The 110145-nt window shown below is 63.7% G+C and carries 123 protein-coding genes and 1 tRNA gene (1 of these 124 only partly in view); 86 read left to right on the top strand and 38 right to left on the bottom strand.

Translation table 11 applies throughout. From position 1 onward, the window contains the following. From H597_RS33790 to H597_RS0103690, 6 genes are all read left to right on the top strand, one after another. The coding region (locus H597_RS33790) for an RHS repeat-associated core domain-containing protein (protein WP_161630566.1) at nt 1-697 on the top strand (697 nt) is incomplete at its 5' end. Next, a complete protein-coding gene (locus tag H597_RS34625; RefSeq protein ID WP_154667934.1) occupies nt 697-1086 on the top strand; it encodes a hypothetical protein in 390 nt (129 codons plus the stop codon). The genes H597_RS33790 and H597_RS34625, both read left to right, overlap by 1 nt. Before the next feature lie 746 nt (nt 1087-1832). Continuing rightward, complete coding sequence (locus H597_RS29585) at nt 1833-3905, top strand: response regulator (RefSeq protein WP_051293503.1); 2073 nt, start codon at nt 1833-1835, stop codon at nt 3903-3905. 189 nt (nt 3906-4094) lie between these two features. Then, the gene (locus tag H597_RS34630; protein WP_154667935.1) at nt 4095-4370 is read left to right on the top strand and encodes a hypothetical protein; all 276 of its coding nucleotides are present in this window, start codon (nt 4095-4097) and stop codon (nt 4368-4370) included. Nucleotides 4371-4797: 427 nt separating this feature from the next. Further along, nucleotides 4798-4877 (top strand) — tRNA-Cys (locus H597_RS34635). A gap of 85 nt (nt 4878-4962) precedes the next feature. After that, entirely contained in the window at nt 4963-5214 is a 252-nt protein-coding gene (locus H597_RS0103690; RefSeq protein ID WP_028100948.1) for a hypothetical protein, read from the top strand. Between the two features lie 301 nt (nt 5215-5515). Here the strand turns inward: H597_RS0103690 and H597_RS33065 are convergent, their stop codons facing one another. Further along, nucleotides 5516-6472, bottom strand: coding sequence for a phytanoyl-CoA dioxygenase family protein (locus H597_RS33065; protein WP_051293504.1), 957 nt, complete (start codon nt 6470-6472; stop codon nt 5516-5518). A 123-nt stretch (nt 6473-6595) separates the two neighbouring features. On the opposite strand from H597_RS33065, the gene H597_RS34640 reads away from it, so the two are divergent. Then, the gene (locus H597_RS34640) at nt 6596-6820 is read left to right on the top strand and encodes a hypothetical protein (RefSeq protein ID WP_154667936.1); all 225 of its coding nucleotides are present in this window, start codon (nt 6596-6598) and stop codon (nt 6818-6820) included. A gap of 91 nt (nt 6821-6911) precedes the next feature. Here the strand turns inward: H597_RS34640 and H597_RS0103705 are convergent, their stop codons facing one another. Further along, the gene (locus H597_RS0103705) at nt 6912-7292 is read right to left on the bottom strand and encodes a hypothetical protein (RefSeq protein ID WP_035373080.1); all 381 of its coding nucleotides are present in this window, start codon (nt 7290-7292) and stop codon (nt 6912-6914) included. A 212-nt stretch (nt 7293-7504) separates the two neighbouring features. Here H597_RS0103705 and H597_RS35455 point away from each other — a divergent pair, with 212 nt between their 5' ends. The 8 genes from H597_RS35455 to H597_RS0103745 all read left to right on the top strand — a co-directional run bounded on the left by H597_RS35455 (nt 7505) and on the right by H597_RS0103745 (nt 13307). Continuing rightward, on the top strand, nt 7505-7657 hold the full coding sequence (locus H597_RS35455) for a hypothetical protein (protein ID WP_169433284.1): 153 nt from the start codon (nt 7505-7507) through the stop codon (nt 7655-7657). A gap of 84 nt (nt 7658-7741) precedes the next feature. Further along, nucleotides 7742-7954, top strand: coding sequence for a hypothetical protein (locus H597_RS0103715; protein ID WP_028100950.1), 213 nt, complete (start codon nt 7742-7744; stop codon nt 7952-7954). Nucleotides 7955-7962: 8 nt separating this feature from the next. After that, a complete protein-coding gene (locus H597_RS34645; RefSeq protein WP_154667937.1) occupies nt 7963-8118 on the top strand; it encodes a hypothetical protein in 156 nt (51 codons plus the stop codon). Nucleotides 8119-8150: 32 nt separating this feature from the next. Next, nucleotides 8151-9806, top strand: coding sequence for a hypothetical protein (locus H597_RS0103725; protein ID WP_028100951.1), 1656 nt, complete (start codon nt 8151-8153; stop codon nt 9804-9806). A 23-nt stretch (nt 9807-9829) separates the two neighbouring features. Continuing rightward, nucleotides 9830-9985 (top strand): hypothetical protein, encoded by a 156-nt coding sequence (locus H597_RS34650; RefSeq protein ID WP_154667938.1) that lies wholly within the window; start codon nt 9830-9832, stop codon nt 9983-9985. A 14-nt stretch (nt 9986-9999) separates the two neighbouring features. Further along, nucleotides 10000-11229 (top strand): class I SAM-dependent methyltransferase, encoded by a 1230-nt coding sequence (locus tag H597_RS29595; protein ID WP_051293505.1) that lies wholly within the window; start codon nt 10000-10002, stop codon nt 11227-11229. Then, complete coding sequence (locus H597_RS29600; protein ID WP_035373082.1) at nt 11226-12752, top strand: methyltransferase regulatory domain-containing protein; 1527 nt, start codon at nt 11226-11228, stop codon at nt 12750-12752. The genes H597_RS29595 and H597_RS29600 overlap by 4 nt, the downstream gene beginning before the upstream one ends. Before the next feature lie 120 nt (nt 12753-12872). Next, nucleotides 12873-13307 carry a hypothetical protein gene (locus tag H597_RS0103745; protein WP_051293506.1) on the top strand — a complete coding sequence of 145 codons (435 nt, stop codon included), beginning with the start codon at nt 12873-12875 and terminating at the stop codon, nt 13305-13307. Between the two features lie 4 nt (nt 13308-13311). Here H597_RS0103745 and H597_RS29605 read toward each other — a convergent pair whose 3' ends face one another. Further along, nucleotides 13312-13920 (bottom strand): RNA polymerase sigma factor, encoded by a 609-nt coding sequence (locus H597_RS29605; protein ID WP_229632079.1) that lies wholly within the window; start codon nt 13918-13920, stop codon nt 13312-13314. A gap of 212 nt (nt 13921-14132) precedes the next feature. On the opposite strand from H597_RS29605, the gene H597_RS0103755 reads away from it, so the two are divergent. The 33 genes from H597_RS0103755 (at nt 14133) to H597_RS0103915 (ending at nt 41341) form a co-directional block, all read left to right on the top strand. Then, a complete protein-coding gene (locus H597_RS0103755; RefSeq protein ID WP_154667939.1) occupies nt 14133-14918 on the top strand; it encodes a hypothetical protein in 786 nt (261 codons plus the stop codon). Between the two features lie 12 nt (nt 14919-14930). Continuing rightward, nucleotides 14931-15428, top strand: coding sequence for a hypothetical protein (locus tag H597_RS0103760; protein ID WP_028100954.1), 498 nt, complete (start codon nt 14931-14933; stop codon nt 15426-15428). Continuing rightward, nucleotides 15425-15757, top strand: coding sequence for a hypothetical protein (locus H597_RS0103765; protein WP_051293507.1), 333 nt, complete (start codon nt 15425-15427; stop codon nt 15755-15757). Before H597_RS0103760 ends, H597_RS0103765 begins: the two co-directional genes overlap by 4 nt. Further along, nucleotides 15754-16206 carry a hypothetical protein gene (locus H597_RS29610; protein ID WP_051293508.1) on the top strand — a complete coding sequence of 151 codons (453 nt, stop codon included), beginning with the start codon at nt 15754-15756 and terminating at the stop codon, nt 16204-16206. The genes H597_RS0103765 and H597_RS29610 overlap by 4 nt, the downstream gene beginning before the upstream one ends. Further along, nucleotides 16187-16456 (top strand): hypothetical protein, encoded by a 270-nt coding sequence (locus H597_RS0103775; RefSeq protein WP_028100956.1) that lies wholly within the window; start codon nt 16187-16189, stop codon nt 16454-16456. The genes H597_RS29610 and H597_RS0103775 overlap by 20 nt, the downstream gene beginning before the upstream one ends. Nucleotides 16457-16468: 12 nt before the next feature. Beyond that, nucleotides 16469-18559 carry a type III secretion system export apparatus subunit SctV gene (gene sctV / locus H597_RS0103780; RefSeq protein WP_028100957.1) on the top strand — a complete coding sequence of 697 codons (2091 nt, stop codon included), beginning with the start codon at nt 16469-16471 and terminating at the stop codon, nt 18557-18559. Nucleotides 18560-18620: 61 nt separating this feature from the next. Further along, complete coding sequence (locus H597_RS0103785) at nt 18621-19562, top strand: FHA domain-containing protein (protein ID WP_028100958.1); 942 nt, start codon at nt 18621-18623, stop codon at nt 19560-19562. Further along, complete coding sequence (locus tag H597_RS0103790; protein WP_035373083.1) at nt 19562-20929, top strand: FliI/YscN family ATPase; 1368 nt, start codon at nt 19562-19564, stop codon at nt 20927-20929. Before H597_RS0103785 ends, H597_RS0103790 begins: the two co-directional genes overlap by 1 nt. Beyond that, nucleotides 20926-21399: a hypothetical protein gene (locus H597_RS0103795; protein ID WP_028100960.1), complete on the top strand. Its 474-nt coding sequence runs from the start codon at nt 20926-20928 to the stop codon at nt 21397-21399. Before H597_RS0103790 ends, H597_RS0103795 begins: the two co-directional genes overlap by 4 nt. Beyond that, a complete protein-coding gene (locus H597_RS0103800; RefSeq protein ID WP_154667940.1) occupies nt 21396-22004 on the top strand; it encodes a hypothetical protein in 609 nt (202 codons plus the stop codon). Before H597_RS0103795 ends, H597_RS0103800 begins: the two co-directional genes overlap by 4 nt. 55 nt (nt 22005-22059) lie before the next feature. Then, entirely contained in the window at nt 22060-23037 is a 978-nt protein-coding gene (gene sctQ / locus H597_RS0103805) for a type III secretion system cytoplasmic ring protein SctQ (protein WP_028100962.1), read from the top strand. After that, nucleotides 23034-23693 (top strand): type III secretion system export apparatus subunit SctR, encoded by a 660-nt coding sequence (gene sctR, locus H597_RS0103810; protein WP_028100963.1) that lies wholly within the window; start codon nt 23034-23036, stop codon nt 23691-23693. The genes sctQ and sctR overlap by 4 nt, the downstream gene beginning before the upstream one ends. A gap of 10 nt (nt 23694-23703) precedes the next feature. Next, nucleotides 23704-23967: a type III secretion system export apparatus subunit SctS gene (gene sctS, locus H597_RS0103815; protein WP_028100964.1), complete on the top strand. Its 264-nt coding sequence runs from the start codon at nt 23704-23706 to the stop codon at nt 23965-23967. 3 nt (nt 23968-23970) lie between these two features. Then, complete coding sequence (gene sctT / locus H597_RS0103820; protein WP_229632080.1) at nt 23971-24786, top strand: type III secretion system export apparatus subunit SctT; 816 nt, start codon at nt 23971-23973, stop codon at nt 24784-24786. A gap of 10 nt (nt 24787-24796) precedes the next feature. Continuing rightward, nucleotides 24797-25954 carry a type III secretion system export apparatus subunit SctU gene (gene sctU, locus H597_RS29615; protein WP_083940938.1) on the top strand — a complete coding sequence of 386 codons (1158 nt, stop codon included), beginning with the start codon at nt 24797-24799 and terminating at the stop codon, nt 25952-25954. Then, a complete protein-coding gene (locus tag H597_RS33070; protein WP_028100966.1) occupies nt 25938-26396 on the top strand; it encodes a hypothetical protein in 459 nt (152 codons plus the stop codon). The genes sctU and H597_RS33070 overlap by 17 nt, the downstream gene beginning before the upstream one ends. 86 nt (nt 26397-26482) lie before the next feature. Further along, a complete protein-coding gene (locus H597_RS29625; protein ID WP_229632081.1) occupies nt 26483-26899 on the top strand; it encodes an EscF/YscF/HrpA family type III secretion system needle major subunit in 417 nt (138 codons plus the stop codon). A 5-nt stretch (nt 26900-26904) separates the two neighbouring features. Further along, nucleotides 26905-27696, top strand: a complete 792-nt coding sequence (gene sctJ, locus H597_RS29630) for a type III secretion system inner membrane ring lipoprotein SctJ (RefSeq protein WP_035373085.1) — start codon at nt 26905-26907, stop codon at nt 27694-27696. After that, a complete protein-coding gene (locus H597_RS0103845) occupies nt 27696-28340 on the top strand; it encodes a hypothetical protein (protein ID WP_028100967.1) in 645 nt (214 codons plus the stop codon). The genes sctJ and H597_RS0103845 overlap by 1 nt, the downstream gene beginning before the upstream one ends. Then, nucleotides 28337-28945 carry a FliH/SctL family protein gene (locus tag H597_RS0103850; RefSeq protein WP_028100968.1) on the top strand — a complete coding sequence of 203 codons (609 nt, stop codon included), beginning with the start codon at nt 28337-28339 and terminating at the stop codon, nt 28943-28945. The genes H597_RS0103845 and H597_RS0103850 overlap by 4 nt, the downstream gene beginning before the upstream one ends. Nucleotides 28946-29019: 74 nt before the next feature. Then, nucleotides 29020-29253, top strand: coding sequence for a hypothetical protein (locus tag H597_RS0103855; RefSeq protein WP_028100969.1), 234 nt, complete (start codon nt 29020-29022; stop codon nt 29251-29253). Between the two features lie 3 nt (nt 29254-29256). Continuing rightward, nucleotides 29257-29664 carry a hypothetical protein gene (locus H597_RS0103860; RefSeq protein ID WP_028100970.1) on the top strand — a complete coding sequence of 136 codons (408 nt, stop codon included), beginning with the start codon at nt 29257-29259 and terminating at the stop codon, nt 29662-29664. Continuing rightward, nucleotides 29661-31604: a type III secretion system outer membrane ring subunit SctC gene (gene sctC / locus H597_RS29635; protein ID WP_051293512.1), complete on the top strand. Its 1944-nt coding sequence runs from the start codon at nt 29661-29663 to the stop codon at nt 31602-31604. Before H597_RS0103860 ends, sctC begins: the two co-directional genes overlap by 4 nt. A 121-nt stretch (nt 31605-31725) precedes the next feature. Continuing rightward, complete coding sequence (locus H597_RS33075; protein WP_051293513.1) at nt 31726-32229, top strand: toxin co-regulated pilus biosynthesis Q family protein; 504 nt, start codon at nt 31726-31728, stop codon at nt 32227-32229. Beyond that, the gene (pilN, locus tag H597_RS0103875; protein WP_229632082.1) at nt 32226-33965 is read left to right on the top strand and encodes a PilN family type IVB pilus formation outer membrane protein; all 1740 of its coding nucleotides are present in this window, start codon (nt 32226-32228) and stop codon (nt 33963-33965) included. Before H597_RS33075 ends, pilN begins: the two co-directional genes overlap by 4 nt. Before the next feature lie 10 nt (nt 33966-33975). Continuing rightward, nucleotides 33976-35226 carry a type 4b pilus protein PilO2 gene (gene pilO2, locus H597_RS0103880; protein ID WP_028100972.1) on the top strand — a complete coding sequence of 417 codons (1251 nt, stop codon included), beginning with the start codon at nt 33976-33978 and terminating at the stop codon, nt 35224-35226. Then, nucleotides 35216-35731 carry a type IV pilus biogenesis protein PilP gene (gene pilP / locus H597_RS0103885; protein ID WP_028100973.1) on the top strand — a complete coding sequence of 172 codons (516 nt, stop codon included), beginning with the start codon at nt 35216-35218 and terminating at the stop codon, nt 35729-35731. Before pilO2 ends, pilP begins: the two co-directional genes overlap by 11 nt. After that, nucleotides 35728-37329 carry a GspE/PulE family protein gene (locus H597_RS0103890; protein WP_083940939.1) on the top strand — a complete coding sequence of 534 codons (1602 nt, stop codon included), beginning with the start codon at nt 35728-35730 and terminating at the stop codon, nt 37327-37329. Before pilP ends, H597_RS0103890 begins: the two co-directional genes overlap by 4 nt. After that, nucleotides 37319-38380, top strand: coding sequence for a type II secretion system F family protein (locus H597_RS0103895; protein WP_028100975.1), 1062 nt, complete (start codon nt 37319-37321; stop codon nt 38378-38380). The genes H597_RS0103890 and H597_RS0103895 overlap by 11 nt, the downstream gene beginning before the upstream one ends. A 48-nt stretch (nt 38381-38428) precedes the next feature. Further along, complete coding sequence (locus tag H597_RS0103900) at nt 38429-38995, top strand: type 4 pilus major pilin (RefSeq protein ID WP_051293571.1); 567 nt, start codon at nt 38429-38431, stop codon at nt 38993-38995. A 27-nt stretch (nt 38996-39022) separates the two neighbouring features. After that, nucleotides 39023-39517: a type IV pilus biogenesis protein PilM gene (gene pilM / locus H597_RS0103905; protein ID WP_028101382.1), complete on the top strand. Its 495-nt coding sequence runs from the start codon at nt 39023-39025 to the stop codon at nt 39515-39517. Next, a complete protein-coding gene (pilV, locus tag H597_RS0103910; protein WP_035373086.1) occupies nt 39514-40878 on the top strand; it encodes a shufflon system plasmid conjugative transfer pilus tip adhesin PilV in 1365 nt (454 codons plus the stop codon). The genes pilM and pilV overlap by 4 nt, the downstream gene beginning before the upstream one ends. Then, entirely contained in the window at nt 40859-41341 is a 483-nt protein-coding gene (locus H597_RS0103915; RefSeq protein WP_229632083.1) for a lytic transglycosylase domain-containing protein, read from the top strand. Before pilV ends, H597_RS0103915 begins: the two co-directional genes overlap by 20 nt. A gap of 16 nt (nt 41342-41357) precedes the next feature. On the opposite strand, the gene H597_RS0103920 is transcribed toward H597_RS0103915, so the two are convergent. Further along, on the bottom strand, nt 41358-42047 hold the full coding sequence (locus tag H597_RS0103920) for a response regulator transcription factor (RefSeq protein ID WP_028100979.1): 690 nt from the start codon (nt 42045-42047) through the stop codon (nt 41358-41360). A 202-nt stretch (nt 42048-42249) separates the two neighbouring features. Here H597_RS0103920 and H597_RS0103925 point away from each other — a divergent pair, with 202 nt between their 5' ends. Next, nucleotides 42250-43344 (top strand): type IV pilus twitching motility protein PilT, encoded by a 1095-nt coding sequence (locus H597_RS0103925; protein WP_028100980.1) that lies wholly within the window; start codon nt 42250-42252, stop codon nt 43342-43344. 257 nt (nt 43345-43601) lie between these two features. Next, nucleotides 43602-44411, top strand: coding sequence for a hypothetical protein (locus tag H597_RS0103935; RefSeq protein ID WP_154667941.1), 810 nt, complete (start codon nt 43602-43604; stop codon nt 44409-44411). 33 nt (nt 44412-44444) lie between these two features. Here H597_RS0103935 and H597_RS35615 read toward each other — a convergent pair whose 3' ends face one another. The 4 genes from H597_RS35615 to H597_RS0103955 form a co-directional block, all read right to left on the bottom strand. Continuing rightward, a complete protein-coding gene (locus H597_RS35615; RefSeq protein ID WP_211232006.1) occupies nt 44445-45254 on the bottom strand; it encodes a pre-peptidase C-terminal domain-containing protein in 810 nt (269 codons plus the stop codon). Between the two features lie 150 nt (nt 45255-45404). Beyond that, complete coding sequence (locus H597_RS0103945; RefSeq protein WP_051293515.1) at nt 45405-46004, bottom strand: PqiC family protein; 600 nt, start codon at nt 46002-46004, stop codon at nt 45405-45407. Next, nucleotides 46001-47653: a PqiB family protein gene (locus H597_RS0103950; RefSeq protein WP_028100983.1), complete on the bottom strand. Its 1653-nt coding sequence runs from the start codon at nt 47651-47653 to the stop codon at nt 46001-46003. Before H597_RS0103950 ends, H597_RS0103945 begins: the two co-directional genes overlap by 4 nt. Then, nucleotides 47631-48872 carry a paraquat-inducible protein A gene (locus tag H597_RS0103955; RefSeq protein ID WP_028100984.1) on the bottom strand — a complete coding sequence of 414 codons (1242 nt, stop codon included), beginning with the start codon at nt 48870-48872 and terminating at the stop codon, nt 47631-47633. The genes H597_RS0103950 and H597_RS0103955 overlap by 23 nt, the downstream gene beginning before the upstream one ends. 481 nt (nt 48873-49353) lie before the next feature. Between H597_RS0103955 and H597_RS0103960 the strand changes: the two genes are divergently transcribed. Further along, nucleotides 49354-49893, top strand: a complete 540-nt coding sequence (locus H597_RS0103960) for a hypothetical protein (RefSeq protein ID WP_028100985.1) — start codon at nt 49354-49356, stop codon at nt 49891-49893. Nucleotides 49894-49898: 5 nt separating this feature from the next. Beyond that, nucleotides 49899-50543: a hypothetical protein gene (locus H597_RS0103965; RefSeq protein WP_161630569.1), complete on the top strand. Its 645-nt coding sequence runs from the start codon at nt 49899-49901 to the stop codon at nt 50541-50543. A gap of 6 nt (nt 50544-50549) precedes the next feature. On the opposite strand, the gene H597_RS0103970 is transcribed toward H597_RS0103965, so the two are convergent. Genes H597_RS0103970 through H597_RS0103985 form a run of 4 tightly spaced genes read right to left on the bottom strand, consistent with a single transcriptional unit; the run spans nt 50550 to nt 54633 of the window. Beyond that, nucleotides 50550-51491 (bottom strand): TIGR03571 family LLM class oxidoreductase, encoded by a 942-nt coding sequence (locus H597_RS0103970; RefSeq protein ID WP_028100987.1) that lies wholly within the window; start codon nt 51489-51491, stop codon nt 50550-50552. A gap of 11 nt (nt 51492-51502) precedes the next feature. Next, a complete protein-coding gene (gene dkgB / locus H597_RS0103975) occupies nt 51503-52309 on the bottom strand; it encodes a 2,5-didehydrogluconate reductase DkgB (RefSeq protein ID WP_028100988.1) in 807 nt (268 codons plus the stop codon). Nucleotides 52310-52323: 14 nt separating this feature from the next. Next, the gene (locus H597_RS0103980; protein WP_307578807.1) at nt 52324-53601 is read right to left on the bottom strand and encodes an MFS transporter; all 1278 of its coding nucleotides are present in this window, start codon (nt 53599-53601) and stop codon (nt 52324-52326) included. Nucleotides 53602-53607: 6 nt separating this feature from the next. Next, nucleotides 53608-54633, bottom strand: a complete 1026-nt coding sequence (locus H597_RS0103985; protein WP_051293517.1) for an AraC family transcriptional regulator — start codon at nt 54631-54633, stop codon at nt 53608-53610. A 115-nt stretch (nt 54634-54748) separates the two neighbouring features. Here H597_RS0103985 and H597_RS0103990 point away from each other — a divergent pair, with 115 nt between their 5' ends. Beyond that, nucleotides 54749-56404 (top strand): acetolactate synthase large subunit, encoded by a 1656-nt coding sequence (locus H597_RS0103990; protein ID WP_028100991.1) that lies wholly within the window; start codon nt 54749-54751, stop codon nt 56402-56404. Further along, nucleotides 56401-58011 carry an FAD-dependent oxidoreductase gene (locus H597_RS0103995; protein ID WP_028100992.1) on the top strand — a complete coding sequence of 537 codons (1611 nt, stop codon included), beginning with the start codon at nt 56401-56403 and terminating at the stop codon, nt 58009-58011. Before H597_RS0103990 ends, H597_RS0103995 begins: the two co-directional genes overlap by 4 nt. A gap of 29 nt (nt 58012-58040) precedes the next feature. On the opposite strand, the gene H597_RS0104000 is transcribed toward H597_RS0103995, so the two are convergent. Then, the gene (locus tag H597_RS0104000) at nt 58041-58931 is read right to left on the bottom strand and encodes a LysR family transcriptional regulator (RefSeq protein ID WP_028100993.1); all 891 of its coding nucleotides are present in this window, start codon (nt 58929-58931) and stop codon (nt 58041-58043) included. Between the two features lie 70 nt (nt 58932-59001). On the opposite strand from H597_RS0104000, the gene H597_RS0104005 reads away from it, so the two are divergent. Continuing rightward, nucleotides 59002-59409, top strand: coding sequence for a DoxX family protein (locus H597_RS0104005; protein ID WP_028100994.1), 408 nt, complete (start codon nt 59002-59004; stop codon nt 59407-59409). A gap of 18 nt (nt 59410-59427) precedes the next feature. Here the strand turns inward: H597_RS0104005 and H597_RS0104010 are convergent, their stop codons facing one another. Together H597_RS0104010 and H597_RS0104015 are read right to left on the bottom strand one after the other, a co-directional pair. After that, entirely contained in the window at nt 59428-60267 is an 840-nt protein-coding gene (locus tag H597_RS0104010; RefSeq protein WP_035373091.1) for a universal stress protein, read from the bottom strand. Between the two features lie 97 nt (nt 60268-60364). Beyond that, nucleotides 60365-61204, bottom strand: a complete 840-nt coding sequence (locus tag H597_RS0104015; protein WP_028100996.1) for a universal stress protein — start codon at nt 61202-61204, stop codon at nt 60365-60367. A gap of 234 nt (nt 61205-61438) precedes the next feature. On the opposite strand from H597_RS0104015, the gene H597_RS0104020 reads away from it, so the two are divergent. Together H597_RS0104020 and H597_RS0104025 are read left to right on the top strand one after the other, a co-directional pair. Beyond that, nucleotides 61439-62107 (top strand): DUF3108 domain-containing protein, encoded by a 669-nt coding sequence (locus tag H597_RS0104020; protein WP_028100997.1) that lies wholly within the window; start codon nt 61439-61441, stop codon nt 62105-62107. Nucleotides 62108-62127: 20 nt separating this feature from the next. Next, nucleotides 62128-62466, top strand: a complete 339-nt coding sequence (locus H597_RS0104025) for a copper-binding protein (protein WP_028100998.1) — start codon at nt 62128-62130, stop codon at nt 62464-62466. A 4-nt stretch (nt 62467-62470) separates the two neighbouring features. On the opposite strand, the gene H597_RS0104030 is transcribed toward H597_RS0104025, so the two are convergent. Continuing rightward, nucleotides 62471-62989: an Lrp/AsnC family transcriptional regulator gene (locus H597_RS0104030; RefSeq protein WP_028100999.1), complete on the bottom strand. Its 519-nt coding sequence runs from the start codon at nt 62987-62989 to the stop codon at nt 62471-62473. A 123-nt stretch (nt 62990-63112) separates the two neighbouring features. Between H597_RS0104030 and hppD the strand changes: the two genes are divergently transcribed. Then, a complete protein-coding gene (hppD, locus tag H597_RS0104035) occupies nt 63113-64180 on the top strand; it encodes a 4-hydroxyphenylpyruvate dioxygenase (protein WP_028101000.1) in 1068 nt (355 codons plus the stop codon). Between the two features lie 77 nt (nt 64181-64257). Here the strand turns inward: hppD and H597_RS0104040 are convergent, their stop codons facing one another. The 3 genes from H597_RS0104040 to H597_RS35335 all read right to left on the bottom strand — a co-directional run bounded on the left by H597_RS0104040 (nt 64258) and on the right by H597_RS35335 (nt 65772). Next, the gene (locus tag H597_RS0104040; RefSeq protein ID WP_028101001.1) at nt 64258-64746 is read right to left on the bottom strand and encodes a hypothetical protein; all 489 of its coding nucleotides are present in this window, start codon (nt 64744-64746) and stop codon (nt 64258-64260) included. A gap of 188 nt (nt 64747-64934) precedes the next feature. Then, on the bottom strand, nt 64935-65036 hold the full coding sequence (locus tag H597_RS35805) for a putative universal stress family protein (protein WP_229632084.1): 102 nt from the start codon (nt 65034-65036) through the stop codon (nt 64935-64937). Continuing rightward, a complete protein-coding gene (locus tag H597_RS35335) occupies nt 65017-65772 on the bottom strand; it encodes a universal stress protein (protein WP_161630570.1) in 756 nt (251 codons plus the stop codon). The genes H597_RS35805 and H597_RS35335 overlap by 20 nt, the downstream gene beginning before the upstream one ends. A gap of 111 nt (nt 65773-65883) precedes the next feature. On the opposite strand from H597_RS35335, the gene H597_RS35340 reads away from it, so the two are divergent. From H597_RS35340 to H597_RS29655, 4 genes are read left to right on the top strand one after another with little or no spacing between them, the layout of a single operon-like run. Further along, nucleotides 65884-66204 carry a hypothetical protein gene (locus H597_RS35340; RefSeq protein WP_161630571.1) on the top strand — a complete coding sequence of 107 codons (321 nt, stop codon included), beginning with the start codon at nt 65884-65886 and terminating at the stop codon, nt 66202-66204. 54 nt (nt 66205-66258) lie between these two features. Further along, a complete protein-coding gene (locus H597_RS0104050) occupies nt 66259-67476 on the top strand; it encodes a TolC family protein (protein ID WP_028101002.1) in 1218 nt (405 codons plus the stop codon). Continuing rightward, complete coding sequence (locus H597_RS0104055) at nt 67473-68654, top strand: efflux RND transporter periplasmic adaptor subunit (protein ID WP_028101003.1); 1182 nt, start codon at nt 67473-67475, stop codon at nt 68652-68654. Before H597_RS0104050 ends, H597_RS0104055 begins: the two co-directional genes overlap by 4 nt. A 9-nt stretch (nt 68655-68663) precedes the next feature. Further along, nucleotides 68664-71831 carry an efflux RND transporter permease subunit gene (locus H597_RS29655; protein ID WP_051293519.1) on the top strand — a complete coding sequence of 1056 codons (3168 nt, stop codon included), beginning with the start codon at nt 68664-68666 and terminating at the stop codon, nt 71829-71831. On the opposite strand, the gene H597_RS0104065 is transcribed toward H597_RS29655, so the two are convergent. Then, on the bottom strand, nt 71791-72669 hold the full coding sequence (locus H597_RS0104065; protein ID WP_028101004.1) for a LysR family transcriptional regulator: 879 nt from the start codon (nt 72667-72669) through the stop codon (nt 71791-71793). The genes H597_RS29655 and H597_RS0104065 overlap by 41 nt on opposite strands. A gap of 105 nt (nt 72670-72774) precedes the next feature. Here H597_RS0104065 and H597_RS0104070 point away from each other — a divergent pair, with 105 nt between their 5' ends. The 3 genes from H597_RS0104070 (at nt 72775) to H597_RS0104085 (ending at nt 75185) form a co-directional block, all read left to right on the top strand. Beyond that, a complete protein-coding gene (locus H597_RS0104070) occupies nt 72775-73839 on the top strand; it encodes an alkene reductase (protein ID WP_028101005.1) in 1065 nt (354 codons plus the stop codon). Nucleotides 73840-73942: 103 nt separating this feature from the next. Continuing rightward, entirely contained in the window at nt 73943-74770 is an 828-nt protein-coding gene (locus H597_RS34665; protein WP_154667944.1) for a hypothetical protein, read from the top strand. Nucleotides 74771-74828: 58 nt separating this feature from the next. Further along, on the top strand, nt 74829-75185 hold the full coding sequence (locus H597_RS0104085; protein ID WP_028101007.1) for a hypothetical protein: 357 nt from the start codon (nt 74829-74831) through the stop codon (nt 75183-75185). A gap of 159 nt (nt 75186-75344) precedes the next feature. Here the strand turns inward: H597_RS0104085 and H597_RS0104090 are convergent, their stop codons facing one another. Together H597_RS0104090 and H597_RS0104095 are read right to left on the bottom strand one after the other, a co-directional pair. Beyond that, nucleotides 75345-75977 carry a CatA-like O-acetyltransferase gene (locus H597_RS0104090; RefSeq protein ID WP_028101008.1) on the bottom strand — a complete coding sequence of 211 codons (633 nt, stop codon included), beginning with the start codon at nt 75975-75977 and terminating at the stop codon, nt 75345-75347. Between the two features lie 102 nt (nt 75978-76079). Next, nucleotides 76080-76409, bottom strand: a complete 330-nt coding sequence (locus H597_RS0104095; RefSeq protein WP_028101009.1) for a hypothetical protein — start codon at nt 76407-76409, stop codon at nt 76080-76082. Between the two features lie 95 nt (nt 76410-76504). Here H597_RS0104095 and H597_RS0104100 point away from each other — a divergent pair, with 95 nt between their 5' ends. Further along, the gene (locus H597_RS0104100; RefSeq protein WP_035373094.1) at nt 76505-76882 is read left to right on the top strand and encodes a GFA family protein; all 378 of its coding nucleotides are present in this window, start codon (nt 76505-76507) and stop codon (nt 76880-76882) included. On the opposite strand, the gene H597_RS0104105 is transcribed toward H597_RS0104100, so the two are convergent. Together H597_RS0104105 and H597_RS0104110 are read right to left on the bottom strand one after the other, a co-directional pair. Then, nucleotides 76879-78333 (bottom strand): DUF4832 domain-containing protein, encoded by a 1455-nt coding sequence (locus H597_RS0104105; RefSeq protein ID WP_028101011.1) that lies wholly within the window; start codon nt 78331-78333, stop codon nt 76879-76881. The genes H597_RS0104100 and H597_RS0104105 overlap by 4 nt on opposite strands. A 12-nt stretch (nt 78334-78345) precedes the next feature. Beyond that, nucleotides 78346-79152, bottom strand: a complete 807-nt coding sequence (locus H597_RS0104110; RefSeq protein ID WP_028101012.1) for a ferritin-like domain-containing protein — start codon at nt 79150-79152, stop codon at nt 78346-78348. Nucleotides 79153-79254: 102 nt separating this feature from the next. Between H597_RS0104110 and H597_RS29660 the strand changes: the two genes are divergently transcribed. Then, nucleotides 79255-79458: a hypothetical protein gene (locus H597_RS29660; protein WP_035373096.1), complete on the top strand. Its 204-nt coding sequence runs from the start codon at nt 79255-79257 to the stop codon at nt 79456-79458. Here H597_RS29660 and H597_RS0104120 read toward each other — a convergent pair. Further along, nucleotides 79449-79883, bottom strand: coding sequence for a DUF411 domain-containing protein (locus H597_RS0104120; protein WP_028101013.1), 435 nt, complete (start codon nt 79881-79883; stop codon nt 79449-79451). The two genes, H597_RS29660 and H597_RS0104120, sit on opposite strands and share 10 nt — an antisense overlap. Before the next feature lie 94 nt (nt 79884-79977). Between H597_RS0104120 and H597_RS0104125 the strand changes: the two genes are divergently transcribed. The 6 genes from H597_RS0104125 (at nt 79978) to H597_RS0104150 (ending at nt 83965) form a co-directional block, all read left to right on the top strand. Then, nucleotides 79978-80571, top strand: a complete 594-nt coding sequence (locus tag H597_RS0104125) for a TetR/AcrR family transcriptional regulator (RefSeq protein ID WP_028101014.1) — start codon at nt 79978-79980, stop codon at nt 80569-80571. Nucleotides 80572-80654: 83 nt separating this feature from the next. Further along, nucleotides 80655-81689: an NADPH-dependent curcumin/dihydrocurcumin reductase gene (curA, locus tag H597_RS0104130; protein WP_028101015.1), complete on the top strand. Its 1035-nt coding sequence runs from the start codon at nt 80655-80657 to the stop codon at nt 81687-81689. A 100-nt stretch (nt 81690-81789) separates the two neighbouring features. After that, complete coding sequence (locus H597_RS0104135) at nt 81790-82128, top strand: hypothetical protein (RefSeq protein WP_028101016.1); 339 nt, start codon at nt 81790-81792, stop codon at nt 82126-82128. A 2-nt stretch (nt 82129-82130) separates the two neighbouring features. After that, on the top strand, nt 82131-82670 hold the full coding sequence (locus H597_RS0104140; protein WP_028101017.1) for a GNAT family N-acetyltransferase: 540 nt from the start codon (nt 82131-82133) through the stop codon (nt 82668-82670). A 16-nt stretch (nt 82671-82686) separates the two neighbouring features. After that, a complete protein-coding gene (xth, locus tag H597_RS0104145) occupies nt 82687-83466 on the top strand; it encodes an exodeoxyribonuclease III (protein ID WP_028101018.1) in 780 nt (259 codons plus the stop codon). Between the two features lie 82 nt (nt 83467-83548). Beyond that, complete coding sequence (locus H597_RS0104150; RefSeq protein ID WP_035373099.1) at nt 83549-83965, top strand: ExbD/TolR family protein; 417 nt, start codon at nt 83549-83551, stop codon at nt 83963-83965. 189 nt (nt 83966-84154) lie between these two features. Here the strand turns inward: H597_RS0104150 and H597_RS0104155 are convergent, their stop codons facing one another. The 5 genes from H597_RS0104155 to bcaP all read right to left on the bottom strand — a co-directional run bounded on the left by H597_RS0104155 (nt 84155) and on the right by bcaP (nt 89023). Continuing rightward, complete coding sequence (locus H597_RS0104155; RefSeq protein WP_154667945.1) at nt 84155-84871, bottom strand: PEP-CTERM sorting domain-containing protein; 717 nt, start codon at nt 84869-84871, stop codon at nt 84155-84157. Nucleotides 84872-84924: 53 nt separating this feature from the next. Next, entirely contained in the window at nt 84925-85803 is an 879-nt protein-coding gene (locus H597_RS29665; RefSeq protein ID WP_035373102.1) for a DMT family transporter, read from the bottom strand. Nucleotides 85804-85874: 71 nt separating this feature from the next. Continuing rightward, on the bottom strand, nt 85875-86282 hold the full coding sequence (locus H597_RS0104165; protein ID WP_028101021.1) for a type 2 periplasmic-binding domain-containing protein: 408 nt from the start codon (nt 86280-86282) through the stop codon (nt 85875-85877). A 10-nt stretch (nt 86283-86292) separates the two neighbouring features. Continuing rightward, nucleotides 86293-87495, bottom strand: coding sequence for a porin (locus H597_RS0104170; protein WP_028101022.1), 1203 nt, complete (start codon nt 87493-87495; stop codon nt 86293-86295). 130 nt (nt 87496-87625) lie between these two features. Then, nucleotides 87626-89023, bottom strand: coding sequence for a branched-chain amino acid transporter BcaP (bcaP, locus tag H597_RS0104175; RefSeq protein ID WP_028101023.1), 1398 nt, complete (start codon nt 89021-89023; stop codon nt 87626-87628). 127 nt (nt 89024-89150) lie between these two features. Here bcaP and H597_RS0104180 point away from each other — a divergent pair, with 127 nt between their 5' ends. From H597_RS0104180 to H597_RS0104215, 8 genes are all read left to right on the top strand, one after another. Further along, nucleotides 89151-89585: a hypothetical protein gene (locus H597_RS0104180; protein ID WP_028101024.1), complete on the top strand. Its 435-nt coding sequence runs from the start codon at nt 89151-89153 to the stop codon at nt 89583-89585. Further along, nucleotides 89585-89950: a YfeK family protein gene (locus tag H597_RS0104185; protein WP_028101025.1), complete on the top strand. Its 366-nt coding sequence runs from the start codon at nt 89585-89587 to the stop codon at nt 89948-89950. The genes H597_RS0104180 and H597_RS0104185 overlap by 1 nt, the downstream gene beginning before the upstream one ends. A gap of 41 nt (nt 89951-89991) precedes the next feature. After that, on the top strand, nt 89992-90636 hold the full coding sequence (locus H597_RS0104190) for a dienelactone hydrolase family protein (RefSeq protein ID WP_051293521.1): 645 nt from the start codon (nt 89992-89994) through the stop codon (nt 90634-90636). A gap of 64 nt (nt 90637-90700) precedes the next feature. After that, nucleotides 90701-91615, top strand: a complete 915-nt coding sequence (locus H597_RS0104195) for a hypothetical protein (protein ID WP_154667946.1) — start codon at nt 90701-90703, stop codon at nt 91613-91615. A 65-nt stretch (nt 91616-91680) separates the two neighbouring features. Further along, nucleotides 91681-93348, top strand: coding sequence for a methyl-accepting chemotaxis protein (locus H597_RS29670; protein WP_035373104.1), 1668 nt, complete (start codon nt 91681-91683; stop codon nt 93346-93348). Nucleotides 93349-93440: 92 nt separating this feature from the next. Then, a complete protein-coding gene (locus tag H597_RS0104205; RefSeq protein ID WP_028101028.1) occupies nt 93441-94466 on the top strand; it encodes a hypothetical protein in 1026 nt (341 codons plus the stop codon). Beyond that, nucleotides 94466-95806 (top strand): peptidylprolyl isomerase, encoded by a 1341-nt coding sequence (locus H597_RS0104210; protein ID WP_051293522.1) that lies wholly within the window; start codon nt 94466-94468, stop codon nt 95804-95806. The genes H597_RS0104205 and H597_RS0104210 overlap by 1 nt, the downstream gene beginning before the upstream one ends. After that, on the top strand, nt 95803-96369 hold the full coding sequence (locus tag H597_RS0104215; RefSeq protein ID WP_028101030.1) for a hypothetical protein: 567 nt from the start codon (nt 95803-95805) through the stop codon (nt 96367-96369). The genes H597_RS0104210 and H597_RS0104215 overlap by 4 nt, the downstream gene beginning before the upstream one ends. A 168-nt stretch (nt 96370-96537) precedes the next feature. Here H597_RS0104215 and H597_RS0104220 read toward each other — a convergent pair whose 3' ends face one another. Together H597_RS0104220 and H597_RS0104225 are read right to left on the bottom strand one after the other, a co-directional pair. Then, the gene (locus tag H597_RS0104220; RefSeq protein ID WP_028101031.1) at nt 96538-97368 is read right to left on the bottom strand and encodes a hypothetical protein; all 831 of its coding nucleotides are present in this window, start codon (nt 97366-97368) and stop codon (nt 96538-96540) included. Continuing rightward, on the bottom strand, nt 97368-98711 hold the full coding sequence (locus H597_RS0104225; protein ID WP_028101032.1) for an amino acid permease: 1344 nt from the start codon (nt 98709-98711) through the stop codon (nt 97368-97370). The genes H597_RS0104220 and H597_RS0104225 overlap by 1 nt, the downstream gene beginning before the upstream one ends. Nucleotides 98712-98859: 148 nt before the next feature. Here H597_RS0104225 and H597_RS0104230 point away from each other — a divergent pair, with 148 nt between their 5' ends. Then, complete coding sequence (locus tag H597_RS0104230; RefSeq protein ID WP_028101033.1) at nt 98860-100224, top strand: MBL fold metallo-hydrolase RNA specificity domain-containing protein; 1365 nt, start codon at nt 98860-98862, stop codon at nt 100222-100224. Nucleotides 100225-100238: 14 nt separating this feature from the next. Next, complete coding sequence (locus tag H597_RS29675; RefSeq protein ID WP_051293523.1) at nt 100239-101252, top strand: sensor domain-containing diguanylate cyclase; 1014 nt, start codon at nt 100239-100241, stop codon at nt 101250-101252. Nucleotides 101253-101254: 2 nt separating this feature from the next. Here H597_RS29675 and H597_RS0104240 read toward each other — a convergent pair whose 3' ends face one another. Beyond that, on the bottom strand, nt 101255-102004 hold the full coding sequence (locus H597_RS0104240) for a carbonic anhydrase (protein WP_028101034.1): 750 nt from the start codon (nt 102002-102004) through the stop codon (nt 101255-101257). Nucleotides 102005-102112: 108 nt separating this feature from the next. On the opposite strand from H597_RS0104240, the gene H597_RS0104245 reads away from it, so the two are divergent. Next, complete coding sequence (locus H597_RS0104245; RefSeq protein WP_028101035.1) at nt 102113-103612, top strand: thymidine phosphorylase family protein; 1500 nt, start codon at nt 102113-102115, stop codon at nt 103610-103612. Between the two features lie 19 nt (nt 103613-103631). Here the strand turns inward: H597_RS0104245 and H597_RS29680 are convergent, their stop codons facing one another. Continuing rightward, nucleotides 103632-104372 carry a substrate-binding periplasmic protein gene (locus tag H597_RS29680; RefSeq protein ID WP_051293524.1) on the bottom strand — a complete coding sequence of 247 codons (741 nt, stop codon included), beginning with the start codon at nt 104370-104372 and terminating at the stop codon, nt 103632-103634. Nucleotides 104373-104416: 44 nt separating this feature from the next. Here H597_RS29680 and H597_RS0104255 point away from each other — a divergent pair, with 44 nt between their 5' ends. Beyond that, the gene (locus H597_RS0104255) at nt 104417-105907 is read left to right on the top strand and encodes an AMP nucleosidase (RefSeq protein ID WP_028101036.1); all 1491 of its coding nucleotides are present in this window, start codon (nt 104417-104419) and stop codon (nt 105905-105907) included. 4 nt (nt 105908-105911) lie between these two features. Here the strand turns inward: H597_RS0104255 and H597_RS0104260 are convergent, their stop codons facing one another. The 4 genes from H597_RS0104260 to H597_RS0104275 all read right to left on the bottom strand — a co-directional run bounded on the left by H597_RS0104260 (nt 105912) and on the right by H597_RS0104275 (nt 109426). Then, nucleotides 105912-106319 carry a YciI family protein gene (locus H597_RS0104260; protein ID WP_028101037.1) on the bottom strand — a complete coding sequence of 136 codons (408 nt, stop codon included), beginning with the start codon at nt 106317-106319 and terminating at the stop codon, nt 105912-105914. 65 nt (nt 106320-106384) lie between these two features. After that, complete coding sequence (locus tag H597_RS33080; RefSeq protein ID WP_051293525.1) at nt 106385-106951, bottom strand: CPBP family intramembrane glutamic endopeptidase; 567 nt, start codon at nt 106949-106951, stop codon at nt 106385-106387. Nucleotides 106952-106967: 16 nt separating this feature from the next. After that, complete coding sequence (locus tag H597_RS0104270; protein WP_028101038.1) at nt 106968-108194, bottom strand: L,D-transpeptidase family protein; 1227 nt, start codon at nt 108192-108194, stop codon at nt 106968-106970. Further along, nucleotides 108194-109426 carry a nuclear transport factor 2 family protein gene (locus tag H597_RS0104275; RefSeq protein WP_028101039.1) on the bottom strand — a complete coding sequence of 411 codons (1233 nt, stop codon included), beginning with the start codon at nt 109424-109426 and terminating at the stop codon, nt 108194-108196. Before H597_RS0104275 ends, H597_RS0104270 begins: the two co-directional genes overlap by 1 nt. A gap of 252 nt (nt 109427-109678) precedes the next feature. Here H597_RS0104275 and H597_RS0104280 point away from each other — a divergent pair, with 252 nt between their 5' ends. Then, nucleotides 109679-110145, top strand: partial view of an aldose epimerase family protein gene (locus tag H597_RS0104280; RefSeq protein WP_161630573.1) — the 5' portion only. 103 nt of this gene lie beyond the right edge of the window; the window shows 467 of its 570 coding nt (coding positions 1-467); the start codon lies at nt 109679-109681; its stop codon lies beyond the right edge, outside the window.

The raw sequence follows: 110145 nt of genomic DNA on the forward strand, positions 1-110145 counted from the left end.
GTTCACCGGCCACGTGAATGACACCAACACAGGGCTGGTGCAGATGCAGCAGCGCTACTATGATCCTGTGGCGGGGCGGTTCTTGAGCATTGATCAGGTAATGACTGATGCAAACAGTGGTTCAAGCTTCAACCGCTATGTCTACACAGATAACAGCCCTTACAAATACGTTGATCCTGATGGACGTGAAATTGTTGCTGCAGTACCAAGTGAACGAACGAAGCTCGCCGGGTACTTGAACAGCAAGGCCTCCGGGAGTTTTAAATTTGATAAGAACGGACAATTGATGCAAACTTCAGGAAGCGGCAAAGGTAAATCTTCCTATTTTTCAGAACAACTTGCAAAGGGAATTGCTAGTCCAGAAAGGATTACATTAGAAATCTCGTCTTACGTTACTGCCAATGGTCTTAAAGGTGTTGACTGGGACTTTGGTGGGGGCGTGACAATGAAGAACGCTGGAAGTAACGAGGTTAGAGTTGTGATTTCCGGGAATCCCAACAACAATCTGACTGACACAAATGGAAAACCGCTCACCGATAATCCAGCCGATATCTTGGTACATGAAATTGTTGGTCATGCATTGCCGTTAATTGGGATTAGCGATACCGGAAACGCTGTCGATAATGAGAATAAAGTTCGTGCGCAGAATGGAAATGGAGCTCAGCGCGCGCCAGAACCGAATCACGCGGAGAAATAATGGTTATTTTATTAAAACGAAGGATGTTCGCTATTGCATTGGGCATAATGCCGTTGCTTGCGGAAGCGAATCAATTGCGGGTGATGGCTCTTGATGAAAAGGTGGCAAAATCAGATATTGTCGTTATCGGAACGGTTGTTGGAATAGATCCTAATGTTGATAGTCGGGAATATATTCCTAAATATGCAGTTGTGAATGTGCTTCAGTCATTAAAAGGTTTGCCTGGCAAAGCCATTAATGTTCAGTATCGTGGCCCAATTGCGGAGGAAGATCCGGTATGTTGTGTTGTTGGCAAAAATTATCTGTTTTTTTTGAAAAAAATTGGCGAGACCAGTTATGTTTCGACAAATCATCGCCTAGGGGTCTATAACCTGACTGATATGAAGTGACGTCAAAAGAACGGTGGAGCAGCGGCGTTTGTTTGGCCGGCACAACCGCTTGCCCCCGAAGGGCTTCGAAGAGCATCGTCTTTCGGTAAGTGATGATTTGATTCGGCAAACAGTGATAAGCATTTGCAGGGTGCGAGCAGTGCAATCGATACTCTGACATTAAGGATGGAACTCCAGAGGCACGTCCGATAGTGAATGCGTACTGGGAAATCGAAGCGAGTTGCCGAGATGGACTCCAGTGATGGGAAGTCGATGCTATAATTGCTGAGTAAAGAGGCAGTGCCGGTAGCCGTAAGGGTAGCAGCGCTGTAAGTGCTTGATTCCAAAAGCGTGCGACGGCCTGCAAAGCCGTCTATGCCGGTTCGATTCCGGCCCTCGCCTCCAAACAAATCAAGCACTTAGCTTGCAAAAAAGCCGGGAACGTCCCGGCTTTTTTGCGTTCCCACCTCCTCAAAACGGAACGAGCCGGAAAGACAGAGACCTGTACTTTCGCGAGAGCCTATTCGATGTCGAACACGAATAGCGCCTGGCGGAGCGAAGCCGGGAGTACCAGACTTATTACCTAGTGCGCTTCACAGAAACAGCGGCAAGCGCCTTCTGCCGGAAGCCGGCTGGGCGTGAGAATGTGTGCATTTTTCCTTTAAGCAGGGGTGATACTCTTGGTTTTTAAGTGTCTGGCGACCCAGCGCGGCGAGGGGAGGTGACACCGTTTGCGCTGCCCTGAAGGATAGATTTCGATTGGTCCAATGATGAGATCGACAGCTCACAGTGAAGAATTTATCAGACTGAATTTCCCGAGGCTGGCGGCGGCATTGGAGTATATGCCGGTCGGGGTTACCATTGTTGACCGCGACTTGTCCATCCGCTTTTGGAATCCGGCCTTTTGCCAGGTGCAGGGCTTTCCCGACGGAGTCATGTATCCCGGCGTCACCATGGCCGATGTGTTTCGCTTCATTGCATTGCGCGGCGACTATGGGCCAGGGGACATCGAAGAGTTGGTGGCCGCTCGTGTCGAGCTTTGCATGAAGTTCACTCCCCATAGCTTCATGCGGACGATGGCCAACGGGTTAAAGCTGAATATCATTGGCCGCCCCATCTACGGTGCGGATGGCGGGATCAACGGCTTCGTTACAATTTACCACGATGTCACGGCAGAGAAGCGCCATGAGGAAGAGCTTGAGGCTAAGAACGAAGAACTGCTAAAAGCCAACGAGCAGGCGCATGCCGCAAGTCTGGCTAAAGGGCATTTCCTGTCCAACATGAGCCACGAGATTCGCACCCCGCTGAACTGCGTCATCGGTATGGCGTACTTGGCACTCAAGACCGATCTCGACCCACGGCAGCGCGACTACCTGGAAAAAATTCGCTTTGCCGGCGAACATTTACTCGGACTTATCGACAACATCCTCGATATTTCGAAAATCGAAGCCGGCAAGATGGACGTTCAGAATGTGGAATTCTGTCTCGACTATGTGATGGAGACGCTGACGACAGTGGTCGCGCCACAGGCCGCTAGCCGAAACCTGAAATTGGTGTTCGATCTCGATCCCGCCTTGCCGAAGTTGCTGGTGGGTGACCCGCTGCGCCTGGGACAGGTACTGATCAACTACACGAACAATGCGATAAAGTTTAGTCAGGAAGGCACAGTAGAAATCCGGGTACGCAAGGAAGTGGCAAGTCCCAGCACATGCCTTCTACGCTTTGAAGTAAAAGACCAGGGCGTTGGTCTGTCGTCGGCGGAAATGGCAAAGCTGTTTGTTTCGTTCCAGCAAGCTGACACCTCGACCACACGGGAATATGGGGGGACTGGACTGGGTTTGGCCATCTGCAAAGAACTGGCCCAGCTGATGGGCGGCGATGTCGGCGTCAACAGCCAGCCGGGAGTCGGGAGCACGTTCTGGTTTACAGCTGAACTTCGGACGCCGCCCAATGCGGCACCGGCGCTCATAGACCAGCTTAGCTTCGCCGCCTCCGAGCTTTTGGAGCGAGGTCCGGCACGGCATGCCAGGGAACTGGAGGCCGTCCGCATTCTGCTGGCCGAGGACAATACCTTCAACCAGCAAATCGCGCAGGAGATTCTGGAAGAGGAAGGCGCCAGGGTTTGCGTTGCGAGCAACGGCGTCGAGGCCTTGGAGCTATTGCGCCATAGCGAATTCGACTGCGTGCTGATGGACCTGCAAATGCCGCAGATGGACGGGCTGGAAGCGACGCGCCGCATTCGCGCCAGCCCGCATCTGGCTCGCCTTCCCGTCCTGGCGATGACGGCCACCGCCACAACCGAAGCACGGATGCGATGCATTGACGCAGGCATGAACGACTTCATTTCGAAGCCCGTCCAGCCGGCATTGATGTGCCAGATCATCGCGAACTGGCTGCCGCAACGCGCGCTGCAGACGGCCCCACGCAAGGATGAGTCGCACGCGCCATCCGTGGACCCGGCATTCGGCGGCGACCCGGCAGTGATCGATTTGTCGGTGCTTGCGGCTCTTTTTGGGAATGACCCGCACAGCGTTCGTAAGTTCGCCATCAAATTCTTGCAAAGCGCGAGAGACGGTGTTGGCGAGATGGAGGCCGCATTGGTTCGCGGCGAGGTCGAACTGCTGCGCCAACTGGGGCACCGGATCAAATCGGCTGCGCGAACTGTTGGCGCCTTTGGCATGGCGGACCTTTGCCACGAGCTGGAGCTGCTACCTCGGGAAGAGGCGAGCGTTGAACTTGCAAGTGCCCGCCGGATCGTAATTCAGCTGCGGAAATTGCTGGAAAAGGTGGCGCTCGAGGCGCTGCATGGATCTAATTGTGCCGTTGGTGACGGGGGGTGACACGACTCGCTAGGGTTGGACGTCAGTATGGCCGGCTCCGCGATCGAGCGTTTGCTGGGGAGACTAAACGGCAGCTTTGCGTATAAATCCATCTAAAAGGCGAAGTGCTGCGCGTTCGCATGTTCTACCTCACGATCCAATAAGGTCGTGAGTTTTTCCAGGGTTAAGAGGGCTAAGTTATTGGAATCAATGATGAGTGAAGAAATTAGGCCCTACGGTACCGCTGAAACTTTATGGATGGTTTTTTCGCTACTGTTACTGGATCCCACGCGGCAGGTTGAAACATTGGGCGGGCTTCCGAACAACGGAAATAACAACGCGCTTTCCTTGAGAGAGAATGCAGCTGTTAATCTCATCGGCACGATCCAAGATTTTTACGGCGGGTGCATTTGGGAATTTGAACCATGCCCGATTGCTCTTGAACTATTTGAACTGGTTGATTCGCTGGATAAGGCAATCGTATGAAAGTTTTATTGGTGGCGACGATTGGAAGCAATTGCGATTTCTGGCCAAGTCGGTGCTCATGGAAGCCGGACTCGATCCCTGGCCAGTCCCGTCCCGGATCGATTTCCGCGATTATAGGGAAATTGTGACCGAAGAAGATATGCGAGGCATGCGCGCTGACCATTCCCCTCGATAGGAATGATCGGGGTGATGAGCTCCCAACAACGACGAAAGGCGCAGATACCGAGGGCGGATTCCAAATTGAAGTGGAAGCGTCGTCGCGCAGTATTGGAGTAGACGCACTGCCGCTCCCTGGCCTCGTTCCAATCCAAGAAGCGTCGCTGCAGCCATGGATCGTATGAGGCTGCTGAGTTGCAAGTCATCGCTGTTGAAGGCGGTGCTATAATTGCTGCTGGAGTACGGAGGACGGTAGCCCGTAAGGTGGCTGGGCTGTACGTGGCTGATTCTAAAGATCGCGAACGGCCTGCAAAGCCGTCTATGCCGGTTCGATTCCGGCCCTCGCCTCCAGTAGTAAAGAAAAATCCCCGCTTAGCCGGGGATTTTTCTTTTTCCGCTTCGATTTTTGTGCAAACAGCATTTTGGTGAAATAGTCATGGAAAAGCCGGTAAAAACTCCTGGAGAAGCAATCAAGTTGGTCGTGGCAGCCTGGCGCCTGGCCGGCCCCTTCTTTGCCAGCATCGAAGTCTGGATGATGGTGCTGGTGTCCGCCGCCACGGTTGGCGGGATTTTCCTGGCCGCCATGGGCGATGTGCGCAGCTTGGTGGCGATCGGTTTTGCGCTTGGCTACTTGGTGCTGCGCCCGGTTCTGCATATCAAAGGCATCCTTAGCTGGCCCTTCCTCTAAAGCGCACTCGCTTTCACCCAAGAAAAGCCGCTGACCCCAGTGGCTTTTTTGCTTTTTATGCTGATCGAGATGATTGTGTGCGACCGGCTGGTTTGGGCATGCGTTTCTCCGCAGATGCTTGATCCGGCGGCCATATGCCTCGCTTACGCTCGACATCCTGCTCGGAGGTATTACACGAACCGCCAGGGCGAAGCGGCAACCGTTCGAGGATTATCCCAGATGGTGGCCACGGAACCGGCGTTCCATCGTTGCGGATATCGAAAAAGCCGGGATTTCCCGGCTTTTTTACATCTGGCCGCGGTCAGTTGCGTTTGTATTGCCTGGCGAACTGGAAGATGTGTTCCCAGGTGTCGGGAAAATCGGCGGGAACGCGGCGGTTGTACATGTAGATGGCGCCGGCGATTGCCTGCAGGCGCGCTTCGAACGGCAGTTGCAGGCCAGGGTCGAAATCGAGGGAGGTGAAGCCGGCGCGGGCGGTATCCGGATTGATTTCGTGCAGGTCGCAGTCCCGGTTGTGGAAATAGATGCCCACGCTGATGCGCGGCTGGCTGGCGCGCGTGCTGCTGCGGCCTCCCCAGTGCAGCACATGGGTATTCCAGCCCAGCGCGGCGCCGGCGGGGACGGGCAGCGCGCGGATGTTCTGCCAGTCGTTCAGGTCAAGTTCCTTCTGCTCGCCTTCGGCCCCCAGGCTACGGTCCAGATGCTGGGGCAGCACATACATGCAGGCGTTGAGGGGACTGACATCGGTCAGGGGCAGCCAGACATTGAGCAGGCGCGGGCGACCGTCGGTGCCGATGGCTTGCGGCGTCTCCAGGTCGCGGTGCGGTCCCCAGCCGCTGGCATTGTCCTGCGGCGCCACGTGCCAGGCCCAGATATCGGTGGGCATCATCTGATAGCGTTCGCCGAGCAGCTCGCGCAGGACCGGGTCGAGCGGGGCGAACATCTGCCAGAAGGCGTCATAGACCATGCAGAAGATTGGCGGGATGCCGCGTTGTACCAGTCCGCTGATGGCCTGCGCCAGCCTGCCCGCATGGCTGCGCGGGATGATGGGCACGGTCTGGAAATAGCCTTCGGCGATGGTGTCGGCCGCATGGCGCCGGGCTTCGACCAGGCCGGGCAGGGTGGTCGGAGCCGTCCTGGCCAGCGGCGCCACGCTGATCGGAAGGTCGGGGTTCAAGTCCAGCCAGAAGGAGAGCTGGCCGGCGCGGGCCAGCGGCGAGGGAAGGGATGCCTGTGATTGTTGTTCTGCGAAGTCCATATGCTCGTCTCAAGTGGGAACGCCGGCAAGCGCTGACAGGGCCGCGCAAATGCGCCCGGCACCAGGCCTGGCAATAGGTGGCTGCCGCGGCGGCGCCGGTTCCGCCCGCAACTTGCCGTGGATATGGAACGCTGGCAGGGTTCGCTGCCACTCAGTGTTGGGCGCCTGAGCCCTACACCACATCAACCATCGCGCAAGCTGCGCAATTTGAAGGAGTTTGAAATGCTGCCATTGATCGCTGCTAATCTCGCCCGTGCCGTTCTGCCGGAAGTTGCCAATATCGCTGCCAAAGCCCTGGGTGGCGGCTCGCAGTCCCAACCCCAGAATCCTGCGAACGACATCGTTTAAGGAGGGTGCTTGCGGCCGCCAAGGCCGCAAGCGGGAAAAGGGCCGGATCGCTTGCGGTGGATCCGGCCCTGGTCTTTTGTGCGCTGCCTTGTTAACCGCCTTGCAGATCCAGCCCGGATTCTTCCAGGCCCTTGCCCTTGGCCTTTTCCAGTTTGGCGACGCTGACGCCCAGCATGCCCGCCAATTGCTTCATCTCTTCCGGCGAAATAGTGCCGTCCTGGAGTTTCTTCAGCAGGCGGCGCAGGTCGTCCTCCTCATCGCCGCCGCCCCCGCCGCTCTTCTCCGCTTGCTGCGATTTGATGCGCGAGGCCAGTTCCTGGCCGATGGCTTCGCGCTGGGCGGGGCTTAGCGATTCCTTGCCCAGCATGTTGACCAGTTCGTCATTGGATTTGCTTTTCAGGCTGTCCTTGAAGCTTGCAAATGCTGGCGGAGCGAAGTTGGGGCCGCCGACCGTTGGGAATTTAAAGCTCATGTCCGATCCTTTGGTGGTTGAAGTTTTTCGCGCATGTCCGATACATAACGCACCGATAGGTTGCAGATTCACGGCGAACGGTTCCCGCGGAACCGGGATTCGATTAAATGTCGGTGCCGGTGGAACTGCGGGCGCGCCGGCCTCCACATATCGATACCGTCGCAACGCAACAGCGTAAGGCGGCAACTTCAACCACAACTTAGGAGGTCATTATGGGACTCACCGCAATCGCATCGGGTATCGGCTCGGCTATGGGCATCATCGATCAGGAAGCGGCAGCTGCTGCGAAAGAAGCGCTGAACGCCGACGCCATCAAGCTGAAGCTGCAGAAGGCAGGCCAGGACAACGCACTGTCCCTGATCTAAGCGCCTTCAAATCCGCTTCGCATTGAGGCGGAGAGGTGGAGGCTGCCGCCTCCACCTCGTTGGCATCGCCGCAAGGAGAACAAGATGAGCAGTTATCAGAACGGTATGTTCGGTGCGTCGCAGGCGCGCCCGGGCCAGTCCATGGACAAGACCACGTCCATGCCTTTGGGGCAGGCCGCCCAGCAGGGGGCCGCACAAGCCATGGAGTTCCAGTTGTGGGTGTCGCAGCAGGGCACCTCGCTGGCCAAGCTGAAGGTCTTCAACGCCATGGCCAAGACCATCAACGATCAGCAATAGGAGCTTCCATGTCCGGCTCAAAATTACGTTCGGCGCGCAGCAGCAGTGATTACGACCGCCGCCAGATGGAGGAAGTCGCCTCCGCCAAGAGCGATGTCAATAACGTCGCGGTGTTCACCAAATTGATCAAAAAGGCGGAAGACATCGCGCAGTCGGCACTGTAGGCGCGCATTCACTATTCGACGAAGGAAAAAGCATGTCAGCCACGTTTACCACCACCACGACCACGATTACCACCAACTTCAAAGACCTTCCAGCGGGCTTTGTCGACCCTATTCGCCGAGGCGGCACGCAGTACGGCACGGAGGTGAGCGACATCCAGTACGGCCGCTCGCCGCGCGGCCATGGCGCGCCGGAATCGCTGGCCGACATCCTCGAACAAATGGGCCTGCCGTCCTGGCTCAAGGGGGCGTTCGCGAACCTGACGATCGACGGCGGCGCCGAGGGCGATGATGGCAGCGGGCTGCCATCCGGGTCCAGCGCCGCCAAGACCATCAACTCCTTCCAGAAAGACAACAACATCCGCTATCTGTCGGACAAGCAGCTAAGCCAGATGGCCGAAACGGGCTACTTCACGGACAAGCATGGGAAGTCCACGCCTGTGCCGGACGAAGTGCGCCTGGCGGCGAAAAAAATGATGGCCAATGGCGGTGAGCTGTTCAGAAAGCTCGAATCGGCCACGAACGGCAAGCATGACGGCCAGCTCAGTAAGGGCGACTACACCAACGCGGTCAAGGACGGCACGATCCTGCCCAACGGCGGCTGTCGCAGTCCGCAGCGCACGCGCGGCCTGACGCTCGAGGACTTCCTGAACGCCATCATGAACGGCAATATCTCGTCGAACCGGCCGAGCGAATACGACACCGCCAAGACCATCAACGATTTCCAGAAGGATCACGGCATCAACCTGCTGTCGATCACGCAGCTGGAACAAATGGCCGAAACCGGGTACTGCCAGGACAAGGACGGCAAATTCATCCAGGTGCCCGATGAAGTCCGGGACGCGGCGCGTGAGATGCAGGCAAACGATTGGGAGCTGTTCCGCCGGCTCGAAAGCGCCACGGACGGCGAGCTTGACGGACAACTGGGCATCGGCGATTTCAATGAAGCGCTCAAGGATGGTTCGATCAGCCGGGACGGCGGGTATCGCACACAGCAGCCCGAATACGACTGGGACCAGGGCGGCTACGACGGACTGCCTTCCCGCGCCGATGCGGCCAATACCATGAAGAACTTCCAGAAGGATAAGGATATCGACCTGCTCGATATCGGCCAGGTGCAGCAGATGGCGCATACCGGCTATTACACGGACAAGCATGGCAAGACCCACCCGGTGCCGGACGACGTGCAGCAGGCGGCCCGCAAGATGCTGGCCAATGGCAGCGAATTGTTCAAGCAGCTGGAGTCCGCCACCAACGGCAAGCATGACGGCAAACTTAGCCTGGGCGACTACGGCGAAGCGGTCAAGGACGGTACCATCCCGGCGATCGGGCGCGACCCATGGCCGGATCGCCGCTACATCAGAAAGCCGGACGATGTGACGCCGGTAGGCTACGGGCAGGCCTCCGCGCCATGGGCGACGCGCACCATGCGCGATTTCCAGGCGCAGCATCACATCCGTTTCCTGGACAGCGACCAGGTCCACCAGATGGCGGCAACCGGCTACTTTACCGGCCCGGACGGCAAAACCATCCAGGTGCCGGACGATGTGCGCCATGCGGCCCGGCGCATGCTGGCCAATAACAGCGAGCTATTCAAATCGCTGGAATCGGCCACCAACGGTGAGCGCGACGGCCACCTGAGCCTGGGCGATTACCGCAACGCCGGCAAAGAGCGCATCCTCCGCGCCTAATTCCGCAGCAGGATAGTCCGGGCATGCGGCAACGCTGCATGCCCGTCTTCGCGACCGACAAGGAGTTCACCATGGCAGCCGATTCGAACAGCGATCCGCATGCGCGCGACCGCGACTGCGCCGCGCTCGGCGAGGGCTTCAACTGGCACCGGATCCGGCGCCTTTCCCGTAAAGACTGACAGCCGGAGGGGCGATGAATCAGTTTGAGAACAAGCTAGAACGCGTGCACGAACCGGCGCACCTGAATTTCGCTTGCGTGCTGGCGGGCGTGGAGCCGGTGCCGCTGGAGCGGCCCTTCAATTACCTGGCGCTGGGTTGCCGCCAGGGCCCGCAGATCGCAGCACTCGAGCAGCGCTATCCGAACGGCCGCTTCTACACATCCGATATCGCCCTGGCTCCCGGCACCAAACTGCCGCCCATGGACTTTATCGTCCTGCACACGGCCTACAGCTGGCTGGATCGGACCAGCCGCGATCATGTCGCCGACCTGTGCAAACGCTATTTGAAACCGGGCGGCCTGGCCTACATCGGCTACAACGCCTTGCCCGGCTGTAGCAGTGTGCTGCCTTTGCAGCGGCTGGTGCGCGAGCAGGCCAGGCTGCATGGCGGCGATCCGGCGCGGCAATTGGCCCAGGCGGGGCTGCAACTTGAACAGCTGCGCCGCGCCGGCGCCGCTTATCTGGCCGATAACGACAGCCCGGCGATGCGCCGGCAGCTGGCGCAGATCGGCAATGCAGGCTGCGGAGCCGGCCATGAATTTACCGAGCCGCACTGGCAAGCCCTGCACCATGCGGACGTGGCACGCGCATTCGCCGATGCCAAGCTGGATTACGTGGCGTCGGCGGACTTTTGCTGGAGCGATCCCGATCGCTACCTGGCGCCGGCGCAGCGCACGCTGCTGGCGGCGCAAACCATACCGGTCCTGCGCGAGACTGTGCACGATGTCCTGGTGGATGCTTCGTTCCGGCGCGATGTCTATGTGCGGGGTGTGCGCCGTATGCATCCCCAGCGCCAGGCGGAATGGCTTGGCGCATGCCGCCTCGCATCGAGCGTGGCAGGACCGTTGTTCCCGCATTGCCCGGCCAGCGGGGTAGCGCTGGACGAAGCCTTGGCCATTCCTGTCCTGGAGTTGCTGGCCGAGGGGCCGCAGCCCGTCGCCGCGTTGACGCAACTGGCGGCAGTGCGGGGCAAAAGCCTGCTGGAAATCGCGCGGTTGGCAGGATTGCTGGTCGATTCCGGCCAGATCTCGATCTGCCCGCCGCAGGCCGCCGCGGCCGAGCGCCGCAATCCGCCAGCAGGCAGGCATCGCAGCCCGGTGCGCGGCGCCATGCAGGTGGGCGTGGAATTGGGCGCCGTATTGGCCAAATGTCTGCCCCGTCATTTCAGCGTGCCGGGTATCGGCAACAAAGGAGCGCAGGCATGAACTGGAACGACGGCTATGTGGCGGATCTCGATTATCCGGCGGCGTACTTCGCCGAACAAAGTCCCAGCCACCTGAACATCGCCTGCATCCTGAACGGCGTCGAGCCGTTGCCGGTGGACCGCCCCTTCACCTATTTTGAGCTGGGAGCGGGTATGGGCCTGACCTCGAATGTGCTGGCGGCAAGCCACCCTCAGGGTTCCTTCTATTCCAACGATTTCAACCCCGCCCATGTGGCAAGCGCACGCCAGCTGGCCGACGAGGCGCAACTGGCGAACATGACGGTCCTGGAGTGCAGTTTCGCCGACCTGGCGCAGGGCAAGGCCGACCTGCCGCCGCTCGACTACATCACCATGTACGGTGTGTACAGCTGGATCACGCCCGCCAATCGCCAATGCGTGGTGGCGTTCATCAAGCGTTACCTGAAGCCCGGCGGCGTCGTCTACGTCAACTACAATGCCTTGCCCGGCTGGACCCGCACCTTGCCTTTGCAGCAGCTCCTGCTCGAACATGCTTCCTGCAATCCGGTACCCCGGGTGCGGCAACTGGAACAGGCGCGCGATCTGGCGCAGGAACTGGCAAAGTCGGGCGCCGCGTTTTTCGACGGGAACAAGCAACTGGAGCACCGGATGGCGTCCCTGTCGGGCGATAAGGCAGGTTATCTGGCACACGAATACCTGAACAGCGGCTGGGAGCCGCTGTATCACGCGGACGTGGCGGACGAGTTGGCGGATGCCGGACTTGCATTTATCGGACCGGCCGACCTGTCGGGCGCCTTCGAAGGCGATTACCTGACAGTGCCGCAGCAGGAACTCCTGGCCGGCATCGACGATCCACGCTGGCGCGAAACAATGCGCGATTACCTGCTCAACACCAGCTTCAGGGAGGACGTGTACATACGCGGCCCCCGCCGTATGAGCGCGGCGCGCCAGGCCGCATGGCTGGCCAGGCTGGGAGTGACCCTGACCTCGGTGGCCGATGCCGTCGTAGCGCCGGAGGGGGCGAACGGGGCCGACGCCCCGGCCATGCGGCAGCTGCTCGATGCCCTGGCCAGCGGGCCGAAGACCTTCGCCGGACTGGCCAGTCTTACGGGATCGAGCCTGCAGGCGGTTGCCCGCCTTGCTGCACGCCTTAGCGCTGCGGGGCACGCGGCATGCTACTTCCTGGGCAGCGAGACGGCGGACGCTGCGCCGGCCAGGCGGCTTAACCGGGCCATCGCGGCGCAATCGACCCTGGGCGACCATTACCAGGCGCTGGCTTCGCCGAAATTGGGCGGCGGCCTGCGTTCCGGGTTGGCGCAGCGCCTTGTCTACCAATGCCTGGCGCAGGCGCCGGCCGGTGCGCAGCCCGAGGCGGGCGACATCAGCAAGCGGGTGGAATCGCTGATGCTGGGTCATTTTGCGTCCTGTGCTCCCGACAGTCCCGCCGCAGCGGCGCTGCACGCCATGCGCGCAGCGTTGCCCCGTACCGTGGCGGCCATCCTGGCCCAGCGGCTGCCCATCTGGCGCTCCCTGCGCATGATGTGAGAGGCGGCCCCTGTCGCGCGCACCCCGCCATCCGGGGCTGCTAGAATACGCCGGCGATGGGTCGGCGTCGGGCCCGGAGCGGCATCCAGCCTGGTCGCGCGACGTTATGGGGCCTGTACCGTGCAAGCCGAAGAATCAGAAAACCGCGAACTCGATGGTTCCAGCCATGCGGCCAAAGCGCTGCTGGCGGAACTATGCGCCCTCAGCGGCCAAGTAGCCGCGTCCCCTCCTGTCCTGGAGCTGCAGTTTGGTGCTGTGCTGACGCACACTGCGGTGGAAGATGGCCCCGGCGGCCCCTGCCTCAGTATTTCGGCCCGCTTGCCGGCCCAGCGCGGCGAAGGCTACGCCGCACCTGCATGGCAAGGCGAGGGGATTCGTTTCGGCGGGCTCGATTGCATGTGGCACGCCGACGAGGGCTGCCATATCGCAGTACGCAGGATCGCACTGGCTCGCCTGGGCGATGAACGCAGCCTGATGGACGCCATCCTCGAAACGGCCGATATGGCCCAGGCCTGGCATGGCAGTATGGCGCTCGACCAGCCGCCGGCCTGTTGATCCTTCACTCGCGGCCGCATTGGCGGCGCGCCGCCGCGCGCACCCGGGAGACGCGCGAGCGCACGGTGCCGATCGGGATGTCGAGTTCCCGCGCCGCTTCCTCGTAGCTCATTTCCCCATCCAGCACGGCCTCGAAGGTGTTCCGGATAGCTTCCGGCAATTCGCCCAGCAGGGTATCCACCAGTCCCGCCATCTGGCGCAACTCGCACTGCAAGGCCGGATCGGCGTGGACGTCGACGATCTGTTCCAGATAGCTGTCGTCGGTTTCTTCGTAACGGTCGGCGCAGTTGCGGCGGACCTGGTTGCGCGCCAGGTTCAGGGCGATGCCGAACAGCCAGGTGGAAGGCTTGGACAGCCCTGAAAACTGGTCGGCGCAGCGCAGTGCTTCCACAAAGGTGTTCTGGACGACGTCCTCCGCGTCGCCGTGATTGCCAACGTAGCGCTGGACAAAGCGCAACAGGTGCGTGCGGTGCTTTTCGTATAGCTGCACCAGGTCGATTGCGGTAGGCGGCGCCTGGTGCAAGGTGTAGATCCTGGCGCTGGCAAGGACCGGCACCACCGCAGTGTGCTCGGCGCTTTGGACTTCGGTGGCAGCGAACATGGTTTGCAACATGAGGTTCTCCCACTGTACTGAATTGTTTCGAAGGGGCGGGGCGCCTTATGCAATGGGCGCCCCGGCTTGTGTAGGTGAAAGATATCAGGCGATCTTCGCCGTGTCGGACTTCCGTGAACATTGATGAGACTTTGAAAAATGTTGAGGAAAGACGCCGCCATTTGATGCCGCGATTGCGGAACCGCGGCGCCTGCCGTCGCCACTGATGCCGCATGAACAGCGTACAAATATCCCCACTCGGTGCCGCCGTGCTGGAATTGCCGGGGCAACTGGCCAAGCCCGGTATGCCGGCGCTTCCCGGCCCGCGCACGGCGCCGCTATCGGTCGACTTGAAGCCGACCGAGGCGATCGACGCCGAGGCGGGCGTCAAGGATCTGGCCGTGCAGCACAAGGGGCTGGCGCAGCGCCGGGTGCATTCGCTTGCCCGCCAGGCCCCGCCGCGCCGCGAACGCTCGCGCAGCCAGCAGGGCGGCAAGGCGGCCCAGGTGGGGCGCCCGGGGCAGGCGGACGAGGAGCTGGAAGGCTGGCATCCCGTACAAAGCGTGCTTGGCTTGCTGCGAGAAGACAGCAGCCGCCAGGGCCGGGCTGCGGCCGAAGCGATGCTGACCGAGCGCTTCGACATGGTCCAGAGCTACAACGCCTTGCTGGAGGCGGTGCGCGAGGCGGACGACTTGGACGGCATGAGCGCCCATAAGAAGCGTGCGCTGAAAGGCGCGCTCAATGAAATGATGAGCGACATGATGCAACGCCGCCCGGACGAGCTGCGGCAGTCCTTGCAGGAGGTGGGTGCGCTGCACGACGCCATGGAAACCATGGCCGATGGCGCGCTGCCTGCGACGCAGGAGCTGCGTTCGCTGGCCGGCGCCAGTGCCAGGGGCCGCGTCGACGCGCCGTTGACGCCGTTGGCCATGCTCAAGGCCCTGATACGAAACTTCGGCGCCGGACATTGCGTGTCGGCCATGGAAAGCCTGCGCTCGCGCATGATGGCGGAACTTTGAGAGGAGGGCGGCATGGGAGTGGATGTGCGGCGAAACCCGGAGCGCAATATGGGGCGCTACTGGCTGACGATGTCCGACGCCAGGACCTTCACTGTCGTGAGGTCCGCTTTCGACATTGCCGATGCATTGCGGCGCGACCTGGCCGACCAGGCAAGGTTGGTGGCGTCGGCGGCGGTGCCGGAGCTGGCGGTCCAGCTCCTGACGGCCGCGGATGCCGGCTGGGGCAAGGGCATGGCGGCCGAACTGATGGCGCAACTGGTGGACCTGAGGCCTGTGGGGGCCGCTGCGCGCGGCAAGGCGTGGGCGCTGCTGCACAAGGCCGTCGACGGGCTGCCCGTGTCTGTCTGGTCGGCGGACAAGCTCGGCGCGCGGCGCGAGCTTCTCGACGAGCTGCAGCGGCAGGCCCTGGCCGCGCGCGCCGAACTGGCGCCTTTGCCCGATAAGGCGGAAAAGCAGGAGCAACAATGGCGCGACAGCTTTGCCGCGCGGGGCAGAGGAGGACGGCCATGAGTGCGGCGATAAACGAGCTGTATGCGCATCTCTCGGCGCAGGCGAAGCTCCACCGTGCGGTCGCCAATGCGGTGCTGGCGGACGGCGCGCGCCTGTTCGCCTATCCGCTGGAGCGCGGCGTCCTGCTGGCGCTGGGGGCCGCTCCTGGAAAATACCTGCGAGCGGAAATGCTGCTGCGCCGGCGCGGTGCCGACCTGCGCCGCTTCGGCGCCTGGCTGCCGTCCTTGTTCAACGACGGCAGCTGGTACCTGGTGCGGCGCTGCGCCGACAGCGAAGCGCAGGGCCTGGATGAAGCGGAATGGCTGGCGGCCGAGGAGTTGCTGCGGTGATCAATACACGCCTGAACGATGCCGCCAGTCTGGGCCTGCATGGCTTGGCCGATGCCGGAGAAATCCACAGCCTGGCGCCGACCCTGCCGACGCCGAAGACGCGGCCCCTGCTGCATCCGGCCGAGGAAGCGCTCTCGCTGCCACCGCCGGCGCTGGGCACCGATCCCAAACTGATGATGCTGGGGCAGGCCGTGGGCCCGGCCTTGAGCTTCGATAACCCGGTCTGGCGCGGTAATCCCGTGCCTGCCTTGCGCGGCCTGCAGAAGATGCTGATAGACCAGGCGCTCAATCATCCCCTGGAAGAACGCGGCCCCAGCCTGCGCGCGGTCAAGGTCGTGGAGCGGGCGGTACAACTGCGGCTGCGCTGGCAGCAGATGCGGCGCAGCGACGCCGAACCGGATCGTGCACTTCAGGCGGAGGGAGGCAGGGATGAAGCAGTCCAGGCATGAGGCGGCGATGACCGCGGAACTGAGTGCCGCCATCGGGCTGGTGTGGGGCCATATCGGCGCCATGCAGCACGAAGAGGCGTATGCGCTGTCGAGCGCCTGCCTGGAGCTTTGGCCCGGCGAACGGCATTTGCGGCTGCTGGCCGTGTACGCGGGAGCGGAACTGGGACATGCGGCCGACCTGGCCTCGCTGCGGCAGGAGTTCGGCGAACAGCCCTGCCTTGATCTGATGGCACGCCGCCAGCCGGCATAAGGAAAGCACAGCATGCAATCGATGGCCATAGTACTTGTATTGAACGGGATCGCTGCCAAGCTGGCCAAGCGCGCGGAGTTGTTCGCGGCGGGCCTGGTGATCGGCATTGTCTTCATGCTGGCCTTGCCGATGCCGGTATGGCTGCTGGACATCCTCATTGCCTGCAGCCTGGGGGCGTCGGCGCTGATCGTCATTGTGGCCATGTATATGCCGGGACCGACGGCGTTTTCGACCTTTCCCGCGGTGCTGCTGCTGACCACCCTGTTCCGCCTGGCGATCTCGGTATCGACCACGCGCCTGATCCTGCTGGAAGCCGATGCGGGCCACATCGTTGAAACCTTCGGCAACTTTGTCGTGGGCGGCAATCTGGTTGTGGGGCTGGTGATCTTCCTGATACTGACGGTGGTCCAGTTCATCGTCATCACCAAGGGCTCGGAACGGGTGTCGGAAGTGTCGGCCCGTTTTTCGCTCGATGCGATGCCGGGCAAGCAGATGTCGATCGACAGCGACCTGCGGGCGGGTATCCTGACGGCGGAAGAGGCCAAGGAAAAGCGCGCGAAGCTGGGACAGGAGAGCCAGCTGCACGGGGCCATGGACGGCGCCATGAAATTCGTCAAGGGCGACGCCATTGCCGGCATCTGCATCGTGGCGATCAACCTGGTGGGCGGCATCTCGATCGGCATCGTACAGCGCGGCATGGACGCTTCGCAGGCGATGCAGGTGTATTCCATCCTCACCATCGGCGACGCCCTGATCGCGCAGATACCGGCGCTGCTGATTTCCCTCGGCGCCGGCATGATCACCACGCGCGTGACCGGGGAGGACGGCGATGGCGAGGAAAGCAATATCGGCCAGGACATCGTCGGGGAATTATTCAAGGAGCCGAAGGCCTTACTGACCACGGCGGCCATCATGCTGCTGTTCAGCGCGATTCCCGGCATGCCTTCGCTGGTTTTCCTCACGCTGGCCCTTGGTTTGGCGGGAGGCGGCGTCATGGGCATGCTGAAACCCTTGGCCGACGCGGAAAACGAAAGGGCGGCCCAGGAAAAGGAGCGGCAGAACGCCAGCATCGTCGATCTGACCAATTTTTCCGCCACCACGCCCTTCATCCTGCGCATGCCGGAGGCGATGCGCGATACGCCGGAAGCGGAGACCATACGGGTGGCGGTGCGCGTCATGCGCAACGGCATGCTGGAGCGGCGCGGCATTCCCGACCTGAAACCCATCGAGTTTGAGTTCCACCAATCCGTTCCCGAGGGGCGCGTGCACTTCCTGATGGCGGAGGTGCCCCTGGTGGACGAGGAAATCCGCCTGGGCTGGGGTTCGAGCCAGGAAGCGCCGGGCCGCCTGCAGGAGCTGGGCTTCACCGCCGTCGAAGCGCCGATTGCCGGCTCGCGGCGCAAGCGGACCTGGGTCCGCATCGACGATGAGGCGGCGCTGGCCGATGCGGGCGTGCAGTACCAGCGCTGGGAGGTCGTCTGCGCCGCCGATATCGAAGTGGAGATGCTGCGCAACTGCCAGATGTTCGTTGGCGTCAATGAGGTGATTCGCTTCACGCGCTGGGCCGAGCGGCGCTATCCGGAGCTGGGCAAGGAAGTCAACAAGACCTTGACCCTGCCGCGCCTGACCGAGGTGGTGCAGCGCCTGACGCGCGAGGGCGTTTCGCTACGCAATGCGCGGCTGCTGCTGGAAACCACACTGGATTGGGCGCCGAAGGAAAGGGATCCCGACGTGATCGCCGATTACGTCCGTCTGGCCCTAAAGCGGCAACTGTGTTTCGAGGTGGCCCGCAACGGTTTGATCGAAGTGATCCTGCTGTCGCCCGAACTGGAGGACCTGCTGCGCAATGCGATGCGCCAGACCAGCCAGGGCAGCTATCTCGACATCGATGCCGAGACCGAGCAGATGATCCTGGACCGGCTGGGGGAATTGTCGAAGAGCGTGAGCTCGCCGGTGGCGCCGCCTGTGCTGGTGACGGCGGCCGACATCCGCCGCTCGGTGCGTAAGCTGATCGAGGAGGAGTTTTATTCGGTACCGGTGTTCGCCTTTTCCGAGCTGACCCAGCACCTGAAGATCCAGCCGGTGGGCATGATCGAGGCCTAGGCGGGTGGAACCGGGCGGCCCCGCCATGCCACTTACGGCAACAGGATGATGGAGGCGGACAATGGACGGACAAGCCGGATTGGAATTGCGGATATTGAGCGGGCTGCATCGCGGCGCCAGCCTGGCGCTGGGCGGTGAGCATTATGTGATCGGCGCCAGCGACGACGCGGATGTGGTGCTGCTGGATCCCGGCGTGGCCGGGCGCCATGCCATCCTGCGCCATGACGGCCAGGATTGGCTGGTTGCGGCCATGGAGGGCAGTGTGCGCGGCGCCGCGTCGGACCAGGCGCTGGAAGAGTGCCTCCTGCCGGCAGGCGGATGCCTGCGCATTGGCGCGGTGTGGATCTGCATCGCGCCCCCGGACGCGCCCTGGAACGAGCCGCCGCCGCTGCCACTCGCCGATGCCGGCGCGGACCAGGCGCTGCGCGACGTCCCAGCGAAAAGCGTTCAGGCGCAGCCCGCCGGGCCCAGGAAGCGGCGCGGCCGCGCCATGCTGCTGCCTCTGGCGGCGGGCACCGTGCTGGCGGGCGCCGCTTCGCTGGCGTTCAGTGCCCGGCCGGCGCCCGATCCTGTGCTGCCGCCGGCGCCGATAGCGCAGGCGGCCGTTCCAGCTGCGCCCACGCCGGCGGCCCTGGCCCAGGCTTTCCGCAAGCGTCTGGCCGACGTGGACATGCTGCGCCGCTTCGACCTGCAGCTCGACGAAGGCGCGTGGCGCTTGAAAGGCGCCCTGGACGAGGATGAAGCGCTGCGCTTTCGCCGCATCCTGGCCGACTTCATGAAAACCAACCATATTGAATTTCCCGTCGACGTGGAACTTGGCGGCGCCGACAGCCTGCTGCCTTTCCAAATCCAGCAGCTGGTCACCGGCAACCAGGCCAGCATCGTGACCACGGACGGGCAGCGTCTCTATCCAGGCGATGAGTATAAAGGCGTGCGCCTGACCGCCATCGACGGCAATCGCATCACCTTCAGCGGGCGCGAGCCGATCGAGGTGCGCTGGTGATGGCGCGCGAATTGGAGGCCAGCATGCAGGCGATGCGGGCCGCCATGCCAGGGTGGCGCGCGCAACTGCCCGCCAGCCCCGGGTTTTCCAGCCGGGGCAAGGTGGCGCAGGTGCTGGGTACCCTGATCGAGGCGCATATGCCGCCGGTGCGGATCGGCGAGCTTTGCCACCTGCACGACCAGCGCCAAGGCGGGGCGCCGATGTTGGCCGAAGTGGTGGGATTCACCGAGCGCTGTGCCGTGCTGTCTGCCCTGAGCCCATTGGAGGGGGTTTCCAGCGGCACCATCATTGAACCGCTGCGGCGCGCGCACATGATCGAGGCGGGCGACCACCTGTTCGGCAGCGTGCTGGACGGCTTTGGACGCCAGATGTTTCGCGCACCTGCCGCCCGTGACGTGGCCGGAACGTGGCGCGTCACGGTCCCGGTGATCCGCGACGCGCCGCAGGCGGTGGACCGGCCGCGCATCGTCACACCGCTGGCCACGGGGGTGCGCGCCATCGACGGCATGCTGACCATGGGGTTGGGCCAGCGCATCGGGGTATTTGCCGGACCTGGATGCGGCAAGACCACGCTGATGGCGGCCATCGCGCGCGGCTGCGAAGCCGAAGCGATCGTGTTCGGCCTGATCGGGGAGCGGGGCCGCGAGCTCAATGAATTCCTGGAGCACGAGCTGGACGAAGAACTGGTGCGCAAGACCGTCATCGTCTGCGCCACTTCCGACCGCACGTCGATGGAGCGGGCGCGCGCCGCCTTCACCGCGACGGCGATTGCGGAGGCCTTCCGTGCACGCGGCAAGAAAGTCCTGCTGCTGGTCGATTCGCTGACCCGCTTTGCGCGCGCCCAGCGGGAAATCGGCTTGGCCGCCGGCGAACCGCCGGCCCGCGGCGGCTTCACCCCGTCCGTCTATACCATGCTGCCGCGCCTGATCGAGCGCGCGGGCAGCACGCCGGACGGCGCCATCACGGCCATGTACACCGTGCTGGTGGACGGCGAATCGGCGTCGGACCCGATCGGCGACGAGGCCAAGTCCCTGCTGGACGGGCATATCCTGCTGACGCGCAAGCTGGCCGAGCAAGGCCATTACCCCGCCATCGATGTCCTGGCGAGCATCAGCCGCGTGATGAGCAATGTGACCACGCGCGAGCATCGGGCGGCGGCCGGGCAGTTCCGCGAACTGCTGTCGCGCTACCAGGAGATGGAGCTGCTGATACGACTGGGCGAATACCAGCCGGGCGCCGATCCGGTGGCCGATCGTGCCATGCAGTTGCGCCCCGCGCAGCTCGAATTCCTGCGCCAGTACACGGGCAGCGGCACCGGCACCCCGTTCCAGGAAACCCTGGATACCTTGATGGCGATGCAGGCATGAGGCGCGCCAGGCGTGAGGTGGCCGATGTGGCCGAGCCAAAGCGGCCCGATCGCAGCCTGGACCAGTTGCTGCACGTACGCAAGCAAAGACTGGGACGGCTGGAGCGCGAACGCGCCAGTGCCCGCGACAGCTGGCGCAGCAGCCGCCAGGCGCTGCACGGCTTCAAGCTGCGCAGGCGCGAGGCGGTGCGGCAGGCGGCTGAATTCTGGCAGGAGTCGCGCGCGCGTTTCCTGCAAATGACGATCACCAGCGGCCAGTTCCACCTGGCCAAGGAGCGCCATGCGCGCATGAAGGAAGAAGCGGCATCGCTGTATTTGCGCTGCCAGGAAGCGGTGCGCGAATGCCGCATGGCCGGTGCACGCTACTTCGAGGCGCGGGCGGAAGCACGGCGCGCCCAGCGACAGCAGGAAAAACTCGGCATCATGCGCGATGAGTTGCGCGCCCTGGCCTTGCGGGCGGAGGCCGGATGAACCGATTGCCTCCCATGCTTCCAGGGCGCTGGCTGGACGATCTGCTCCCCACCAGGTCCAACCCGCGACCATGGAGCCACGCCGCGTGGCGCGCTCCCGGCAGCGTTCCAGCCCAGGCTTCCCCGGCGCATCCGTCGCCACGGCAAGCCCGCATGCAGGGGAAGCCGGCCCCGCCTTCCCAGCCAGATACTGCCGCAAGCCGCAGCGGGCCCGCGCCTGCGCGCGAGCAGCCGGAGGCCTGGCGCGATGGCTGGCGCCCGGGAGAGGACGATTCGGGTGGTGGCCAACACGGTGGCGAAGGCGAATCGGGGCAAGGTGAAGAGGGCCCGGCGGCGGCCGGAGGCGCGCCGGCAAGCTGCGACACCTGCGAAGCGCAGGAGGTCGCTGCGCTGCTGCCGGCCGGCGACTGCAGCGGCATCTTTGAAGTACGCCTGCCCAATGGACAGGTCATGGGGGTAGCTGTGGACAGCGGCCCCGCATCCGTCAGCTACCACCTGAAACCGGCAGGCAGGGAATTGGCCGGACGCTTGCGCGGCCAGCAAAGGGAACTAACAGCCCATCTGGAACGACGTATAGGAAAGGATGTGATCCTGACGATACTGTAAGCGGGGGACCGGAATGGCTGGAACAGAAATACCGCCTGCCGCGAATGCGAAGGCAGTGGATTTGCGGAAGGGCACGGTCAGTGCGGCCGGCGCGGCACTGAGCCGACGCGTGGCGCGCGGCGTATGCGGCAGCCATGCCGGCATGATCCTGCACCTGGAGCCGGCGGACGAGGGGCTGCGCTCCTCAGGATGCACCGCGTTGCGGGGACCCCATGGCTTGTTCTACCTGGACGATGGCGCGGCGCTATTGCACGGCCTGACCGGAATCGACCCCAGGGCGGCGGCCCCGGCGCCCGCCGCACAGCGCGAGTGGATGGACGCCGCCCTGCTTGGCCGCCTCGGCGCGACGCCGTTGGGCGCCATGCGCTCACTGCAGCGCGATGCGGCGCCGCCAGACGACGCCGGGATGGCAGTCATGCACGTGCGGCTGGACGACGGCACCCATATGACGGCGACGCTGGCATGCGCATCCGCCGAAGCGTGGCTTGCGCTGCTTGAACATCCAGCCTGGCGGACAAAGACCCTTCCGCTTGCCGCAATGGATGCCTTGCGCATCCCGTTGCCGGTCCACCTTGGCTCCCACCGTCTGCCTGCTTCGGCGCTGCAAGGGATAGGCGTGGACGACATCATCCTGCCGGCCTGCACACGATTCGATACACGGGGTGAAGGCCGTATCCCGTTGGGCGGCTTGCTGGCGCAAGTGCGCTACACCGGCCCGGGTTTGCTCACCATCCTCACATTGGAGACGCAATTGAACTACGACAGCAAAGACGAGACCGGCGGCCAGCAATATGCCGGGGAGGACGATGCGGCCCTTGACCAGTTGCCGCTGGCGCTCTGCTTTGAACTGGGCACGCTTCAGCTGAATCTGGGGCAGCTGCGCACCCTGGCCAGTGGGGCCGTGCTGCAGTTGGCGCAGGGTAGTTCCGACAGCATTGCGATTGTTTGCGGTGGCCGCCATCTGGGCCGCGGCGAGGCGGTGGATGTGGACGGGCGTCTCGGTGTGCGCATCACTTCCTGGAGCGCGGCATGATGAACGGGCAGCCGGATATCGTTTCGTTCTCGCTCATGCTGGCGGGGCTGGCGCTGATCCCGCTGCTGGTTGTGACGACGACATCTTTCCTCAAGCTGTCCATGGTCATGCTGGTCCTGCGCAGCGCCATCGGCGTGCAGCAGGTGCCGCCTACGCTGGCAATCTACGGCATCGCCCTGGTGCTGACCGGCTTCATCATGGCACCGACCATCCAGCAGATCGGGCAGCGCATGGCGCAGCCGGGGCCGCCGAGCGCCAATGTGCAGGCACCGCCGGCCTTGGCGAAGGCGGTCGATGCCTTCGAACCCTTGCGTGCCTTCATGGTCAAGCACGGCAATCCGGACCAGCGCGAACTATTCCTGGCCTCGGCCAAAAAGCTGTGGCCGGAAGACTATGCGAAGCAGGCGCGCAGCAATGACTTGCTGGTGCTGATTCCCGCATTCTTGGTGTCGGAGCTGCAGGCGGGCTATGAAATCGGCTTCCTGATCTATATTCCGTTCGTCGTGATCGACTTGCTCGTGTCGAATTTGCTGATGGCGCTTGGCATGCAGCAGGTCAGCCCGCAGACGATCACGATTCCCCTCAAGCTTTTGCTGTTTACGCTGGTCGGCGGGTGGGGCAAGCTGCTGCATGCTCTGGCCGCTTCCTACGCCTGAAAGGAACGCCGTGGCAGATACTTTGAACTTCTTCCAGCAGGGCCTGTGGCTGGCTGTGATGCTGTCGGCGCCGCCCCTGATCATCGCCACCTTGTGCGGGGTGGCGGTGTCCCTGGTGCAGGCGGTTACCCAGATTCAGGACCAGACGTTGCCCTACGTGATCAAGCTGGTCGCCGTCGCCGTCACGCTGGCTGGAATGGGCCGCTGGATCGGCGTGCAGCTGATCCAGTTGACGGACCTGGCCTTCACCATGCTGCCGGCAGTGGGACGCTGACCAATGCCCGAATTCGTCGCCATGCAACCGTCGTTGCTGCTCGACCTGCAGCACGCCCTGGTGGCGCTGGCGCTGACCACGCCGCGCGTGCTGGTCTGCCTGGTGATATTGCCCGGTTTTGGCCTGAACGTATTGACGGGCATGGCCAAGAACATGGCCGCCATGGCCATCGCCTTGCCGGCCGCGCTGCCCACCTACTATGCCGTGCAGCGCTTTGGCCCGGACATGCTGACATGCGGCATGCTGATCTTCAAGGAGGCGGGCATCGGTCTGCTGCTCGGCGTATTGACCACCATGCCGCTGTGGGCCGTGCAGTCGGTGGGCTCGATCCTGGACAGCCAGCGCTCGCCGATCCAGATCCAGTCCAATAATGCCGGGATCGACCGCGATGCCAGCGTTATCGGCGGGGTGATGGTGCAGGCGGTGGTGCTGGTCATGGTGCAGGCCGGCCTGTTCGTTGCGCTGGCCCGCATCCTGGTCGAAAGCTACGCGGCCTGGCCCGCGTGGTCGCTGGCGCCACCGTTCGAAGCGGGGCATATGGACCTGCTGGTCAAACGTTTCGGCCTGCTGTTCTGGCACATCGTGGTGTACGGCGCCCCGGTGATCATTCCCTTGATCCTGATTGAACTGGGCTTCGCGCTGATCGGGGTTTTCGCATCCAACCTGCAGGTGTCCTTCGCTTCCTCGCCGATCAAGAGCCTGACGGGCATTGTGATCCTGCTGCTGTATTGGCCGACGTTGTCGCACCACGTGGCCGGCGATTTTTCCAACTTGCTGGACCTGGCGGCCAGCCTGCTCGGCGCCCGGCGCGGGCCGTGAGGAGCGCGGCATGAGCGACGAAAAGAACGAAGAGCCGACAGACAAGAAGATCGAAGACGCCCGGAAAAAGGGCCAGATCGCCGTCAGCCGGGACCTGGCCCGCCTGGCAACGCTGGTCGCCGTGGCGGAAGCGGCGTTCGCCACCGAACCGCTCTGGAGGGATGCGCTGGACGGCCTGTTCGCGCTCGGTGTCGCCAGCGTGGGCCAGCCGTTCGACGCGGCGATGTGGGACATGCTGCAGTCCGCCGGCACGCTGCTGGTCGTGGTCTTCTGCACCTGCTTCCTGGTCTGCATCGTTGTTGCGGTGGCTGGGCACTGGGGCCAGTTTGGCATCCTGCTGGCGCCGGAAGCGATCACCCCCAAATTCGACAAACTGAATCCGGTCAACGGCTTCAAGCAGCTGTTCTCGAAAAAGAAGTTGATCGAGCTGCTGATCGCGGTCGGCAAGGCAGGCCTGATCGGTTGGACCGTGTATGTGCTGGCGCGCAGCGCGCTGCCGGACATCGTTCAGCTTTCCACCGGTGAGCCCAAGGATGTCTACTTTGCCTTTATCGCCTTGCTGAAGTCCATCTTCCACACCGTCGTCATCGTCTGTCTTGGCCTTGCCGCCATCGACTTCGCGATGCAGAAGTATTTCCATAAAAAGGAATTGATGATGGATATGGAGGAAATCAAGCGGGAATACAAGGAATCGGAAGGCGATCCGATGGTCAAAGGCCAGCGCAAGCAGCTGGCAAGGCAGTGGGCCAGCGAGGCGCCTGTTGAGCGCACCGATGACGCCAATGCACTGGTGGTCAATCCGAGCCACTTCGCAGTGGCCATGTTCTACGATCCGGCGGCGGGCATGGTGCCCCAGGTGCTGGCCAAAGGACGCGATGCCACCGCGCAGGCCATGATGGCGCGCGCACGGCTGAAGGGGATTCCGATCATCCGCCACGTGTGGCTGGCGCGTACCTTGTATGCCAGCTGCAAGGCGGACATGGAGGTGCCGCGCGCGAGCTACGAGGCGGTGGCCCAGGTCTACGCCGTGGTACTGGAATTGATGCGCGAAGGGCTGGCCGGCGGCGAGGTGGAACTCGAGAGCCACGGCGAACCGCCCCCAGGCATGCTGGGGCTGAGCGCGGCCGAAGCGGCGGCAAAGGGAGACCGGAATGCGGATCAAGCCTAAGGATCAGCTTAGCCGCGCAGATCCCGTCCCGGTTGCCGAAGCCGAGCCAGCGCCCGCGGCGAAAGGCAAGCATGTCAAGGCGCCCCGGCCGCGCCCTCCGCGCTACCAGATGGCGGGCGCCTGCCTGCTTTACCAGCCGGAGTGCGCCGGGGCAGCCGCCGAAGGCCTGTGCGACGATGCCGTGCCGCCAGTAGCCTTGCCGGATCCGGACGATGTTCCGGCGGACGTGGGAGACGACCGCGCGGAGCACCTGGCCATGGTCAACGGCCAGGTGCATCCCATGTTGCGCCAGCCTTTGCCGAAACCAGTTTCCCGGCTGCCTCCAGTTCGTCCCGGTTCGCGCCTGGCATGCGAGCGCCGCTGCGGCGGCGCGGGCTGCGATCCCGCCAACAGCCATGGCTGCGGCGGCGAATTCTGCCTGGATCCGCCCGAAGATCTGTGAGCAGGGCGCGGGCGAGGGAACCAGCCAGGCACGGCATGCCACCCATGCGCAATAGACCGGATTTGGCTTATCTTTTGGGAGAGAGCGTGGATACTCGAATCAGCATGGCGGTGCAGGGCGCCGCGAACAGCATGGCCGGCAGGGCCGCATCGCCCATTCCCGACCCGGCCGCCGCCAGCGAAGGCGCGGCCAGTTTCAAGGTGCAGCTGCAAATGCAGCAGCAGTTCCGCAGCGGCAGCCAGCACAACCTGGCGCCGGTGGAAACGGGACGCGACAGCCTGGCCGCCGTCATGGCGGAACGCGCTGCCGGTCTGGCGGGTGACGTCAACCGGCACCAGCAGTACGTGTCGCGCATGCTCGAACGCGCCACCGCCAGCGGCGATTCGCTGCACCTGATGCATGCGATGATGGCCTTGAACGACTACCAGCTGCGGGTGCAGACCATATCGAAGGTGGTGTCCAAGGCCGGCAGTTCGATCGATTCTTTGACCAAGCTGCAATAAGCGCCATGGTCAAGCGGCTTATCTTCACGGCATTGCTCGCACTCGCGCTCGGGGGCTGCGGAAAGGTGGTGGTCCTGCAGGCTTCATTGCAGGATGCCGACGCCAATGAAATCGTCCTTGCGCTCACGGGCCAGGGCATCGAGGTCGAAAAGCGCCAGGACAAGGCGGGCGTCAGCCTGACCGTCAAGGAAGCGGATCTCTCGCGTGCCACCGGCGTGATGCAGGCAGCCGGGCTGCCGCGCCGCAGCCGCTCCAACCTGGGCGAAGTTTTCAAGAAGCAGGGCATGATTTCGTCACCGATGGAGGAGCGGGTGCGCTATATCCACGGCCTGTCGGAGGAACTGGAATCTACCCTGCAATTATTCGATCGGGTGCTGTCGGCGCGGGTACACGTGGTGCTGCCGGAACGGATCGCGCCGGGCGAGGCGATCCAGCCATCGTCGGCGGCGGTATTCATCCGTTATCGTCCGCCGTTGGACGAAGACGCCATCACGCCGCGCGTAAGGCGGCTGGTCTCGTCGAGCATACCGGGGCTGAGCGGCGAGGAGGGGCGTGCCAAGGTTTCCGTCGTGATGACGCCGGCCGAAGCGGCGCCTGCACCGCCTGCCTGGACCACGGTCGGTCCTTTCCATGTGGCGGAGGAATCGGCGCCAGGCTTGCGCTCGGCCCTGGTGGTCCTGGGTCTGCTGGTTCTGGCCGGGATAGCGTATGCGGGGCATGGCCTGCTGCGCCATCACCGTCTGTTCGCTGGCCTGCGCAAGCGCGGTGCGGCAACGCCTGCCGGGAAGCAGGCGTGATGGAATGGGAAGCAGCGCCGGGCGGCATGCATCACGCCGCCGGCGGGAGGTTCCTGGATTGGTGGTTCAACCCGTGGTTGCTGGCGCGGGGTGGGCAAGCGGGCGAGGCGGGCGGCGCGGGTGGCCCTTTGTCCGTGCGGCTTGCTTACCGGCGCTGGTGCTTCGAAAACGGCGTCCGTCCCGACTTCCCGACCGCATGCGACGGCGCCTGGCAGCAGTTTGCCGTTTGCGATGCGGACGTGCTGGGTGGCGCAGCCTTGGCGTACGGCGCATTGCTGGCGGCGCGTGAGGGACGGCACGCTGTCCTGGCCGGCCTGTCGCCGGGGCAGCGGCGCTGGAGCCTCGGTACGGCGGCTATCCAGCCGCTTTCAAGATTATGCCTCCCGGGCGGGAGCCTGCAGGCTGACGGCCTGCGCGAACTTGCCTGCGCGATGGAGGCGGGCTTCCCCGGCCTGTGGGATCGCCTTCGTTTGCTGCTGCCAAACGAGGCTGCGGATGATGCCGGTGCCGCCGTGACGGAGTTTGTCCTGCAAGGCCAGGCGCCAGGCGATGCGGCCGGTGCTGCGGCGCGCAGGCGCCTGCGTTGCTGGGGACTGTGTCTTGCCAGGGCGGAGAGCCTGGACTTAAGGGAGGAGTACGCATGAACGGTTTTTGTGCCGGGCGCGTGAGCGTCGATCCGGACTTGTTAAGCCAGCACGGCGTGCTGCATGCCGCCGCCATGAAACGTACTGCGGACGCGCATGTGCTGGCCGAACGTATCGTCGAACAAGGCCGCGAGGATGCGGAGCGCTTGCTGACGGAAGCAAGGAGCGCGGCGCAGCAAGCGGTCTTCGACGCGGAGTCGCGCGTGCTGGAACAAGGCATGCTGCTGCAGCAGGGCATGGACGCTGCCATGGCTGGCCTGCTGGAGCAGGCGCAGGACATCGTCGCCGGCCTGGCCGGTACACTCTACGACCGTTTGCTATTGCAGACGACGGACGGGGAGAAGATCGCCGCCGCATGCCGCCACCTGCTGCGGGAGGCGCCGCCGAAACTGGTGAATGCCTTGCTGCGGCTGCATCCGGCGGATATGCCGCCGCCGGATGGCTTGCCCTGGCCTTGCGAAGCAGATCCCGCGCTGGAGCCCGGCAGCTGCAAACTGGAAGCGGGCAGCGGTGAATGGCGTGTCGACTTGAGCGCCGCGGCCAGCGCCTTAAGACAGGCGCTGGCCGCCTTGCCGGCACGGCACGAGGCGCAGGCGGATTCCTGAATTTTCCTCAACGGGGCGAACCGCCGCCGCCCCGGGCGCCACTCACCTGTACATCAGCCCTCAGGAGAAGCGCCATGCCCAGCAATGTCAACCCCGTTGTGCAATCCCTGCATCGCCTGGACCGCAAGTTCGACGGCATTGGCGACCAGATGCAGGAGTTCTACCGGCGCCAGGCCAACGGCGAGCAACCCAATCCCAACGACTTCGCCCGCCTGCTGGAACAGCAATCGCTGACCCATAGCGCCATGACTGCGCAATTCAGCCTGCTGCAGAAACCCCTGAAAACCGTTCTGAACGAAGCGAAGTAGCCCATGAGCGACGATATCGCACGCTGGCTCGCGGACCTGCCTGCGGAGATGCCCCTGGTCCTCGATGGGGAGGAGGCCTACCTGCTGCCGGCGTTCGGCGGGGCGGAACTGGGCGCCATCCTGCTGCACGCTGCCAGCGATGCCCAGCTGGACGAAGCGGCCCGTTGCGGCTTCCAGGGTGCGCGCCAGTTCGAGGCTGGCCTGGCCTTGCGCGAGGACGGGGCACTTGTCCTGTCGCGCTGGCTGCCCGATGCGTCGAGCTGGAAAGATGCGGCGCCGGCGCTGGAACCTTTGTTCAACCAGCTTTCCATGTGGCGGGCAGCGCTGGCCCCGGCGCGCGTGCAGCGCCACGGCACGGACGACCTGAGCGAGCAGCGCATCCGCGCGCTGTTCGCGGGAGCGCTGCGATGAGGTGCGCCAACGCCATCCGCACCGGCCTGCTGCTCACGGGCTGGCTCCTAGCCTCGCTGCTGCTGCCAAGCAGCGCCCTGGCAGGCGCGCCGGCATCCTGGAAAGGGACGGGCTTTGCCATCAACGCCGGCGGCATGAGCCTGCGCGCCGTACTGGACGAATTCGGCCGCGTCTACGGTGTGCGCGTGGCGATGGAAGTGCCGGGGCAAAAAGTCATGAACGGCCGCTTGGCCGCCAACAGCGGGGCGGAGTTCCTGAACCGCCTGGCGCCGCTGTGCCAATGCGGTTGGTTTGTCTATAACGAGGTGCTGCATATTGTTCCCGCCAGCGACCATGCCTCGGCGCGCCTGGAATTGGGCGACGATGCGGTGCAGGACGCCAAGGCGGCCCTGGTGGGCGTCGGCTTGTTCGACGAGCGCTTCGGCTGGGGCGAACTGCCGGATGTGGGCACCGTGATCGTGAGCGGCCCGCGCAGCTACGTCAAGCTGGCGCGCGAGATCCTGTTGCCGGACGAGCAGAAGGTCAAGGAGCGCGGCCGCCGGGTCATGGTGTTCCGCCTGAAGTATGCCAGCGCCATGGACCGCATCATTAATGCGCGCGGCCAGAGCGAGACCATTCCAGGCGTGAAAACCATCCTGACAGGCTTGCTGCTCGGGCCTTCCTCGGCCGAAAAGCTGGCCGACACCAACCAGTTCGACGCCGGCAGCCCGAAACGCTCGCACCGGCCAAAGACCGGCGCGGGCGGCGCCCAGGAAGCGCCGCGCGGCAATGCCTTTGTGCCGCTCTTCTCGACGTCCCAAAGCGGCAATGCGCCGCTGCCCGCCCAGCCGCCAGCCGAAGGCGGCGCCAGGAAGGCGCCAGCCGGCAGCGCCGAAAACGGCAAGCCCCGGATTGAAGCGAGTGCCGCCATGAACGCCATCCTGATCTACGACGACGTGCAGCAGCGCGAGATGTATGCGTCCCTGATCGCCGAACTCGATGTGCCGCCGCAGCAGATCGAGATCGAAGCGCTGATCATCGACATGGACCGCAGCAACCTGTCCGATATGGGGGTGGAGTGGGGCGTGCGGGCCGGCACCAGCAATATCACCATGAATTCCACAGCCGGCGAATCCCAGGGCGCGCAGCTGCCGCTGCCGGGCGCCACTCTCCTGATCAGCAATATCAACCGCTTCTACGCCCGCCTGAAGGCGCTGGAAGCCAAGGGCGAGGCGAAGGTGCTGGCGACGCCGACCGTGCTGACACTGGATAACGTGGCGGCCGTGCTGGATCTGAGCCAGACCGCTTACGTCCCGCTGGTGGGGGAAAGGGTGGCCGACATGGCCGACATCACGGCCGGCACGCTGCTGCGCGTGATCCCGCGCATCATCCGGGAACCGGACGGCGCCAAGGTCCACCTCGAAGTCGACATCGAAGACGGCGCGCTCGATAGCGCGGGCAACAGCGGCCCGGGCAAGGAGCGCCGCGACAACGTGCAAGTGACCCGTTCGACCATCAGTACCCAGGCGATCGTCAACCTGCAGCAAACCCTGATGATCGGCGGCTACCGCGCCGAGCGCATGGCCCTGGACAAGCAGAAAACGCCGGTACTGGGCGACATACCCCTGCTGGGGGGGCTGTTCCGCAGCCAAAGCGAGTCGCGCAGCACGCGCGAGCGCCTGTTCCTGATCACGCCGCGCCTCAGCGGGCCGGATCGCGCCGCCACCGTGCCTGCCGGGGGCGGGGTGCGCCGGGGCGGCATGCCGCCGCTCCCACCGCAGCAAGCGGCCCTCGCCCCGCCCGCTCCCGGCACGCCGGCACAGCGGCTGCCATTGCCGATGCCGGCCGCGCCGTCGGCCGGAGGCGCCGCGGCAGCCAAGATGCGCGCGCCCGCGCCATCCGCGGACGAGCGTTCGCCCTGGGCGCTGATTCCCGCCGCCGTCAGCAGCGAGAAGCGCTGACGCCACGCACCGGGCGGACTGTTGAGCCTTGTTGAGAAATTCGGAATGCACTTTCGTCTATATTTCTCAGCAAGGCTTTGTTGATGTCACCTGCCAGCAATGGCAATCAGGAGGAAAAGCGTTGAACCTCAATATCACATTGGATGGCGCGGCACGGAAAACCCTCGCGGCGCTGGGCCTGACGCTGTGCTGCGGTGTGGCTGCCGCGGCGCCGGCAGCGGCGCCTGCGGTACCCGAAGCCGCCCCCGCGGCGGCGGAGCGCAGCAAGCCGGTCAAACCCGCGACGCGCCTGGCTGCCGCGGGCAAGGGCCGCGCCACGGTGAACACGGCCGCGGCGCCCGCAGCCGAACCGGCCGAACGGGCGGCCCCGGATGCCTGGGACATCGTCCCATCCGACAAAACGCTGAACGGGGCGCTGGCGCGCTGGGCCGGTTCGGCGGGCTGGCAGCTGCTGTGGGAGCTGCCGGTCGATTATGCGGTGCAGGTGCGCACAACCGTGCCTGGCACTTTCGAAGAGGCGGTTGCCACCGTCGTGACCAGCATGGATAGCGCGGAGATGCCGATGAAAGCAGTGTTCTACAAGGGGAATAAGGTGTTGCGCATCATGGGCAGGGGGGCGCAATGATGCGCCGCCCGATCTGGATTTGCCTGCCGGTGCTGGCTTGCGCGGCACTGTCGCTCAGCGGCTGCTCCGACCTGGCCGACCGCGTCACGTCCAACGCCGACGAGGCGGACGGCAAGACCTCGGGCCTGGTCAAGGAAGTGGGGCGCAACGCCAGCGGGGCAGTGATCCCGGCTGCGGTGCGGGTGGTGCATGAACCGGGCATCTGGCTGGGCAAGAATGTGGTCAAGCTGGGGCAGCCCCCACTGCCGGCCATTTTCCACCAGCCCGCCACCTTCGACCGCAGCATCTATTCGCTGTCCGAGCTGGCCGAGCGCCTGACACTGCGCTCGGGCATTCCAAGCCGCGTCAACGCCGATGCGGCCAACATCGCTGCCAGCGCCTTCAAGCGCGGCCGCGCCAACCTGCCATCGCCGCCGGCCATGCGCTCGCCGTCGGGCGGGCCGGCATTGCCGCTGCCGCCGGGCATGCCGGGCGAGCCGGGGCCAGGCGGCGACGCGCTGCAGCGCAGCGGCGCCGCCGATGCCAGTGTCAGCTTCCAGCCCGACCTGCAGGGCGGCATCCGCGTGAGCTATGCCAACGGCTCCTTCAAAGGCTTGCTCGATACGGTGGCGGCGCGCTTTGGCGTCTCCTGGAAATATGCCGACGGCGTGATCCAGTTCTACCACACCGATGCGCGCACCTTCCAGATCAGCGCCGTACCGGGCGACGCGTCCTTCGCGGCTTCCGTGACCAGCGGCGCCGCTTCGACGGCGGCCGGGGGCGGCGGAAGCGCGGGCGGCGCTGCGGGAGGTGGTGCGTCCACCGGCAGCGTGGTGTCGGCCAATAACAGCCAGAACACGGGCGTGGTGTCCAAGCTGTCCGTGTACAGCGGGATCGAAAACGCGGTCAAGGTGATGCTCTCGCCGCACGGCAAGGTGTTGGCGGCGCCGGCCACCGGCACCATCACCGTGGTGGACACGCCCGATACGCTGGAGCGCATCGGCGCCTACATCGACAGCGCCAACCAGGCCCTGTCGCGCCAGATCGTGATGAATGTCACGGTGCTGTCGGTCAATCTGGAGCAGGGGGACGAATACGGCATCAACTGGAACCTGATGTACAACAGCCTGAAAAGCAAGTACGGCCTGCAGAACACCTTCACCGGCAATCCGAGTGCGGCGGCGCTGTCGGCGGGCATTGTGGGCAACTCGCGTTTCAGCGGCAGCACGCTGGTCGCCAAGGCGCTGGCCGAGCAGGGCAAGGTGCGGCGCCAGACCACGGCCTCGGTGGTCACGCTGAACAACCAGCCGGTGCCGGTGCAGGTGGCGCGCCAGACCAGCTACCTGCAAAGCTCGCAAACCTCGGTGGTGGCCCAGGTCGGCACCACCACCACGCTGACGCCGGGCGTGGTGACGGCCGGCTTCAATATGAGCATCCTGCCGCACGTCCTGAACAACGGCGCCGTGATGCTGCAGTTCTCCATCGATATCTCGACCCTGCGCGGCTTCCGCGTCATCGAGAGCAACAACACCCGCATCGAATCGCCGGAGATGGATACCCGTAACTTCCTGCAGCGCGTGTCGATGAAGTCCGGCGAGACCCTGGTGATCGGCGGTTTCGAACAGACCGATGAAAACGTCGACCGCCAGGGCGTGGGCCGGCCCAACAACTACCTGCTGGGCGGCGGCGTCAAGGCCAAGAGCAATAAGGAAGTGATCGTGGTCCTGATCACGCCGATTGCCATGGCCGGGGCCTGAGGAGGGGGCCATGGGCATCCATATCATCCAGATCGACAAGGCGCGCTTTGTCTGTGGCCTGTTCTGGCAATCGCTGTCGCGCCCGCGCGAGCTGCAGCGCGAAGCGATGGAACTGGGACGCAAGATCGGCTCCGACCTGATGGTGGTGCGGCGCGACCAGTCGACCGCGCAGGCCGGCTACGCGCAGAGCAGCGAGGGCGCAGCGCGCACTTTGTACTCGCTGGGCGCGGCCGTGTCGAAGACGGTGGCGATGGAAGGCGCCTATTACGACGGCATGCTGCAGCCGGTGCACAACTGGCTGGCGGCATTGCAGCTGCCGGACGGGAAGTGGGCCTATTTCGCTGTGCGCGACGCCAATTTTCTGCCCAACGGCGACTTCGCCGGCAGCAAGGAGGAGGTGCTGGAACGTCTGTACGGTGATTATGCGCTGGGCGGATGGAATGTCGTGATCGGCGACGAAAGCCTGGCCGGCCAGGGCTTCCACAATTTCAATGTGCGGCGCATCGAAAGCCTGCTGCCGCAGCGCAAGGACGGCAGCCTGCGCGTGTACCGCTGGTGGCGCCTGCGCCCGATCGCGGCGCACAGTGCGCCGGGCTGGCGCCTGGCGGCCGCCGTTGCGCTGGCGGTGGGCGGCGGCGGGGTGTTCCTGTCGTGGCAGCACTGGCAGGCGAAGCGCCAGGCGGAGCAGGCGTTGCTGGCGCAGCGCGCTGCCGCGCCACGACCCGCGCCGCGGCCTTGGGCCGAGCAGCCCTTGCCGTCGGCCGCCATGCACGCCTGCTTCAACCGGCTGGACCATTTGACGCCCGGCGGCTGGCGGCTGGATGAATTCGCGTGCATGGGCGGGAACTATCGCTACGCCTGGTCGCGCAGCGCAGCGACGGTGGCGACCCTGCGCGCCGAAGTGCCGCAGGCCGTGATCGATCCGGGCGGCGAGAAGGCCACGCTGGCGGGGCCGCTGGCCGGGCTGGCGCCGGCGCGCGGCGAGGACTTGCTGGCAGCGCCGCAGGCGGTCGAACCGCTGATGGCGCAGATGCAGAGCCTGGGCCTGTCCATGCGCCTGAACAAGCGCGCGCTGCCGGCATTGCCCGCGGCGCCTGGGGCTGCGGCGCCCGATTGGCAGGCCTTCGGCTTCCAGCTCGAAGCGCAGGGCGTGGCCCCGCAGCAGCTGGCCGCCATGCTGGAGCGGCCCGGTGTGCGCCTTGAAAAGATTACCTATCGCGGTATGGCGTGGTTACTTGAAGGAGTCATCTATGCAAAATAAGCAGACCCGGGGCTTCGCCGCCCTGACGCTGGCGCTGTGCGCGCTGCTGCCGGCGGCCAGCCAGGGCGCGGACAGCACGGCCGCCAGCCTGACCCGCATCGAGGCGGAAACGCTGCTGCTGCGGGCGCGCGAGAAGCAGCTCGAAGTGCAGTCCTCTATCATCACCCGGCAGAACGAAATCGCCGCCAAGCAGGCCATGGGCGCGGCGCTGTCCCAGCCCGTGGTGGTGGGCGACCCGGTGGTGCGCGCCGTGGAAGGGCTGGGCGACACCCTGTACGCCACCCTGGAACTGGCCGACGGCAGCGTGGCCGAGGTGCAGGTGGGCAGCGTGCTGGCGGGCGGCATGCGCATTGTCTCGATCCGCAACAACGAAGTGGTCGCCAGCGCGCCGGGACGCAAGCGTGTGCGCCTGTCCGGCTATACACAGCAGGTCAACGCCTTCAATCCGGCCGCGCCGGCGCCCGGCTTGCCGGCTGCCGTGCCGGGGCAGCGGAGCGCGCGATGAAGCTGCGCATCGCCTTGCCGGGCATGCCGGCGGCGGCCGGCGGCGCGCAGGCGGAAGCGGACCCGCATGGGGCCGCGGTGCTGAGCCATGCCGGCCGCTACGAGGCCAGTGCCGAAGAGAGGAAGCTGCTTTGCCTGCTGGCCGACGGCCGCCTGCTGGTGGCTGTCGGCCAGGACATGAACGCCCACGTGCTGTCCTACCAGGCGCGCCTGCAGCGCATGCGCAAGGCGTTCCGGGTCGAGCATGCCAAGATCGACGAATTGCGCCAGCTGTACGCCAGCGGCGGCGGCGCCCTGGTGGAGCGGGGCCAGGAACGCTCGATGATGCAGGTCACGGCCAAGGATCTGCTGAGCCGGGCCTGCGCGGCACGCGCTTCGGACATCCACATCCGCGTGCGCCAGCGCGCCACGGAAATCCTGTTCCGCGTGCGCGGCGACCTGACCCCGGTCAGCGTGCAGACGCGCGAGTACGGCGAACGCCTGCTGGCTACCCTGTACGGCGCCATGGCCTCGGTTTCCGACAGTTCCTACAAGCCGACCGAGCGCCAGGACGCCAGCATCGCCGACCGCGACAAGCTGCCGCCCGAGCTGCACGGCGTGCGCATCGCCACCGTGCCGACCAATGAGGGCACGCTGATGGTGCTGCGCCTGCTCTATCTGGAGGCCGGCGACGGCGAACTGTGCCCGCTCGGCTTCAGCCCGCAGCAGGCCGCCATGCTGCAGCAGCTGAAGGAGCAGCCGATCGGCATGAACATCATCGGTGGGCCGACCGGTTCCGGCAAGTCGACCACCCTGCAGCGCATCCTGTCGGGCCAGATCGCCGAAGCCGAGGGGCGGCGCCATGTGCTGACCATCGAGGACCCGGTCGAATACCCGATCGACGGTGCGGTGCAGACCTCGGTCGTCAATGCCGGCTCGGAAGACGAACGTTCGCGCCTGTTTGCCGGCGCCATCTCGAACGCCATGCGGCTCGATCCGGACACCATCATGGTGGGCGAGGTGCGCGACCGCGCCTCGGCGCAGAATGCGGTGCGGGCTGCCATGACGGGGCACCAGGTCTGGACCACGATTCACGCCAACAGCGCGCTGGCGATCACCGACCGCCTGCTCGACCTGGGCCTGGCGGCCAGCCAGGTGGCCGACCACACGGTGGTCACCGGCTTGATCAGCCAGCGCCTGGTGAAAGCGCTGTGCCCGCACTGCAAGCTGCCCTTAAGCGCCGCCCCGGCGCCGCTGCCGGCCGCCGTCTTGGGACGGCTGCGCGAGGTGGTGGCCGACCTGCGCCGCGTGCATGTGACTGGCCCTGGCTGCGAGCATTGCGCCGGCCATGGCAGCATCGGCCGCACGGTGGTGGCCGAGATCATCCTGCCGGACGACGAGTTCTTCGGCCATGTGCGGCGCGGCGACAAGGCCGCCGCCCTGAGTTATTGGCTGCGTTCCCTGGGCGGGCGCACCATGGTCGAACATGCGGTGGAAAAAGTGGCGGCCGGCCTGGTCGATCCGCGCATGGCGGAGCAGGTGCTGGGCCACCTGAACGCCGGCGCGGCCCTGGCGCGGCGCCGCCTGCAAGTGGTGGAGGAGGGCTGCGATGCGCGTTGAACTCATGCGCCGCTGGGCGCGCACCCAATTCAACGCGGCCGAGCGGGTGCGCCTGTACCGCAAGATCGCCAAGATGCTGGGCGGCGGCCTGCCGCTGCTGCGCATCCTGGAGGAACTGGCGCGCCGCAACGCCGGCGGCAGCGTGCTGCCCCTGGTGCTCGACGACTGCCGGCGCATGGTGCAGAACGGCCAGCTGCTGTCCGATGGCCTGGCCTGGTGGGTGCCCGGCACCGAGCAGATGATCATCATGGCGGGCGAACAGTCCGGGCGGCTGGAAGGCAGCCTGCACGCCCTGGTCGACGTGGTGCAGGCGGGGCGCCGCATCAAGACCGAGATCGTCAGCGGCGCCGCTTATCCGCTCGCCATCCTGGGCATGATCGCGCTGTACATCTGGCTGTTCGGTGCAATGGTGATCCCGCAGTTCACGCGTTTGGTCGATCCATCCGGCTGGCATGGGGCGGCCCGCTCGCTGTACCGCATGTCGCTCTGGGTGCAGGACTGGATGCTGTTTGCGGTAGCGGGCAGCGTCGCCCTGATCGCGGCCCTGCTGTTTTCCCTGCCGCTGTGGCGCGGCAATGCGCGCGTTTTCTTCGACCGTTTTGCGCCGTTTTCGATTTACCGCCTGATCGTCGGCAGCGGCTTCCTGATGGCGTTCGCTGCCCTGCAGGCAGCCGGCGTGACGGTCGAAAAATCGCTGGCGCGGCTCTCGCTCAAATCCCAGCCCTGGCTGCGCGAAAGACTGGACGGTGCGCTGATGGGCGTGCGCTCGGGCCTGAATTGCGGCGAGGCGCTGCGCCATGCGGGCTACGGTTTTCCATCGCCAGCCATCATCGACGACTTGTGCGTCTATGCCGATTACAAGGGCTTCTCGGAAGCGCTGAAGCTGCTGGCGGCGGAATGGATGGAAGAGGGCGTGGAAGCGGTCGCCCTGCGCATGAAGGTTTTGAACGGTTTCGCCATCGTCACGCTGGCGCTGGTGATTGCCTGGCTGGTGACCGGTTTCTTCGGCATCCAGCAGGAAATCGCCGCCGCCACCCGCGGCGTGGGCTAGGCCGGTTTGAATTTCTTGATACACCAGTCACTTTTTGGAGGCATGACCATGAAGCAGCTGTTCCAACCGAAGCAAAAACCCGTCTTGCCAATTTCCCGCATTCCATCCATCGCACGCCAGCGCGGCGCCTCCCTGCTGGAGGGTATCGCCTACCTGGGCATCGCCGCTGTGGTGGTGCTGGGCGCCGTTTCGCTGCTGGGCGGCGCCTTCAGCAGCGCCAAGTCGAACCAGGCCATCGAGGAGGCGGTGGCCATGCGCACCGCGGTGCGCAAGCTGTACATCGGCCAGTCCTATCCGGCTGCCAGCCTGGTGCCCAGCATGATCGCCGCCAACGCCATTCCAGGCACACTGGCCAAGAACACCACCGACAACACCCTGAAAAACAGCTGGGGCGGCGCCGTCACGGTGACAGGTACCGCCACGGGATTCGAGATCAGCTACGCATCCATACCGCAGGATGTTTGTGTGAACCTGCTCACCGGGGCCAGCGGCTGGGTCGAGATCAGCCAGGGCAGCAAGTCCATTACGGTCTTCCCCGTATCGGTCGGCGATGCCACCGCCGCGTGTTCGGTGGCGGGAGCTGCCGGCAATGCCATCACGTTCAAGGGCGCCTGAGGCGATTCAACAGCGCGAGGAGGTAGCATGTGGAATGTCGTGATACTGACGCTGGTGATGTCGCTGGCGGGCGCCTACGCGGCGCTGGCCGAGCGCAATGCGGCGTCCGGGCAGCAACTGCTGGACGGCGCCAGTGCCGAAAGCATGGCGAACTACCGCAGCGCGGTGGTGGCCTATTTCCGGGCCAACGACCTGCGCGCCACAAGCGTCAGCCTGCCCACGCTCCGATCCAGCGGCGCGCTGCGCGACTGGCCGCTGCTGGAGGGGCCGCAGGCAACGCCATGGGGCAATTACCGCGATGCCGGCGGCACCATCTACGTCTACGCCACGCAGTTGCCGCGCCACGACCTGACGCGCCAGATCGTGCAGCTGGCGCGCAACTCGGTACTGGCCGGCAGCTACCGGCGCGGTGCGCCCAACCTACAGTCGCCGGTCTACGGCGACACGGGCATTCCCCTGGCGGCGCTGGCCAGCCTGGCGTTGCCGGACGGGGTTCCCGTCTGGCTGGCGGTGGCGCCATGAAGGCCCGCCGCCAAGCGGGTATGGGCCTGCTCGAGTTGCTGGGCGCATTGGCCATCGGCGCCGTGCTGCTCCTTGGCCTGACCGGCATGAGCGACAGTTCGCTCGACGAGCTGCGCGGCCAGCAAGCCGCCTACTACCAGGCGCAGGTGGTGCATGCCGCCGACCGCTATATGCTGGCCAACCACACCGCGATCAAGGCCGCCACGCCGACTGCCGCCGCGGTGCTGGCGGTTAGCCTTGAGCAGCTGCGCAGCGGGCGCTTCCTGCCGGCCGGATTCGCCGACCTGAACGCCTACCAGCAGTCGACGTGTTTGCTGATACGCCAGCCCGATGCCGCCGGCGCGCCCGGCAAATTCGATGCGCTGGTGGTGACCAGCGGCGGCAAGCCTATCGGCGACAAGGATATCGGCGCCGTATCCCTGCATGCGGGGCCTGGCAGCGGCTTTATCGCCGCGCGCGAACCGGCGGTGGCGCGCGGTGCTTCCTGGCATATGGATACTACGCCTTACCGGGGCGTGACCTGCCCGGGAGGCGCGGCGGCGGTCCTGCAGGGAACGGCACAGGATGCCGGCCACCTGGTGTCGAACGTGTTTTACGACGGCGCCGGCCAACTGGCCACCGATTTCCTGTATCGCGGCGCGGTGCCGGGCCGTCCCGAGCTCAATCGCATGAATACGCCGCTGCGCCTTGGCGGCGCAGCGCTGGTAGCGGCGGGCGACTCCTGCCTGAACGCCAGCGGTGTCGCCGAGCCCGGGCTCGCGGTGGATGCGACTTCGCGTAACCTCCTCAGTTGCGACGGGACTGGCCATTGGAACCTCGCTTCGTCATGGAAAGCGCCGGTCGAGGCCTGGAGCGACCTGCCATTTGCCGGCAGCGCGCGCGGCGACGTGCGCATCGTCATGAACCTGAGCCGGGCCTTCACATTCGACGGCAGCAGCTGGGCGCCGCTTGCCCTGGACAAAGACGGCAACCTCGATGTACCGGGCGACGTGAGAGCACGCAATCTGCGCGCGTCGCAGGCCATCGAATCGCAAGGGACCGTTCATGCCGCAGGCCATATTTCCACCGACATGGACCTGCAGGCCGGCCGCGATCTCGATGTCCAGCGCGATGCCAATGTGGTACGCACAGTCGCTGCGCGCCGGATCGTGGCAAGCAGCTGGATGGCTGCGCCCTCGATCAACCTCACCTCCGAGAAAACAGCCGGCGGCAAATGCCATTACATGGAATGGAGCGCTGTGGAAGGGCGCGATGTCTTGAAATTCCCCATGGGTACCATCGTGATGGATGACAAATCGGTGCCTCTAACCTGCGGTAATGACAGAACCTTCAAGTACGCAAATGGAACAGAGACTCCCTAACAAGCGCGCCATGGTGGCCCTGGCGGCCTGCCTGGCGCTGCACAGCCTTCCCGCCCAAGCCTGCTGGGAGGAAGCGGCCCAATGGTACCGCGTCAATCCCTACCTGCTGTACGCGATTGCCAAGACCGAGTCGGGGCTCAATCCGGCCGCGATCAACCGCAACAAGAACGGCAGCTATGACATCGGCCTGATGCAGATCAACAGCAGCTGGCTGCCGACCCTGCGCAAGCACGGCGTGCAGGAAAAAGACTTGTACGATCCCTGCACCAGCATCCAGGTGGGCGCCTGGATCCTGTCGCAGAATATGCAGCGCATGGGGGTGACGTGGGAAGCGGTGGGCGCCTACAACGCCGTCAGTCCGGAAAAGCGCATCAAGTACGCGAAGAAAGTGCAGAAGAACCTGCCGGAAGCGGCGCTGGCCGCGCAGGCGGAAGCGGACGGAGAAGGTTATGCGGCCCGGTGAGGCGCGTCGTGCCGGGCTATTCCGGCGTGCACAGCTCCAGGCGGTAGCCCTGGGTGTAGGCGGTGCGTATCATGACGATGCGCTTGTCGCCGACCTGCAGCTTCTTGCGCAGCTTGTAGACGTGCTGCTCGATGGTACGGCCGGCCACCTCGCTGTCGGTGCTCCAGATCACGGTGCCGATGGTGCTGCGCGAAATGTAGACGCCGGGCGAGGAGAAAAACAGCCAGGCCATGCTGAACTCGCGCGGAGTCAGTTCGATCAGTTGGCCGAGAAATTGCAGGCGCCCGCTGTCGCGTTCCAGGCTGTAGCCGGCGAACTCGATGGTGCGCCGCTGCTGCGGCTTGCCGCTGCGGCGCAGCAGGGCGTTCACGCGCGCCGTCAGCTCCACGGCTTCGAAAGGACGCGGCAGGAATTCGTCGGCGCCCGCATTCAGTACCTGGGCCACCAGCTCGGCCCCGCGCAAAGGGGACAGTATCATGACGGGCGTCGCATCGCCGGTGCGCATGTTCAGCCACGAAAGCAGGCTGTTGTCCGCATCCGGTTCGCTGGCAAGGTCGACCACGATCAGGTCGACGTCGTCGCGCCGCACGCCGCGCAGCAACGCAGTTTCCGAAACAAAGCGCTGCACCTCGAAGCCGGCGCGCGTCAGCACGCTGTTGACCAGCTCGTAGACTGCGGCATTTTGGATATGGCATGCGATTTTCATGTTCGTCCAAACTTGATAGTCACTTCAGCTTCAATACGTGCCCACTGGAATTTAATTGGCCAATAGTAAACACAATCTTGCGTCTTTGCAGGCACCATCGCTATCGTGTGCGCGCATCGCGTGGAGCTGAGAAAAGTGACTTGCGACTCCACCTGTGTAGAATCACGTAGCTTGAACTCAATTGATCTTAGAGGTGACCCTGATGTCCAACGATTCATCGCGTGCCAGCGACTTCCAGCATAAGTTCATGCAGCTGGTCGGCGGGCAGCAGAGCTTTTCCGATATCCACCTGGAGCAGGGTGCGCCCGCCATGGTGAAAACGCCGCGCGGCTGGCAGCAGTTCCACGAAGGGCCGCTGACCATGGGCGAGCTGCGGCCTTTGCTGGACAGCATAGACGAGGACTGGGAAGACAAGATCGTCGACAAGGCCCTGGACCGTCCCTTCGTGCTGCAAAACTGCCGCCTGCGCTGCAATATCTACCGCCTTGGCGCCGGCGCCAAGGTGGCGCTGTCGGTGCGCCGGCTGCCGCTGGAACCGCTGTCGCTGGAACGCACCGGCCTGCCGTCCTATGTGCGCACCATGCTGGAATCGAACAAGGGCCTGATCCTCGTGACCGGGCCGACCGGCTCGGGCAAGACCACCACCATCGCGGCCATGCTGGACTACATCAACGCCAACCGCAACGGCCATATCGTCACCATCGAAGAGCCGATTGAATACACGCTGCAGCGCAAGCAGTCAATCATCTCGCAGAAGGAAGTGCCGATCGACACGGCGAGCTTCTCCAGCGGCCTGCGCGAAGCCCTGCGGCAGAAACCCGATGTGCTGATGGTGGGCGAGATCCGGGACTACGACACCGCCGAAACCGTGCTGCACGCGGGCGAGTCGGGCCACCTGGTGCTGGCGACCATGCATACCGGGAACGCGGTGGGGGCGATCAGCAAGCTGCTTAGTTTCTTCCCGGTCGACCAGCGCGCGCAGCGCTCGGCCATGCTGGCCAGCGCCCTGATCGGCGTGATTTTCCAGAGCCTCCTGCCGTCCGAAAATGGCGAGAACTATGTGCTGGCCAGCGAGATGGTGTTCAACCATAACCAGCAGATCGCTCCCTTCATCGTCGATCCGGACAAGCTGCATATGATCTCCGACTACATGAAGCGCAAGGAGGACAGCATGTCGCGGCCGCTGAATGAAGTGCTGCAGCAGCTGGTCGCGCGCAAGGAAATCACTGCGCGCGATGCACTGCGCGTGGCCTACAACCGTCTGGAACTGCGCGAAATGCTGGGCAATACGCGCTAAAAAAAAAGTCCGGCGCAGGCCGGACCTGCAAGCGCATCACGCCTTGCCTTGCCCTTCTTCGACGGCAGGCGGCAGTTCCTTGCGACCCGTTTTAAGAACTTTGGCGATCAGCCTTGACGATATGCGGCGTCTGTTCGCCGCCATGGCGCGGCAGGAACGGGATGCCGCCGATTCCAATACAAAAATGTGGAACCAGTTCCGCCGCTATCGCACTTAAGGTAGGCGGCGGTTGCCGCGTTCAATTGAAAGGACACATTATGCTGAGCCGAGCAGCCAAACCCTTGTTGACCACCGTGGCCACCGTCGCAAGCGGTGTCGGAATAGATCGCATGGCGCATGGCAAGCCGGAGCCTTCCGGGCCGCCACCTTTGCCGCAACGGCCGGCTTACCCGGTCCCCAAGTCGGGCACGGGCAATGAACGCCTGGGCCGGTTCAGTGAGTCGGTCCGCAGCGGCATTGGCGACTCTCCGGTGACCGGGGGCATCAGCGCTCAGTTCGCGAAAATGCAGGAACTGGGGGCGGACGTGGCGACGCTCGCGCAGCATCCTGTCATCTCGGCGGAACAGTTCAAAGAGTTGGCTGATGGTTTGAAAAACGATGCCCTGGCCACCGTCGGTGCGGCCAAAGTGGTCGGCGGCCAGGCGCCTTTAACAAAGGGCGACGTCGGCCGCCTTGGTAAAGCTGCGGCGCAGGACGCGATCGATCACTTCGATCCCGCTAAGCCTTTCGAAACCGCGAGAAAGGTTGGCGACGCCGTCTACGCTGCATCGACCACCAGCAAAGATGGCATCGACGAGGTGGCCAGCGCCATGCGCGAGCGGCTCGAGTTCGAGGCAAAGGCCGGCTTGGCCGGCGCCGCAATTATGCAAGTGGGTGCCACCGCGATCAGCATGATGCCTTTCCCCGGCGCTCCGCTCGTTGGAGCCGCAGTCCGCACGGTTGGCACCATGGCGAGTGCCGCCCACATGTCGGCGACGATGCGCGAAATCGGCGGCGAAGGAGAGGGCGGCGACAGCGCGCTGCGCAAGACAGCGGCCGAGATTTTGATCGAGAAATCCGGCCAGTAAATGGCGCAGTGCCTTATCGCGGCCCGAATCGGCTTATTGGGCCGCAGTCGCGTTCAAGGTAACGCCGCTGAACGTGGTGTACGACTTGATCCCGATATGCCAAGTTCCCGCTTGTGGATTGGTCAGCGGGCAGGATTCCGCATTGCCGGTCTTGTAGGGACGGCATGTGTAGTCGTTCGCGGTCGGCTGTGCGCCATAGCGGACGTACAAGTCGCCGTCGCCGCTGCCGCCGCTCATGCTGACGTTGAGCGTATTCGCGCATTCAGGCACGTTGATGGTGAAGTACAGCCAGTTGCCGGCCGTGGCGGTGAGGTTGGCCTGGTTCAGCGTCACGCTGGCGCAAGGAATGTTCAAGGTGCTTGGCAGCGAATGCAGCAAGTTGGTGGTCACGCTGCCGTCCGCAGCAAACGTTAACTGATACAGGCGGTCGAATTCGGTCTCCGCGATGGCGCTGCCAGGGTCGCCGCCCAGCTGGCGGATCAATTCAGGCGTCGTATCGGAGTGCCCAACCACCAGGGCGTTATCGGGCAGGGCGCGCAATTGCTGCGCGAACGACGGAAGCTGGCCGCCATCATACGGCGTCACCGGCAAACCCAGGTATGCCGCAAGTGGTTGTGCGGTCTGCTGCGTGCGCTGGTAAGCAGTCGAATAGATATGTTTGACCTGCGCGTCTTTCAACGTCGCGGCAATATTGGTCGCGCGTACCTGGCCTTCCGCGGTCAGGACCGGGTCGCTGCCGGTGGCGGATTTTTCCGCATGACGGGTCAGGTAAATCGTGTTTGCGCTGGCCTGTAGGGGCAGTCCGCAAAGTACCAAGGCGAGGCCGCCGAGCATATTCTTCATGAAGTCTCCCGAAATGAATAGTTTCACAATGTTGCATTAGTGATAATGCTGCGGGAGCGAGAATACGCCAATTGGACGTGGCCGTCATGCAGATTCAACGCCATGTGGCGAAAGCGTGACTATTTAAGCGTCAGTGTTGCGGCCGGCGGGTTAAGGGCACACGCCCTTTCCCGCAACCTGGCTGCGCAGCGCCTTGGCGATATCCGACGCGACTTTGGCCACTGCGCGGCGATGGCCCATCACCAGTTCGTCATAGCCTGGGGCGACTTCTTCGCGGGCGGTGGTGCGGCAGGTCAGCACTTGAGCGCTGCCTGCGAGGCGTATGCTCCAGACGGCGTCGAGCATCGCATATTTACCAGGCGCGGACTCGAAGCGCTGCACATTGGTGCTGATGCGATAGACGGCGGATTTTTCCGGCGGCTGCGTGCGGAACACGTCAATGACGCCCAGTTCGCCGGAGACGGCCAGCGACAGCGCCTGTCCGATTTCCGATGCCGGCGGGGAGGCCCAGCGCTCCTGTTCCATCACGTCGATGCGGCCTTCCGCCGACGTTACCACGAGCTGGCTGCGCGCGACCTGCTGCGGCACGCTCACATTCTGCACTTCAATGTAGTAGCCGGGATTCGGCGTGCTGGCTGCGGAAGCCATGCCGTTGCTAAGGCTGTAGAAGTGTTCCGGCGGAGCGCTCGCGCAGCCGGCCAGCGACAATGCGGCCACAATGCCGCCGCTCAGGACGTGCCAGCGCATCATTTTTTCTCCTTTGTTGGTTGCGGTTTGGCGCGGATCAGCGATTCCGGATGGCGCTGCAGGTAATCGGACAATTCGTTCAGCGATTGCAAGGTCTGCGTCATCTGTTGCAAGGCTGTGCGCAGGTCGGACTGCACCGGCGAATCCTGCTGCAATACCTGCTGCGCCGCGCCGAAGGTCTGGCGCGCTTCGCCGAGGGTCGACTGCAATTCCGGCACCAGCTGCGAATCGACTTTCTTGAACAGCGTGTCCGCGCTCTTCAGCGAGTCGCGCAGGTTATTGCCGATTTGGTCGAACGGCACTTTATCAAGCTTGCGCGCGATGCTGGCGATCTGCGCCTGCAGCTCGTCCAGCGCGTTCGGCACCGTCGGCACTTCGAGCGGATAGGCGTTCATATCCAGCTTGGCCTGGGCCGCGTTGGGGAAGAAGTCCAGCGCGATATACAGCTGCCCGGTCAGCAGGTTGCCGGTCCGCAGCTGGCCGCGCAGGCCGTGGCTGACCATCCGTTCCAATACCAGCGGGCCGGCGTTGCGGTCTTTTTCATCGGTCACCGTCTCCTGGAAACTGCGTCCCAGGCGGCTCGGATACATGTCCACCGTGACGGGCATCCTGAAGTCCTTCTTGACCGGGTCAAATTCCACGCCCACCGAGCGCACTTCGCCCAGCACGATGCCGCGGAAGTCGATCGGCGCGCCGGGCGAGAGGCCGCGCAGGGACTGGTTGAAGTAGAAGACCGTGGTGATAGGGGCGCCGTCCTGCTCGCGCATTGCGCTGGACTGGTCGGCCGCCAGCGGGAACTCGCTGCCCGCAGCTGCTACCGTATCCGGCTTGCGCCCGGTTACCGATTCGAATCCGATGCCGCCAATAAGCATGGCGGCCACCGATTGCGTATTCAGTTTGAAGCCGCCGGAGTCGAGTTGCAGGTCGACGCCGCTGGCGTGCCACCAGCGCGTGTTCTTGCCTACGTACTGGTCGTAAGGAGCGTTGACGAAGACCTTGACCGCTACGCCCTGGCCGTTGTTTTCCAGTTCGTAGCCCATGACCTGGCCGACCGGTATGCGGCGGTAAAAGACCGGGGAGCCGGCATCGATCGATCCGAGCGTCTCGCCGTGCAGGGTGTATTGCGTGCCTTTCTGGTCGCCCGCCACCTGGGGCAGCTTTTCCAGGCCGGTGAATTCATGGCTGGTTTCCTCGGACTTGCCGGCGTCGACGCCGATGTAGGCGCCGGACAGCAGGGTGTCGAGTCCTGACACGCCGCTGGCTCCAACACGGGGCTTGACCACCCAGAAGCGGGAATCGGCGGCGATGAAGCGGCGTGCGCCCTTGTTCATGTCGATGGTGACCAGCACTTTGCTCAGGTCCGCCGATAAGGAGATGGCGCGTACCAGGCCGACTTCCACGTCCTTGTATTTGACCTTGGTCTTGCCGGCTTCCAGTCCTTCGCCGTTGCGGAAGCTCACCGTCACCGTCGGTCCCTCGTCGAAATAGGACTTGGCGACCAGCCCGATGCCGATCAGCGCCGCAAGCAGCGGCACTAGCCAAACCAGCGAAGGCAGCCAGTTACTGGCCTTTTCGACCTGGGGCTGGGGCAGGGGCGCGCCGGCGGTGTTGGGTGGGTTGCCTTCGTGTTCAGGCATCTTGTTTTTCTCCATTCGGGGGGATCGGGTCCCAGATCAGGCGCGGGTCGAATTGCATTGAAGCGATCATGGTCAGGATCACCACGGCGCAAAATGCCAGGGCGCCCCGCCCGGCGGTTATTGTAGCCATTGTCTGGAAGCGTACCAAGGCAACGGTCAGTGTAATGACAAAGATGTCGAGCATGGACCAGCGTCCGACGAACTCCACCAGGCGGTAGAGCAAGGTGCGCTGCATGGGGCGCCAGCGCGAGCGGCGCTGCGATGTCCATGCCAGCAGCGACAAGGCGGCCAGTTTCAGGAGCGGCACCACGATGCTGGCGACGAAGATGATCGTGGCCAGCGCGGGCGAGCCGCTCTCCCAGAAATAAAGTACGCCGCTGATGATGGTGTCGTCTTCTTTTCCGAACATGGAATGCGTGTACATCACGGGCAGCAGGTTGGCCGGAATGTAGAGGATGGCGGCGGCTATCAGGAAGGCCCAGGTGCGCGCAATGCTGTCGGGGTGGCGATGGTGCAGGCGTGCGTTGCAGCGCGGGCAGCGCTTATGCGCTTGCGTGTTTGGCGACACCAGGCCGCAGACGTGGCAGGACAAGGCCTCGTCGGGAGCGAGTTGCGGTGCGGGCGGCTGGGGTGTGAGCGAATCGGCCAGGTTCCACAAGGTCTTTGGATTGAACGAGACCACGATCGCCAGCATCAGCGTCAGCGCCCCAAAAGCGAACAAGCCGGGTTCCAGCACCACGGTGGCCAGGCTGGTCATTTTTACGATGGTGATGAGGATGCCGATCATCAGCACCTCCATCATGCCCCAGCGCCGGGCCAGGTGAACCGAATACAGTAAAAGATTGATTGACTTGGGCTTGTGGCCTCTTGCCAGGGCCAGGGTAGCGTGCAGCAGCGAGAGTAGTTCGATCGCAGGCAGCAGGATGGTGGAGAGGAAGACCGCGGCTGCAACCAGTGGCATGTGCTGGTGCCAAAGCACCAGGATAGCTCCCATCAGCGTGGCGCGTGTGACGCCGCCGTTGACTTCCAGTTGGACGATCGGGCTGCACTGCGCAATGAGGAATACGATCAGCGTTGCCATGGTAATGGCGGCCATGCGGCTGGCATCGGAGTGGATGCCGCGATAGAGCACGGAACGGCAGCGCACGCAGCGCGCCTTCTCGCGTGGGCGCACTGGGCGCCGGGAATGCAGCACGCCACAATCGTGGCAACTGATCAAATCGTATCGATGCACTCGTTTAGCCTTAACTCAACCATGCGGGCATGATACGACATAACCGTGGCAACAGCCCGCGAAAACCTTGCGTTCCCCGCGTAATGGTGGCCAGCTTTTTCGGCGCACGACGCCCATTCTGATTTAGGCGCATTGAGCTGCATCAAAGGTGTGCGCTGCGTGTCCAAATGACAGACCTGACCCTGACTTTTGTGTGAGTTGTTAACGGTTTCTGTGGAAAACCCTGTTAACAGGTAGCTTGGAGTACGTTTAAGTAATTGATTCTAAATGGAGAAAGCGTCCTGCACGAAATTGTGGCAAGTGAGAAGCCTGGGATTTGATTTTTCAATAGTTTGAGGCAAGCCTCAATCGGCTAAAGTCCGCGGCTTTAATTTGACCCGTAGCACTTTCTCATTAAACACCTTTAGTCTGTCGGGCGCCGGCAAAGCAATGCTAGAATGCCGCGCGGTAAAATTATATTTGTTGCAACTTGGCGAGTTCTATGAAAAAGAAAATTATTGTTTGCGGTTTGCTCTTGGCTGCCAGCTTGGCGCAATCTGCAATGGCTGGCGGAAAGCCGGCTTTGCGCCAGCGCGCTGCTGTTATGCAGTGCGGCGAGCGGAAGGTTGAAGTGAAGGCTTCGTGCTACAAGGAAGATGGCTATATGGGGCTGTCCTGCACCTCCCAGCAGCTGAGCATTATCGATTCCGCCAGCGGCAAGGAGCTTGGCGGCCAGTCGTTTAAGCCTGCCACTCTGGAGCAAGGAGATTCCTATCCGATCGTCGCCGAAAAACTGGGGGATGCATTCTGCGCCGAGACGCCAGGCAAGCAGAAGTTCATTGTCACCATGCTGTCCAACGGCGGCAATTGCGAACAATGCGAGTGGGCCGAAATCTACGACTGGGACGGCAAGCTGCTGGGCGCCAGCCGGGACAAGAAAAAAAGCGTGGAAGTCAGGGACGCGCTGAAAGCCGCCTACGACAAGAAGGCGAAAAATCTTGGCAAGGCCGACCTGTCCAATATCTACATTCAAGCTCAGTAACCAACGTGAAAATCGCACTTTTACTCGTATTGTCGTTTGCCGCTAGAACCCTCCACGCCGCTCCCCTCGAACTGAGCTGCCCAGCCGAATCCGAAAAAGAACAGGTCCGTATTCGCAACAAGGCTCCTGGCGTGGTTGCCCGGAAAGGCAAGCACGTGCTGCAGGTCACCACCAAGGCGGGAGTCCTGACTTACAAGGACAAGCCGCCTTACGACGATCCAATGGATGGCGTGCACTACACCTTCTGCGACCGCAAGGAAGGCTACATCCTGGTGCAGCATAACGAAACCAGTCTCTCCGGAAAACTGATTAACGAAGCGACCGGCGTTGTCACCAACGGTGGCCAGAGCGTTATCTTCTCGGATGACCGCCGTGCCTACTTTGCCGACGAACAGCAGGACGGCCGCGATGGCAGCGACTGGACGATCTATACCGCAGACGGTAAAAAATCCTGGAGCGGCGTCAGCGTCCTCGAGTCCGGCAAGCCGGCGGCAATGTATGCCTTCCTCGAAGCGCCGACCTGGCTGCCCAGCGGCGAACTGGCTGCAACGGCATACTGCATCAACGAAGAGTCGCGTAAATGGCAGGTCAAACTCGTTAAGAAGAACAATACCTGGGACTGGACGCCGCGCAAGCAGTGTCCAAAGTAAGCTGTTCTAGGCGGCCTGCATAGCGCTTTCATGGAATCGCGGGAGCACATGCTCTGCGATTTCGTGAAAGGTTTCGCCAAGCGGGCGCCGGTTGCGGCGGAAGTGCAAGCCAACGTGATCGACGCCAGCTTCGCGTAGGGCATGCAGTTCGGTGGCCAGGGCCTCGCGTCCAGCGCGGAAGCCGAAGCGCCAGCGTTGCAGCGGTTCGTCGGGGTGCTCGCTCAAGTCCAGGTGGATGAAGGTGGCGTAGGGCTTGGCCCCGGCTACGGCACGCCAGGCAGCAACGCGGCGAGTATGATCCTCCGGCGTGCCGGGGTAGGCCAGGCTGCCATCCATTTGCGCTCCGACCCAGGCAGGGCTTTGCTGCGCCAGGCCGGCGACCAGCAGCGGCAGAGGCGCTTCCATGCGCGGCAGTAGCGCCAGCCCCGGCGGAAGACTGGGCTGGGCGCCGTCACGCAGCAGCGCGATCTGGTCGCGGAAGTTGTTTCCCCGACCGGCGAAGTCGCGCCCGAACAGCGGATATTCCACGGGCCGGTCGCCGCTGGCCACTCCCATCAACAGGCGGTTTCCGCTCAGTCGTTGCACCGTTGCCGCCGACTTCAGTGTGAGCAGCGGTTCGCGGATCGGCAGCACCACGGCGGCAGTGCCTAGCAGGATGTCGCGCGTGACCCCGGCCAGATAGCCAAGGTAGGAAAACACTTCGAATACCTGGGCTGCGTCGCCGAAGGATGGGTCGTACACCGGTACATCGCGCACCCAGAGTGCCCGAAATCCCAGGCGGTCTGCCAGTTGGGCCAGTTCGGCATGTCGCAGCAGATCGGGCTCGCCGGGCAGCCGGCCAGCCTGGCGGCGTGCCTGTTCGCCGGCATGCGTCCAGTCGTTATCCAGCGGTGCTTCAACGCCGATGCTGAAGCCGCCCTCGGTGAGCCGGGCCAGTGATGGAATCATGGTGGTTTCCTTTAATCCCACGCTGGGGCAAGGCCCGGCGGGCTTACTTCCCGGCCATTGCGCTCCAGCGCCGCAATCAGCGACATGTCTTCCGCATCCAGCGTCAGATCGCGCGCCAGCAGGTTGCTCGCCAGGTTCTCGCGCTTGGTCGACGAAGGAATTACCGCATAGCCCAGTTGCAGCGCCCAGGCCAGCGCCACTTGCGCTACCGTGGCCTGGTGTTTGCTTGCGACCTTTGCCAGGACCGGGTCCTTCAACACTTTGCCGTAGGCCAGCGTCATATACGACGTTACGGCGATGCCTTGCTGCTTGAGGAAGGCTGTCAGTTCGTGATTTTGCAGGTAGGGGCTCAATTCGATCTGATTGGTCGCGATTTCGTTTTTGCCGACTGCGGCGATGGCTTGCCTGGTCAGTTCGATATTGAAATTGGAGATGCCGATCTGGCGCGTCAGGCCCAGCGCCTTGGCTTCGGCCAGGGCTTCCATGTACTCGGGCAGTTCCACGCCGTTGCCGGGCGCCGGCCAGTGGATCAGGGTCAGGTCGACATAGTCGGTGCGCAGTCTTTCCAGGCTTTCGCGCAGGCTTGGCACGAGCCTGGTCCTGGCGTAATTTTCGGTCCAGATCTTTGTGGTCAGGAACAGGTCGGCGCGCTTCACGCCACTTTCCGAGATGGCCTGGCCAACGTCGGCTTCATTGCCGTAAATCTGCGCGGTGTCAACGGCGCGGTAGCCGACGTCCAGCGCATTGCGTACCGAATCGATTGCAGCCTGGCCGGTCAGGCGGAAAGTGCCGGCGCCAAAGGAAGGGATGTGGCTCATGGTTGCCTCACGAATTAGATGGAAGAAGGGGCGGAGGCGGCAGGGGCGCGGCGACCGGCATTGCCAAGCCAGACCAGCGCCAGGCCGCCCGCCGCCAGCGCGGCGCCGACCAGGGGTACGGCAGCGTAGCCAAAGCCTTGGCTGATCACTGCGCCACCGAGCGCGGCGCCAACGGCGTTGCCCAGGTTGAAGGCACCCACGTTGACGGAAGACGCAAGGCCTGGCGCCTGGGCGGCGGCCTGCATGACACGCATCTGCACCGGTGGCACGATGCCGAATGCCGCTGCACCCCAGACCACCATCCCGATGGCGGCGCCAAGCTGGGTGGAGAGCATCAACGGCAGGACAGCCATGGTGATCGCCAGCACGGCAAGAATGATCTTGGTCGCGCCATCCAGCGACCAGTCGGCCAGGCGGCCGCCCATGCTGTTACCGATGGTGAAGCCGATGCCGATCAGGACCAGGGCGAAGGCGACGAAACTGGGACTGGCGTGGGTGATTTCCGCCAGCATTGGCGCAACGTAGGTGTAGAGGGCGAACATGGCGCCCGAACCCAGCACGGTGGTGCCCATCGCCAGCAGTACTTCAGGGCGGGTCAGCACTTTCAGTTCGCGGCCTACGTGCGGCGGCGTGCCGGCTTCACCTTTGGGCAGGGCGAGCCATAGGGCGGCAATGGTGACCAGACCGAGGACGGCGGTGCCGGCAAAGGCGATTCGCCAGCCGACCTGTTGCCCGATCCAGGTTGCGGCGGGAACGCCGCCGATATTGGCGACGGTCAGGCCCATGAACATTGCCGCGATTGCGCTGGCCTGTTTTTCCTTCGGCACGACGCTGGCGGCCACCACGGCGCCGATGCCGAAGAAGGCGCCATGATTCAGGCTGGTGATCAGGCGCGAGAGCAGCAGCGTCGTGTAGCTGGGCGCGAAGGCGGACAACAGATTGCCGATGGTGAAAATCAGCATTAGCGACATCAGGGCGGCGCGTTTCCCGAAACGGCTGAACAGCAAGGTCATGACCGGCGCGCCGGCCATCACGCCCACCGCGTAGGCGGAGACCAGCATGCCGGCAGTGGGGATGCTGACCTGCACGCCGTCGGCAATGACGGGCAGTAGGCCCATGGGGGTGAATTCGGTGGTGCCGATGGCGAAGGCGCCAGTGGCAAGGGCAAGTAAAGCGGTGGACGATCTCATGCAACTTCTCCTTGATTTGGCATCGTTGAGTGTTTGAATGGATCGCAGTGTACCGGGGCAATATTTGTAGATTAAGCCCCGTATCCGCCAAACTCTTTTGATTTGAAATCAAGAATCGATGTTGCGTAGCGCCTTTTTCCGCATTTCCCGTGGGGTGGCGCCAAACCAGCGCTTGCAGCTGCGGGTCAGTACCGAGACTTCCGCATAGCCGAGAATATGGGCGATCTGGGTCATGCCCGGCCCCGCATGATGGCCGGTCAATTCCAGGAACTGGGCCTTGCGCACCTCGTCCAGCAGGGATTCGAATGTGACGCCTTCCGCTGCCAGGCGGCGCTGCAGGGTGCGCGGATGGACGGACAAGGCGCGCGCGATGTCGGCATGGCGCGCATGGCCGGCACTGAGGAAGTTGCGCACCAGCCGGCGCACCCGGTCCGACAGCAAGGCCTGAGGTTTGCCGCCAAGCTGTTCGAGGTAGCCCAGCGCCAGCTCTTTCATCTGCGGGTCGTTTTCCGGTATGGCGAAGGCCAGGTCGCTGCGCCGCAGACGCACGGTCGCGTCGCGGGCCAGGAATTTGACAGGGCAGCTGTAGGCCTGGCGGTATGCCTCCTCCAGCGCAACGGGGGCGTGCGGCAGCGTCACCTGGCGCGCCTGGAGGCGGCCGGCGGTCAGCACTTTCAGGCCCTGGCAGACGATGCCGAGCGCGAGGCTGGTCACCTGCGGGCGCGCGATCAGATTGGCATGCGTGATATCGAAGACGATGTCGATCAGGTCCGGGCTACCAGGGACGCTGCGGGTTTCCAGCTTCAGTGCCGGGCTGTGGACGAATATATAGCGCGAGGCCAGCGCCAGCGCATCGCCCACTGTGTCCGCATGGCGCAGCAGGACCGATATCGGGCCGAGGATGCTGATACCCCGAGCCTGCGCCAGCTGCAGGCCCAGGTCCGGGCACTGTCCCAGGGCGGCCGAATATTCGAGCAAGTTGATGAAACCCTGGTAGGGGATCAGCATGTCCGGATCGTGCAGCGCCTGCCGCGGGATGCCAAACCTTAGCAGCAGCTTGGAGACGTCGAGTCCCAGCCCCTTGGCGAGGACTTCAAAAGTCGACAGGGTTGCGGAGCGGACCAGGACGGTCATGGACGGGGCGGAAGAAATTAGGTTGTCGCCAAGTGTTAACTTATTGTCGCCAAGTGTCAATACTTGCAATGCCCGCTGGAGCATGATGGCTGCAGACCAATTAAGGAGATCATGCATGGCAAACGGCGCCCAGGCAATGCTGCGCACCCTGATCAACGCAGGTGTGGAAGTCTGCTTCACCAATCCCGGCACGTCCGAAATGCATTTCGTGGCGGCGCTCGACACGGCGCCGGAAATGCGCGCCGTACTGACCCTGTTCGAGGGCGTTGCCACCGGCGCCGCCGACGGCTATGCGCGCATGGCGGGGAAACCGGCGTCCACGCTGCTGCACCTTGGCTGCGGCTTGGGCAACGGACTGGCCAACCTGCACAATGCGCGCAAGGGCAGGGTGCCGGTGGTGAACATCGTCGGCGATCACGCCACCTACCATACGAAATACGACGCGCAGCTGCAATCGGATATCGAAACGGCGGCGCGCAATGTATCGGGCTGGGTGCGGACCTCGCAAAGCACGCAGGCGCTGTGCCGGGACGTGGTGGAAGCGGTCAGCGCCGCCAAAGGCCCCCCCGGGCAGGTGGCGACGCTGATACTTCCAGCCGATGTGTCCTGGGGCGAACGCGCGGAAGAACGCCCCGCGCCAGTCATTTCACCGCCGCCTTGTGCCGACGATGCGGCGATCGAGCGGATCGCCGATGTGCTCATGGCGGGCGGCAGGAATGCCATCCTGCTGGGCGGGCGCGCCTTGCGCGAACCGGGCCTGATGGCCGCCGCGCGCATTGCCGCCCAGTCGGGCGCCAAACTGTTTGCGGAAGTGTTCCCGACCCGATTCGAGCGCGGCGCCGGCCTGCCGCACGCGGAGCGCATCGCCTATCTGGCCGAGATGGTTGCGGTGCAGCTGGCCGGGTTTGAGAACCTGGTGCTGGTCGATGCCCGCGCCCCCGTGTCCTTCTTCGCCTATCCCGGCAAGAAGAGCTACCTGGTGCCGGATGGCTGCGCGGTGCACGAACTGGCGCTGCCGGAGCAGGATGCGGTCGGCAGCCTGCAGCGCCTGTGCGCACGCATGGGGGCCGGACAGGCGGAGCCGGTATTGCAGCGGGCCGTTCGCCCCGCCCGCCCGCGCGGCAAGCTGACGGCGGAAAAGGTGTGCAAGGCGGTCGGTCACCTGCTGCCGGAAAACGCTATCATCGTCGACGAGGCGCAGACTTCCGGCACCATGCTGCCGATGTTCACCGCCGGCGCACCGCGCCATGATGTGCTGGCCTTGACCGGTGGCGCAATCGGCCAGGGCTTGCCGGCGGCGGTGGGGGCTGCCGTGGCTTGTCCGGAGCGGCCGGTGCTGGCGCTGGTGGGCGACGGATCCGCCATGTATACCATCCAGGCACTGTGGACAATGGCGCGCGAAAAGCTGAATGTGGTGTCGGTCATTTTCAATAACCGTTCCTACGGCATCCTCAATGTGGAGCTGGAACGGGTCGGCGCGGAAAAGGCCGGCCCCAGGGCCAAGGCGCAGCTCGATCTGAATAGTCCCGGGCTCAATTTCGTGCAGCTGGCGCAAGGCCTGGGCGTGCACGCGGTGCGCGCCAGCACGGCGGAGGAATTCAATGTGGCGCTGGAGTATGCGCTGGCGACCCCTGGTCCGCACCTGATCGAGGCCGTGGTGCCGAGCGTATTCTCCGGCCTGAAGCTGCGCGTGCTGCCGTTTCTTCTGCGCTCGCTGGAAAACCTGCCGCAGCCGGTCGCTCTTGCACTCAAGCGCAAGGTGGCGCCGTGAGCCCGGTCATCCAGTCCGATGTGCTGGTGGTGGGCGGCGGGCTGGCCGGGCTGGTGACTGCGCTTGAATGCCTGCGGGCCGGTAGAACCGTCGCGCTGGTGGACCGCGACAGCCGGGAACGGCTTGGCGGCCTGGCGCGCTGGGCTTTCGGTGGCATGGCGCTGGTGGGCACGCCGCTGCAGGCGCGCATGAAAATTCCCGATACGCCGGAACGCGCGTTGGCCGACTGGGTACGATTCGGTGAATTGAAGTCGACCGATGTCCTGCCGCTGGCCTGGGCGCGCTATTACGTTGAGCATTCCCGGCGCGAAGTGTATGGCTGGCTCGCCAGCCACGGCCTGAAATTCCTGCCAGCGGTGAATTGGGTCGAGCGCGGGCGTCATGGCGATGGCAATTCCCTGCCGCGCTACCACGTGTTATGGGGGACTTCGCGCCTGCTGGCTTTGACGATGATCGACGCCGTGGAGAGGGCCGGTGCGGGCGGCAGGATCAAGCTGTTCAGCCGTACGCGCATTACCGGACTTGAGTTTTCCGGCGGCGCGGTCAACGGCGCCAGCGCGGTAGATGAGGATAGCGGCGAAGAGCTGCGTTTCACCGCACCGGTGGTGGTGTTGGCAATGGGCGGTATCAACGGCGGCCATGAGGAGACGCGCGCCAACTGGCCGGCGGGTAGGGCGCTGCCGGCCGCAATGCTGAATGGGGCGCATCCCTATTCGGATGGCAAGCTGCACCGGCTGGTCGAGCGCCTAGGCGGCCGCATTGCGGGGGCTGGGGAAATGTGGAACTACGCCGCAGGCTTCCCCCACCCGCAGCCGCATTTCGATGGCCACGGCCTGTCGTCGATTCCCTGCAAGTCGGCGTTGTGGCTCGATCACCGGGGCAGGCGCATCGGCCCGGAGCCGTTGGTGACCGGTTTTGATACCAGCCACCTCTGCGAGCGTGTGGCGGGCCTGGAACAGCCTTGGACCTGGCATCTCCTCAACTGGCGCATTGCCGCCAGGGAGCTGGCCATCTCCGGCGCCGAACATAATCAGTGCATCCGCGACCGCCAGCTGCTTCAGTTCCTCAAGGAGACGCTGTTCGGCAATCATCGCCTGGTGCGCCAGCTAACGCGGGAAAGCCCGCATTTCCTGGTCGACGATACGCTGGCGGGGCTGGCCGTGAAGATGAACGCCCTGGCTGGCGGCAACCACGTGCGGCCGGAAGTGCTGCAGGCCACCGCCGACGCCTTCGACGCCAACTTTGCCAACGGCGACAAGCTGCACAACGATGCGCAGATCCGCCGCATCCTGCATGCGCGTCAATGGGGGCCGGATCGCTTGCGCACCTGCAAACCGGCGCCGCTGCAAAAGGCGGGCGCCGGCCCGTATATCGCGGTCCAGATGCAGCTGGTGACCCGCAAGAGCCTGGGCGGCCTGGTGACGGATTTGCATAGCCGCGTCCTCGGGGCGGACAGACAGGCGATTCCGGGACTGTACTCGGTGGGCGAGGCGGCCGGATTCGGCGGTGGCGGCGCGTGCGGCAAGCGCTCCCTGGAGGGCACCTTCCTGCCAGGCTGCATCCTTACCGCCAGGGCGGCTGGGCGCAACATCACGCGCGGGGCATAAGCTTTGCGATCAGCAGGATTGGGGCGCAATCAGGCCAGGGCGATAGCGTCCGACAGGTAGCTGTAGACGGCCGAGATGCGGCGCAGGTGGCGCGATTCCGCGTGGGTCAGCAGCCATAGCTCGGTCGAGCCGTCGTCGAGTTCCTCGCTCAGCTGGCGTAAGCCGGGACGGTGCCTGGCCAGGAACAGCGGCAGGATGCCGACGCCAAGGTTGAGCTCAACCAGTTCGGCCACGGTCAGGATGCTGTTCACCTTGAAGACCGGGGTGATGGCCGGGAAGTGCTTGCGCCGCCAGAGCACCGATGGATGTTCGGGCATGGCGTCGTCTGGCGCGATCCAGGCGCATTTGCCGGCCATGACCTCGTTCCAGCGCGGACCGCCGCGCGCCGCGCCAAACAGGGCGACGCGGATCGGGCCAAGGCATTTCCCGACCAGGTGCGGCGGCGGTTTCCGGGTCGCACGCACGGCAATGTCGGCATCGCGGCGGCTCAGGTTCGCCAGCTCGTTGCCAATATACAGTTCAAATCCCAGCAGGGGATGCATGCCGCGCAAGTCCTTCAGGGCCGGCGCGATGAGGCCGTGCAGCACGGTGTCGGTGGTGGTGATGCGGACATTGCCTGCCACCTGTCCGGGCTCGGCCTGGATCGAGGAACGGGCTGTTTCCAGCACGGTTTCCAGTTTTTCGCCTTGTTCCGCCAGCGACTGCGCCAGCTCGTTTGCCAGGTAGCCGGTGCGCGAACGTTCGAAGAGCGGCGCGCCGAGACCTCGTTCGATCTTCTGCAGGGCGCGGAACACCGTGGACGAATTCTGTCCCAGGCGCTCCGCTGCCTCCGCCAGTTTGCCGCCGCGCGCCAAGGCCAAGATCAGCTGAAGGTCGGCGGCACTCAGTTTATATTGCGTTTTTGCATTGGATGATTTCATTGGCGCCTATTTTTCCTGCGTTTTCGCAATAGTACATTAACGCCCATCCAACAACTTTTGGGAGTTCATCATGCAAAATTCGAATGCCGGTCCAACCATCCTGCGCCTGGCGCTGGGCATCATGTGGATCTCGCACGCCCTGCTCAAACTGTGGGTGTTCACGCTGCCGGGAACGGCGCGGTTTTTTGAAGGCGTCGGCCTGCCGGGCTGGTTGGCTTATCCAGTCTTCGCCGCCGAACTGCTTGGCGGACTTGCCATGGTGATGGGCGTGTATGCGCGCCAGGTCGCGCTTTTGCTGCTGCCCATCCTGCTGGCGGCGACCTGCGTGCACGTGCCAAACGGCTGGGTATTCACCAGCCAGGGCGGCGGCTGGGAGTACCCCGCCTTCCTGTGCGTCGCCTCCATTGTGCAATGGCTGATGGGCGACGGCCGTGCGGTGATTGTTCGCAGCGGGCTCTTTGTGGCCGAAGAGGCCTGATCCTGCCGCCTCCCGTGCTTAATGCGACAGCAGCACCGGCAGAGTTGCCGCGCCGAGAATGGTGCGGGTGGCGCCGCCCAGCATGATCTCGCGCAGGCGCGGATGGCCGTACGCGCCCATCACCAGCAGGTCGGCGCCGGCCTGGTCGGCCGTGGCCAGCAGGGTCTCGCCGATATCGCCGTCGCTGGCGACCTTCATGACGTCCACCTTGACGCCGTGGCGCGCCAGGAACAGAGCGATATCGGCGCCAGGTTCCTCGCCATGTTCGTCATCGCCCACCATCGCGTCGACGATGGCGACCACCACGCGCGCCGCGCTGGCCATGAGGGGCAGGGAGCCCGCTACGGCGCGCGCCGCTTGCGTACTGCCATTCCAGGCCACGACGATCGTCTTGCCGATTGTGGGAAATTGGCCGGCGAACGGCACCACCAAGACCGGGCAGCAGCCGTTCAGGATCAGATATTCCGGCAGGTCCTGCTGCAATGCGCCGGTGGCCGGATCGTCGCGGTCGGCCTGGCCCACGATCAGCAGGTCGGCATAGCGCGACTGCAGCACCAGGCCGCCGTAGGCATCATCGTTGACCAGCCGCTGTTCGAGGGACTGGACATCGAGGCCTGCGGACAGTTTGGCATGCTCATCCAGCGCCTGCCTGGCGCGCGCAGTCACCAGCTGCGCCAGGTCCGGCCGCATGACGTCGTGCGGCAGGGGTTCATGCTGGCGGTAGGCGTAGCGGGAGATGCCGGTCATGGCGGCGCACACCAGGTGCGCCTGCTGCTGGCCGGCCAGTATGGCGGCTATTTTCAAACGGGCCGGCGCGCTGCGCGAGGTATCGGCGTGCAGCAAGATCGTTTTATACATAGTGGCTCCTATTCTGTGGGCGCACATGAGGTGGCGGTCAGGCGTCAGCCTCAATATGCCATGAACGACGGCAGCAGGCTTTTTGAATCGTGGTCTCTCATTGCGTCATCAGCAAGGGAACGGGGCTTTGTTCGATCAGGCTGGCCGTGGTGCTGCCCAAGACCCAGTCATGCATGCGGCTGTGGCCATAAGCGCCCGCCACCAGCAGGTCGGCATGATGGTGGCGGGCCAGATCGCATAAGGCGCTGCCGGTTTCCTGCGTGGTGTCGAGGCCCAGCACCTGGGCGCTGCGATGATGGCGGGCCAGGTAGGCCGCCAGGTCGGCGCCCGGTTCCGCGCCCATATCGATGCGTTCCAGTTCGGGATTGGCGACCGCTATATACACTTGCGAGGCGCGTTGCAGCAAGGGCAGGGCGGCGCCTAGTGCGCGGCTGGCGCCGGGGCTGCCGTTCCAGGCAATCATGATCTTGTCGAATTTGCCGGAAGGCTGTCGCATGGCGGGCGGCACCAGCAGTACCGGGCGCACGCACTGCGTCACCAGGCGGCCCGGCAGGCGCGAAGGGGCCAGCACGCCGTAATTGGCAACGTCCTGCGTGCCTGCCACCAGAAGGTCGCAATAGCGCGATTGCAGGATCAGTGCCTCGACGGCGGTGCTATCGAGCAGGCGCGATTCAAAGGAATCGACGCCGAATTCGAAGCATTGCCGCTCGAAAGACTCGAGCCTGTCGCGCGCTTCCTCGCGCAGGGTTTCGATATCGAGTGCGGGCATGACGACCATGGGCGCGCCGGTTGCCATCAGTCCGTTCAGCTCCACCCAGCCGGTAACCGCCGTGCCGACCAGGTGCGCGTCATGGCTTGCCGCGAGGCCCGCGGCAACGGCCATGGTAGTGGGCATGCCGGATACCGGACTGACGTGGACAACAATAGTCTTGTACATCTTGCGCTCCTTTTTGGCGTGTACGTGTCCAGCCAATGCTATGGCGGCGGCCCTCGCGTTTCAATGATCCAGGTCAAATGGCCGGCGCTAAGGGTTGTTAACGGATTCTGTGGAAAAGCCTGTTAACAAGGCCATGGGCGGCGCCATAAGATCATGATTTAAATGGAAAAAATAGCGCTGCGCAAAATTGTGGCAGGGCTGGCATAATTGCATGACTTTTAAGGAGACCACCGAATGCTGAATCGATGGAAGTACCTGTTGGCGCTTTGCGGCGCCTTGGCTGGTCCGGCGTTCGCGGCCGAGATCCAGGTCGGCGTGCCCCTCGCGCGCATTGCGATGGTCAAGGAAGGCACCCACCATTGGCTGCGCTATGTACGCAACGGCGAAGTCAATACGCCGCTCGACATCTGGACGCGTGAGGTGCGGCTGGCGCCGGAAGGCATGCAGATTCGCCAGCGCTGGGATGGCTTCAACAATAGCGTGGTCCTGCTCGATTCCTGGTTCGACAAAGGCAGCTTCAAGCCGCGCACCCATCAGCGCATCCGCGAGAAGGACGGCAAGCGCACGGTGGAGGACTATGACTTCAGCACTTACGAGCCGACCTTCAATTTCGAGACCGACATCGAGTTCCTGCAGGCCTTGCCGCTCGCCGCCGGCTATGAAGCGAGCATCATGTTCTATCATCCGGGCGGCCCTGCGCCGGCGCGCTACACCTGGAAGGTGGCAGGCAGCGAAACCATCCAGGGTCCGCAAGGCGCAGTCGATTGCTGGCTTCTCACCACCGACTATAACCGGCCGGGTACCGTCGCCAAATTCTGGCTGGCGAAGGCGACCCAGTTGCTGGTCCGGCAGGAAGCGGTGGCGCCGGACGGCAAGGTGATGGTCAAATCACTGCTTGATTGAAACCGGCCAAGGAATTTGACATGAAGACATTCACAAGCACATTGCTTGCCGCAGCGCTGGCCGCTGCCTGTCTGGCCGGCGCACCTGCGCAAGCCCGGCAAGTAGTTACAGACCCAGCCCGGCAGGCGGTCGTTGCCGATACCGCCGAAGGCGAAATCAGGAAGGTCGACAAGCCGTCCGGCAAACTGACCATCAAGCACGGCGAACTGAAAAATCTCGGCATGGGTGCGATGACGATGGTCTTCCGCGCCAAGGACGCGGCCATGCTGGACAAGGTGAAGGCGGGCGACAAGGTGCGCTTCAGCGTAGAGAGCGCGGACGGCACGCTGACCGTGACCGACATCGACGTGGTGAAGTGAGCGGCTAGGTGCGGGCGAACTCGATGCGCTGCTTGCGCGGGTTCGGCCGCACGATGTGGTCCAGCGGCAGCACGGTGGACTGCTTGATCTTCTTCAGCGCGATATTCGATTTGACGTTCACCACGCCGGGCAGCAGCAGGATGTCCTTCATCATCAGGTCCGCGAATGAGGCCAGGTCGTGCGAGACCACGCGCGCCACATAATCGGCCTCGCCCGTCACCGAAAAGCATTCCATTACTTCCGGCAGGTCGCGGATCGCTTTCTCGAAGGCGTCGCCGCGCTTTTCCCCATGGCGGTCCAGCGTGATATGGACGAAGGCCATGACGTCCAGGCCCACGGCGCCCTGTTCCAATACGGCGGCGTAGTGGTCGATGATGCCGGCTTCGCGCAGGCGCTGCACTCGCCGGCCGACCTGCGATACGGACAGGTGCAGCACTTCCGCCAGGGCGGCATTGGTGGCTTCTCCATTGCGTTGCAGCTCATTGAGCAGCGATAGGTCGTGGCGGTCGACTGTAATCATCATTAAACCCTATTTTTGTGCGCAAAATGCGCGCATCATTTTATGTGAATGGTTTGGATTGCGCAAAATATTCAAAATTCGTGCGTAGTATATCCCTATCTATTCACTTGTATAAGGAGACTGCGCATGAGCGATACGCTTTGGGACAACCCGATGGGCACCGACGGCTTTGAATTTATCGAATACGCGGCACCGGATCCGGTTGCCATGGGCAAGACGTTCGAAGCCATGGGCTTCACTGCCGTGGCCCGCCACCGCAGCAAGGACGTCACTCTGTACCGCCAGGGCGACGTCAACTTCCTGCTGAACGCGGAAAAAGACTCGTTCGCGCAGCGCTTCGCCGAACTGCACGGCCCTTCGGTATGCGCCATCGCCTTCCGCGTCAAGGATGCCGCAGCCGCCTACAAACGCGCACTGCGCCTGGGCGCATGGGGTTACGAAAGCAAACACGGTCCGATGGAGCTGCAACTGCCAGCCATCAAAGGCATCGGCGATTCGCTGATCTACCTGGTCGACCGCTGGCCTGGCAACGGCAATATCAGCATCTATGACGTCGACTTCGAGCCCATTCCAGGCGTGGACCAAAACCCGAAAGGCCACGGCCTGACCTATATCGACCACCTGACCCACAATGTGCACCGCGGCCGCATGGGCGAATGGGCCGAGTTCTACGAGCGCCTGTTCAACTTCCGCGAAGTGCGCTACTTCGACATCGAAGGCCAAGTCACCGGCGTCAAGTCGAAAGCCATGACCAGCCCTTGCGGCAAGCTGCGCATCCCGATCAATGAGGAAGGCACGGACCGCCCGGGCCAGATCCAGGAATACCTGGACGCCTATCGCGGCGAAGGTATCCAGCACATCGCCATGGGCAGCGACAACCTGTACGCGACCGTCGACAGCCTGCGCGCCGCCGGCGTCAAGCTGCTCGATACCATCGACACCTACTACGAGCTGGTGGACCGCCGCATTCCGGGTCACGGCGAACAGCTGCAGGCCCTGCGCGAGCGCAAGATCCTGATCGACGGCAAACCGGGCGACCTGCTGCTGCAGATCTTCTCGGAAAACCAGCTGGGACCCGTGTTCTTCGAGTTCATCCAGCGCAAGGGTAACCAGGGCTTCGGCGAAGGCAACTTCAAGGCCCTGTTCGAGTCGATCGAACTGGACCAGATGCGCCGCGGTGTGCTGACCGTGTAACTCGGCCAGCAGGCTGCCGCGAGCGTCGCGGCGGCCTCTGTTCTACCACCTCCTCCGGCGTTCGCCGGGGGGCCGCGCTAGACGCTGGGGAAAGCGGTCTGGATATGCAGGGGCGCCCAGGCCGGCGCAGGCAGCACCTTGTTGATCAATACAAAGACCGAGGTGACGTCCACCATTTGCAGGTACTGTTGTGGGCCTTGCGCTATCACATTGCTATTTCCGATCTTGACCACCGGACTGCGGACGACATTGGCTTTGATTTTCCCCAGTTGAGCGGACAATTGCACGGTGATCTTGCAACTGTCTACGCCATGATTGTTCAGTTTAGCCAATTCAGCCTGACCGACAGGATCGTGCAAGGCTTCCTCGATGGCCAGGATCTGGTCTTTGCGGCCAGCGAAGGTGGAGTCTTGCTTGATGTTGCGGCGGTCGAACGGATCATCGCGCTGTTCGGTGTGCCGGCTGATTGCATGGCCTTCGTGAACGCCGCCAGGACGCAGCCGGCGCTCGCTTATGCATAAGATCTGGTGGATTTCTTCCCGCGTGTAATTCCGATCGTAGCCCATCGATGAATCTCCATGTGGTTTGTGAACCGGGTAATCGTATTCAAGCTGGTGACGGTGTGACGCGCTTCACATACTACGCTTTGAAGGAAATTGGAGCGCCACTTTTTTCTTCGGTATCGTAGAAGCTGTTTTCCTTGTCCCTATTATGGCGCAAGCGGCCCGTATTGCGGCCGCTCGTTGATGGACGATCAGTGCGCCATCAGTACTGGAAGCGTAGTCTCGGCCAACACAGTGCGCGTGGCCCCGCCCAGCATCATTTCGCGGAAGCGGCTATGGCCGTAGGCGCCCATCACTAGCAAGTCGACGTTGAAATCGAGTGCCAGCGACAGGATGGCCAGGCCCTGGATCCTTCGGCTCCGGCCGGCGCAGCACCTCGACCTTTACGCCGTGGCGCGCCAGGTAGAGCGCAATGTCGGCCCCGGGTGATTCGCCCAGCGCATCCTTGCTGTCGCCGAGTACGGCCAGAGTCACCTGCTCGGCGCCGCGCAGCATGGGCAGGGCGGCGGTGACGGCTTTGGCTGCCTCGGGGCTGCCGTTCCACGCCACCAGCACCCGTTTGCCGATGGTCGGAAAGCGCCCGCTGCGCGGCACCACCAGCACCGGACGGCCGCAATTCAACAGCACATAGTCGGGCAAGTCTGGCAGCAGGCTGTCTTCACCGGCACCGGCGCGATTCGTCTGACCCAGTACGAGCAGGTCGGCGTAGCGGGCCTGCATGCATAAGCCGGCATATTCATCGTCATTGCTGCTGCGCGCTTCATAAGACGGCACGCCAAGGCGCGCCGCGATGCCTTTGAATTCTTCCAGCGCTTCCTGCACCCGGCCTTCGGCTCGCCTCAGGTAATCGGCCAGGAATGCACCGCTGGCTTCATAACCGCGTCCGGCCAGCATGGAGCGCGGCATGCCGGTCATCGCGGCCCCCACCAGGTGGGCGTCTTCGCGCTGCGCCAGCGCTGCCGCCAGGGCAATGCGTGCTTCCGTATTGGCGGCGCGGTCGGCATGGACTACGATGGTGCGGTAAGACATGATGTCCTCCAGTGTTGATGTTGGTATAAGTTTGCCCCCGCTCGCGGCCTGCGTTCCATGACCTGGGTCAAGCCCCGCCGAAATCGTCAACTTGGTATAATTGCGGGAACTATGATCTTCCGCCGCTTCCTCGTTATCCTGCTTTTGCTCGTGCTTCCGCTCCAGGCTGTCCTGGCAGCGTCGGACAGCTGCTGCGCGAAAGCCAAGGTAATGCTGGTAGGCGAACCGGCTGCGGACACCACGGATGCGCCAAGCCCGGATGGCTCCTGCTGCACGCAATGTGATTTTTGCCATCATTTCCATGCGCCGTTTGTCGCACTCCCATCGGGCGTGCGCCAGCAAGCGGATTCGATCGCTCCGGTCCCTACGCCGGAACCGCCAATTCATTCCTTTATTGCGGACATTCCTCCGCGTCCCGACAGGCTCCGCTGATTGATCCGGCTGCATCGTGCAGCCGTTCCCCATCAATCATCAAGGAGCAAAATTGTGAAAGCTATTTGCGTGCCTTTGCTGGCGGCCATTTGCCTGGCCCCAGCATGGGCGCAACCATCATTGACGCTTGCCAGCGCCCTGGAACGGGCGCGGCAAAGCAACCCTGAGCTGCGCGCGCTGGCGCTGGAAGCTGATGCCGCCGATGCGGCCGGGCAGCAGGCAGCGCTGCCGCCCAATCCTTCGCTTGAATACCTGCACGAAGGGAAGGCGGGCCGCGGCGGTTCGACGACCGTCCAACTGTCGATTCCTTTGGAGCTGGGCGGCAAGCGCGCCGCCCGCATGGACGCGGCGCATGCCGGCAGCAGGGCGGCGAAACTGGACCTGGCCGCCGGCCAGGCGCGGATCGATGCCGATGTCGCCGCTGCCTATCAACAAGCCTGGCTCGCGCAGCAGCATGTAGCGCTGGCCTCCCAGGTCAGCGAAAGCGGGCGCCGTTCCAGCGATGCGGCGGCGCGCCGTGTCCTGGCCGGCAAGATATCGCCGGTGGAAGAGGCGCGGGCACGCGTGGCGGAAGCCAACTGGCGCATGGACGGCGTCAGCGCCCAGCGCGAATTGGACGAGGCGCGCATCAAGCTGGCCGGCTTGCTGGGCAGCGGGATACAGGACCTCGGCGAACTTGCCGCGCCCGGAGCGCCCGATACAGCCGGCTTGCGGCTCGAAACGATGATCGAATCCGCACCCGCCATTGAACGGGCCGCCGCCGAAGTTGAAGCCGGTAATGCAGCCGTGCGGATGGAACGCGCGGCGCGCATCCCCGACGTGTCGCTAATCGTCGGCAGCAAGCGCGATGGGCCGGAAGGCGAGCGCGTACGCCAGAACATCATTGGGCTGTCCATTCCGCTCCCCCTGTTCAACCGCAACCAGGGCGCGGTCCTGGCGGCCGAACGCCGCGCCGACAAGGCGCGTGCGGAGCTGGAGGCCACACGCTTGCGCGTCCGCACAGAAGCGCTGCAGGCCCACGCGCGCATGCAGGCTTCGCTGCAGCAGGAGCGCCTGGTGCGCGAAGACGTCCTGCCCGGCGCGCAGTACGCCGCCGAGGCCGCGATGAAGGGCTTTGAAGCCGGTAAATTCAATTATGTGGAAGTGCTGGACGCCCAGCGCACCTGGGTGCAGGCGCAGGCCCAGCAATTGCGGGCCATATCCGACTTCTACCGCGCCAGGGCCGATCTGGCGAAGCTGGTCGGCAACCTGGACATCAAGGATTCAAAATGAACAAGCGTCAGAAAATCACGATTGCGGCCATGGTGGCCGTTGCCGTCCTGTTTGCAGGCGGCGTATTGGGCTGGGAGCGCATCGCACCGGCCGCCAAAGCGGAAGAGCGCCACGAGGAACACGCGGCAGCCGGTGCGGCTGCCGGAACACAGGCGATTCCGTTCACCGACGCGCAGGTTGCCGCCGCCGATATCCAGCTGCGCACGGCGAACGCCACGCGCCTGGAAACCTTTGTCCGCCTGCCGGGTGAAGTCAAACTGAACGAAGACCGTACGGCCCACGTCACCCCGCGCGTAGATGGCATTGTGCAGGAAGTGCAGGCCAACCTCGGCCAGCAGGTGCGCAAGGGCGAATTGCTGGCGGTGGTCGCCAGCGCCGATGTGTCCGAGCAGCGCAGCAGCCTGGCCGCCGCCGAAAAGCGCGCCGCGCTGGCGCGGTCCGTCTATGAAGCCGAGAAAAAGCTGTGGGAGGACAAGGTCTCCGCACGCCAGGACTACCTGAAAGCCGAGCAGGAATGGCAGGAGTCCGCCATCGCCGTGCAGAACGCGCGCCAGAAACTGGTGGCTCTGGGCGCGGCCGGTTCGGGCATGGGACCGTTCAACCGCCTGGAAATCCGCGCGCCGTTCGACGGCATGATTGTCGACAAGCATATCGCCGTTGGCGAGGCGGTCGGCGCGGAGACCAAGGTCTTCACCGTATCCGACCTGCGCCAGGTGTGGGCGGAAGTGGTAGTGCCGGCCAAGGATCTGGAGATCGTCAAGGTTGGTACGGAGGCGGTGCTGCATTCGGCCGCTTCCGACGCCGCCGTGAAAGGCAAGGTCAGCTACGTCAGCGCCATGATCGGCGAGCAGACCCGCGCGGCGCGCGCACGCGTGGTGCTGGACAACCCGCAACTGGCCTGGCGCCCGGGCCTGTTCGTGGATGTGGACGTGGTCACCGGCTCGGCGGAAGTGCCGGTGGCGGTGGAAAAGGAAGGGCTGCAAATGCTGAACGGCGCCCAGGTCGTGTTCCAGCGCGAAGGACAGGCCTTCAAGCCGGTGCCGGTCACGGTTGGACGTTCCGACGGCAAGCTGGTGGAAATCACCTCCGGCCTGCGCAAGGACGCCCAATATGCCGCCGCCCACAGCTTCACCATCAAGGCGGAGCAGGGCAAGGGCACCGCCGAGCATGAAGACTAAGGAGCAGCCATGTTGAGCAAAATAATCCAGGCCTGCATAGGCCATCGCTGGCTGGTCATGTGCGCCGTAGTGGCAATCGCCGTGCTGGGCGCTTTCAGCTACAAGAAGCTGCCGATCGACGCCGTGCCGGACATCACCAACGTCCAGGTGCAGATCAACACCGCCGCCGCCGGCTATTCGCCGCTGGAAGTGGAGCAGCGCATCACCTTCCCCATCGAGTCGCTGATGGCGGGCTTGCCGCGTCTGGAGCAGACCCGTTCCCTGTCGCGCTATGGCCTGTCGCAGATTACCGTGGTGTTCAAGGACGGCACCGACATCCATTTCGCGCGCCAGTTGATCAGCCAGCGCATCCAGGATGCGCGCGCCCAATTGCCGGCCGGCCTTACGCCGACCATGAGCCCGATCGCTACCGGACTATCCGAAATCTACCTTTGGACGGTGGACGCCAAGCCCGACGCGCGCAAACCGGACGGCACGCCGTACACGCCGACCGACCTGCGCGAGATCCAGGACTGGATCATCAAGCCGCAGCTGCGCAACGTCCCTGGCGTTACCGAGATCAACTCGATCGGCGGCTACGACAAGGAGTACCTGGTGGCCCCGACGCCGGCCAAGCTTGCATCGTATGGCCTGAACCTGTCGGACGTGGTGACGGCGCTGGAGCGCAATAACGGCAACGTCGGCGCCGGCTATATCGAGAAGGAGGGTGAACAATACCTGCTGCGCGCACCGGGCCAGCTCAAATCGGTGGCGGACATCGGCAATATCGTGGTCTCCACCGTCGAAGGCGTGGCCGTGCGCGTCAGCGACGTGGCTACGGTGGGCATTGGCGCGGAACTGCGCACCGGCGCCGCCACGCGCAACGGGCGCGAAGTGGTGCTGGGCACAGTGTTCATGCTGATCGGAGAAAACAGCCGCGCCGTGGCGCTGGCGGTCGACAAGAAAATGGTCGACATCAACCGCAGCTTACCGGCCGGCGTATCGGCCACGCCGGTGTATAACCGCACGGTCCTGGTGGAAAAAGCGATCGACACCGTCAAGCGCAACCTGCTGGAAGGCGCGGTGCTGGTGATTGCCGTGCTGTTCCTCTTCCTCGGCAACCTGCGCGCCGCGCTGATCACCGCCACGGTGATCCCGCTGTCGATGTTGTTCACGTTCACCGGCATGGTGGCCAACAATGTCAGCGCCAACCTGCTTAGCCTCGGGGCGCTCGATTTCGGCATCATTGTCGACGGCGCCGTGGTGATCGTCGAGAACTGTGTGCGGCGTCTGGCGCATGCCCAGCAAGCGGCGGGCCGCCCGCTGACGCGCGATGAACGTTTCGCCGAGGTGTTCGCTGCCGCCCAGGAGGCCCGCAGGCCGCTGCTGTTTGGCCAGTCGATCATCATGATCGTGTACCTGCCGATCTTTGTGCTGTCCGGGATTGAAGGCAAGATGTTCCACCCGATGGCATTCACCGTTGTGACGGCCTTGCTGGGCGCAATGCTGCTGTCGATCACCTTTGTGCCGGCAGCCGTGGCGCTGTTCATGAACAAGCCGGTAAGCGAAGAGGAAGGGCGTCTGATGCACGCCGCCAAGCGCCATTACGGCAAATGCCTGGATTATGTGATGGCCAACCGCCCGGTGGTGTTTACCGCGGCGGGGCTGGTGTTGGCCCTGTCCGTGCTGCTGGCGACGCGCCTGGGCACTGAATTTGTGCCGAACCTGAATGAAGGCGACTTCGCCGTACTGACGGTGCGCATTCCGGGCACCGGACTGGCGCAGTCGGTGCAGATGCAGCAGCAGATCGAAAAGACGCTGGTGGCGAAATGCCCGGAAATTGCCAACGTCTTCGCGCGCACCGGCACGGCGGAAATCGCCTCCGACCCGATGCCGCCCAGTATTTCGGACGGCTACATCATGCTCAAGCCGGAAAGCGAATGGCCCAAACCCAGGCGCAGCCGCGAGGAATTGCTGGCGGCTATCCGCGCCACGCTGGAACAATTGCCGGGTAATAGCTATGAGTTCAGCCAGCCGATCCAGCTGCGTGTGAACGAGCTGATTTCCGGCGTGCGCAGCGACGTGGCGGTGAAGGTGTTCGGCGATGACCTCGATGTTTTGAATGCCAAGGCCGCCGAGATCGGCGCCATCCTGGAGAAAATTCCGGGTGCGTCCGGCGTCAAGGTGGAGCAGACCACCGGCCTGCCGATGCTGCAGATCCAGGTCGACCGGGAACGCGCGGCGCGCCTGGGCTTGAATATCGCGGAAGTGCAGGAGCTGATCGCCACTGCCACGGCGGGCCGCGAAGCGGGCGCCATGTTCGAAGGCGACCGCCGCTTCGACATCGTGGTACGCCTGCCGGAGACGCTGCGTTCGGATATCGAATTGCTCAAGCGCCTGCCGGTCCCCTTGCCGAAGAAGGAGGGCACCCGCCCGGCTTACGTTACGCTGGCTGAAATCGCCAGCTTCGATACCGCGCCCGGCCCGAACCAGCTAAGCCGGGAGCAGGGCAAGCGCCGTGTGGTGGTCACGGTCAATATGCAGGACCGCGATATCGGCTCCTTTGTGGACGAGGCGCAGAAAGCGATCCTGAAGGGCGTGCAGCTGCCGGCCGGCTACTGGCTGGCCTGGGGCGGGCAGTTCGAAAACTTGCAGAACGCCGCGCAGCGCCTGAAAGTCGTGGTGCCGGCATCGCTGGCGCTGGTGTTCGCGCTGCTGTTCCTGATGTTTAACAACGCCCGCGACGGCGCCCTGGTCTTCACTGGCATTCCGTTCGCGCTGACGGGAGGTATCTTCGCGCTTTGGATGCGTGGCATCCCGATGTCGATTTCGGCGGCGGTCGGCTTCATCGCGCTGTCGGGCGTGGCGGTGTTGAACGGGCTGGTGATGATTTCCTTCATCCGCAGCCTGCGCGAGCAGGGGCAGCCGCTGGCGGAGGCGGTGCGCAACGGTGCCCTGGTGCGCTTGCGTCCCGTGCTGATGACGGCGCTGGTGGCATCGCTCGGTTTCGTGCCGATGGCGATTGCGACCGGCACCGGCGCGGAAGTCCAGCGTCCGCTGGCGACTGTGGTGATCGGCGGCGTGCTGTCCTCCACTGCGCTGACGCTGCTGCTGTTGCCGCTGTTGTACCGCCTGGCCTATGGCCGCGCGGAAGCGGTCAGCCCGCTGCCGACAGGCGCTCTCGCAGGAACTCAATAAAGCGCTGCGTCTTGGCCGGGACCAGTCTGGTCTCGGTCAAGGCATAGACCGGCGTGGGCTTGCCATGCCACGCCGGCAGGATGCGCCGCAGCCGGCCCGCCTCCAGGTCGTCTGCCACGATTTCCTCCGGCACCAGGACGATGCCCATGCCGAGCGTGGCCAGGCGCCGCATCAGCCCCACGCTGTTGATCGCAAAGCGGCTGCCGGCGTCGACCGCCACGCTTTCCTCGCCATCGAGCAGGGGCCAGCCGGCGGACTTCAACAAGGTAAGGCATTCATGCTGTTCCAGTTCAGCAGGGGAGCCGGGCTGCCCGCGCTGCGCAAGATAACGCGGCGACGCATACAGCTTCGGCGTGAGCAGGGCAAGCTGGCGCGCGATCAGCTGCGAATCCGCCAGTTCCCCCATGCGGACCGCCACATCGTAAGGTTCGCTGACCAGGTCGACCCTGCGCGAGGTCAGGTCGAACTCAAAAGTGATGCCGGGGTAGCGCTGCGCGAACTCCGCGATCAAGGGCGCCAGATAGGTCTGGGCGAAATCGACCGGCAGCGATGCGCGCAGGACGCCGGTGGGCTGCTCCAGCATGCCGCCCAACTGCTCATGCGCCAGGCGCGCCTCGTCGACGATGCGCTTGCAGCGTTCAAAGTAGACCTGGCCGGCCTCGGTCAGCTCGATCCTGCGGGTCGTACGATGTAGCAGGCGCAGGCCGATCAGCTTTTCCAGCGCAGCGATGCGGCGCGAGATGGTCGAATTCGGGATGCCGAGAATTTCGCCGGCGCCGCGAAAGCCCTTGGCCTTCACCACTTCGACGAACAAGGCCATATCGTTCAAATATTCCAATGATTGCTCCACCTATGGATCAATGTGCTGCAATTTACCATATTTATCTCATTTCGAATGTGATGGAAGATGGCGCATCTTCCATCACTTGCAGGAAAAAACGCCATGAGCAAACTGTTTGAAACCGTCCGCGTGGGCCGCTACACCCTGGCCAACCGCCTCGCCATGGGCCCGATGACCCGCAGCCGCGCGCAGTTTGACGGCACGCCGGGCGAGCTGGCCGCCGAATACTATGCGCAGCGCGCCAGTATGGGCCTGATCGTGACCGAAGGTACCCAGCCTTCGGAAGATGGCCAGGGCTATATGGCGACGCCGGGCATTCACAGCGACGCGCACGTCGCGGGCTGGAGAAAGGTGGCGGACGCCGTGCACGCCAAGGGCGGTCACCTGTTCATGCAGCTGATGCACGCGGGCCGCATGTCGCACCCAGACAATACGCCGCACCACCGCCAGGGCGTAGCGCCTTCCGCTATCGCGCCGAAGACGCCAATGTTCACGCCCTCCGGCATGCAGGACATCCCGGTGCCGCGCGCACTCAGTACCGCCGAAGTGCGCCAGACGGTCGACGATTTCCGCATGGCGGCGCGGCGCGCAATCCAGGCCGGCGCCGACGGCGTCGAGATCCACGGCGCCAACGCTTACCTGGTGCAGCAGTTCTTCGCCCCGAGCGCCAACACGCGCGACGACGAGTACGGCGGTTCGATCTACAACCGCGCGCGCTTCGCCATCGAAGTGGCGAAAGCCATCGCCGCTGAAATCGGCGCCGACCGCACCGCCATCCGCCTGTCGCCTGGCACCACGCTGTGGGGCATCGATGAAGGCCCGGAAGGCCCGGATCTTTACCGCCACCTGATCGCGGAGCTGGACAAGCTTGGCCTGGCTTATCTGCACATCATGGACCAGGGTGACCAGGCCCTGCTGGCCGACATCCGCAAACTGTGGAAGGGCACACTGATCCTGAACCGCCCGGGCCGTCCGCGCGAGCAGATCGGCGCCGATGTCGCATCCGGCTTGGCCGAAGTGGAGGCCTATGGACAGATGGTGCTGGCTAACCCGGACTTCGTCGCACGGCTGAAGGCGAACGCCCCGGTCAATGAACCAGACCGTAACACTTATTTTGGTGGCAGCGCGGCCGGCTATACCGACTATCCCGCCATGGCTTGGAAGTGAATTCTCACAAAAACTTGTGATCCGTGCTGGTGCCGGAACCGTTCGACACGGTGCGGACGGCCAGCGGCATTGCGTCTAGTTTGCGTTGCCCGAAATGTCGAGGGTGCAGACCTGGCTGCCGGTCACGTTGACCAGCATGACAGCAACGCTTACCATTATGTCCATTCCCCTCGATGACGCAGCGGCGCTGGATGTCGCACCGCAGCCGCTGCGTGATATTGCGCTTGAGCTTGGGGTCGTAATCCTTGGTGCCGGGCTGCACCTCGGAACAGCGCCGATCCGAAATTCATGGGCTGTTTTGATATCATGCGTTCTTTTCCCCGGGCGTTTTATGATTCGACTTTTGCTTGCGCTTGTAGTTCTTGTCTGTAGTGCCCCCCGTGGCTACGCCGCCATCCCTCCCATCCCCGAAAAAGCCGAGAATTGCGGCGATCGCTTCGAACAGTTCCGCGAGCTTCTCACAAGCGTTGAACTGGCCGATAAAGCCGCAGTGGTCTTGGCCGATGAAGCGATATATGCGCACGATTTCTTCGTGCGGAAGAGACCCGCATTGACACCCGAACAGAAGGCCGAATTGAAGCAAAACTTTGAATCCGCTTTCCGCGCACGCGCCTCCGCATCGGGCGGCCTTGTCGATATTGCGGCCTGCTGGCATAGCATGGTTACAGTACGCGATTTCGATTTTGACGGTTACCGCGAGACGATTGTACTGTTGCGGCCAGAGAGCTTTACTTTAGGTAGCCAGCTTCTAGATTGGGTCGGCCGTGACTGGTGTCCGCGAGTTTGGAATTCGGTCGTGGCGGAAGTACAGGCAAGTTCAACGTTTCCCGTACCAAGCTTCAATGGCTTTAGCTGGTGTCCCAATCGCCAGGCTCAGCATGAAGAAGTCGCCCCAGCTGCCAAGCCAAAAGTTTCACGTCGAAAAAAATAGTTGATTAGTGAAATTCTGAGAGTTTCTAAGACCCTTCTGGCGGTTACCATACTGCCTTATGCGCCAGGTCTTTTTCACCGATAGTGAGCTCGAGTTCAGGGATGCGTGGGTTCGGCTGACCCAGGCAGGCATCCCGGTGTTCGAGCCGTCCAAGCCTTTGAAAGAGGGCCGCGTGCTTTACATCTGGCTGGCGCACCAATATGACGACGCTGTCCAGCTGCTCCAGAACCCTTTGCATTACGTGGCCTCCGGTGTCACGGACGAGGAGTTCGCCCGGATCCGGGCCGCCGCCGATGCGCGGATGGAGCGTACACGTGATCATGCGTGGGAGCAGTCGCTCAATCGCATGGTGGCATGCGCGTCCTTTCTGCTGATAAGCGGTCTGGTTTATATCACTCTCCCCAACATCCTGTAATTCGACGACTGAGCTTTTCTCGGTCATTCACATGGCCTATGCCGCCAAGCTAGCGGAGGCGGTCGCTTCGTCGGCTCATTTGCAAGCGGAAGCGGTACTGCGGCATTTCAATTTGCTGGCGCGACCTGCAGATCCCGGCGTGCGCGATGTCCGGCTGGCTTAGGTCGCCATTATTGCGCTGAGTTCTGCTGCCACCTGCTCGGCAAACAGGTGAATGTGGTAGCCGTCGACGAAGCCGTGGTGCACCTGCACCGAAAATGGCAATTCCAGGCGCCCAGCGGCAGCATCCCTGAATTTCCCCCACGCGAAGGATGGAATATCGGGCTGTGCCAGTACGGCGATCGGATGCTGAATGGACGTGAAGTTCAGCCACGGTATGCACGTGACGAAGACCTGCTCCTTTGCTTCACGCGGCGTCATGCTCCGATATTTGCAGTTCAGCGCTTCCATGTTCGAGGCCTCTTCACGCGCCGCCATGCCGCGCGCCACGAACTCGCGCAAATCGTCCGACCAGTCGAACTGGGCGAAGTTCAGGTCATCGTGCTGGTTCTTCACCGTGAAAGAGGGCGTCAGGCGATCGATGCGGATTATGTTGCCGTCCAGGATGCGGTAGCGGAAATTCTCCAGCTTGAGCACGGAGCGCAGCACAGCGCACAGCATCACGTGGAAAGGCGGCAGCTCTTGCGCTTTGCACCAGGGCCGGAAGTCCGGCAACTCCATCACGAAGGTCAGGTTCAGTGCGGGGCTGTCCATGCGGTCGAACAGCTTGAAGCGATCGAGGCGGCGCTGCATGGAGTTGTTAACGGATTCTGTGGAAAAGTCTGTTAACAAGGACTCCCTCCGTGCGCTAAATGCCTGATTTCAAGGAAGATATTCTCACTGCTTAATTTTTGATCAGCTCAGCCGGCCGAAGGTGAGAAAGATCCAAGCCGCCGCAATCACTACCATTCCGGCAATCGTGACGCAGGACCATGTGAAGAAGCAGGCGGACACCATGGTGGCCTGCAGCGCGCGCTCGAACAGGAAGCCCAGGCCGAAGTCAAAGGTCGCCATAACCGTCCAGCGGCGGAAGTAGACCGGCAGGTAGCGGCTCATGTACTTGTTGTGCTGCAGGGCCGCATGGCGTTCGATCACATTGCGCGCCGCGCTCACATCCTTGAACAGCCAGTCAAAGAAGATAAAGCGGTAGAGCAGGGTGCGGAAAGGCATCGCTTCGGTGGTCATGTGCGTCTCCCAAGGTGGCCCGGCAAGTGCATGAATACATGATATATAATTTCCGGCGCCATGAAAAATCGCACCACACTCCAAGGAGACTGTGCATGACGGAATACTTGCGCGGCAGCTGCCTGTGCGGCGGCGTTGAATACAAGGCTGAAAAGAGCTCGGTACGCAAGGCGAGCCACTGCTATTGCACCATGTGCCAAAAGCAGCACGGTGCGGCATCTGGCACTTATGCCAACGTTGCCAGCGCCGGATTCAGTTTCGAAAAAGGCGCCGACCTGGTGACCGAATTCCATTCTTCCGACCACGGCCGGCGCGGCTTCTGCAAGGTATGCGGCTCGACGCTGACCTGGCGCAGCACGCAGGCGCCGGACCGCATCGCTGTCACATTGGGCACCATGGAGCCCGAATACGACGGCCCCGTGCAATACGAACTGCACCTGGATTCCAAGCCGCGCTGGCTGCCGACCGCTTAATGGCGGTGTAGCGTTGCGATGGCCAAGGTGCCATCGCTGGCGCGTTCGTTGATCGTCCATTTCAACGGCGCGCGCGGTGATGCGCTGGTGTCGCGCGCTGCCAGGCGCAGTGTGTAATCCCCGGCTGGAAGCGCCGGCAGCGTCCAGCTGTCCTGGTAACTGGCGCTGTTGCCGCCGCCCGTCAGCGATTTCAGGTTTGCCGTCGTCTGGCCCGACCACACAAGCGCGCCGGCCGAATTCACCAGTTCCGCGTTCACCTTCCACGTTTCATATGTTGGCGCGCTGCCGTCGTTGCGCAACATGGTGGTCAGGGTCAGCGCGCCGCTGGTTGTCAGCTTGACCGTGCTGCTGGCGGGGGCATAACGGTAGCCGGACTCCCGCGCCATCATCAAGAGCTCATTCTGTTCGGCGGCATTCAGCGCGCCCCAGCGCTGCGAATCCGGGCGGCTGGTTTCGAAATTCCCGTTGCTGAACAGGGTGATATGGAAGGCGGCCGCCTGCTGGCGCGCCGTGGCGGGGTTGTTTTGCGGGTCGCCGCTGGTGAAGGGGCAGAACTCCGATACTACCGGTGCTTTCTGCCATTGGCTGCCGAAGGCCGCCCATTCCGCCGGGCGGTTGGTCCACTGGTCGAAATAGCCATAGCGGCTCAGGCAATCGGCGCGCAGGCCGACCGGACGTGCGGTGATGGTCTGCTCCAGCAGGGCGTAGTTCAATGTATCCTTGTTGGAATAGGGGATGAACATCACATGCTGCTGGCTGGGGAAGGCGTCGAAATGCATCTTCGCGAACTCGCGCTTGCTGGCGTTGCTGATCGCCGTGATCCCGGCGGGCGGATTGGCGTAGGCGCTGGAGCGCATCCCCCATTCGCCGTATTGGCCGAACATGCCCACGTCGATCCAGGCGATATCCGGATTGTCCGGGCCAAGCGCGGTTGCGAGCGCGGACAAGAGCGCGCGCGAGCGCTGCTGCAGCCAAGGGTCGTTCCAGTCGGGGACGTAGGTTTTGCCGGGCACAGTGGCATCGGTGTCTGCCCAGAAGCCGCAGCCCACCTGGCAATTGGCGTTGTTCACAATATACGCGCCGACATAGGACACATTGTCGTCATAGCCCGCCATCATGCGCACGCGGAAGGCGAACTTGCGGCCTTGGCTTTTTGCCGCCGCAAGATCGTTCAGGATTGCGCTGAAATCGTATTGCCCCTGCGTTGGCTCAAGATCTTTCCAGTAATAGCGTCGGTAGGACTCTTTGGCGGGTTCGGATTGCGGCACCAGCTCCTGGTTCTGCCAGCGGTAATAGCCGCGCAGGGGATTGACGGTGTCGTCGCCGGCGAGAGGAATCGCCGTGTAGGTGCGGCTGGCATTCAGGGCTGTCCAGCCTTCGGGGTCCGCTTTGGCCGGTGTGAAGCTGGCGGCCGTCAGTACACTTGCAATGAGTAAGTTCAGGCGCGGCATAAGAGGCTCCTGTCATTGGTCGGGTAGCGCGCGCAGCTCCTCCTCGCTGAAGCCAGCTTTGCGGCGTGCTTCAATATTGAAGGGACCGCGCACGGTGGCCTTGTACTGTACCACCAGTTCGTCGTAAGTCCTGACCGGATCGAGTCCGCGCAAGCCGCACAGGTGCCAGTACCAGCGGTTGCCGATCTCCACATGGCCGATTTCGTCGCGCAGGATAATGTCGAGGATGGCGGCGGCCGCTTCGTCGCCGGCCTGCGCCAGCTTGGCGCGCAGCGGTGGAATCGCATCCAGGCCGCGCGCTTCCAGCGTACGCGGCACGAGCGCCATGCGGGCCATCACGTCGCCGGTGGTCTTTTCCACCATCTCCCACAGGCTGCCGTGGGCGGTGTAGTCGCCGTAGGCGCAGCCCAGCGTAACGAGGTGTGCCGACAGCAGCGAGAAGTGGTAGGCCTCTTCCTTCGCCACACGCAGCCAGTCCGTGTAGAACTGCTCCGGCATCGCCGGGAAGCGCCACATCGCATCCAGGGCGAGGTTGACGGCATTGAACTCGATGTGGGCCAGGGCATGCACCAGCATGGCGCGGCCCTCCACCGTCGCCATTGAACGGCGCCCGACCAGGCGCGGCGCCACCAGTTCGGGACGGGCAGGGCGGCCGGGGATGGCTGCTTCGCCCGCATCCAATGGGGCGGAAGTATCCAGCACCAGCGCTCCGCCAGCCCAGGCCTCGGCCATGGCGAAGACGGCCGCCACTTTGGCGGATGGATCGGGTTCGACCAGGCATTGCAGGGCGAGGCTGCGGAGTTCAGGCTTTGCTTTCATTGTTCAGTTTCCGGTGCCGGGCAAGGGCCGACAGTATATGCCTTGCAGCCTGCGTGATCCAGCGCACCGAGCAGAGACTGCCGCCGGGCGCAGAATGCCCGAATGGATAGCCAGACAATATTATTTGTCGCCTGTGTGCTGTTTGGTATCGCCGCTGCCGGTGGGGGCGTCATGGCCTTGATCCTGCTGGGTAAGAGTACCAACCCGCCGTACTGGATCGCGATGCTGCACGGCTTCCTCGCGGCGGGCGGCCTGACGCTGTCGGCCTACGTGACGGTCCTCGCTCATGTGGCGCTTCAGTCGTAGTGTTGGAAGACCTTGGCCGAACCGTCTGGCAGCATTAGAAAAACATCGTATGCATCCTTGCGCGGTCCTTCCATACCCGGCGAACCAAGCGGCATGCCCGGCGCCGACAGCCCTTTTGCTTTCGGCTTGGCCGCCAGCAGGCGTTTGATATCCGCCGCCGGTACATGTCCCTCGATCGCATAGCCATCCACCACAGCAGTGTGGCAGGAGCCGAACCGGTCCGGCATTCCCATTTTCTCGCGCAGATCGGAAGGATTGGCGACATTGTGCGGCGCCACGGTAAAGCCGTTGGCGCGTAAATGCCTCACCCACTCTTCGCAGCAGCCGCAGGCCGCGCTTTTATAGACATTGATCACGGGCGTGGCAGCCATGGCCAGCACCGGAATGGCCAGCATCGCGGCCAGTAATGTTTTAGGGATCTTCATGCATGGATGGCGGCACGCGCCAAATCCGGGGAGGAATGATATGGTTCAAAGATATTTCTAGACGACTGGTCTAATTGAGCGTAGTGTGTGCCACATGACTTCCTCTACCTACGCCGACGTTCGCCAAGGGATTATCGATGCGGCCCTGCCGCTGTTCATGCACAAGGGCTTCACCGGTGTCGGGTTGACGGAAATCCTGGCGGCAGCGAAGGTGCCGAAAGGCTCGTTCTACCATTACTTCGGGTCCAAGGAAGTCTTTGGCGCGGCGGTGATCGACAGTTACTTCGAGCGCACGCTGGCCCGTATTGACGACCTGCTGGCCCAGGGGGCGACAGGACGGCAGGGGATATTGAATTACTTTGAAGACTGGCGCGCATGCCAACTGGCCGAATCCAGCCAATGCCTTGCCGTCAAACTGGGAGCGGAAGTGAGCGACCTGTCGGAAACCTTGCGGGCCGCCCTGCATCGCGGCACCAGCGGGATCACCTCTCGCCTGGAACGATGCATCGAGCGCGGCGCGGCTGACGGCTCGCTGGCGCAAGGGCTGGATGCCAAGGTACTGGCCGTGGCGCTGTATCAAAGCTGGGTTGGCGCGAGCCTGCTGGCCAAAATTAACCATGACCGCGGGCCGCTCGATACGGCTATGGCGGGCACGCAGCAGGTAATGAATTTGACGCAGCAAGTGTGAACCGGGCGGGGCGCCGGGATGGCCTCCCGCTTTTTGTTTCTTAAAAACTAGACGACTGGTCTAATATTGAAAGGGGCAGCAAAATGACACAATCTTCCACTACCAACCGCCGCATCGTCCTCGCATCGCGACCCCAGGGAGCGCCCACGGCCGCCGACTTCCGCCTTGAAGAAGCCCCCATCCCCGTGCCGGCGGAAGGGCAGGTGCTGCTGCGCACCCTCTATCTCTCGCTCGATCCGTATATGCGCCAGCTGATGGACGAAGTGCCGCCGGCCTACGCACCGCGCGTGGAACTGGGCTCGCACATGGTCGGCGGCACCGTAAGCCGTATCGTTGCCTCGCGCCACCCAGGCTTCCAGGTTGGTGAGCTGGTACTGGGAAATGCCGGCTGGCAGGACTACGCTCTATCCGATGGCAGCGACCTGCGCGCGCTCGGTGACATGAAACAGCCGTCGTATGCGTTGGGCGGCCTCGGCATGCCCGCCTTCACGGCCTATGTCGGGCTGCTGGATATCGGGCAGCCCAAAGCGGGCGAAACCGTGGTGGTCGCCGCCGCCACCGGCGCAGTAGGCGCCATTGTCGGTCAGCTCGCTAAACTGAAGGGCGCGCGCGTGATCGGCATTGCCGGCGGCGCCGACAAGGTAACTTTCGCGCGTGAGCAACTGGGATTCGACGTTGCACTGGACCGGCACGACCCGCAACTGGCGCAAAAACTGGCGCAAGCCGCGCCGGACGGTATCGACGTCTACTTTGAAAACGTGGGCGGCGCCGTATTCGGTGCCGTGGTGCCGCTGCTGAATGTGGGTGCGCGCGTGCCGGTCATCGGCGTGATCGCCGACTACAACCGGAAGGGCGCCGCGGAGGGGCCCGACCGTCTGCCGAAGGTCATGGCGACCATTTTGCAAAAGCGTATCCGCATGCAAGGTCTGGTCATCTTCGACCATTATGAAACCCGCCACGAAGATTTCATCCGCGACATGACGGCCTGGGTCGCCCAAGGCAAAGTGAAACTGGTTGAAGATTTACTGGAAGGCTTGCCACAGGCGCCTGAGGGCTTAATAGGCTTACTACATGGTAGCAATTTTGGCAAGGTCGTTGTAAGGGTGTCAGAAGCTTGAAAATGACTCAAGTTATTGCTGGCCGAGGCAGTTTCTGCGTGGCATAATTGGTTTAGTTATTAATAATATGACTGAACATTATTACATGAATGCGACCAGAATGATTGCGGCGGTTGCGGTGGCCCTGGCCACCGTTTCCGCGGGCGCCAGCTCCCAACCAGCCGGCATGTGGGATACCCTCGTAGGTATGAAATACGCCAAAGCCCGCAAGGAAGTGATCGACGCGGGCTGGCGTCCGGACCATCGTAATGCGTCCGCCGAATGGGAGCGTCAGCTGCAAGGCCAGTTCCCGGAACTACGCTCCTGCGAAGCGGCCAGCGGCTTCTGCACCCATTACTTCGTGTCCTATGACGGCGTTTGCCTGAAGGTCGTCACCGAAGGCGAGACGGTAGCCGCCTTCAAGGTGCGCAGCGTCCAGCAAGGCTGCGCCAAACAGTAATAATGACGTTCAATTTGCGGCGCGCGGTGACGGCCGACATGGCCGAAATCATGCGGCTCGAGCGCGCCGGCTTCGCACCAGCCATCCAGGAAACCGAGCAGACTTTCGCCGAACGCCTCGCGGCCGCACCGGAAGGCTGCTGGGTGCTGGCCGGCGAAGCGGGGCGCCTATACGGCTACCTCTGTGCAGAATTCTGGCCGCTGGAACCGGGCTTCAACCCGAATCGGTTCGCGCGCGACCATGCAGCCGGCGAAACGCATAGTCTGGACGGCGAAGAAATCTATATCTCCTCCATGGTGGTCGACCCCGTCACGCGCGGCACGGGCTGGGGGCGGCGCTTGTTCAGCGTAGCGCTGGCGGAAATGTTCGCCCGCCACTTACGCCTGCGCAGCGCCATCCTGATCGTCAATCCGGAATGGACGGCAGCCCGCCGCATCTACAGCGCCGAAGGCTTCGCTGAAATCGGCGAAATCGAAGGCTACTTTGCTGCCGGCGATGGCCGGCAGCTGTCCGCAATCGTGATGCGCCGTCCGCAAACTTGAGCGCATAATGGTCGCTATGCGTGTCGCGACCTTCAACATCAACGGAATCGGCGCCCGCCTGCCGGCGCTGCTGCAATGGCTGGATGAAACCCGTCCGGAGGTTGTATGCCTGCAGGAACTGAAAGCCCCGCAAGAAAAATTCCCGGAAGCGGCCATCAACGACGCCGGCTATGGGGCGGTATGGCACGGCCAGAAAAGCTGGAACGGCGTCGCCATCCTTGCGCGTGGCAGCACGCCGGAAGAACTCGGGCGCGTCCTGCCTGGCGACGCCGAAGACGTACAAAGCCGCTACATCGAAGCGATGGTGGGCAAATTGATGGTCGCCTGCCTTTACCTCCCCAACGGCAATCCAGCGCCCGGCCCCAAGTTCGACTACAAGCTCAAATGGTTCGAGCGGCTGATTGCGCGGGGCGCGGAACTGGTTGCATCCGAAGTTCCCGTCATCATGGCCGGCGACTACAACGTCATGCCGACGGAACTGGATGTCTACAAGCCTGAACGGTGGCTGGACGACGCGTTGTTCCGTCCTGAAACGAGGGCAGCCTACGCACGCTTGGTCGGTCAAGGCTGGACCGACGCCCTGCGCAGCATGCATCCCGGCGAAAAGATTTACACCTTCTGGGACTACTTCCGCAATGCCTTCGGCCGCGACGCCGGATTGCGGATCGACCATCTGCTGCTGAACCCCGTGCTCGCGCCGCAGCTACGCAAGGCGGACGTTGACCGCATGGTGCGCGGAGGCGAAAAACCCAGCGATCACGCCCCGACCTGGGTCGAATTAGACGGCTGCTTCTAATCTTTCCGCCACTGTTGTTTCCTCGCGGTATATTAGCCTCACTCCGGAGTTTTTCGCTTGACAACTAACCTGAGGAGGCACCATGCGTTATGCACGCAAAGCAGCAGTATTGTCTTCATCCACCGAAGCGGAGCCGCTCAACCAGCTGAATATGACGCCGTTGATTGACGTCATGTTGGTCCTGATCATCATGCTGATCGTCACCATCCCCAAAGCCAGCCACTACGTGGGCATGAATATGCCGACCGCTGGCGGTGAAAGTAAGTCGGTCGCGCAAACGCTGGAAGTCGACTTCGATGGCACGCTATGGTGGAATGGCGCCCAGCTCGCAAGCCGTACGGCGCTGGAAGAAAAGCTGTCCTCGCTGAAAGGGGATGACAGTGTGCAGCTGCGCTCCAACGGCCTGGCGCCGTATAGGATTGTGGCCGGCATCCTGTCATCAGCCCAACGTCTCGGCGTGCGCAATATCGCGATGGCAGGGAACGAGCGCTTCCAATAAAAAGTCAGGGTCCAATAAAAAAGTCAGGGTCAGGTCTGTCATTCGGACACCCCGCCGCATTCTTTGATCTAGCTCAATACGGAAAATCGGCTGATTTTCCGTATTGAGATTTCTCAAGGAAGATGCGTCCGTGTCCAAATGACAGACCTGACCCCGAATCTTGCCCCCGATTGGGGGCGGGCGAAGGCTTTAGCCGCGGCGGCTGGCCAGTGCCATTGCGCCCAGGCCAGCCAGCAGCAGGGCGCCGCTGACAGGTTCCGGTACGTCCGTGGCAGGAACTGGATGATCGCCAGTCAGCGTGACATTGTCGATTGCCCAGCTTTCGTCATCGCCTGCTTGCCAGATATCGCCGGAGGCAAAGAATGCAATTGTGTGGGCTCCTGCCGAGAAGTCGCCCAGGTTCAGCGTCATGGTGTAGGCCTGGTCGGGCCAATAGGAGAAGCCCAGCTGCTTGCCATAAGACAAATTCGTCAGTTTTGCGCTCTTGTTTGGCGAGCTTTCGTAGTCGAAACTCTCGGAGAACAGTTTTTTGCCGTCGACCAGGATATTGAAGAAATCCGGGCCGTAGACGCTGCCATTGCCGTTCCACGAATCGATCGCAGCGAACGAGAACGTCAGCGTGGCGTCGCTAACTGCGTCACCGAAGTTCAGATTCAGAATCGAGGCGCCAGCTGGATTGCCGGCGGTGTCGTTACGCAGCATTTGATCGCCGAAACCAATCGTCTTATAGCCTTGGCTGCCGGTCAGAGAACCTGCACCGCTGAAGCCATTGGTATTGGATTCGAAGTTGTTGGTGTAAAGCGTTGTTGCCGAGGCTGGGATGCCGGCGGCTAAAGCCAGTACTGCAAAAATTGCTTTTAAATTCATTAGTTGTTCCGTGGAAATTGATTTAGCACGAAGATTCATTTAAGCAATAATCATACCATATATTAAAAATCAATTACTTATGTAAAGTGTGCTTACCTACTGTAAAGTTTTCCGACAGTCGGTCGCCAGTCAAGGTTGACGCCCAGGCTGGCCAGCACGATCAAGCCGAAGCCAACCAGCTGCCAGGCGCCGATGACGTGGCCGTATACAAGGAAGTCCCAACCCACGGCTGCCGCCGGGTAAATGAAGGTCAGCACCGCGATCGCCGCGGTCTCCATGCGTGGCGTGGCGCCGTAGATCATCACATAGGCCATGGCGGTCGGAACCAGTCCCAGCGTCGCCAGCCAGCCCCACTGGGCGGCGCTCAGGCCGGCGGCCGGGATGGTGCTGAAGGCGCCCAGCAGCACGGTGCCGGTTAGGCAGTGCACCAGGGCCGTCAGGTGGGGCGGGGTGCCGCGCATCGATTTTGTGGTCAGCGTTACGCCGGCATAGGCGAGGGCACCCGTGAGGGTGCTGGCGATGCCGAGCAGGTAGTTGCTGTCCATCGCTTCGTCGAAATGCACGCCGCAAGCCAGTGCCAGTCCGCCAAAGCCGAGCACTACCCACGCCAGCTTGTTGGCCGCCAGGCGTTCGCGCAGGATCAAGGCGCCAAGCAGCAGGACCATGAAGGGCTGCACATGGAACACGATGGTGGCGACGGCGATGCCGATGCGGCGGATGGCTTCAAAGAAGGCGACCCAGTTCACCACCATCAGCACGCCGCTGAACACGGCCAGCTTGAGTGCGCGCGGGGGCATGTTGGCGCGGGTGAACAGGCGCCTCCAGGCGCAGTACAGCGCCAATGCTGCGGCGCCGATGACGCAGCGGAAGAAGACGGTGGTGATCGGGTCAAGCCGCGCCTCCTGGACGTAGATGCCCAGGGTGCTCAGCATGAGCATGGCGATGATGTAGGTGACGACGGGATGGCGCATTGGCGGCATCATCGCATGAAAAAATCGGGGCGGCCCCATTTTAAAGGGCCGCCCCTTGGCGTTGTGCCGATTTACTGCACTGTGAGGATGACTTTGACGCTGTCGTCGACGGCGGACTTTTCGATGTAGCCGATAGCCTGCACGTCGGCGGCGACCGCTTTCTTCACTTCCGCGCTGGAACCGTATTCCTTGGGCGCCGTGCCCTTGCCGGTGAAGACCAGTTTCGACCATTGGGTCTTGACCTGCGCGCTGTCTTTGCCCAGCACCTTCTGGCTGAACTCATTGCGCAGCGGACCTTCGGTGTGTTCGACCGGCGTAAACAGTGTCGATTTGCCGAGGAAGAATTGCGCTGCCTGTTCGCTGAACATGCGCGAGGCCGGGTTCTTCGGGTTGACGATCACGACGATTTCGGCCGCCAGTGCGGGCAGGGTGGCAAACACCATCGCTGCGGCGAGCAGCGGCTTGATTCGCTTGTCCATGGCTGCCTCCTCAGAACACGAAGTCGAGTGCTACGGCATACACATTGACCGGGCCAGTGAAGGTCGGCGTCGGCTTGATGAAGGCGCCGGGACCGTCCTTCGGCTTGATATGGTCGATCTGTACTTTCAGGGCCAGCGACTTGTAGAAGTCCCAGCGCACGCCGATCGCGTCGGTCGATTGCAGCGCTGCCCTGGCAACACCGCCGGGGCCGTTGATGGCGGCGGTGATCGGCGCCAGTGGGCCGCTGGTGGGCAGGCCGGGAACCGTGCGCAGCGATTTCTGCGTGATGTTGCCATGGTAGTAGTAGGGCAGGACCTTGCCGATACGGTAGCCGGCCATCGCGTACCATGAATTCGTGTCGTGCACGATCAGGGTGTCGGTGCGGCGCTGTGCATATTCGGCCTGCAGCACGATGTTCTTCCAGTCCATGGTGCCGCCGATGGAGGTGAAGGTGCCTTTGACGTCCTCCAGCGGCATCATGTTCGCCACCGAGGTCAGTCCCACGCTGCGCAGCAGGGCCACCAGGCCGGGCAGGGCGGTATTGTCCTTGACCGTGAACTTGGCCTGGGCGCGGCCGAAGCGCAGCGTGAACGGGCCGTTTTCCGCAACCACGTGCAGCAGCAGCATCTTGCGGAAGTCCGCGTTCTGCCCGGGCTGTTCAGCTTCGGCGCGGCCGGTGCCGAGCTGGAAGCTGAGCGAGGTGTCGCCGAAGTTGTGCTGGTACAGGATGTCGGCGCCGTCGAAGTAGTCCAGCGTGACCTGGCGATAGACTTCTGCTGGCGGGCGCAGCATGGTGTTGGCGTAGCCCACGTTGCGGAAGTCGGAAATCATGTAGATCGGCGCGCCCATGCGGCCCACGCGCACGCTCAGTTCATCATTGACCTTGAATTTGGCGAAGGCCCATGCGGCCTGGGCGCGGTAGTGGTCGATGGCGTCCTTGCGCACCAGGCCTTGGCCGGTGAACGAGAGCATGTCGTTGACCTTGACCGTGGCTTGTATGCCGAAGTTGGAATCGACGCCGGTGCGCGGGTCCTTCTTCACGCCGGCAGCCTGATTGGGGCGGATGAATTCCGCTTCGTCGGTATTGGTCTTGGTGAGGGCGGCGGTGCCGAAGCCGCTGATGGTGACGGTAGGTCCGCCTTCCTGGGCGCTGGCCGGAAGGGCCAGGCTTGCTGCTGAAAGTGCTGCGATCGCGCGACAAATCTTCTTCATCTGCTAGCCCTCCCTGTTGTTGTTCGGGTGAGTGTCACAGATTGTGGAGCTGCGCGCTACTTTTCGTCGTGTGCACGCAACAACAAGAAAGCCCGCAGTTGCGGGCTTTCTTGAAAGTCTGAGGCGATTCTTACTTCGCCTTGCCCAATTCCGAACGCTGGCGCGAGTAGCCGAAATACACGAACAGGCCAATCACCAGCCAGATGCCGAAGGCGATCCAGGTGGTCGCCGACAGGAAGTACATCAGCGACAGGCAGAAGGCAACGGCCAGGCCCGGTACGACCGGCACACCCGGGCAGCGGAAGGCGCGGTGCAGGTCTGGACGCTTCTTGCGCATGATGATCACGGCGATCGAGACCAGGCAGAATGCGGCCAGGGTGCCCATGTTGACCAGTTCGGCCAGCACGTTCAGCGGCACCAGTGCGGCGATGAAGCCGAAGATCAGGCCCACCATCCAGGTGGCGAAGAACGGCGTGTGGTATTTCGGGTGCACCTGCGACAGCTTCTTCGGCAGCAGGCCGTCGCGCGACATGGCGAAGATGATGCGGGTCTGGCCGTAGGCCATGACCAGGATCACGGTCGTCATGCCCAGGATGGCGCCCAGCGAGACCCAGCCCGCGAACCAGTTTTCACCGGCGTATTGCAGGGCCAGCGAGACCGGGTGGTCGACGCCCAGGAACTGCTTGTAAGGAACGATGCCGGTCATGATGCCCGCCACGATCACGTACAGGATGGTGCACACGGCCAGCGAACCGATAATGCCGATCGGCAGGTCGCGCTCAGGGCGCTTGACTTCTTCCGCGGCGGAGGTGACCGCGTCGAAACCAATGAAGGCGAAGAACACCAGGGCTGCCGCGCTCATCACGCCGGTCGCGCCGAACGGCATGAATGGCTGCCAGTTGGCCGGCTGCACGTGGCCGGCGCCGACAGCGATGAACAGGATCACCACGCCGATCTTGATGACCACCATGATGTTGTTGACGCGCGCCGATTCGCGCACGCCCCAGCCCAGCATGGCCGTCAGCAGGATCATGATCAGGAAGGCCGGCAGGTTGAACACGGTGGCGGTGCCGGGGATGGCGCCCGGTGCGGCGGTCAGGGCGGCCGGCAAGTGCAGGCCGATGCCGGCGATCAGCGACTGGAAGTAGCCGGACCAGGCGACCGACACGGCGGAGGTGGCGAGGCCGTATTCAAGCATCAGGTCCCAGCCGATCATCCATGCGACGATTTCGCCCAGGGTGGCGTAGCTATAGGTGTAGATGGAGCCGGCAACCGGTACGGTCGACGCGAATTCGGCGTAGCACAGGGCGGCGAAACCGCAGGCCAGTGCCGCGACCACGAAAGAAATCGTCAGGGCCGGGCCGGCGGTCAGTGCGCCGGTGCCGGTCAAGACGAAGATGCCGGTACCGACGATGGCGCCAATGCCCATCAGCACCAGGTCCATCGGCCCCAGCACTTTCTGCAGGCCACCCGGGGTGCGGGTAGCTGCTACCATGTCGTCCAGGTTCTTAGTCCTAAAAATGCTCACTAGTCTCTCCAATATCTTCTCTTTTGGGATCGCCAAAAAAAGGCTGCCGCATATTAGCATACGGGTTTGGCGGTGATGTTGTAGGATTGTAAATTTGAATTGTTGTCAGAAAAGCCTTGCACCTGTGATGAAATATATGATACTCGCTGCGGCCTCAGCCGCAGTCACTTTCGCCGCCCTCGCGCCCGCTGCCGCCCAGCCGATGCCGCCGCAGCCCGACACCCCGGCCTACAAGGCGTGCATGGCCGAGGAGGGCGAGCTGCGGCCGCAGCGCCAGGCGCTGTCGCGGCGCTTCCGCGACCATGAGGCCGGGCTGGAGCGGGTTTCCGCTGAACTGGCGGCGCATGAAGCGGCGTCGGGCCAGGTGGTGCGCACGGATAGTGCCGCCGTTGCCGCCTACAACGCGCGCCAGGAAGACTTGAACGCGCAGGCCGCCGGCTTGAACGCCGAAGGCATCAGCCTGGAAAAGGAATTGCACGCGTTTAACGCGCGCGTGGCCGCCGGTAATATCCGATGCGGTAATATCCTGGCGCCCTATAAAGTTCGCAAGAAGGAGAAATAATGCGCAAGAACCTCGCCGCAGCCCTGGCGCTGTCCCTGGCGTTCGCCGGCGCCCAGGCCACCCCGCTGCCGGCACCGGCGCGCGCCGAAGTCGACGCGCTGCTCGCGCGCCTGCAGTCGTCCGGCTGCCAATTCAACCGCAATGGCAGCTGGTATTCCGGCGCCGAAGCCAGGACCCACCTGCTGCGCAAGCTTGAATACCTGGAAAAGAAGGACATGGTCAAGAACGCCGAACAGTTCATCGACCTTGGCGCCGCGACCAGCAGCTCGAGCGGTAAACCATATATGGTGAAATGCGGTGCGGCCGCAGCGCTTGAAAGCAAGGCCTGGCTGACAACGGAGCTGAAAGCCATCCGCGCGCGCTGACAGCGCCGCGCGCGCTATAGTGGGCACGGAGGAGCATCGCCATGCACCACGAAACAGCCAGCATTCCCACTTCCGCCGGTACGGTGGAAGGTACGCTCGACCTGCCGGCCGGTGCGCGCGGCGTCGTTCTGTTCGCCCATGGCAGCGGCAGCAGCCGCTTCAGCCCGCGCAATAATTTCGTGGCCGGCGTCCTGCGCACGGCCGGCATCGGCACCTTGCTGATGGACTTGCTCACCCCGGCGGAAGACGAAATCTACCGCACCCGTTTCAATATCACCTTGCTAACGGAACGCCTGGGCCTGGCAGCCGACTGGCTGGCCGCGTCCGCAGCTGCGCGCGGCCTGGCGCTGGGGCTGTTCGGCGCCAGCACCGGCGCTGCAGCGGCCCTGCAACTGGCCGCCGAGCGCAAGGCCGGGGTGGCGGCCGTGGTAGCGCGCGGCGGCCGCCCGGACCTGGCCGGGCAGGTGGCGCTGGCGCGGGTGAGTGCGCCGACCCTGTTCATTGTCGGCGGCAGCGACGTCGGTGTCGTTGAGCTCAATGAAGCTGCCTACCTCAACCTGAATTGTAAAAAACGCATCGATATCGTTCCCGGCGCAACACATTTATTTGAGGAGGCCGGCACGCTGGAAGAGGCGGCCCGCCTGGCGCGCGACTGGTTTGGCCAGCACCTGGGGCCGCGATTGTGAGAATTCGTGCATTTTTAAGCCCACTTGCATCGCTATAATTTTCCCCATCTTTACAGGAGAGTATATGGCGTTGCAATTAAGGAAATCGATGGTCTGGAATGCGGTGCTGAGCGGCGTCGTGGCTGCCGTCGTCGCCGTTGGCATCGCTTGCCTGATCAACATTCCCGGTTTCATTCTGGGCCTGGGCGTACTGGCCGCTGGTGTGGCGGCCTTCCTGCAGACGGCTGCAAAAATACGCGCCGGCACCCTGGCCCCGCTGCAGGAGCTGGCCTCGTATGTTCGTATCGAACGCGAAAGCACCCAGAAACGCCAGCAAGTCGACTGGAGCGTGATCGACGACTATGCGGCGCAGCTGGCGACGCGCGGTTTCCGTCCGCTCGGCGACTACACCGCCCACCCGATGGCGGCGGCCCTGCAAGGCGTCGCGGCCCTGTTCACCGATGCCGAGGGCAGCATCGTGATCGAGATCCAGCAATTGCAGCTGCGCCCCGAGGCCGGCCGTGACGGCATGCGCGACGGGATTTATTTCAGCATCATGTCCATGGTGGGCGGATGCATCCGTGTCATCACCTGCAACCATAAGCCGCGCGCCGCCACCTATGTGATGCGCGGCGAGCACGACGTGATGACCGCCCAGCCGGGCAAGGGCCTGTTCGAGCTGCTGGTGACGCACACCGATCTGCTGACCCGCCTGCGCGAAAAAGTCGGCAAGGCGCCGGCCACAGGCCTGACCGTGGAGCGCTATGTGCTGGCCATCCGCGAAGCCCAGGCCCAGGCCCGCATCCGCGTAAGCGGCATGAGCGGCTATGCCATTGCCTGTGAGGTGGACCGGTTCCAGACCGAGCGCACGATGCGCTGGACGCCGCAGATCGCGGACCTGAAACAGGTGCCGCAGCGCCGCCTGGACGAATTGGACAGCGCCTTCGCCGCCGCGGAACAGCCACCCGTATTTCACGACTCGCTGGCCACGCAATTCTGACCCCGATGCGTTAAGCCGGTCGCCAGGTTGCAAAGTGATTTACTTGAATAGGATGAAACCTCATCATGAAAATCAGCAATCGACTGGTCATTACGCTAGCAATCGCCTTCCTTGGCCTGCTCTTTGTCGGCGCGGAAGGCCTGTGGCAGCTACGCGACGCGCAGCAGCGCATGGAGCTGGTGCAAACCAGGCTCATTCCCAGCGTTTCAGCCATTAATGCCGCCAAGGCGGCGGTGAGCGACAGCCGCCTGGCCGGCTATCGGCTCTCCGTGTTCTCCAACCTGCCCGACAAGAGCGCGCTGGATAAGGCCTACAACGACGCCCACGCCAACTTCGACAAAGTCCTGGCCGACTACGCGAAGAACAATGCCTTCGACGATACCGACCGCAAGATGCTGGAGCAGGACAAGGCGGCCATGGAAATCTATCGCCAGGCATTGATACCCTTCATCTCCGCCGCGCACGCGGGCAATATGGACGGCGTGCGCGCCACCCTGGTGGCCGGCTCGCCACTGGCGCTGGGCGCCGCCGGCGTGAAGAAAAGCCTGGACGACCACGTTGCCTACAACCAGAAGCTGATCGAAAAAGTGAAAGGCGACAGCGACGCCGACTACTCCAGGGCGCTGACGCTGCTGGTGGCCGTCACCGTGGCCGTGCTGCTGATCGTCGCCCTCATGGGCTACAAGATCTATCTGGTGATCAGCGGTGGCCTGGACCGCATGCAGGGGACGATGGAAGGCGTCAGCAGCTCGCTCGACCTGACGCGCCAGGTCGAAGTCGAACGGATGGACGAAATCGGCCATGCCGGCGCAGCCTTCAACAAGCTGCTGGGCGAGATCGGCGGCGTGGTCGGCACCGCGCGGTCGGCGGCGGAAGCGGTCAGCACCGCCTCGCGCCAGATCGCCGCCGGCACCGGCGACCTGAATAGCCGCACCTCGCAACAGGCGGCGGCGCTGGAACAAACCGCCTCCAGCATGGAGGAACTGACTTCCACCGTGAGCCAGAACTCCGACAATGCGCGCCAGGCCAACCAGCTGGCGCAAAACGCTTCGCAGATCGCGGTGCAGGGCGGCGAAGTGGTGAAGGAAGTGATCGACACCATGGCGTCGATCAACGCCTCCTCGCACAAGATCGTCGACATCATCAGCGTGATCGACGGCATCGCCTTCCAGACCAATATCCTGGCCCTGAACGCCGCGGTGGAAGCGGCGCGCGCGGGAGAGCAGGGGCGCGGCTTCGCTGTCGTGGCCACCGAAGTGCGCAGCCTGGCGCAACGCTCTTCGGCGGCGGCCAAGGAAATCAAGACCCTGATCGACGACAGCGTGGTCAAGGTCGAATCGGGCACCCGGCTGGTGGTGCGCGCCGGCGACACCATGAACGATGTAGTGGCCAGCGTGAAGCAGGTCTCCGACATTGTCGCCGAAATCAGCGCCGCCACCACGGAGCAGAACGCCGGCATCGCCCAGGTGCACCAGTCGATCACCGCGATGGACCAGGTCACGCAGCAGAACGCCGCGCTGGTGGAACAAACCGCCGCGGCATCGCAGGCGATGCAGGACCAGGCCGAAATCCTCGCGCGCGCGGTGAGCGCCTTCCGCATTGATGGCGGCCACTTGAAGGCAGCCCCGGCGCTGCGCAATGCGAGCTGTCCGGCGACCGCCGTGGCCGTGCGGCCGGCCCAGCCGCGCCGGGTCGCCAACGCCGGCGCGGGCGACGGCTGGGAGCAATTCTGAGTTGTTAAGAAAATTAGAGTACTTATTCATCTGTTCGTCATAATTCGGCGCTATCTTTGGTTTCTGTTTTTGCAACCAGAGGAGACCACGAGATGAAACTGAGCACCATCGCTGCCAGCCTCGCGCTGGCAGCATCCGCAGTAAGCATTCCCGCCCACGCCTGGCAACAGGAGACCCACCGCCGTATCGTGCTGGACGCCGTCAACTACATGAAGGCGAATCCCGGCAGCACCAATTACAACAAACTGCTGGCAGGCGTCACGCGCGCCGGCTACACGATGGACCAGTTTGCGGCGGCGCTGGGCCAGGGCGCCTATGACGTCGACGACTTCGCCGACACCTACATCTGCGGCGCCACCACCGGCAACTGCCAGATGGCACCCGTATGGGGGCTGGGCGCCGGCATCGTCAAATACACCACCTTCTGGCACTTCCAGAACCACACCTCCGGCAGCGACGTGCACGGCAACCCCTTCGGCGGCTACAACTACGCCAAAATGGGCGTGGCCGGCGACATCGACAACCTGGCGGCTGGTTGGCTGTACGGCGACTACCTGGACGACGGCTCCGGCGGCCTGAAAGGCTGGTTCGGCGACGGCAGCAAATACAACAGCTACGGCATCACCGAAGCGCACTACCGCCTGGGCGGCTACTCGACCAACGCCATGTACGCCGACTTCGAGAAAGCCCCGTTCCAGCCGATCGACAACCTGGGCCAGTACTGGTTCTCGCAATTCCTGGCGCAGCCGACCGCCCAGTCGCTGGGCTTCTCGCTGCACACCACCGACATCGTGCAGCCGCACCACAGCTGGGCCACTTCCGCGCACGACCACTCGGGCTGGGAGCAATGGGTGTTCGACTACTACGATCGCGAACACCTGAACGACGCCGCCCTGGTGGCATCGGCCATGGCCGATTTCACGCCGGTAGCGCCGACCAGCAACGACATCCGTCCGCTGCTGACCCAGGGCGGCACCTACTCGTACGCCAACGGCGGCATCGTGATCTCGTCGACCGCCCACGGCGACCGCGTGACCGTCGGCCGCAAGATGATCCCGCACTCGATCGCCATGGTGGTGCACGTGCTGAACCGCGCCGCCGAGCGCATGGCGAACTGATGGCCGCGCGCCGCATCCTCCGCAGGGCGGCGCAGGCCGCCGCAAGCGCCATGCTGCTCGCGGGTGCGGCGGCATTTGCGGCGCCTGCCGCATCGCCCGGCGCGGGCGCGCCGCTGGCCGCCCGCATCGACGGCGAACCGCTCTACGCGCTCACGGTCGACACCCTATGGCAGCAGCGCCGCGCCGGCAAGTCCACGCTCGAACGGCGCGCCATGCTGGACGAACTGATCTCGCAGCGCCTGCTGGCCGCGCGCACCGAGGCCACGGCGCCGCCTGAACCGGCCGGAACGCCGGTCGCCTTCGCAGCGGATGTCGTCGTCGAAGACCGCCTGGCCGGCGCGCTGCGCGACGTATATGGCAAGGACCTCGACGCCGCGGTGGCCGCGCTCCCCGGCGGCACGCTCGACAGCGTCATCACGGCGCAAGCGCCGATCCCGCAAGCGCAACTGGACGCCATCTTCGGTAGCCAAGGCCCGCTGCTGCTGGAGATCGCGCTGACGCCCGCGCAGCAAGCGCAGGCCGGTAAGATTGAAGTGCTGCGCTACCGGTTTCCCTGCAGCGAAGAGAGGAGTATCAGCCTGTATGACGTTTACCACCGCCAGAATGTCCAGGGCCGGCTCGCGCTGACGCAGCAACCGGCAAAAGTCGCCGAACAGCAGGCCCGCCGCATCCTGGCGGACGCCTTCATCCAGCACTGGGCCCGCCAGCGCTTTGGCGCCGAAGCGGTCGCCGACCTGCGCCGCGCGATTGCCGACGGCGAAACGGTGGCAGCGCTGCAACGCCTGCATGGCGTCGGCCTGGATACCGACTCCGGCAGCCCGCTGCTGAATCGCCTCGCAAGCGAAGCCAGTCCCGCCGAAATCGAAGTCTTTTACCGGCAGCACAAGGACCTGTTCGCCCGTATTGAGAAAGTGCGCGCGCGGCATATCCGCCTGGCCGACGAAGCGCAAGCCCAGCGCGCGCTGAACGCCCTGCAAGGCGGCGCCAGCTTCGCCGCCACGGCCAGCAGCATGTCGCGTGCACGCGACGCCACCAAGGGCGGAGACCTGGGCTGGATCAGCGCCGACGGCCGCAAGGACTGGCTCGCCAGCCTTGCCTTCAGCCAGGAACCCGGCAAAGCATCGATGCCCGTGCGGGCACCGGTGGGGCCGAACGACCCGGCCTATTGGGAAATCGTGCTGGTGGAAGAGCGCGTGCAAGGCGCGCATCCACTGGAATCGGAAACCGTGCGATACCAGGCCAGCCGCATGATCGCGGCGAAGAAGGCGGTGCAGCGGCTGAATGACATGGCCGATCAAGCGCGCAAAGCGGCGCGCATTGACATCGTGGAGGTGCAATGAAGCGCCGGTCCGTATTGGCGGTGGCAATGGCCGGCTGTGGTGCGCTTGGCATCTGGTGGCTGGGCGGCCATGGCGCGGGCAGCGATGCCGTAGCACCGGTTGCGGCGCATCCTCCCGTAGCCGTCAACGCCGCGGTGCCGGCCGTCGTCGTGGCCCCCGCCGCTAATGAAAAGCAGGCCAGCGAAGCGCCGGATGGGGACGGCTTGAAGCGCGTACCGCTCCCCCCGGTCGACACGCGTGCACCGGCGTGGATCTCGATGGCGCAAGCGCGCGAAACGGGCGACGAACGCACGCCCCCGATTGAACGCAGCGCGCCGGCGGAGCATCCTGATGCCGGCCTGCTGGCCGACCATGACGCCTATGCAGCCTACGAACTGGCGCAAAAACAGCGCCTTGCCGCCGCCTATGTCCAAGCTGCCGCCCCCGAGCTGAGCCGACTCCAGGCCGACCTGGAGCGCGGCCGCGAAGCCGGCATCCCGCCGGAAGAACTGGCCCGAGTGGCTGAAAAGATCCGCCGAATTGACCAGCAACGGCAAGCCGCCACGGCGATGCTCTCAAAGTAAAAGTCGGGGTCAGGTCTGTCATTTGGACACGCAACGCGCACTTTTGATTTTTCTCAAAGCATGTCCGAGCGAAATAAATGCGCGTTAGCCGAGATCGCAAAAATGCTGCGTATTGATTTATCTCAAAGGTGCGTAGCGCGTGTCCAAATGACAGACTTGACCCCGAATTTAAGCCAACGCTTGCGCGAGGGGTTTGATGACCGGGTCCGCAGTCCAGTAGGCGGTGTGCGATAGCGGGTTCCAGCTTTTGGTCATGAAGTCGAGAATGCCTTGGCCGGCGTTGATGGCGCGGTCTTCCACCAGCGTTTCGTAGCCGCCTTCCAGCGGTTGCAGCGGCCAGCCTAACGCGTCGTCTGGATCGTACAGGTTGAGCCAGCTGAAGCCGGGGTTCGGCTTGATTATCGGCTTGACGTCCATGCGCTGGTGGGCGGCGACGAAGACGGGAATATTGCAGCCAGTGGTCACGAAGGTGCGCACCGTGCCGCATTGCAGGAATTTGCGCTGTTCCGCCGTCAGGCTGTCGGCCATGCGGCCCGGTTTCCAGATGCCTGCAGTGACCGCGCCGCCGCCGGCGCGTTTTTGCGCGTCGTAGATGAAGCTGGACATGACCTGGCAGCCCAGCGAGTGCGCCAGCAGGACGATTTCCGTGTCCGGCCCGCGGTTGGCGAGGATCGCCAGCAGGGCGCGGGCGATCTCCATTTGCGCCAGTTCGTAGACGGAGTCGTCGTACTCTTTGCGGTTTTCCAGTCCGGCCGCATCGGCAAAGCCGAACAGGATGAATTTGCGCAGCTGCTCGTAGCGTACCGTGGCCCGCTCGCGCGTGCGGTTCCATACGTCCTGCTCGTTGGGTTTGAGCAGGTGCTGGTAGTACACGCTGTGCACGTCGACGTTGACGAAGGCGGCGCCCATCTGGTGCGACAGGGCGCGCCGCATGTCGTCGGCATAGTCGAGCGCTTGCTCGCCCATGCCGTGGATCGTGAGCAGTGCGATCTTGGCCATCACGCGGCCACCTTGGCGGGTACGCCGCGCAGGCGGTAGCCGATGTACAGGACCAGCAGCCAGACCGGGATCAGGTAGACCGAGATGCGGTCGGAGCTCATATACATGATCACTAGGATGCCCGCCAGGAAGGCCAGGCACAGGTAGTTGGTGAATGGGTAGCCCCAGCTCTTGAAGCCGGTCTGCTGGCCGTCCGCCTGTTTTTGCGCGCGGAAGCGCAGGTGGATCCAGCTGATCATGCCCCAGTTGATCACCAGCGAGGAGACCACGAGCCCCATCAGGAAGCCGAATACCTGGCCCGGCATGAAGTAGTTCAGTACCACGCAGATGCCGGTGGCGAGCGCGGATACGCCCAGCGCCGCCAGCGGTACGCCACGCTTGTTTACCCCGAGTAGGGCTTTGGGCGCATTGCCTTGCTTGGCCAGGCCGTACAGCATGCGGCTGTTGGAGTACACGCCGCTGTTGTAGACGGACAGCGCGGCCGTCAGCACCACCACATTGAGCGCATTGGCAACGAAATTGTCGTTCAGCGCGTGGAAGATCATGACGAAGGGGCTGCCGCCGGTCGCCACTTTCTGCCATGGGTAGAGCGAGAGCAGGACGGCCAACGCGCCGATGTAAAAGATCAGGATGCGGTAGATGGCCTGGTTGGTGGCCTTGGGGATGGTTTCGGACGGGTTGCTGGCTTCGGCGGCGGTAATGCCGACCAGTTCCAGTCCGCCGAAGGAGAACATGATGACGGCCATCGCCAGCACCAGTCCCGACAAGCCGTTGGGGAAGAAGCCGCCGTGCTGCCACAGGTTGGCGACGCTCGCTTCCGGACCGGCGGTGCCGGTGGCCAGCAGGTAGCCGCCGTACACGATCATGCCGACCACCGCCACGACTTTGATGATGGCGAACCAGAATTCCATTTCGCCGTAAGCGCGTACATTGGCCAGGCTGATGGCGTTAATGATCAGGAAGAAGGCGAGGGCGCTGACCCAGGTCGGGATGCCCGGCCACCAGTGCTGGACGTAGATGCCGACCGCTGTCAGTTCGGCCATGCTGACCAGCACATACAGCACCCAGTAGTTCCAGCCCGACATGAAGCCCGCCATGTGGCCGCAGTATTTGTCGGCAAAGTAGCTGAAGGAGCCGGCCACCGGTTCGTCGACCACCATTTCGCCCAGCTGGCGCATGATGAGGAAGGCAATGAAGCCGGCCAGCGCGTAGCCGAGCAGCACCGAGGGGCCGGCCATCTTGATGGTTTGCGCAATGCCCAGGAAAAGGCCCGTGCCGATGGCGCCACCCAGCGCAATCAGCTGGATATGGCGGCTCTTCAGGCCCCGTTTCAGTTCTGTCATGTATGGCGTCCTGGTGTGGAAGTGGTGAAAGGCACTGATTTTACATCCTCCCCAGGCAATAATGTCATTTTCGCACTGCCGCATTTTGTGCGAGCTCTCTTTGACCTGGATCAAGTTTTTTGGCCTGGGCCTTGGATATGCTGCAAATATGCTCACACTTAAATTTCTCGGCGCCACCGGCACCGTGACCGGCTCCAAATACCTGCTGCGCCATGGCGACGACCCGGTGCTGGTGGACTGCGGCCTGTTCCAGGGGTATAAGCAGCTGCGCCTGCGCAATTGGGAGCCTTTTCCCGTGCTGCCGGCGGCCATCCGCGGCGTGGTGCTGACCCATGCCCATCTCGATCACAGCGGCTTTTTGCCGGTGCTGGTCAGCGAGGGGTTTCGCGGCAAGGTGTTCTGTACCGAGGCGACGCGCGATTTGTGCCGTATCCTGCTGCCCGATAGCGGCCGCCTGCTGGAGGAGGAGGCGCTGTATGCAAACCGCCACAACTTTTCCAAACATAAGCCGGCCTTGCCCCTGTATTCCGAGGCCGATGCGCTGCGCGCGCTGGAGCATCTGGTGGCGGTGCCGGTCGGGCACGAGTTTTCGCCTGCGCCGGAAATGCTGGGCCGCTTCCAGTTGGCCGGCCACATCCTGGGCGCCGCTTCGGTGTCGCTTCGCTGCGATGGACGCACGGTGATGTTTTCCGGCGATGTGGGCCGGCCGAACGATCCGATCATGCGGCCGCCGACTGCCCCGGGCGCCTGCGATTACCTGGTGGTGGAGTCGACTTATGGCGACCGCCGCCACGCGCCGTCCGACCCTGCCGGGCAATTGGCGGACGTCATTAGCCGGACCGCGGCGCGCGGCGGGGTGACCGTGATTCCTGCTTTCGCGGTGGGCCGTGCACAGGAGCTGCTGTATGAAATCTGGAAGCTCAAACAGGCCGGTGCGATTCCGGCTGCGCTGCCGGTCTATCTGAATAGTCCGATGGCGGTCGATGCCACGCGGCTCTACATCAAGCACCACGACCAGCACCGGCTGGACGAGCGCAGTTGCCACGCCCTGGGCCAGGTGGCGCACATCGTCAATAGCGTGGAGGAGTCGATGGCGCTGAACCGGCGCCAGGCGCCGATGGTGATCATTGCTGCCAGCGGCATGGCGACGGGCGGCCGTGTGCTGCATCATTTGAAGGCTTTCGCCGGCGATTCCCGCAATACCATCCTGTTTGCCGGCTTCCAGGCGGCGGGCACGCGCGGGGCGCGCATGCTGGCGGGCGAAACCTCGGTCAAGATCCATGGCGAGTATTTCCCGGTCAGGGCGCGCGTGGAATTGATCGGCAACCTGTCGGCGCATGCCGATGCCGACGAAATCCTGGACTGGCTGTCGCAGTCGCCGGCTGCGCCGCGCCAGGTGTTCGTGACCCATGGTGAACCGGCAGCGGCGGATGCGCTGCGCCTGCGCATTGCGGAGCAACTGCATTGGCCCTGCCGCGTGCCAGACTATCTTGATGAAGTGGTGCTGGCGTAGGAGCTTCCGTGGCCATGCTCGACATTTCGCTCGCGGCACTGGCCGGCGCGTTGCTTGCAGCGGCCCTGACGGCCTGGCTGATGCTGCGCCGCGTGGCGGGCATTTCACGCCTGCTGCGCCAGCGCATGCGCAGCGCGGCGGCGCGTGAGCATCTGGTGGCCAAGGTGTTCGACGCGACTTCCGAGGGCATCCTGGTGGTCGGCCGCGACATGCGCATCATCGAGGCCAATCGCGCTTTCGTCGCGATGAGCGGCTATGCGCGCCACGAGCTGCTCGGCCAGCATCCGCGCATCATGCAGTCGGGGAAGCAGAACGCGGAATTCTATAAGGCGATGTGGCAAGGCTTGCTGGGTACCGGCCAGTGGCAGGGCAAGGTATGGGACCGGCGCAGCGATGGCAGCTTGTTTGCCGCCCACCTGACGTTGAGCACGGTGCGCGACGAACAGGGCAAGGCGCAGCACTATTTCGGGCTGTTCACCGATATCACCGAGGAATGCGCGCGCCAGGAGGAGATCGAACAGATGGCCTTCATGGATCCGCTCACGCGCCTGCCCAACCGGCGCCTGATGGAGGACCGTCTGCAGCAGGCCCTGGCCTTTGCGGCCCGCACCGGCAAGCTGGTGGCGGTGTGCGTGATGGACCTGGACGGCTTCAAAGAGGTCAACGACACTTTCGGCCATGAGGCGGGCGATGCGGTGCTGGTGGAAGTGGCGGGTCGGCTGCAGCAGCTGGTGCGGGCCAACGACACGGTGGCGCGCCTGGGCGGGGACGAATTCGTGCTGCTGCTGGCGGGGCTGAACGATGTCGGCGAGGCGGAGGAGATCGTCGAACGCGCGCTGGCTGCCGTGCGGGCGCCGGTGCGGCTGGCGGACGGGCAGCCCGCCTTGGTGTCGGCCAGCATCGGGCTGGCCGTTTTCCCTCATGATGCGCAGTTGGCGCAGGACCTGCTGCGGCGCAGCGACGCTGCCATGTACGCGGCCAAGCGCCAGGGCCGCGATCGCTGCCAGCGGGCGCAGGCCCGTGCCTGATATTACAGGCTTTCCTGCACGGTGCGGCCGTTCAGCGGCTGGGTCGGGCGGGCGTTGTGCTTGTAGACATGGGTGAAGCGCTTCAGCTGGGCGTCCGACATTTCGACCGGCGTCTTGAGTACGAACCAGTTGACTTCTTCGCTGCACGGCGGCGTGGTGAGCGAGCCGGCGAAATTGTAGTAGCCCTGGGTCGCCGGCAGCAAGGTGCCGATGTCGATGCTGACGCCGGCGACGTCCTGAACCTGGCCTTTTTCCTGCGGCAGGGCATCCCACAGCGACTGCACCAGCGGGTTGTCGGCGCCTTTGCGGAACAGTACGGCCACCACCGCCAGCTTGCCTTCCTCGTTCTTGTGCACCAGGTGGGCTACCATGGGATAGCTGCGGCCGTTGATCTTTTCTTCGCTCGGCTTGTGGAAGTGGAACTGCAGCAGCTCATAGCGTTTGCCGTCGATGGCGACGCTGCTGCCCGGCGCGTAATTGACCTGGATGGTATGGCCGTTGTCCAGGATCTTCAGCGGCGAAGGCTGGTAGGCAAATTCCAGCGGCGGCAGCTTGGCCTTGCTGGTTTTGCGGATATCGATGGGGGACTGGTTATGCCCCAGCTTGCAGGTGGCGAAGTCCTGCTCCAGCTGGGACCAGTGCTGCGGGCCGGTGGCGCCGTCGTAGGTCCAGTGGGCGGGCTTGTCCGCGGCGAAGGCCGCTGCGGGCAGAAGGGCGGTGGTAAGCAGCATTGCGAGAGTTCGTTTCATCATGCAATCCTTTCGTGGTTGTGTGCCGGGCGCAGATTATGCGCGATAAATTGATCCGGGTCATTACGCTTGGCGACGGCGATCGCTTAGGCTGGGCGAAAGGAGTGACACATGGGATACGCACTACGTGCCAAGCGGCTTGGCATCGATACTTACCAGCAGCCGGTGGCCTATATGCGGCGCGATTGCAAGGTATGCCGTGCCGAGGGATTCGAGGCGCAATCGCGCATCGAGCTGCAATGCGGCCCGCGCATTGTGGCCGCCACGCTGAACGTGGTCGATGGGGGCTTGCTCGATGCTTCGGACATCGGCCTGTCCGAAGCGGCTTGGGAAGCGCTGGGCGCGGCGCCCGGCGTTGCCGTGACCGTGCGCCATCCGGCGCCGCTGGTCTCATTTGCGGCCGTGCGCGGCAAGATCCACGGCCGCCCGCTGGACGAGGAGGCAGCGCAGGCCATCATTGCCGATATCGCGGGCGGGCGTTATCCGGACATCCATCTCGCCAGCTTCATCACCGCCGTTTCCGGCAACCGGCTCGACCTGGCGGAAACCATCGCCCTGACGCGCGCCATGGCGGCGGCCGGGCAGCGCATGCGGTGGCCGGCCCAAGTGGTGGTGGACAAACACTGCGTGGGCGGGCTGCCGGGCAACCGCACCACGCTGCTGGTGGTGCCGATTGTGGCCGCCTGCGGCATGACCATGCCCAAGACATCGTCGCGCGCCATCACGTCACCCGCAGGCACGGCCGATACCATGGAAACCCTGGCGCCGGTGGCGATCGGCATCGATGCCATGCGGCGCGTGGTGCAGCAGGAGGGCGGCTGCATCGTCTGGGGCGGCAGTGTGACCTTGAGTCCGGCCGACGATGTGCTGATCCGCGTCGAACGCCCGCTGGAACTCGATAGCGACGGCTTGCTGGTGGCGTCGGTCCTGTCGAAAAAGCTGGCGGCGGGCGCCAGCCATGTCTTGATCGATATTCCCGTCGGCCGCACGGCCAAAGTGCGCTCCGAGCAGGCTGCCCACCAGCTGGCGGCGCGGCTGGAAGGGGCCGGACAGGCCTTGGGCCTTGCGGTGCGCTGCTTGCTGAGCGACGGCAGCCAACCGGTCGGCGTGGGCATCGGCCCGGCGCTGGAGGCGCTCGATGTGCTGGCGGTCCTGCAAGGCGCGGTGGATGCGCCGCAGGACCTGCGCCAGCGCGCGCTCACGCTGGCGGCGGGCGTGCTGGAGCTGGGCGGGCGCGCCGCACCCGGCGAAGGCTTGGCGCTGGCCATCCAGACCCTTGATTCCGGCGCGGCATGGCGCAAGTTCCAGGCCATTTGCGCGGCCCAGGGCGGCATGCGCCAGCCGCCGCTTGCGCCCTGTTCGCACGTGCTGGAAGCGCGCCATGCCGGGCGCGTCGTCGCCATCGACAACCGCAAGCTGGCGACGCTGGCAAAGCTGGCCGGTGCGCCGCATGCGGCGGCGGCCGGTGTGCGTTTTTTTGCGCCGCTTGGCGGCATGCTGGGGGTGGGGCAGCCGGTCCTTTCCATCCATGCCGATACGCCAGGCGAACTGGCTTATGCATTGGAGTTTGCCGAAGCCCAAAGCAATCTGGTGACGGTGGAGGATGCGTGAGCAGGATCCTGCTGCCCCTCTAGCGGTGTGGCGTGTCGTTGCGCGCCGCGATGGCCCGGTTCAGGCGCTCCATTGTTTCTGTCGGCACGTCCCTGCTGCAGACGATATGGCGTTTCAGGCCGGGCGGCATGTCGCTGTAGTCGACCAGCACCAGCGTGCGCAGTTCGGGGTGATTGACGCGCAGGTAGTTCCAGTCTTCCCGGTCCACAAACATGTAATCGGCACGGCCCACGGAGACCATGCGGAACATGGCCGCGGTTTCCACGGTGCGGCGCATGATGCGGTTCTGGCTGCCGGCGATCAGGGCGTCCAGTTCGGGGCCGTAGGAAACGCCGTCGATCACGCCCAGGGTCAGGGTTTGGTCCGCCAACAGGGATTTCAGGTTGGTGTGGGACTTGATGCGGGCCGCCACGGCCGGCACAGCCAGCACGGCGTGCGGCTGGTCGGCGTGGATGGGAACGCTGTACTGGGCCACCGCTTCGCGCTCGGGCAGCCGGTACCAGCTGATCGAACAGTAGTTTTGCATGCCGTGCGCGAAATTGGCCCAGATGCGCTTTTGCGGCTCGTTGACGAACTGCGCCTGCACTCTGGCAGCGGCAAATACCTGTTTGGCGCGTTCCAGCATGAAGCCTTTCGCGACGCCGTTTTCAAAGTAATAGTAGGGCGGCTTCTCGCGCCAGGCCACGGTCAACGGTGCGTCGGCCAAAGCGCCTGCCGCGCCGCCCGCCGCCACCAGTCCGATTAAATATTTCTGCCACATGCTGCCATTATAATAGGATGAAGCCCGCAGAAAGGAGTAGTACGATGTTCAGCCGTCCCCACGTAGCACCCCGCATGTTTGACGACCCTTCCGCAGCACTGGCCCAGGTCCGGGCAATTTATGATGAAAGCATCCGCTTCCTGCGTGAATCCCTGCAGCGCTTTGTCGAGGGCGAAACGCCCACCGAGCGCGTGCGCGCCTGCTATCCCTACGTGCGCGTCCAGACTGAAACGGTGGCGCGCGCCGACTCGCGCCTGTCCTTCGGCTTTGTGGCCGGCCCCGGCGCCTTCGAAACCACGCTGACCCGGCCCGATTTGTTCGAAGGCTATTATCAGGAACAATTCCGCCTGCTGCTGCAGAACCACGGCCAGCAGCAGATGCAGCTTAAAATCGGGCTGAGCGCGCAGCCGATTCCGATTCACTTCTCGTTTGCCGAGCATGATCATATCGAAGGCAGCCTGAGCGCCGAGCGCCGCCAGCTGATGCGCGACGTGTTCGACCTGCCCAACCTGGCCGCCATGGATGACGGCATCGCCAACGGCACCTACGAGGCGCCGCCGGGAGAGGCGCAGCCGCTGTCGCTGTTCACGGCGCCGCGCGTCGACTATTCGCTGCAGCGCCTGCGCCATTACACCGGCACATCGCCGGAGCATTTCCAGAACTTCGTGCTGTTCACAAACTATCAGTTCTACATCGATGAATTCGTGCGCCTCGGCCACGAGTTGATGGCCAGCCCCGACAGCGACGGCTATGTGGCCTTTGTGGAGCCGGGCAATATCGTCACGCGCCGCGTTGGCCACGCCATGCAGCCGGGCGACGACCTGGGGGCCGCGCCGCCGCGCCTGCCGCAGATGCCGGGCTACCACCTGGTGCGCGCCGACGGCAGCGGCATCACGATGGTGAATATCGGCGTTGGGCCTGCCAACGCCAAGACGGCCACCGACCATATCGCCGTGCTGCGTCCGCACGCCTGGCTGATGCTGGGCCACTGCGCCGGCCTGCGCAATACCCAGCAGCTGGGCGATTATGTGCTGGCGCACGGCTATGTGCGCGAGGACCATGTGCTGGACGAGGATTTGCCGCTGTGGGTGCCGATTCCGGCCCTGGCCGAGGTGCAGGTGGCGATCGAATCGGCGGTGGCCGAAGTCACGCAATTGGGCGGGCATGACCTGAAGCGTGTGCTGCGCACCGGCACCGTGGCCAGCACCGACAACCGCAACTGGGAACTGCTGCCGCAGCGCACGCCGGAGCGCCGTTTCAGCCAGAGCAGGGCGGTGGCGCTGGACATGGAAAGCGCCACCATCGCCGCCAACGGTTTCCGCTTCCGCGTCCCCTACGGCACGCTGCTATGCGTCAGCGACAAGCCGCTGCACGGCGAGATCAAGCTGCCGGGTATGGCCAACCAGTTCTACCGCGACCGTGTCGACCAGCACCTGCGCATCGGCATCCGCGCGCTGGAACTGCTGCGCGGCCTGGGGTCGGCGAAGCTACATAGCCGCAAGCTGCGCAGCTTCGCCGAAGTGGCCTTCCAATAGCGCCTTAGCGCGCCGGGACCAGTTTGCGGAAGCGCGCGATCGCTTCCGCGGGCTCCAGTTCGTCCAGTTCGAACAGTCGGCGCACTTCGATTTCGCAATCGCGTTCGCCAAAGGGGGCGGGGAAGGCGCGCGTCCACTCCAGCGCCACGTCGCGCGAAGGCACGTCGATCAGGGTATAGCCGGCGATCAGTTCCTTGGTTTCGGCAAATGGGCCGTCCACCACGCTGGGGCGGCCTTTTTTATACTGCACGCGCCAGCCGGCGGAGCTGGGTTTCAGGCCGTTGGCATCGACCAGGTAGCCGGCGGCCGCCAGTCTTTCGTGGTACGCCGTCATGGCGTCGACGATGGCCGGATCGGGCAATACATCGGATTCGGAAATGGCGTTGGAACGGACAATGATCATGAAACGCATGCTTTTCTCCTGACAGGCGGGTGCGGAATTGCGCCCGCTTCCTTGTCACGACGTTTGGCGACAGCTTAGTTCGACATGGCGGCCAGACGGCGCACGGCAATCAGCCCCAGGATGTCGATCAGGGTATGAGCGAAGATCGCCGCCAGCAGGCCCGCGTAGCGGTAGACCAGGCCGAACACCAGGCTCATGCCCAGCACGCTGCCGGCCTGCAGCAGGGCGGTGCGGTCGAAGCGGCCGAAGTCGTAGGCCTGGGCGTGCAGGAGCAGGAACAGCAATGAACTGGGCCAGATGCCGATCAGCGGCTGCAGCGCGGCACGGAACAGCAATTCCTCGCCGATGCCTGCCGCCAGTGCGATCCACAGCGGGTTCAGGCCGGTCAAGTCGAGGCGCCCATAGCTGTCGGCCGTGCGGCGGACGGTTTCGGCACTGGGCTTGCGCAAGGCGCTGAACAAGGAAACGCTGCCCATCGCCAGGCCCAGCACCGTTCCCGCCAGCGCCTGCTGCGGCCAGGGCAGGCCTGCCAGCAGGGCGTCCGGCAACGGCGCTTCCTGGACGAAATGGAGCAAGGACAGGCCAAGCACGACCATGGCCAGGCAGATGAGCAGCTGGCGGCGTAATGAAAATGCTTCCATCGCGCCGCCGCCAGGGTCAGATCATGCTTTCAAAGATGATCTTCCACTCGCTGCCTTCGCGCGCCCAGTATTGGCGCTTGCGCTGGGTGGAGCGGTTCTTGCCGATCTTCGATTCGATGGTGAAAGTGCTGACCAGCATGTCTTCGCGGCTTGGGTAGCGGAAGATGGTCACTTCGCTCAGCGTCACGCTGAGGCCGACCACGCTGGCCAGGGCCCGCATGTCCTTCTCGTACCAGGTCATCAAGTCTTCGCCGTTGGCCGATTTGAATTTGCCGGAGTAGTTCTTTAATAAGCGCTTGCTGTCGGCGCTGACCAGGTCGGCGCGCCAGGACTCGACCAGACGGTTGGCGGTGAAGCGCTCGGCGTCCCATTTGGCCTTGCTGATGAATTCCTGGCGGTCGGCGATCACCACCGGCGTCCGGCCGATATCGACGGTGCCTTCCAGCTTGCGCAGGTCGTCATTGGTCAGCACCACGCAGCCGTCGGAGGCAAGGGGCGGGCGGCTGTAGCTGTCGGGCGGCGTCCCATGCAGGAAGATGCCGCCGCCGCTGCGGCCGTTCAGCCGGTCCCACTCGTTCGGATAATTGATGTGCAGCGCGCTGGCGCCGTAGAAGTCCGGCAGCTTGGGGCCGGACACCCGGCCCGTGATGTAATACACGCCGAGCGGGGTCTTCTGGTCGCCTTCGCGGAACTTGTCGACGCCCAGTTTGCCCTGGCTGATGTAATAGTCGGTGACGAACTTGAGCTGGCCGTTGCTGTTCTGGTAGACATACAGGCGCGATTGCGCCGCATCGACCACCAGCACATGGCGCATGTCGGCGCGCAGCTGCAGCACCGAGCGCGGCGCCAGCTCGGGGTCCGGGCGCGCCATCAGCGATTGCAGGCGCACGCGTGCTTCGTCGCGCAGCTCTTTCAGTTTATCGCTATGGGCGTTGATGCCTGCGCCCAGCTGGGTCACAGGCTGGGTATGCATCAGCAAAAGGTCGCCGCGGATCAGGTGGCCGACGCGGAAATTCGGGTAAGCCTGCACCAGGACGTCGGCCTTGGCCATCGCTTCCTGCAATTGGCTGGCGCGCAGATCCTTGTAAATTTCGAGCAGCATGATTTCCGGCGCTTGGCTGGCGCGCGGGGCTTCGGCGGGATGGATGGACTTGGCCATGCCAATCCCGGTTGGCGCGAACAGGGCGCACGCCGCCATCAGTACGGCAACCGCACCGCAACTCGCTTGCTTCAACTTCTTCATCAGCTCCCCGACTGCTCTTGCTTGATCAGCCAATTCTTGCCTTGCTTCTCCAGTACCAGGGTCTTGCGTCCGGTGGTGCTGAGGCGGTCCGACACGTATTTCTGGCGGAATTTCACGGTCGCGGTATTGCCGTTGACCGTGATTTGCGGCGACTCGACGGTCACCTTGATATGGCCTTTGCCCTCGATACGGGCGGTGCGGTCGGCTTCCCACGCCTTGCGGTTCTGCCCCTTCGGTGTCTGGAAGTTGCCGCCGTAGGCATTCAGATAGCCTTTCATATCCTGCGAACTCCAGGCGCTGGCCCAACTCTCGACGGCCTTGATGACGTCCGCGCCATCGCTGTCTTCCTGCCTGGATTTGTCCGCCACCTTCTCGGCTTTCGGCTCGGCCTTTGCCAATTGTACTGCGGGCGCAGGACTAGGGGCGGCAACCGGCGGCGCCACGGGAATCGGCTTGGCTTGCGCCACGGCCGGGGCGCTGGCGGCAGGCTTGCTCTGGGCCATAACCGGTGGCGCTGCGGGAGCAACCGGGGCCGGCGCCGATGCCGGTTTGGCTGGCGTCGGTGCTGCTTTGGCAGGCGCAGGCGCCGGGACAACTGGGGCCGGCCCAGGAGCCGCCTGCGCGAGCACTGGGGCTGGCGGCGCTGCTACCGGCGGCAATGGTTTGGCCGTCGTCGCGGCGATTGCCGCCAGCGGCGACGCCGGCTCGCCTTTCGGCGTCAGCGTGTGCACCATGGCCAGTTTTGACTTGGGCGCAGGTTGCTGGGTCGAGTCGGCCAGCTGCATGGCCTTGTCGTAAGACTGGCTGGCCAGCTTGGCATACACATCGCCCAGGTTCTCGTGGGCGGTGGCGTACGTGGGGTTGGTGCGGATGGCGCGTTCCAGCGCTACGCGGGCCTTGTCGAAGTTGCCGGCCGCCGCGTGCAGCACGGCCAGATTGTTATATGGCTCCGGTAATTCCGGATAATCTTCCGTCAGTTTTTGGAAAATATTAATTGCGTCGGCAGTTTTGCCTTGCTCGGACAAAATCATGCCTTTAATAAATCGCAATTGCGCGTCCTTTGGTCGTTGTGTTAATGCAACATCGACCTTGGTCAAAGCGGCTGGTAATTGCCCGCTGCGCAACATTTTGTTGATGTCGGAAACCTCATCGGCATGTGCCGAAATGCAGGCCAGAAGTAGCGCTGCCCCTAGCGCCAGGGCTGTACGAGAGGAAATTTGCAGTGCCTGCATTTATTATTTTGCCGACGGGAAATAAAGTCCAATTTTATCAAATATCAGCGGCGTGAATATACTTAAGGGATGGAATTAAGCATTACACAAGAGGATGCCGGACATACAACGGAAGGTTTACCGTTGTATTTATTTACGCTCGGCAATAAAAATGGGCTGCAAATTCGCATCAGCACGTTGGGTGCTGCGATCGTCGGGCTGCATGCCCCCAATCGTCATGGCCTTCTGGCCAATATTGTGTATAGCAAGGCAATGGATGCCGGCATCCATCTCCTGCCTGCGCCGGGCCATGCCCTGCATCGGCTGGCGTGGCATGCTGTGCCGCTGGTGGAAGATGCCAGAGTGGGATTGCGCCTGGTCAGCCCCGGTCCGCATGCCGTGGTGGCGACGTATTTCCTCGACGATACGAACGAGCTCTCGCTGCGTTGCGAAGCTGCCGCTGCTGCTCACTCATCGGTCTGCCTGCGCATGGCGTTTAACCTGGCGGGCGAGGGAGATGTGCTGGCGCAGCTCCTGACCGTGCGCGCGGCACGCGTTGTGCCGACGGGCGCGCATGAGCAGGAAGTCGCGGGCACGCCATGGGATTGCCGCCTGGCGCGGCCGGTCGGCGAGCTGCCGGGACAGGCGCGCTATCTATTGGAGCCCGGCGCCGGCATCGTGCTGCGGCTGATGGACCTTGCCAGCGGGCGTCTGCTGAATATGTCCACCGATGCGGCGAG

The sequence above is a fragment of the Pseudoduganella violaceinigra DSM 15887 genome (assembly GCF_000425385.1).
In the GTDB taxonomy this organism is placed as follows: domain Bacteria; phylum Pseudomonadota; class Gammaproteobacteria; order Burkholderiales; family Burkholderiaceae_D; genus Rugamonas; species Rugamonas violaceinigra.

Bases quoted from the DNA above. Each gene is read 5' to 3' on its own strand.
- H597_RS34625 (WP_154667934.1), top strand. From the start codon at position 697: ATGGTTATTTTATTAAAACGAAGGATGTTCGCTATTGCATTGGGCATA.
- H597_RS29585 (WP_051293503.1), top strand. From the start codon at position 1,833: ATGATGAGATCGACAGCTCACAGTGAAGAATTTATCAGACTGAATTTC.
- H597_RS34630 (WP_154667935.1), top strand. From the start codon at position 4,095: ATGATGAGTGAAGAAATTAGGCCCTACGGTACCGCTGAAACTTTATGG.
- H597_RS0103690 (WP_028100948.1), top strand. From the start codon at position 4,963: ATGGAAAAGCCGGTAAAAACTCCTGGAGAAGCAATCAAGTTGGTCGTG.
- H597_RS33065 (WP_051293504.1), bottom strand. From the start codon at position 6,472: ATGGACTTCGCAGAACAACAATCACAGGCATCCCTTCCCTCGCCGCTG.
- H597_RS34640 (WP_154667936.1), top strand. From the start codon at position 6,596: ATGGAACGCTGGCAGGGTTCGCTGCCACTCAGTGTTGGGCGCCTGAGC.
- H597_RS0103705 (WP_035373080.1), bottom strand. From the start codon at position 7,292: ATGAGCTTTAAATTCCCAACGGTCGGCGGCCCCAACTTCGCTCCGCCA.
- H597_RS35455 (WP_169433284.1), top strand. From the start codon at position 7,505: ATGGGACTCACCGCAATCGCATCGGGTATCGGCTCGGCTATGGGCATC.
- H597_RS0103715 (WP_028100950.1), top strand. From the start codon at position 7,742: ATGAGCAGTTATCAGAACGGTATGTTCGGTGCGTCGCAGGCGCGCCCG.
- H597_RS34645 (WP_154667937.1), top strand. From the start codon at position 7,963: ATGTCCGGCTCAAAATTACGTTCGGCGCGCAGCAGCAGTGATTACGAC.
- H597_RS0103725 (WP_028100951.1), top strand. From the start codon at position 8,151: ATGTCAGCCACGTTTACCACCACCACGACCACGATTACCACCAACTTC.
- H597_RS34650 (WP_154667938.1), top strand. From the start codon at position 9,830: ATGCGGCAACGCTGCATGCCCGTCTTCGCGACCGACAAGGAGTTCACC.
- H597_RS29595 (WP_051293505.1), top strand. From the start codon at position 10,000: ATGAATCAGTTTGAGAACAAGCTAGAACGCGTGCACGAACCGGCGCAC.
- H597_RS29600 (WP_035373082.1), top strand. From the start codon at position 11,226: ATGAACTGGAACGACGGCTATGTGGCGGATCTCGATTATCCGGCGGCG.
- H597_RS29605 (WP_229632079.1), bottom strand. From the start codon at position 13,920: ATGTTGCAAACCATGTTCGCTGCCACCGAAGTCCAAAGCGCCGAGCAC.
- H597_RS0103755 (WP_154667939.1), top strand. From the start codon at position 14,133: ATGAACAGCGTACAAATATCCCCACTCGGTGCCGCCGTGCTGGAATTG.
- H597_RS0103760 (WP_028100954.1), top strand. From the start codon at position 14,931: ATGGGAGTGGATGTGCGGCGAAACCCGGAGCGCAATATGGGGCGCTAC.
- H597_RS0103765 (WP_051293507.1), top strand. From the start codon at position 15,425: ATGAGTGCGGCGATAAACGAGCTGTATGCGCATCTCTCGGCGCAGGCG.
- H597_RS0103775 (WP_028100956.1), top strand. From the start codon at position 16,187: ATGAAGCAGTCCAGGCATGAGGCGGCGATGACCGCGGAACTGAGTGCC.
- sctV (WP_028100957.1), top strand. From the start codon at position 16,469: ATGCAATCGATGGCCATAGTACTTGTATTGAACGGGATCGCTGCCAAG.
- H597_RS0103785 (WP_028100958.1), top strand. From the start codon at position 18,621: ATGGACGGACAAGCCGGATTGGAATTGCGGATATTGAGCGGGCTGCAT.
- H597_RS0103790 (WP_035373083.1), top strand. From the start codon at position 19,562: ATGGCGCGCGAATTGGAGGCCAGCATGCAGGCGATGCGGGCCGCCATG.
- H597_RS0103795 (WP_028100960.1), top strand. From the start codon at position 20,926: ATGAGGCGCGCCAGGCGTGAGGTGGCCGATGTGGCCGAGCCAAAGCGG.
- H597_RS0103800 (WP_154667940.1), top strand. From the start codon at position 21,396: ATGAACCGATTGCCTCCCATGCTTCCAGGGCGCTGGCTGGACGATCTG.
- sctR (WP_028100963.1), top strand. From the start codon at position 23,034: ATGATGAACGGGCAGCCGGATATCGTTTCGTTCTCGCTCATGCTGGCG.
- sctT (WP_229632080.1), top strand. From the start codon at position 23,971: ATGCCCGAATTCGTCGCCATGCAACCGTCGTTGCTGCTCGACCTGCAG.
- sctU (WP_083940938.1), top strand. From the start codon at position 24,797: ATGAGCGACGAAAAGAACGAAGAGCCGACAGACAAGAAGATCGAAGAC.
- H597_RS33070 (WP_028100966.1), top strand. From the start codon at position 25,938: ATGCGGATCAAGCCTAAGGATCAGCTTAGCCGCGCAGATCCCGTCCCG.
- sctJ (WP_035373085.1), top strand. From the start codon at position 26,905: ATGGTCAAGCGGCTTATCTTCACGGCATTGCTCGCACTCGCGCTCGGG.
- H597_RS0103845 (WP_028100967.1), top strand. From the start codon at position 27,696: ATGGAATGGGAAGCAGCGCCGGGCGGCATGCATCACGCCGCCGGCGGG.
- H597_RS0103850 (WP_028100968.1), top strand. From the start codon at position 28,337: ATGAACGGTTTTTGTGCCGGGCGCGTGAGCGTCGATCCGGACTTGTTA.
- H597_RS0103855 (WP_028100969.1), top strand. From the start codon at position 29,020: ATGCCCAGCAATGTCAACCCCGTTGTGCAATCCCTGCATCGCCTGGAC.
- H597_RS0103860 (WP_028100970.1), top strand. From the start codon at position 29,257: ATGAGCGACGATATCGCACGCTGGCTCGCGGACCTGCCTGCGGAGATG.
- sctC (WP_051293512.1), top strand. From the start codon at position 29,661: ATGAGGTGCGCCAACGCCATCCGCACCGGCCTGCTGCTCACGGGCTGG.
- pilN (WP_229632082.1), top strand. From the start codon at position 32,226: ATGATGCGCCGCCCGATCTGGATTTGCCTGCCGGTGCTGGCTTGCGCG.
- pilO2 (WP_028100972.1), top strand. From the start codon at position 33,976: ATGGGCATCCATATCATCCAGATCGACAAGGCGCGCTTTGTCTGTGGC.
- pilP (WP_028100973.1), top strand. From the start codon at position 35,216: ATGCAAAATAAGCAGACCCGGGGCTTCGCCGCCCTGACGCTGGCGCTG.
- H597_RS0103890 (WP_083940939.1), top strand. From the start codon at position 35,728: ATGAAGCTGCGCATCGCCTTGCCGGGCATGCCGGCGGCGGCCGGCGGC.
- H597_RS0103895 (WP_028100975.1), top strand. From the start codon at position 37,319: ATGCGCGTTGAACTCATGCGCCGCTGGGCGCGCACCCAATTCAACGCG.
- H597_RS0103900 (WP_051293571.1), top strand. From the start codon at position 38,429: ATGAAGCAGCTGTTCCAACCGAAGCAAAAACCCGTCTTGCCAATTTCC.
- pilM (WP_028101382.1), top strand. From the start codon at position 39,023: ATGTGGAATGTCGTGATACTGACGCTGGTGATGTCGCTGGCGGGCGCC.
- pilV (WP_035373086.1), top strand. From the start codon at position 39,514: ATGAAGGCCCGCCGCCAAGCGGGTATGGGCCTGCTCGAGTTGCTGGGC.
- H597_RS0103915 (WP_229632083.1), top strand. From the start codon at position 40,859: ATGGAACAGAGACTCCCTAACAAGCGCGCCATGGTGGCCCTGGCGGCC.
- H597_RS0103920 (WP_028100979.1), bottom strand. From the start codon at position 42,047: ATGAAAATCGCATGCCATATCCAAAATGCCGCAGTCTACGAGCTGGTC.
- H597_RS0103925 (WP_028100980.1), top strand. From the start codon at position 42,250: ATGTCCAACGATTCATCGCGTGCCAGCGACTTCCAGCATAAGTTCATG.
- H597_RS0103935 (WP_154667941.1), top strand. From the start codon at position 43,602: ATGCTGAGCCGAGCAGCCAAACCCTTGTTGACCACCGTGGCCACCGTC.
- H597_RS35615 (WP_211232006.1), bottom strand. From the start codon at position 45,254: ATGAAGAATATGCTCGGCGGCCTCGCCTTGGTACTTTGCGGACTGCCC.
- H597_RS0103945 (WP_051293515.1), bottom strand. From the start codon at position 46,004: ATGATGCGCTGGCACGTCCTGAGCGGCGGCATTGTGGCCGCATTGTCG.
- H597_RS0103950 (WP_028100983.1), bottom strand. From the start codon at position 47,653: ATGGAGAAAAACAAGATGCCTGAACACGAAGGCAACCCACCCAACACC.
- H597_RS0103960 (WP_028100985.1), top strand. From the start codon at position 49,354: ATGAAAAAGAAAATTATTGTTTGCGGTTTGCTCTTGGCTGCCAGCTTG.
- H597_RS0103970 (WP_028100987.1), bottom strand. From the start codon at position 51,491: ATGATTCCATCACTGGCCCGGCTCACCGAGGGCGGCTTCAGCATCGGC.
- dkgB (WP_028100988.1), bottom strand. From the start codon at position 52,309: ATGAGCCACATCCCTTCCTTTGGCGCCGGCACTTTCCGCCTGACCGGC.
- H597_RS0103985 (WP_051293517.1), bottom strand. From the start codon at position 54,633: ATGACCGTCCTGGTCCGCTCCGCAACCCTGTCGACTTTTGAAGTCCTC.
- H597_RS0103990 (WP_028100991.1), top strand. From the start codon at position 54,749: ATGGCAAACGGCGCCCAGGCAATGCTGCGCACCCTGATCAACGCAGGT.
- H597_RS0104000 (WP_028100993.1), bottom strand. From the start codon at position 58,931: ATGAAATCATCCAATGCAAAAACGCAATATAAACTGAGTGCCGCCGAC.
- H597_RS0104005 (WP_028100994.1), top strand. From the start codon at position 59,002: ATGCAAAATTCGAATGCCGGTCCAACCATCCTGCGCCTGGCGCTGGGC.
- H597_RS0104010 (WP_035373091.1), bottom strand. From the start codon at position 60,267: ATGTATAAAACGATCTTGCTGCACGCCGATACCTCGCGCAGCGCGCCG.
- H597_RS0104015 (WP_028100996.1), bottom strand. From the start codon at position 61,204: ATGTACAAGACTATTGTTGTCCACGTCAGTCCGGTATCCGGCATGCCC.
- H597_RS0104020 (WP_028100997.1), top strand. From the start codon at position 61,439: ATGCTGAATCGATGGAAGTACCTGTTGGCGCTTTGCGGCGCCTTGGCT.
- H597_RS0104025 (WP_028100998.1), top strand. From the start codon at position 62,128: ATGAAGACATTCACAAGCACATTGCTTGCCGCAGCGCTGGCCGCTGCC.
- H597_RS0104030 (WP_028100999.1), bottom strand. From the start codon at position 62,989: ATGATGATTACAGTCGACCGCCACGACCTATCGCTGCTCAATGAGCTG.
- hppD (WP_028101000.1), top strand. From the start codon at position 63,113: ATGAGCGATACGCTTTGGGACAACCCGATGGGCACCGACGGCTTTGAA.
- H597_RS0104040 (WP_028101001.1), bottom strand. From the start codon at position 64,746: ATGGGCTACGATCGGAATTACACGCGGGAAGAAATCCACCAGATCTTA.
- H597_RS35805 (WP_229632084.1), bottom strand. From the start codon at position 65,036: ATGGGCGCCTACGGCCATAGCCGCTTCCGCGAAATGATGCTGGGCGGG.
- H597_RS35335 (WP_161630570.1), bottom strand. From the start codon at position 65,772: ATGTCTTACCGCACCATCGTAGTCCATGCCGACCGCGCCGCCAATACG.
- H597_RS35340 (WP_161630571.1), top strand. From the start codon at position 65,884: ATGATCTTCCGCCGCTTCCTCGTTATCCTGCTTTTGCTCGTGCTTCCG.
- H597_RS0104055 (WP_028101003.1), top strand. From the start codon at position 67,473: ATGAACAAGCGTCAGAAAATCACGATTGCGGCCATGGTGGCCGTTGCC.
- H597_RS29655 (WP_051293519.1), top strand. From the start codon at position 68,664: ATGTTGAGCAAAATAATCCAGGCCTGCATAGGCCATCGCTGGCTGGTC.
- H597_RS0104070 (WP_028101005.1), top strand. From the start codon at position 72,775: ATGAGCAAACTGTTTGAAACCGTCCGCGTGGGCCGCTACACCCTGGCC.
- H597_RS0104085 (WP_028101007.1), top strand. From the start codon at position 74,829: ATGCGCCAGGTCTTTTTCACCGATAGTGAGCTCGAGTTCAGGGATGCG.
- H597_RS0104090 (WP_028101008.1), bottom strand. From the start codon at position 75,977: ATGCAGCGCCGCCTCGATCGCTTCAAGCTGTTCGACCGCATGGACAGC.
- H597_RS0104095 (WP_028101009.1), bottom strand. From the start codon at position 76,409: ATGACCACCGAAGCGATGCCTTTCCGCACCCTGCTCTACCGCTTTATC.
- H597_RS0104100 (WP_035373094.1), top strand. From the start codon at position 76,505: ATGACGGAATACTTGCGCGGCAGCTGCCTGTGCGGCGGCGTTGAATAC.
- H597_RS0104105 (WP_028101011.1), bottom strand. From the start codon at position 78,333: ATGCCGCGCCTGAACTTACTCATTGCAAGTGTACTGACGGCCGCCAGC.
- H597_RS0104110 (WP_028101012.1), bottom strand. From the start codon at position 79,152: ATGAAAGCAAAGCCTGAACTCCGCAGCCTCGCCCTGCAATGCCTGGTC.
- H597_RS29660 (WP_035373096.1), top strand. From the start codon at position 79,255: ATGGATAGCCAGACAATATTATTTGTCGCCTGTGTGCTGTTTGGTATC.
- H597_RS0104120 (WP_028101013.1), bottom strand. From the start codon at position 79,883: ATGAAGATCCCTAAAACATTACTGGCCGCGATGCTGGCCATTCCGGTG.
- H597_RS0104125 (WP_028101014.1), top strand. From the start codon at position 79,978: ATGACTTCCTCTACCTACGCCGACGTTCGCCAAGGGATTATCGATGCG.
- curA (WP_028101015.1), top strand. From the start codon at position 80,655: ATGACACAATCTTCCACTACCAACCGCCGCATCGTCCTCGCATCGCGA.
- H597_RS0104135 (WP_028101016.1), top strand. From the start codon at position 81,790: ATGATTGCGGCGGTTGCGGTGGCCCTGGCCACCGTTTCCGCGGGCGCC.
- H597_RS0104140 (WP_028101017.1), top strand. From the start codon at position 82,131: ATGACGTTCAATTTGCGGCGCGCGGTGACGGCCGACATGGCCGAAATC.
- xth (WP_028101018.1), top strand. From the start codon at position 82,687: ATGCGTGTCGCGACCTTCAACATCAACGGAATCGGCGCCCGCCTGCCG.
- H597_RS0104150 (WP_035373099.1), top strand. From the start codon at position 83,549: ATGCGTTATGCACGCAAAGCAGCAGTATTGTCTTCATCCACCGAAGCG.
- H597_RS0104155 (WP_154667945.1), bottom strand. From the start codon at position 84,871: ATGAATCTTCGTGCTAAATCAATTTCCACGGAACAACTAATGAATTTA.
- H597_RS29665 (WP_035373102.1), bottom strand. From the start codon at position 85,803: ATGCGCCATCCCGTCGTCACCTACATCATCGCCATGCTCATGCTGAGC.
- H597_RS0104165 (WP_028101021.1), bottom strand. From the start codon at position 86,282: ATGGACAAGCGAATCAAGCCGCTGCTCGCCGCAGCGATGGTGTTTGCC.
- H597_RS0104170 (WP_028101022.1), bottom strand. From the start codon at position 87,495: ATGAAGAAGATTTGTCGCGCGATCGCAGCACTTTCAGCAGCAAGCCTG.
- H597_RS0104180 (WP_028101024.1), top strand. From the start codon at position 89,151: ATGAAATATATGATACTCGCTGCGGCCTCAGCCGCAGTCACTTTCGCC.
- H597_RS0104185 (WP_028101025.1), top strand. From the start codon at position 89,585: ATGCGCAAGAACCTCGCCGCAGCCCTGGCGCTGTCCCTGGCGTTCGCC.
- H597_RS0104190 (WP_051293521.1), top strand. From the start codon at position 89,992: ATGCACCACGAAACAGCCAGCATTCCCACTTCCGCCGGTACGGTGGAA.
- H597_RS0104195 (WP_154667946.1), top strand. From the start codon at position 90,701: ATGGCGTTGCAATTAAGGAAATCGATGGTCTGGAATGCGGTGCTGAGC.
- H597_RS29670 (WP_035373104.1), top strand. From the start codon at position 91,681: ATGAAAATCAGCAATCGACTGGTCATTACGCTAGCAATCGCCTTCCTT.
- H597_RS0104205 (WP_028101028.1), top strand. From the start codon at position 93,441: ATGAAACTGAGCACCATCGCTGCCAGCCTCGCGCTGGCAGCATCCGCA.
- H597_RS0104210 (WP_051293522.1), top strand. From the start codon at position 94,466: ATGGCCGCGCGCCGCATCCTCCGCAGGGCGGCGCAGGCCGCCGCAAGC.
- H597_RS0104215 (WP_028101030.1), top strand. From the start codon at position 95,803: ATGAAGCGCCGGTCCGTATTGGCGGTGGCAATGGCCGGCTGTGGTGCG.
- H597_RS0104220 (WP_028101031.1), bottom strand. From the start codon at position 97,368: ATGGCCAAGATCGCACTGCTCACGATCCACGGCATGGGCGAGCAAGCG.
- H597_RS0104225 (WP_028101032.1), bottom strand. From the start codon at position 98,711: ATGACAGAACTGAAACGGGGCCTGAAGAGCCGCCATATCCAGCTGATT.
- H597_RS0104230 (WP_028101033.1), top strand. From the start codon at position 98,860: ATGCTCACACTTAAATTTCTCGGCGCCACCGGCACCGTGACCGGCTCC.
- H597_RS29675 (WP_051293523.1), top strand. From the start codon at position 100,239: ATGCTCGACATTTCGCTCGCGGCACTGGCCGGCGCGTTGCTTGCAGCG.
- H597_RS0104240 (WP_028101034.1), bottom strand. From the start codon at position 102,004: ATGATGAAACGAACTCTCGCAATGCTGCTTACCACCGCCCTTCTGCCC.
- H597_RS0104245 (WP_028101035.1), top strand. From the start codon at position 102,113: ATGGGATACGCACTACGTGCCAAGCGGCTTGGCATCGATACTTACCAG.
- H597_RS29680 (WP_051293524.1), bottom strand. From the start codon at position 104,372: ATGTGGCAGAAATATTTAATCGGACTGGTGGCGGCGGGCGGCGCGGCA.
- H597_RS0104255 (WP_028101036.1), top strand. From the start codon at position 104,417: ATGTTCAGCCGTCCCCACGTAGCACCCCGCATGTTTGACGACCCTTCC.
- H597_RS0104260 (WP_028101037.1), bottom strand. From the start codon at position 106,319: ATGCGTTTCATGATCATTGTCCGTTCCAACGCCATTTCCGAATCCGAT.
- H597_RS33080 (WP_051293525.1), bottom strand. From the start codon at position 106,951: ATGGAAGCATTTTCATTACGCCGCCAGCTGCTCATCTGCCTGGCCATG.
- H597_RS0104270 (WP_028101038.1), bottom strand. From the start codon at position 108,194: ATGAAGAAGTTGAAGCAAGCGAGTTGCGGTGCGGTTGCCGTACTGATG.
- H597_RS0104275 (WP_028101039.1), bottom strand. From the start codon at position 109,426: ATGCAGGCACTGCAAATTTCCTCTCGTACAGCCCTGGCGCTAGGGGCA.